This is a genomic window from Aliivibrio sp. EL58, from assembly GCF_900312675.1.
In the GTDB taxonomy this organism is placed as follows: domain Bacteria; phylum Pseudomonadota; class Gammaproteobacteria; order Enterobacterales; family Vibrionaceae; genus Aliivibrio.
On record NZ_OMPC01000009.1, the window covers coordinates 692059 to 807401 of the forward strand.

Below are 115343 nucleotides of genomic sequence, written 5' to 3' on the forward strand. Positions count from 1 at the left end.
TGTTGTTGGTGATACTGCAGTAAATACAATTGTTGCTAAATCTGAAGGCAAAATTGGCAAAGAAACAGAAGAAGAAAGAAAAGAAGAAACATTTGTTCAACAAGTGAGTAACTAAACAAACGTTCCAAAAAAGATAAATATATGAGAGAGCTAACTAGCTCTCTCTTTTATTTAGAAAAAATATCTTTATAATGCATCTACATTTTTTTCACATTTTTGAGTTATGAAGTCTTACTTTTTATCTTTGTTATTTTTTATTTCATTACTTCCTGTTGAGATCAGCGCGGAAGAGGAACCTAGTGAATTATCCCTTTACTCTGTAAACACAGGGTCATTCCTCTATCATTTAGTTCCCTACGATCCAGACTCTCATCAATACTTTGGTAATCAATATTTTTCTGTTGAGCGAAAGTTTTCGGAAGATTCTGATTACAGCTTCATGCTAGGAACCTTTTTAAATAGCCAAGCCAATCGCTGTATGCTTATTGGTGTTCGAAAAGACTGGTATCGCGTGAATAGCAAACTTGTGATTAAAGGGATGTATTCATACGCAGGTGAATTCTTTGTCGATGCCTTTGAAGATTGTGGTGACGGCGGGATATATAAAACCTCAAAAGAGAAGTTCGGTGTTGCTTTTGCCCCTTATATCTATCATGCGGCACAATACAATTTCACCGATTATTTTGGCGTAGAAGCCGGGTTTATTCTACCCGGCATTATCGTTATGAGTATGCAATGGAGTTTCTAACTTCATAAAAATACTAGCTAAGAAATACAAAAAAACCACGACTCATTAAATGATAATCGTGGTTTTTTATTATGGTAAAGAAAAAGCTTATTCGCTTTCTAGTTCAGGTTCTGCTTCACCACGTAGATCTTGTTGAACGCCTTGTAAAAAGTTACGTAGAACTTGGTCTTTACAAATACGGTAGTGTTTATGATCTGGCTTGCGGAAGAAAGCGCTTAATTCGTGCTTACTCAGACGGAAGTTAACTAACTTCATAAGATCTAAAACATCATCTGCTTTTAAGTTTAAAGCAATTTGTAGTTTTTTAAGAATGATGTTGTTCGTTAGTTTTTCTTCAGGCTTTGGTTGCTCGCCTTCACGCTTACCACGACGATCATTGATTAAACCATTTAGAAACGTTGCTAATTGAACATCTTGACAACTTTTATAGTCTTTATCGTCATCCGCTTTTAACCAGTTACATACTTCTTCACGAGTTACTTTAAGATCAGCGGCACCAAACAGTGCGATCATTTTTGTATCGTCAAAATCAAAAGTATAGCGAATGCGTCGTAGAACGTCGTTATTAGTCAAGGTAGATCCTAAATGTCTTAATTTAAATTAGAGGCAGACTATAACTCTTAATGCGCATAGGTAAAAGATTTATGTGATCTCAAGACAGAAAAAACCCGAGATTTACCTCGGGCTTATTAAATATCTTATGATCTTACTAAATTACATTTGGCGTAATGCATTAATACGTTTATCTAATGGCGGGTGGCTCATTAGTAATTCCATTAATGTGTGCTTACCGTTAATGCCGAAAGCCATCATAGAACCTTCTAGTTGAGACTCCTGTCCCGTACGTAAGCGCTCTAATGCCGCGATCATTTTCTCTTTACCAACCAACTGTGCAGCACCTGCATCAGCATGGAATTCGCGATGACGACTAAACCACATCGTCAAGAAGCTTGCTAAGAAACCAAACGCAATTTCAAGAATAGTAGAAACGATGAAATACGTCATAAAACTACCACCTTCGCCCTCACCTTCTTCATCGTTTGACGTAAAACCACTAACAGCATTTGCAATCATACGTGATAAGAAAATAACGAAGGTATTCACGACACCTTGCATTAACGTCATTGTTATCATATCGCCATTTGCAATGTGACTCACTTCATGAGCAAGAACCGCTTCAGCTTCATCACGAGTCATGCTGTGAAGTAAGCCTGTTGATACTGCAACCAATGAATCATCACGCTTAGCACCAGTAGCAAAAGCATTCATATCAGGCGAGTCGTAAATTGCAACCGTTGGCATACCAATACCAACTTGCTGCGCTTGACGAGCTACCGTCTGCATTAACCAATGTTCAGTTTCATTACGAGGTTGTTCAATAACCTCACCACCTACTGAACGTAATGCCATTGATTTTGACATCATTAGAGAAACTAACGAACCACCAAAACCGAACAATACAGCCATAACAAGTAAACCAGAAAGGCTACCTTGTTGAATCCCCGTAACCGCATAAACAATATTCAGAACAATACTGAATACAATCATCACAGCTAAGTTTGTTGCTAAAAACAGCGCAATACGCTTCATTTATCTTTCTCTCCAGTTAATAATTAATTCAACTCATTTATTTTTTTATTTTGAGTTGGAACCAAACGCATCTAGCACGCTTAATAGGTATACCCATAAGATAGTGCCATTTCCTATAAACACAAGGGCTTGACGCACTTTGATACACTTTCTTATCTCCTATTTACCTTTATTCACTACTTTTTAAACAACTAAAGCCTGAATGGTAAATTAAGAGGGTTAGACTTAAGTCGTATTGCACGCTTTTTTATTTAGGTTTAACTTGTCCTTAATGAATCAAAATAAATAATGCTCAAGGACCGAACATGACAGAGAAAGAAACTTACCTAATGGCGATTGACATGCTTTGCTGCCATCTGGGGTTATCAAAAGAAGAAGCCCAAAAGCAATTGGGAATTGAAGATCAAACGAATATCGAAAGTCAGATTGCTGATACTCAAGAAGCATTGATGGGTTTATATCGCTAATTGAAATATAGCACATACAAAAAAGGCAGCTTACTAACTAATAGTAAGCTGCCTTTTGCTATTTTATGAATAGAAACTTATGCAGTAACTGCAGCTGTTTCTTTTGTTTTCATTTCACCAACAGGTAATACAGTACGACCGTATTCACCATTAATTACTTGAGCCATAGAGAAGTACATAGCACTTAAACCACAGAATAGACCAACATAACCAGCCATGTGGCCAATTAATACGCTACCAGTGAAGTCGCGAGCTGAAAGCAATGCGAACAAGATAGTTAAGCTACCGAATACAACTTGCTTAGCACGTGGGTAGTTGAATGTACCCAAGAATAAGAAGAATGTTAATACACCCCACATTGCAAGGTACCAACCCATGAATGCTGCTGACGTTGCTTGGCCTAGCCCCATTTCTGGCATAAGAATTAAGCCAACAAGAGATAACCAGAAGAAACCGTAAGAAGTAAATGCTGTAGTACCAAATGTATTACCCTTTTTATACTCCATGATGCCTGCGATTACTTGTGCAAGACCACCGTAAAAAATACCCATTGATAAGATCGCAGTATTTAAAGGAAAGAAACCAGCATTATGCAGGTTTAATAACACAGTTGTCATACCAAAAGCCATTAAGCCTAATGGTGCTGGATTTGCAAGTTTGTTCGACATTTCGATGCCTCAAAAAAAGGTGTAATAGTTAAAAAAATGTTTAGGAAGCGCATTCTATTTACGAGCAGCAAAGATCACAAGTATCATTTATGAAATCTTACATTTCATTTATTGCATTCTTAAATTTAAGTCGCTAGCATCATTTTTTATAACTCATTACATCCAGTTTCCCCCTCTTCTATTTAGACAGTATTCCTAATTACGATTACACTAGAGATCTTGCATATTAGTTGAGAATCTTCATGGAATTGGTGTTTTCCCTGCTACAACAATTGAGTGTTTATCTTGTTCTTGCTTATTTATTAAGTAAGACCCCTCTATTTCTTCCTATTACGACTATTTCAGGACGTTGGAGCCACCGTTTTCTTTGCTACATCATCTTTTCTGGCTTCTGTATTTTAGGTACTTATTTTGGCCTTGCTATTCAAGATGCGATTGCTAATACAAGAGCAATTGGTGCAGTAATGGGAGGAGTGCTAGGTGGCCCTTTAGTTGGTTTCTTTGTTGGCCTAACGGGAGGCTTACATCGATACTCTATGGGAGGATTCACCGATCTAGCCTGTGCTATATCAACGACAGCTGAGGGGCTTCTTGGTGGATTGTTTCATTTATACTTTGTTCGTAAAAATCAAATAGATCAATTATTTAAACCAAGAACGGTTTTAATGATTGCCTTTATTGCAGAGCTATTACAAATGACCATCATTCTAATAGTAGCCAAACCATTTGATCAAGCTTATGCACTTGTCTCCTCTATCATTTTACCTATGGTTGTCGCCAATTCAGTTGGGGCCGCCATGTTCATGAGTATTATCCAAGATAGAAAAACGATTTATGAAAAGTACTCCGCAGCATTCTCTAATAAAGCCCTTAATATTGCTCAACGTTCTGTCGGTATATTAAGCCAAGGTTTCAACCAAGAAAACAGTGAGCAAATAGCCAAAATCATCTATGAAGAGACGGGGGTTGGCGCGGTATCTATTACCGATAAAGAGAAAATATTAGCTTTTATTGGTATTGGAGATGACCACCACTTACCTGGCACTCCTATCGCTTCTGATTACACTCGAAAAGCCATAAAGCAAAGTAAAGTGATGTACATCGATGGGGATGAATACCCTTATCAATGCTCTATTGATGACAAATGTAAACTCGGATCAGCACTGGTTATTCCTCTTATTGGGGTGAATAATGAGGTTATTGGTACTATTAAACTGTATGAGCCAAAACTGAAACTATTTTCTTATATCAACCTAACATTAGGCGAAGGCATTGCTAAATTGCTCTCTAACCAAATTCTAGCTGGGCGATATTTACAACAACAAACGCTATTAACCCAAGCCGAATTGCGTTTATTACAAGCTCAAGTCAATCCTCATTTCTTATTCAATGCATTAAATACCATTAGTGCCGTAATTCGACGAGATCCCAATCGGGCCCGTGAATTAATTCAGCATTTATCACAATTTTTCCGTCGAAATTTAAAGCAGAACTTTGAGCAAGTTACCTTAAAAGAAGAACTGCATCACGTACAATCTTATCTAGAAATTGAACTGGCTCGCTTTGCAGATAGACTAACCGTCACTATCGATGTGGATGAAAGCTTATACTCATTAAAACTTCCTACATTCACTCTTCAACCTTTAGTCGAGAATGCGATCAAACATGGAACGTCTAATATGTTTGAAGAAGGAGAGATAAAAATCAACGCTTATCTATCCCACCATCAAGTCATTCTTGAGGTTATAGATAATGCAGGACTATACGTAGAACAAACCAGCAGCGATGGCTTAGGCACAACCATTGTTGATAAACGCTTAAAAAATCAATTTGGTGATGCGTTTGGATTAACGCTATCTTGTATTGAAAACAAACAAACCAAAGCCACTATTCACTTACCATTAGAGACGATAAATCATGCTTAAAGCCATTGTGATTGACGACGAACTGTTTGCTCGTGAAGAGTTAATTGAACAATTAAATGAAATTGGTCACATTGATGTTATTGCCGAGTGTGGTAACGCAATTGATGGATTAAAGCAGATAAATCAACTAAAGCCTGATGTGGTCTTTCTTGATATCCAAATGCCAAAGATCACAGGGATGGACTTAATTAGCATGCTTGATCCTGAAACCATGCCAAATGTGGTTTTTGTTACCGCTTATGATGAGTTTGCTGTAAAAGCCTTTGAAGATAATGCCTTTGATTATCTACTCAAACCAATCGAGCCTTGCCGCCTTGAAAAAACAGTAAAACGCTTATTAGCTGCAGAAACCAAACAAGATTTATCCCCTATCGCGCAGACCGAGATCGCTCTAATCCCCTGCTCTGGACACAATAGGATCCTTCTTTTGCCAGCACAAGAACTTGAGGTTGCAAGTATTCAAGCTTCAGGGGTTCAACTGCTAACAAAAACAGAAACCGCTTGTACACAATTAACATTAAAAGTGCTTGAAGAGAAAACCCCACTCATTCGCTGCCATCGCCAATTTTTAATTAACCCCCATTTCATTCGAGAGATTAAATTACATGATAATGGTACAAGTGAGATCCTCACTCAAAGTGGTCATATAGCTCAAGTCAGCCGACGTTACCTAAAAGAAATCAAAGAGCGATTAGGAATTCAGCATTAATAAAAATGGTTTAAAACCACTCAAGATTAAATAACACCACTTAACCCCTCCTCATAACCACTCACCTTTTTTGGGCGTGAACTCTTTACGTCCATCAGTATGATAGCCAGCATATTAATTTATCTATTTAACCAGTAATTCAAACAAGGAATAAATTATGGTTTGGTTTCTAACCTGCGTTGCAGCACTTATCGGTGGTTACTTCATCTACGGTGCGTTTATTGAAAAAATCTTTGGTATTAAAGAAGACAGAAAAACCCCCGCTCATACAAAAACAGATGGCGTAGACTTTGTTCCAATGTCGACACCAAAAGTATACCTAGTTCAACTTCTTAATATTGCAGGCGTCGGTCCAATTTTTGGCCCAATCATGGGTGCCCTTTACGGCCCTGCAGCTATGTTATGGATTGTACTAGGCTGTATTTTTGCAGGTGCAGTACACGATTACTTCTCCGGTATGCTGTCTATTCGTAATGGTGGTGCGTCAGTCCCTACTATTACTGGTAAATACCTAGGTAATGGCGCAAAACACTTTATGAATGTGTTCGCGATTGTTCTTTTACTTCTTGTTGGTGTGGTATTCGTTTCTGCTCCTGCAAGCATGCTAACTAACCTAATGAATGATCAATTTGATTTGGGCATCACAATGACGGCGATGGTTGTTATCATTTTTGGATATTACATCTTAGCGACCATTGTACCAGTTGATAAAATTATCGGACGCTTCTATCCGCTATTTGGTGCTCTATTAATCTTCATGTCTGTTGGCTTAATTTCTGCAATCGCACTATCAAGTGATCATTCTGTGCTTGGTGGCTATGAGCCAAGTGAGATGTTTACCAACATGAACCCGAACGACTTACCATTATGGCCTGCACTATTTATCACTATCGCTTGTGGTGCTATCTCTGGTTTCCACGCAACGCAATCTCCGCTAATGGCGCGTTGTATGGAAAATGAAAAGAATGGTCGTTTTGTATTCTACGGCGCAATGATTGGTGAAGGTATTATCGCTCTGATCTGGTGTGCTATCGCTCTGTCTTTCTTTGATGGTATGGAAGCACTTCAAGCAGCGGTTGCAAACGGTGGTCCTGGTAACGTAGTTTACGCATCATCATTCGGTCTTCTAGGTACATTTGGTGGCATCCTAGCGTTCTTAGGTGTAGTTATTCTACCAATTACCTCTGGTGATACTGCATTCCGTTCAAGCCGTTTAATCCTTGCTGAATATTTCAACATGGAACAGAAAACACTGCGTAATCGACTACTTATGGCGCTTCCACTGTTCGTTCTTGGTGGTATCTTAACTCAAGTAGATTTCGGCATTATCTGGCGCTACTTCGGTTTTGCTAACCAAACAACGGCTGTAATGATGCTATGGACCGCTTCTGCTTACCTACTTCGTCACAACAAGTTACATTGGGTTGCGACGGTACCAGCCGTATTCATGACAAGCGTATGTATCACATTCATCTTAAATAACAGTCAACTTGGCTTTGGCTTACCGATGACGCTATCTACCATTACGGGCGTTGTTTCAGCATGTGTAATTGCAGGTCTAGTGATTGTAAAATCAAAAGGCAAAGGCGAGATTGATTCGGAAGAAGAGAGTCTTCAATCTTAATTGTCCGGTTCAATAAAAAATCCCCATTAATCATTATTAATGGGGATTTTCATATATTAGTACTACCCTTTTAATTTCTTAAGCGTTCGGCATCAGCTCAAAAAACAATTATATTAAACAGGATTGACTGTTTATTGTGGGTTAAGACCTAATTTTTGTAATACTAATTTGAAGTTATCTTGACGCTCTTTAATGTTATGAACATCGCCTGTTGAACACGTTGTATCAGGACAACCACGGTTTACAATACCAGAAACATCATCAATAAATTGAGTTCCTTTCAAGCCACTATCTACGTACTTTTTAAGCTCGTTATAATAGTTCCAGTCACCATATTGACCACCTTCATCATTGTATGCCTGTACTGATGTTACCCAGTAGAACAAGCCTGCGATCCACTTAATTTCTTTGTTCTCTTCAGAGCTACAGATCAAACCTGGATTTGAACAAAAATCAAGCTCTGCATAAAGTGGATTTGCTGGTGGCGCTTCAACCATTACACCATCAATCGTTGTACCAATTGTTTCGGGATCAACATGTGAGCGTCCCAAGTAGTGGTTAAGTGTACCGAAGTTTTGACGACCCGTAGTTTGGATAACACCACGTCCCCACCAACCGCAACCTTCCACACTCTCTTGGCTACTACCATCCCAAATGAACGTACCAGCTTTTTGACCAACGTAAATTTTACATTCATCACGCTCCCATACTTGTTTAGAAGTATCTACTTTTTCTGGCACTACATTACAGTGGCCGTTATTTGTCCAACGACCAGCATGTCCATTTACCAATAAACCACGCTCTTCAAGTACAGCATCTGGAGCAGCAAAGACTGGAGCAGGAGCGCCATACCATTTAGCATGCGTCAAGGCAGTGACTTCCATCTTATTGTCACGAGGACAAGAGTAGGCATAATCTAAACCTGACACTGGGTTCACACCGTAATCTGCATACTTCTGACCAAGTTGACCGCAGCTAGCTGTCATCGGGTAATCGGTTGGTGCACCATACTTCACTTCAGACCAGTTATTTTCATCACACGCATTGTAGCGAATGGTTTCTTGCATACTTTGTGCTAAGAAAGCTGCAATCGCAATTTTGGCATATTTGATGTTTGTTTCGTCATCAACTTCATCATTCATTAACCAGAACTTGTTACCTGCAACACCAATGTTGTGCATTGCATTCAAACCATCTAGAAAATCATTCCACTTATACACGGTTGATGGAACCCACTGTGATTGTGGTGTTTCATATAAAAACGCTTCATTGTCCATCGCATTTTCAGCAGCAGCTAACTGTTGGTTTAGTGCTTCGATACGAGTTAATGATCCTTTCTCTAGCTCTTCGCCTACGTAGTACAATGGAACTTTCGCACTTTGATAATGCTCAATCTTAGTTGCCAAATCTTGGCTATCTTGATCAAACGTTAGAGCAAATACATTACTAAATGCGGCTTTACGTAGTTGAGGTTTATTATCAGAATTCCCCATAAAGTAGTCTACTGCTTGGTTTGTCGGCATATTAGCCAACATCACAGGACTCTTAACGTAATCAGATACTTGCTTCACGTACTCTAACGCGTTATGCCATTGCTCACTTGTCAGTGCTGCTGTTGTACTTGATTTAGTAAACGCAATAAAATCAGCTTTGTTTACAGATCCTAGTTCGTATAAATCTAGCGTAGCGAGTAGATCAGCACTGAATACTGACGCTTTATCCCACACTGATTGACGACCAGAATGTGTATCGTATACAAAATCACCAATACTCAGTGACCAACCAAAACTTATTGTAGGAGCCAAAGTGCTAAGAATTAGGTTATGCGCTTGAGCCCAACCTTTTAGATCATCAGATAGTTCATTGATAGCTGTAATATCAATGCTACTGTTCGTGATGTCAATTGCGTTAATCAGTGCTTGTTTTACTGCTATAGCACCGAAAGATTCGCCTTTATCTCGGGTTGCAAGATCCAACACATCTGAATTAATAATGACCGATGTACTGCCAGCAGTCTCAGCTTGCTCGATAATAGACACAAACGCACGCGTAAGCTGTTCCACGTCAGCTAACACATCGCTATTATTAGTCTGAATAATTAGTGTCGCAGGTGCTAATGTAGATGGGCTAGCTACCACAAATGTATTTGGCCAACCAGCAACTTCTAAACGAATAGGATCCAGAGGATTTGGTAAAGAAAGGACTGGCGCAGTACCAGGTTCTGAACCATCACAATTTAAGTGGAGAGCCCATGAACTATCACTTCCAGGAATACTTTGTGTCCAGTAAACTGCCGAATAAGCGATATTTTTATGCACCATAATGTCACCATTTGTTGCATGATCGCCACGTGTCCAATCTGGATACACATTGAAACTTTCACATAGCCCACCAGAAATAAAAGGAACAACATTAGTTGTTTGGATTTCATCCGATGCATATACATAGCCACTAAGCATAGAACTCAATATTGCTAGAGTTATTTTATTTATTTTTTTCATAATTTTTATTTCTTCCATGTTTACATATTTCAACAAATCAAATATCTGATTCTCATTGATTATTAACCATTGCACTCCGTGCAATTTTCTTCGAATCATTATTTACGTATGTAACATGGTAAATAAAACACCACAATATCCCTTTGATTTAACTGATGAAATATGGTTGGCACATCAAAGAAAAAATAGGTAATAAGAGTATGGATAGTTTATAAATGTGAAATGACTCTAAATACGTATTTCAGTCATTTTTTGTTCTAATATCACTATATATTTCGAGATATAAATACATATGCAGTGAATCGGGAAGAGTATCCGCTTTTTTATTTAGATATAAAAAAAGGCTGAACGATTTCGCGTTCAACCTTCCGTTTAGTGCTATTAAATCACTTATTTTTTCGCAGCAATCGCCGCATAGTCACTTAATAATTTAGACAGTACTGGCAACCAATTTAACGCATCTGTCGGCGGTTTCGCTAAAATCTTCTCAACCAATTCACAGTGCTCTTCTAACGATACCGCTTCTTCTAAATTAAATAACATTGCATAAGCATGCCATAAAACAAGACGCATCATACGTAAGCTATTTTGTTGTGAGTTTTCAGACTCTGAAAATGCATGAGTCACTTCACCAAGAGCGACAGCAGCAAGACGAAGCATGGCATCTAATTGAGCCGTTTGCATACGATCTGGATCTGCAGTTTCTTCTTGTTCAAACGTAAAGATCTCTTTTATTGTCTCTTCAGGCACCATACGACTAATCACACGATGACTGAACTCTTCAAGATCATGACGCGGCATTGTTACTAAACAAGAGAAAGTATAATCACGTTCCATTTTACTCTCCTACTTTTTAAGCTTAGTAATACCAGCTTTCTTTTGAATTACATTTTTCAAACGCATACGACGTTCTGCAGAAGCCTGATCTTGATTCACATTAGTCGCGTTATTTGTACGACCTTTACGATCTCTAAATCCTGCTTTAGTATTCACTTTTTCAATGTAAGCATCACGGCTCTTAGGCTCGTAACCTGCTTGAACTACACGGTGAATACGTTGCTGAATTAGTGTTTCAACTTGAACAACCGTCAGTTCTTCTTCACGGCTAACAAATGAAACCGCATGACCTTTTTTACCAGCACGACCAGTACGACCAATACGGTGAACATAATCTTCAGCCAAGAAAGGCATATCGTAGTTAATTACGTGTGGTAAGTCAGCAATATCAAGACCACGAGCAGCAACATCTGTTGCAACCATTACGCGAGCTTTGCCTTCTTTAAACTCTTCTAATGCACGGCGACGAGCACTTTGCGCTTTATCACCATGACAAATAACCGCTTTAATGCCATCAAGCTTAAGCTCTTTAACGATGTTATTTGCTGTCTCTTTGTAGTTTACAAATACCAGAACTTGCTGCCAGTTTTTACGGCCAATCAATTCTGATAATAATTCAGTTTTACGCTCTTCATCGACAGGATAAACAACGTGAGCAATAGTCGATGCCGTCATGTTTTCACGATCAACAGAAACACGTTTTGGACGACGTAGAATATCGCTTGCTAACTTGTTCATCTGCGCTGAAGATGTCGCAGAGAACAGCATGATTTGTGGTGCAGAGTTCACTTCCATCATGATATTACGGATAGCGTTAACAAAGCCCATATCTAACATACGGTCAGCTTCATCAAAAACTAAAAATTCAAGATTAGCGATAGAGACATTACCCTCTTCGATGTGCTCTTGAAGACGACCTGGAGTCGCAACCAAGATATCAACACCCGGATCTAATGCTCTCTCTTGAGAAGACATTTTTTTACCACCAAATACCGCCGTTACTGATAACGATGTGTATTTTGTGTAATCAGCGATATTACCTGCGATCTGCTCTGCAAGCTCACGAGTTGGCGCTAAGATTAATGCACGCGCCGAGCGACGAGTCGCTAGTTTTTTAGAATCAAGCAATTGCTGAATAACAGGCAGTGCAAATGCAGCCGTTTTACCAGTACCGGTTTGAGCATTCGCAAGAATATCATGACCTTTACGTGCCAAAGGAATGGCTTTTTGCTGGATTGGGGTTAATTTCTGATAACCACATTCAGTTAATGCTTTTACGACTTCAGGCGAAAAACCTTGAGATGAAAATGACATAAAGTGGATTCCTTAAGCGAACAGTCTATGTATTCAATGATCTATAATTTAGCCGCGCATTATAGATGATTTACGGTGAGTTAGCGCACATTTTTTGTTATTCCATCATAAAAAAAGGCAGAAATACCAAAGTATCTCTGCCTTTTCACTCATTTATTTTTAAAACGTCGTTATTAGTGAAGTTTTAAGTTTGGGCGCAGTACTCGGTTAATACGGCCAACCAACATAATTAAGGTTGTTTTAAACACACCATGCAATGCAATCTGGTGCATACGATACAGTGAAATGTATACAACGCGTGCAATACGACCTTCAACCATCATAGAGCCTTTAGTTAAATTCCCCATTAAGCTACCAACCGTTGAGAAGTTACTTAGTGAAACTAAAGAACCATGATCTTTATATACGTATGGTTTCATGTCACGGTCTGTCATTTTAGCAACAATGTTTTTAAACGCATGACTTGCCATTTGGTGAGCAGCTTGAGCACGAGGAGGAACAAAACCACCATCTGCTTTTTCACATGATGCTAAATCACCAATAACGAAAATATCGTCATCACGCGTCGTTTGTAGCGTTGGTTTAACAACAAGCTGATTAATACGGTTAGTTTCTAAACCTGCAATGTCTTTCATGAAATCTGGAGCCTTGATGCCCGCAGCCCAAACCATGATCTGAGCAGGAATAAGCTCACCATCTTTGGTATGCAAACCTTCAGAATCTGCCTTTGTTACCATTGTTGTCGTTCTTACATTTACACCCAGTTTAGTTAACTCACTGTGTGCTGCAGCAGAAATACGTGGTGGTAATGCAGGAAGAATACGCTCACCCGCTTCCACTAGGTTTACGTTTAGTTTTGCAGAATCTAAGTCACCGAAACCATATAAACGCAGTTCTTTAACCGCATTATGAAGCTCAGCAGAAAGCTCAACACCTGTTGCACCAGCACCAACAATCGCAATGTCGACTGTTTTTTGTGTTGGGTGCATGTGAAGTTTTAAGAACTGGTTATTCATTTCAGTACGGAAACGGTGAGCTTGCTCAGGACTGTCTAGGAAGATACAGTTATCTCGAACCCCAGGCGTATTGAAATCATTAGATATAGAACCAATCGCAAGAATCAAATAGTCGTATTCAATTTCTCTTGTCGGAATAAGTACTTCATCGTGCTCGTCTTTAATTTCAGCCAGTGTGATGAATTTACGTTCGCGATTGATATCGCATAAGCTACCCATTTGAAAATCAAAAGAATGATTTTTTGCATGAGCACGGTAACTGATTGCATCAACACCTTCATCTAAAGAGCCAGTTGCTACTTCATGAAGCAATGGTTTCCATAAATGGCTTGCTTTACGATCAACCAAAGTAACTTCTGCACGACCTTTACGACCTAATGTACGACCAAATTTAGTAGCAAGCTCTAGACCACCAGCTCCACCACCAACAATAACAATCTTAGTCATTGCAATCTTCCTCTAAAAAATAAAAACGGTATTAACCTGAGTAACTCAGATTAAAAAATTTGTGCTCTCTTTGTTTTGCTAACTAAGCAGTTCAAACATCAGAGTCTTGAGGAAACAGCGTTCACGTTACGCTAACTTGAGCAATTTATGCTTCTTTATTTTATTTTTTGCATTATATATCCGTATTTCGGATGTTATCAAGCATATATAGATGTTATATAGAAGATTTCTTTTGAGGTGTAAAATAAATGATGAAATTGTGTTTTTTTTGTAACGAAAAGTGATTTCTTTGGTTTAGATCAAAAAAACCTCACGATAATGTAAGGTTTTTATTATGTTGCCAGTCGTTCTTATACCCAAATAGAATTTACAAAGCAGGCATTAAATTAAGGTTTCGGCCTCTTTAAATGCCTTCATTGCTTGAAGATGCTGAGAAATTTTCTTGAACTTATGAGTTTCATTTTCATCCCAAATAACTTGGTAATAAGGTTCAAGTTCTGCGGCCGCCTCTGCATTATCACGTATTTCATCACTTTTAGATAAAATACATAAACAATGTTCTTTATTCTTTTGACGGAATTTTTCTACACACTTAGTCGCAATGTCTGCATACTCTTCAGGACGATCAATACGACCTTCCATATTCACTTCTGGGTGTAAGTTAGGATTAAAGATAACCTGACGGATACCACATAAAAAACCAATACGTTCAGCCCAAAAACCACCAAGGCCAACACCACAAATAATTGGGCTTGGATCGCCAGCTTGTTCAATAACCTTATGTACTTCTTTTAATAAGTACTGCATGTCATGTTTAGGATGCAGAGTACTGTAGTTAATAAAGCGCACGTCTTCATCAATAAACTGAAGCTGCATAATCTTTTCATGATTACCAGGGCTTGTTGAGTCGAAGCCGTGAAGATAAATAATCATGTATACCCCCTGTTTCCTGAATAAGAATTTTCCATATAGTAAATTTAATCTACCATGAAAAATAAGGTTTTAAAGCCCTTAACTTGAGCAATAATGAGAACAGTGATCTACCCTAGATAATTGCCGATTTATTTCTTAATTAATGGTAATAATTTCTTGAGCTTGCTCATTTCTCGCTCAGCCAGATCTTGATAGCAATCGTCTTTGAGTAATTGGTGACCTAACGAAAACCATAACGCCCCCATAAAACAGACCCAAGGCGTCCATGTATTTACCGCCTGCTTCCATTTCTTTTCATCAAAGTCTTGTAGCTGGCAATAACGGTGAATAACTTCATCAACATCAAATTGATTCGCGATGATCATCGTTGCTAGATCTTGACTCGGATCCCCGATAGAAGCATATTCCCAATCAATTAAGCCATACCCTTGCTCTTTGACAATAATATTATAAGCACCAATGTCGAAGTGACATAAGCAAGGAGCAAACAATGGCTGTTCATCTTCTTGAGAAAAATAATCAACATAAGCATGCATTTCATTTGTTTGGTTTTCTGGTTCTAATGATGACCAATAACTCAAAATACGTGATTTTAAGCTCATCACATCATTTTTAAGTTCATCATTAAACCCATCCAAAGCAAGTTGGTGAACTGATACCAATAGTTCAACTGCAACGTCTTTGGCTTTATTAAGTTCAATGACTTCTCCCTTGAACCACTCAACCAACAAACCCTCGCCATTTGAATCGTAAACCTTAGGTGCAAAAGGCACTGCGTCTAATGCTGTTAATATATCTCGCTCTTTATCTCTATCCGCACCAAGTAATGTCGCTTGTTCAGAAACAGGGCGCCAAACAAAAGTCCCCTCTTTCGCTTTGACTTTTAAACAGGCATTAGTTAATCCACCAGACAGCAATGACACTTTCGTTGTTTGTAAACCAAAGTCATCAAAATTAATATCCATATCTACTCCATAAGTCTCGTAATAACATAAGCTTATAAAAGTTTATCACAATTAAGCAATAGCTTTTATTTTGTCTCTAATTTGCAGTGAAAATTGATTTCAAAATCTTAATAGTTTTCGCTATTCAAACGTAAAGAATTGAATTATTATCCGCGCCCTACGCGTCTCTTTAAGGCTAATAATACAGCGCCTTATCAGACGTACTTCTTATACCAATCACAGTAAGTAAGTGATCAGAAATAACGCAGGAAAAATGCTTGAGAACAAGGCGACATTTTTCGATAAGTAGTTATTCTACAATCAAAAATTTCAACGTAGTTATCGAGCATTTTAACCAGTTATGATGAACAGTTATTTACTACGATTGGTATTACATACCTTTCCAAATAAGCGGTTAATCAAACACTTAAAGTAGACTGGTGTTATTTTGGATAGACTATAATGTCCTCTAACGCTTTATATACTGATTTATCTGGCTATTACGATTTAATGTGTGCGGATATCGATTATCAAGAGCAAAGTAATTTTGTTCGCCGTATACATCAAATCTTTGGTAATCAAGGAAGAGATTATCTCGATTTAGCGTGTGGTACAGGCCCTCACGTTAAACACTTTATTAATTATGGATATCAAGCAAAAGGGTTAGACATAAACCAACCTATGCTTGATATTGCAAAACAGCGTAATCCTGAAGCTGAGTTTATTTTGCATGACATGAGTAACTTCAAGGTTGAAGAACCTCTGGATTTAATCACCTGTTTTCTTTACTCGATTCACTACAATGCGAATATTGAAAAGCTGTCAGAATGCATTGCCAGTGTTCATGCAGCATTAAAGCCAGAAGGCGTGCTGTGTTTTAACTCTGTAGCAAGAAACAAGATCGACAATCGATCATTTGTAAAACATCCAGCAGAGCATGAAGGCAGCCAGTTTTCCTTCCAATCAGGTTGGAACTATTGCGGTGAAGGTGAACAACAACACTTATTGCTTAAAATAGAAAAGACAACGGATGGTGTAACAGAAGTTTGGGATGACAAGCACCCAATGGTTGCGGTTGATTTTGAGCAACTAAAAACACTGTTAGAACCTTACTTTGAGGTTCACATGTTTGAACATGATTATGAAAAAATCACACCATTAAATGATGATTCAGGCAATGCTATCGTTGTTTGTGTGAAGAAATAAATTTACTGCTAATATCATTAATTAAATGATCTATTTAGACATAATACGTATAGCTAAAACAAAAAATCCGCCAAACAAGGCGGATTTTTATTTAATTAGTAATCAGAATAAAACTATTTCTGAATATTACAGGTAGTTAGCATCAACTAGTTCACTGATCTCTACTTTTTTCACTTCAGGACGGCTGTCTAACCAGTTAGCCACTAGAAGCTGCTCTTCTGCTGTTGCTGAACGGTAACGCTCAGTTGAACAGATAAAGCCTTCAAATAGCTCTAGGCCACCACCACCAAAACATAGCTCAATGCTGTTGATGTAATCAATGAAGTCATCTACGAATACATCATATTGGTCAAAGTCTTTAAATTCAGTAGTACAGCTTACTTCAAAACCAAGAATCGCAAACTCACCTAAGTATAATTTTTTACGAATACGACGATTTTTACTTTCTAACTTATTCAGTTTCATAGCATTTCTCTCTTTGATTTATCTAGCACTACTTATACTCCTTTCCATCAGGTTTCCCAAGCTTTGATTGAAAATAATCGTTCAACACCGCAAAGAAAATCTTGTATAGGAAGTAACAGATTCAATGACCACTCCCTAAAGAATGAAAATAAAAACCTTTACTAAACAATAAATTGAATATGAATAATGATAAAAAACAGAAGATAAACACGAGTTGATTTATATTATTTATAAAAAAAAATAAAACCTATTAAATAGAAGAAGATTTCATTTTCAAACCTGAAAATAGCAGTGTAAGGTGTGCGGCCTCAAACTATTATAAACCTTCAAAATGATTAAAAAAATAACCTTAATTTTCTGCTCAATTATACTAATAATCCTTACTTTAACTATTATTGCATCGGAGAAATTTTTAACGTCATATAAAGAAAGTAATATGACCCATGCAAGTAAGATTGCGCTCAATGTGACACAAGCTAATTATAATACAGCAATAAATGGAATATATGGCTCTATAAAGTCATTGTCTGCCGCCTTAGAATTAGACCCAAATCAACCTTTCGATGAAGAGCTGATATTAAATAATATAAAAAATATCGTAAAATCAAACAATGCATACGGCAATACCATCATAGCAAACCTAAATGGCGATGTTTTCTCTGTTAGTGCAAATGGCTGGAATCCAAATTTTAATGCCATAAAGGGCAATAGAGAATGGTTCAACACCATTATTAATGATAAAAAAGAAGTAAACATATCAGCACCTTACCGATCAAACAGCAATTCCTATGAGATCACAGCCAGTGCCCCGCTTCTATTTAACAACCAAGTCGTTGGCGTAATAGCTGTTGGCGTTAACTTAAATACCTTAATACCTGACAACGGCATAGAATTCGCGTTAACGACTGAAGATGGATATATCGTTGCGGCTGATAGGAAATCAACTAATTGGGTAAATAAAAACTTATTTGACATTCGACCGTCATATAAAGAAGTGACAGACAGTCCAATGTTTATTGATACTGGCGATGGGGACTATTTTAGTTTAGTAAGAGTACCATTCTCTCACGGGATTATCGGTTACATATTTACTAACCAAACGATTACCTTTCAAAATGCTCAAAATATTCAAGCTACTTTAATTAGCGTGCTTATTGCTCTTGGCTTAATTCTGACTCTTGCTCAATTTATTATTGTTCGTAGAGAGCTTTCACATATCCCAAGTGTTGTAAAAAACATTCAATTGATGGCTGGTGGAGATTTTACCAATCTATCAATACCTAAAACAGGGAACGAAATAGATTTAATCACTGAATCGTTAGAAAGCTTACAATCACGTATTTCTGATGTTATGGCAAAAACCAATATAATCATGTACAAATTATCTGAACATCAGGAACAAATCTCAGAGGTTACTAATAACAATGTGATGCGTTCTGAATCAGAACTTCAGCATATTGACCATATCGCAGCAGCAATAACTGAGATGGCAACAACCGCAAACGATATTGCAGCGAATGCGCTATCTGCAGAGGGAGAAACTAGCTCTACCTTAATTCTCTCTTCTAATAGTTTAAAAACACTACAAGAGTCATCATCTATCGTTGAACGTGTTTCATCTTCTGTTAAGGAGTCTTCTTGTATTATTGAAGAATTAAAAATCTTATCAGACAACATCAGTTCTGTGGTTGATGTTATTGGAAACATTTCAGACCAAACTAATCTGCTCGCTTTAAATGCCGCAATTGAAGCAGCTCGAGCAGGAGAGCAAGGCCGAGGATTTGCCGTTGTTGCTGATGAAGTTAGGGCTCTGGCAGTTAAAACTCAAGACTCGACTGCAAATATTCAGACCATTATTTCAACCCTACAAATTGAAGCAACAAAAGCTGTTGATTCAATGGAAAACAACTTACACCTGACTGATGATTTAGCAAAAATATCAAGTAAGATTGAAAACGCATTTAATCATATTTCAGAGAAAGTAACGTTACTGGTTGATATTAATTCATCCGTTGCAACAGCATCTGAAGAGCAATCAATTGTGAACCAAAATATTGCCCATAATGTTGAAGATATTAAAAATATGGTTGTTGATAATTTATCAGGTGTAACTCAAGCAATTGATGCGAACACAGAAATGGTTGCATTAGTTGAAGAGTTAAAAACAGAAGTCGGCTTCTTCAAAGTGTCTCATTAATAGTACTAAATATAAAAAAGCCAGAGCAGTTTCCCGCTCTGGCTTTCATCTCATCAAATTAGAGTTTAGTAATTACCAACCTAATAAGCTTTTCTCTTGCTGCTTACGGATCTCAGTTTCATCAGCCCATTCGATAAGGCCTGTTTCTAAATCCATTAAACGCATTGTCATTTTGTAGTAAACGTCTTTGTCGCTACCTGCATTTTTCACGATGCTAGAAAGGTTGCCATAAAGCATGTATTGAGCGCCGACCATTTTACCAAATTGAATTGCTGTGTTTTGGTTTACTAGCTCATCATTATTTTGGAAGTTAAGTTGTGAACGTACCGCTTCTACACGATCCATATCTACAAAACGGAACTTACCAGAATTAAGCAGTTTAGTACTGATTGAATCCGTTACTGATTCAGTATCAATGTGCTCGCTTGTTTTGTTCTTGATGCTCTCAACAAAAACGATTGGACGATTACCTTGAGTAATTTGAGCAACAGCGCCAGAAGACAACATACTTTCTGTCATCTCACCCGCAATCTTTTGTAGATCCGTTGAGCCAAAATCTACTGTTGTTGTTTCAACCGCTTGAGCATCACCGTAACTTACTTTATTAGAACAACCACCGAGTAATACAGCCAAGCCTAATAATGCAACAACACTTTTTTTCATTTTATTTACCTCTTGTAAGTGGTTTCTATTTTAAATGAATAGAATTCTATTCTAATGTACGAATTTGAACACGAAATTGAGTCGCTTCAGGTTTTATTGCCACACCTTGAATGCTCATCGTATCTAAACCACGAACAATAAAAGTACGCCAAGGTGAATCAGAACCATTCACTTCTAGCCCTTGAGCATCATACCAATAAAAACGGTATTGAAGTTGTTGGTCCCCTGAGAATTTACTTGTAACTGACACAATACCTCGAACCAAACCGTTATTGTCTTGAGTGCTAATCTGCTCTACCGATAAACGATGTCCAAGAACATTATCACCAAAAAGAACTTTTTGAGTACTGCTATCCACGCTAATGCCAGCCGTTTGACTTGAGCTACATGCTGCTAGTGCCAATGGTAACAACAATACGATAAGCCATTTTTTCATTATATTTCTCCTAATTGTTTATGCCACCATGTGACAGCGTTTCCTTGCCTTGAAACCCAAACTACAACGGTATGTCCTTCTTTTACTGTAAAGTCTAGCTCATTCCCTAGGTATTGAATTTTATTTTCACCCGCATCAACATTCAAACTGGTTACGCTAATTAGTGATGGCAATGTTTGCCAGCTACGAGTATCAGGCTGCTCTGTGAGTGAGTTAAAAATAGTTAATAGTGCATTCGCTAACTCTTCTTCTTTGGTATTTCTTGATGTTTTTCGCAATTCATCTTTTGCTACGACTCGCAGCGCTTGGCGAATAACCATGGCAGGCATTCGTTCATTAAGATCATTACGCGCCATCAATGTAACGTCAGATAAACGATCAGATGTGACACTTTGCTCGTTCACTTTAAGTGGTGAGAAGGCTTCAAGCTTCACTTGCTTATAGTAAGGTAACGATAAATTATACTGAACAAAATTACCTTGGCTGTCCCACATTGGTAAACGTAATCGCCAATCAGATAACTGAGGTACTATTCCTTGCTCATCAATGATGATCACACGGCTATCAGAGCGATTAGGAGCTTGATACGCCCCATACTGTTTCTCTAACATCTTAATGTCATTACGCATGCCAAGTCGGCGAGCGAGACGTTGTACAGATTCAATCACTGTTTTATTGTTCGGAGCAACCGCAAGTGCTCGCTTATAATCAATATAAGCATCACTATAATTTCGATTCGTTTCAAACAACAAGCCAGAATAGTAGAAAAGGTAGCCATTCTGAACAGCAGCCAGCTTATTACCAACATCAGGATAGTTAGCTAAGATTGCGCCGACATTAGCATCGACCCCTTCCTTTTTAGCGTCTTTTTCTGCTGAGCGTAACTCTTTTTCTCTGTCTCGCTTCGCTTGTTCTTGAATATAGTTTGCTTTTCTAACTTCAATCAACGCGCCTTCTAAATCATTATTTTTTAAATAATTCAATGAAAGATAAAGGTGCAAATAACCCAACTCATAATCTGCAGGTTTATAATCGATCAAGTTATCGTTAGTCACTAATGAACCGGCTTGGTTCGCAGAATCTGATACAGAGATGACAGCTTGGTCACTTTGCACTCTTACTGCTTGTTCTGCCCCTTCAAAATCCGCTTTACTTTCTGCATATTGTTCACTCAATAAAGCAATACGACCACGCTCTAAATTATCTAAAATTGGCCCACCCGCTTCAGGGGCTTCTTCGCTATAGGCAATCTTAGCCTCACCATTTTTAACTAATTGGTATGTTTCGTCAGTTTGAGCAGAGTAATGACTGAATAGATTTCCAACAGACAGGTTGGCACACCCCGAAAGCATTAGGGTAAAAGAGAGAATGATGGATTTTTTAAATAATGATGTCATTTAAATAAATTAGCTCTTTAGTTGAAAAAAGTAAGGCCCCAAACATAGGAGCCTTATTATAGAGAACTATTAACTTAACAGCATTGGACCTAATGGACGTCCGCCCACAAGGTGCATATGAATATGATAAACTTCTTGGCCACCGTGTGGATTACAGTTAACGATTAAACGGTAACCTTCATCAGCAATGCCTTCTTCTTTTGCTATTTTCTTAGCAACCGTAAATAAGCGCCCCATGACTAACTCATCCTCAGCCTCTATATCATTAGTGGTTGGGATCAATTTGTTTGGAATGATTAGAACGTGGCTTGGTGCTCGTGGGTTAATATCACGAAACGCAGTAACTAAATCATCTTGATAAACCACATCCGCAGGGATCTCTTTGCGAATAATTTTACTAAAAATCGTTTCTTCAGCCATGAAGCTTCTCCAATAAAACACAGTTTTTTATTTACTATTAGCTCTAGTATGCGTCACAAATTTCTCGAAAACAATAACTTGACGATTAAGTTAGCGACAAATTACTTAGTAATGACAAAAATCACATTTCATAAATGAGACTGATATCTCTATCAGCATTATTAATTTTATAGATTAGTCACAGCATGTAGGGGCGATTCTCCATACTATTAATGCTATACGTTCACATTATTAAGACTTCCCTACAAATACAACTTTAGTCTTGCGTTAACAAAAAAGAGAGATGAAACATGAACAGTTCCGTTATACGTCGAATGTATGCAGGATTTTCACTTATTGTTATTCTGTTTATAACGACGGTTGTCCTCATGCTAAACGGCACGAATAATATCCACAACCAAATGAAATCTGTATCTTCTGATTCCTTACCATTAGTTAGCTTATCAAATGAAACCAGCGTGTCCCTCTTAGCGGCGGACAAATCATTTAAAGACTTTCTAACGACACGCGACCCTGCTCAAATGCAGCAATCAAAGCAACAATTTATTGCTGCAGAAGAGATTTTTAATACTACTTTCCAGCGTTTAGTGAATGTTGCAGAACAGAAGAATACCGGAGAGCAACAACGAACAGAGTTGTCTGCTATACAGCAAGCTTATTTCACTGAAGCAAAAACTGCGATGGATAACTACCAAGCGCTATTACTTGCTGAAGATGAAAAACAAAAATCAATCCGTAACTTCCAGCGTCTATACACTGAATTAAGTGTGCGCATGAAAGAGTATGTTAACGATCAAGAGAGCATTGCCGTAAAAATGATGGCAAAGAGCTACTTTGTTAAACTTGAAGATGCAGAGCTAATCACTTCTGATGCATTAGCAAGCAATGACATTGAGTTTGTAAAAAAAGCAGTGAACCAAAACAAAAAAGCCGTTACTCACCTAAATTACGCTTACCGTGGTTTGGTAAATCAGCTGCCTCAGCTAAAAGAAACCTTTGATGATCCTGTTAACCAATTCAGTCTAGAAGTTGGCAAAAAAGAAGGTATTCTTAATACGCACTTCGCCTATTTAGATGCAACAGATACCCTTTATAGCAATATTTCAAATCTGGCTCGCCAAATCGATAGCGCTCTTGTTTTACTAAAATCGTTCAATGAATTAGCAAACCAAGACCTACAACAATCGCTGCAAGTTGCTGAGGATATTTACCAACAGAGTGTTTATAAAGCACTTGTACTTGGTGTTGTCGTCTCACTATTAGCTACCTTTGTTGGCTTCCACTTAGCCTCATCAGTAAGAACACCATTACAAAACATGCTTAAGATTTTAGAGTCATTAACTTCAGGTGACATGACTCAACGAATTGAAACAAAACACAATACTGAATTTAGCCGAGTTTCTCGCCACATCAATACACTTGCAGATAATCTACAAAAAGTATTACTGCAACTTAGTGGTGCTTCTGATGAGTTAACTGAAGTGGCTCAAAATAACAGTGCAACGGCAGAAAGAGCCAAGCAGCAGCTGTTTAATCAACGTGAACAAACCACGAGTGTCGCCGCAGCAATGACTCAAATGGAACATTCTGTTGTTGAAGTTGCCTCAAGCTCAGAAAGCTCACTACTTAAGGTTCAAGAAGTAGAAGCGGCTTCTGAACATGGGCAGCAAGTAATGCGAAGCAACTTACAAACCATTGAGCAGCTATCAAGCCGTCTTGATGAATCGGTACAAGCCGTGGGTAATTTACAAAAAGTCAGCAGTGAAATAGGCTCAATTCTTGATGTAATTAACAAAATTGCTGAGCAAACTAACCTACTTGCACTTAATGCCGCAATTGAAGCAGCACGCGCTGGCGAACAAGGCCGTGGCTTTGCTGTCGTTGCCGATGAAGTTCGTATTCTTGCTCAACGTACCGCAAAATCGACTTCGGAAATTGAAGCCATGATAGCTAACTTGCAATCTAGCTCTAAAACAACAACCGTTGTAATTGAGAGTTGCGTGGAAGATATGCAGCAAAGCGTAATTCAAACGAATGAAGCGAATAATGCAATGGTGATGATCCAAAGCTTGATTGATGAGATAAGCCACATGAGTAATCATATTTCTCAAGCAGCCAACGAACAAAGTGCAACAACCACAGAGATTGCACGCAGTCTTGAAGACATTAGCCACATTGCAGAAGACAACCAAACAGCAATGAATGATATTGCCAATGTCAGCTCAACACTGAATGAATTAGCACACCAACAAAGCGATATCGTGCATCAATTTAAAGTGTAATTAACATACGTTGAGGGAAAACTTTTCCCTCAACTAAAAATTAAATCATATAAAATACAACCTAAAACCGACAGAGATGCTTTTCCTGTTCTACTATTTAAACGTACGGTGCTACTTGTGTGTTTTGAAATAGAAGGAAAGAAATATGAAAAGATCATCTTTACTTGCTGCTATCACTCTCACCTCTATAGGTTTCTCTTCCCCCTTACTCGCCGAAACATACGTCGGTGCTAAATTAGGTCTTGGCCTCATAGATGATGCGTGTGCTTCTTCTGGACCGTGTGATGATGATGCATTTGGCTTTGGGGCATACGGGGGTTACCACTTTACAGAACGATGGGGCCTAGAGCTTGGATTTGATTCTATTGGCGAGTTTGAATCTAATCATTCTTATAACGGCACAACAAAGTACGTTGATAGTCGTCTTACCGCTCTCTCATTAGCTCCTCGTTATACTTTCTCTGCTACCGATACCATTGACGTATTCCTCAAGGCAGGTGCCGCCTATATGGACTATAGCAACGCAAACGATACTGTATTCACTGCAGGCTTAGGCAGTGAATTAGCGCTTAATGAAAGCTTAGCCCTACGCCTAGAGTACCAATACTTTGACGATATCGATGATAGTTACATCTATGATTTATCATCACACTTTATCTCACTTGGTCTTACTTACACCTTTGGAAACGCCTCAAAAGCGACATCAATAGAAGAAGAGGAAGAAGTTGAAGTCGTGCCAGAACCAGAAAAGCAAATGGCTGAGCCTATGGAAGAAAAACCAATGGAGCCAGTTGCTATCAAGCAAGAACAATCTAAATCACATCAAAACTTATTTAAAAATAATGGTTCTGAACTCGCACCAGAAAGCCATGCCGAACTTAATTCAATCGCAGCTATTTTAGTTGCACATCCACAGGCAAGTGTAAACATTGTTGGCCATACCGATTCATCGGGATCAGAAGCTTACAACCAAAAAATATCAGAAGACCGAGCAAATTCTGTCTCTAAATATTTACAAGAACAAGGGGTAAAAGAAGAGCAAATAAACGCAAGTGGTGAAGGAGAATCAAACCCAATCGCAACCAACAAAACAGCCGAGGGAAGAAGTCAAAACCGTCGAGTAGATATCGATATCCCTAATTTTGAATATTAATACTCACCCAGTGTATCTGCTCCAATTTTCTTTCACATTTTATTATTGCAGATAACAAAAAGGTGGATAAATTATCCACCTTTTTATGCTTGCTTCTTATGACTTCTACTCTAGTAATGACTAGCGTGAAAACAGCAGATAAGAGTTTGCAGGAATAAAGAATCTAAGGTTTCCCTGTTGCGGCGCATAATAAGTGTGTGACGTCCTTTCTAGCCACACCACATCGGATCTTACTGACATATTCACTTCAATATTATGGCCCGACTTATTTATCGCTACGATACCACTCTCTCCTCTCTCGAAGACCAAATGATCATCACTGGCTGCGACATGTCCCTGTGATTCTCGATACATATCATGATGAAAAGCGATCAGTATTGCCATACGATCAGAGCACCACTCTTCTTTCCATCGAGCTTCACCGGCACTGTTTTTTATACCACTGACATCGAACTCAGAATAAATAAGAGGAATGCCACCATCACGCCCGAACAAATACGCATAAGCAAGCCACTCATTTTCCTCACTCATCACCAAAGACTTAAATACGTGGTTATTTGGAATATCATGAGTGGTCGCAAAGGTAATCGCTCGTAGTGGAGACATTGCCATTCCATAAATATATGGGTCGATTAAACTGGTTAGAGAGCCATCTTTTTCTAATGCTTGATACAGTGTATTAAACAATGGGAAATCATAAGCGCCTAACTTTGTTTCTTGTAAGTATGGATTCAAAAACGTTTCATACTCTTCTTTAGTGGCACCACCATCGGTAATGATCTCACCAAAAATATGAATGTCATGAGTGATCTCTTCATCCCATACTTTCTTAAGATGTTCTAAACTCATGTGCTTGGCAGCATCAATACGAAAGCCTTTCACACCAATCTGTTTTAACGCCTTTAGGTATGAACGCTGTTGCTCAATAACATGATCATTATCGGCTAACGTTGGTAAACCCGGATCATGAGGCCCACCTGAAATTCGGCCATTCTGAACTTCCCACTTATCGTTCCAATTTTCGATCCCAAAGGCTTCGACAAAATCAGGTTCAGAAAACAGCGGCTCAGATAAATCACCAAATAATTTTAATGCTTCATACTTTTCTGGATCACGGGCGTAATCTTCTCTATCCCACTGATTTGGGTATTCAAGATCCGCTCTAATATCCGATTCATTGGCCATGTGATTAAACACCACATCAACGTAAACCCAGATGCTTAGTTCAGCTAATCGCTCAACCATGCGTTTAAAATCAAGCGTGTTACCAAGAGGATTATCAATCAGGCGGTAATCTTGTGGTTGATATCTCTGCCACCACTTTGAACCAGAAGGTAAGCTTAATGATTTCATTGCAGGCGACACCAACACTGAGCGATACCCTAAACTGGCAATCAATTCGGCTTGCTCTGTGATGTAGTCATAATTCCAATCAAAAGCATGTAGGATGACATTACTCATCGCAGGAACTTCAACTGAATGCCATTGTGTTTGCTGATCCATTATTTTTTATCCATTACATAACATCATTCAATTATAAAAAGTTCCCATTTGCCTTCCCTCCTCCCTAACTCTATAAAATTCAGTAGGAGATCTAAGGCGTAGACGAGGAGTATAAGCAGTACTTCATAACGATACCGTCACGAATACTAACAATTAACTTATTCTATAATAACAAGTTATCTTCAATTGGAATAAAGCGATCAGCCGCCTCGATAAGAGAATTAGCGGTTAAATTCTGCACGCCATACACTTCAACTTCTTTATTAAAACGTGACTGAATTCGCTTAACGAGTAAGTCAAAATCGCCATCACCCGACAAAATAACCACAATATCCGCCTGCTCAGCCATCTCAATAGCATCAAGGGCAATACCTACATCCCAATCGCCTTTTGCTGAGCCATCACGACGCTGAATAAAAGGTTTTAGCTTCACATCAAAACCAATACCACGAAGGATATTATGAAATTGCTTCTGTTTATCATCACTACGCGCAATGGCATACGCATTAGCATCGACGACAGTACGACCGTCCGTTACTTTTGCCCATAATGCGTTGTAATCAAAATGACGTTGGTAGACATCACGCGTGGTGTAGTAAATGTTTTGCACATCAACAAGAATTGCAACCGTTTTCATATTTCACCTTCCTAGGAAATTATCCAATGAGTCTATATGAATCCCTTTAATTTAGGTATACTTCGCGCAAATTTTGTATTGGAAAAACGGTAAAATGACTAAAGGCTATTCTTGTATTGGATTGGTAAACCCAAAAACACCTGAAAACGTAGGCTCGGTAATGCGAGCGGCAGGCTGCTATAATGTAAACTCTGTTTTTTACACAGGTAAACGTTACGATATCGCAAAGCAGTTTTGTACGGATACAAAAAGCCAGCATCTTAACGTTCCATTGATCGGCGTTGAAGATCTAAAAGACATCATTCCTTTAGATTGCGTACCAGTCGCGGTTGACCTTATTGAAGGCGCAAAACCTCTGCCAGATTACAAGCACCCACCACGTGCGTTTTACATTTTTGGCCCAGAAGACGGTACATTGAAGAAAGAGATCACTGATTTCTGCCGTGAGACTATTTATGTCCCAACCAATGGCTGCATGAACTTAGCCGCTGCTGTGAACGTGATCATGTATGATCGCATGGCAAAAGGCGAAAACTTCTCAAACCATAAATAATCTACGTTAAGTTAGATGAATAAAGGAACTCGGCATGTTTGATTTATCACGTATTTCGGGTTTCGAAAACGCATCAATTACCCAAACCGATACCCTACAAACCTTGTGGGGTGGTTATGGGGAGTTAGTGCGTTTGCATTTAATACAAGCACCCACCTCTTCTATCATCATCAAACAGATCACCCTACCCAAGCCTAAAGTGCACCCTAGAGGTTGGAATACAGATTTATCACACCAGCGTAAACTCGACTCTTATCAAGTGGAACTCAATTGGTATCAAGATTACGCCAATGCGGTTTCTACCCATTGTCCTGTGCCGTGCTGTTTATACGTAGAGCAGCGTGATAACGAGTTAATCTTAGTACTGGAAGATTTAGCGACCTGCGGATTTCCAATCGTAAAAACTGGACCATTACAAACCAGCGCCTCAATAAACGAAACCAAAGCTTGCTTAACGTGGCTTGCGAACTTTCACGCAGAACATCTTAATGTAAAACCTACAGGATTATGGCAAACAGGCACTTATTGGCATTTAGACACTCGCCCTGATGAGCTTGAAGCCTTAACGGATTTACCATTAAAACATGCAGCAGCTAAGATTGATGAAACACTTAAAAACAGCCGCTATCAAACCTTGGTACATGGTGATGCTAAGTTAGCGAACTTCTGTTTTTCTGAAGATGGCGAACAAGTTGCAGCCGTTGATTTCCAATACATAGGAAAAGGCTGTGGCATGAAGGATGTGATCTTATTTATCAGCAGCGCAGTAAAGCCAGAACAATGCGCAGAGCTTGAAAATGAATTACTGGATCATTACTTTACGCAACTTAAAATCGCCCTATTGCGCTTAGGTCACACAAAAGCAAGTGACGATATTGAGCAAGAGTGGCGACCACTGTTTTACATTGCTTGGACTGATTTTCAACGCTTTGTAAAAGGCTGGAGCCCAGAGCATTGGAAGATTAATGGGTATACTGAAGGGCTTAAAGAAAGAGCTTTGAAGGTGTTGTAGGGAAAGGTCGCAATGAGCGATCTTTTTATGTAAGGGTGTAGTTGCTAACTTGTTTCTGAACATTTATGAGTTAACCCAGAGTGTGCCTGAACGCCTCTGGACAACCCTAAATTGCCTAGTAAGCCATGAATAATTTCATATATTCAAATCTGCTTTGCCCGAATAAATTTTGAATGGGTTCGCTAAATTATACAATCCACATCAGATTTTCCTACCATCCGATATGCTATTATTCTCAGTTAAATGGATTGCCTAAGGATAACGATTCACCATGCTAGAAAATCTCAACGTCCTAGCCGAAATAAAGCAGCTAAATCACCGTAGCCAAATGGATAACAACTTCACACAGCTTTCGCTCATATATGGTTTAAATGGTGATGGTAAATCTACATTAAGTAAAATTTTTCAGTTAATTTCAGAAAAAGATATACCTTCCATTAATAGCATGAAGTCATTAGAGTCAGACAAATTGAAAACCCCTAATTTTGTTTTACGATTTTCTGCTTCAAAGACAATTACACCAAACAACATAAACTCACTTGACCATAACTTTTTAGTATTTAATCAGCACTTCATTGATTCGAATGTTCACTCATCTAGCAAGATTGAAAGTAGTAACCTTCAAAACTACTACAACCTATGCTTAGGTTCATTCTCTGTTGAAAAGCAAAAGAAAATTGATGATTTGAAATTAGAAAACAATATTCTCGCCACAGAGAAAACAGAATTTGAAACGAAGTTAACTCAACGGTTTCAGGGTTTAACCGTTTCAGAAATTACAAAATTAAAACCCATTAAAGACGCAGATAGTCGCATTGCAGAGTTAGAATCAAAATTAGATGATGTGAAAGCTATTGACGTAATTAAGAAACTTACAAAGCCAAGTAAGCTCTCGGTTTCATTTCCTGAACTGAATTTTGATTATCTGGACGTTTCAGTTGAAAAAATTAGTAGGGATGCAACCGAAGAAATCAAGAAGCACTTCTCTAACAATCATAAGAAAGAAAATAAGAAATGGGTAAAAGACGGTGTAGCTCTTGTAACAGAAAACCAAACGTGTCCTTTCTGCGCACAGGACCTAAATGAATCGCCTATCTATACTCACTATAAGCACTTTCTTGATGAAACGTATCAAGTAGCCGTTAATGCTTTCACTACAAGCAACACAATTACTACTACTGACTTAGACAACATATACACCGCCCTTTTGTCAGTTAAGACGGACGTTGACACCGCTAATCAGTGCATCGAGTCTTGGAAAGGTAGAGTTTCCCTTAATTCACTTACCTTAGAACTAGCTTACCTTTCTGATCTAGAAACGTATATTAAGAACCTCAAAGAAGAAACAGAACGCATGGAGTCAGATATTTTCATAGAAACTGACCTTTCTGAAACTTGTGAGTCCATAATCAAAATCTTGTTTGATGCTGAATCTGACATTAGAACACTTAATAAATCAATTCAGTCATGCTTGGATGATATTCAGTCTTACATATCCACACTAGAGTCAACTACAGAAGCTGATATCAACATTAATATAACCACATTAAAAAACGCTATCGAGTCGAGTAAGGCAGACGTTAAGCTTTGGATTAAAGATAGAAAAGATCGAGGTTCTAGAGTTACATTAAATAATAAGGCAGTAAAAACGCTCAGGGAAGAAATCGAAAACGACCAGAAAGGTAAAATTTCAACTCTAAGCAAAGATATTAATGAGATTCTTCAAAAGTTTGGTAGCCATGTTCGATTAATTGATTTAGAGAAAGACTACAAAGCAAAAAAAGGGAATGACAGGTTTAAGTTCGGGGTCAAATTTATTGAGAATGAACTATCAACTTCTAACGCTGTTGAGTCTGCAAAAGTTATTGGTGATCTACTTTCAACAGGTGATAAAAATGCATTAGCACTGGCTTTCTTCTTTGCAAGAGTCAGAAGTGGTGTAAATGCAAACAGTATTATAGTGTTTGATGACCCGATGAGTTCATTAGACCGACACAGAAGACATCAAACAAAAGCATTGATAACCAAGATTGCCAGAAATAATCAGGTTTTAGTTATGAGTCATGATCCGTTCTTCTTGAAAGAACTGTATGACTATCAAAATAACAATGCTATTTCTTCATATTTCAGGTTTGAATCCTCAACTCAAATTTCTGGTACGTCCCATTACAGGAAAAGTTCGTTAATCAGTATTGCTAACCTGAATGAAGAAACAATAGACCCTTATGAGCAGTGCTATAAATCGCTTCTAGATTATTGCCATGCCCCATCAGACGATTCAACAATAAAGCTTGATGCAATAAGAAGAATCAGAACCATACTTGAAGCTAAAATCTATATGTCAGATCCAAATACATTCTTGCCTAATGAGTATTTGGGAACACTTATCGGAAAAGTGAGAGAAAGAAAAGATGACCTACAGGATATCTTTTACATTGATAACGATACTTTCGAGGACATCGAAGATTTGAATGAATATACAGGCGAATATCATCACGCGGATGGTGTTAAAACAGTTAGCAATCCTATTGATATGACAGAGCTAAGAACCAATGTTCAAAAAACATTAGAATGCGTCACTAGAATGTAGAACCACGATAAGGTAAGGATTAAACACTAACTTTGTAGAGTTTAATCCTTATTTATTAGGAACCTTTACCTCTGAGCCAAACCTATTAGCAGATCAATCTAAACACAAACGAGTTAGCTATTACTTAGCAAGTTGATATTCACCAATAAGACTCTCAAGTGGAATGTTCAACTTACGATTTAGGTTCCTAATCATGGTGAGTGAAAGTCGTCTCTTTCTCTTTAAGATCTCAGTAACTCGGCTGCGTTGCCCTAATATTGGTGTTAAGTCACTATCACTTAATCCGAGCTGTTCCATTCTAAATTTAATTGCTTCTACTGGATCTGGCGTTTCAATTTTATGATGAACGCTTTCGTATGCTTCAACTAAAATGGTTAAAACTTCTAATTCATCAAACTCAATAGCAGGTAATGCATCAGGATCACCGCTAGTAAGTTCGCTGATTCGAGCCATCGCTGCTTTGTAATCATCTTTAGTTTGAATAGGCTTAATATTCATAATTTATTACCACTGCATTGTTATTTACTGTTTGTGGGCTCTATAAAAAAACTCCCTAGCACAAAGTACCAGAGAGTTTTATTGTAGATCTAACTTTTACTTTAGCTCTTAATCTAGCAACAAACTAACCTAATTAGTTTACTCGCTTAGTGGCAGCCTTTGGCTTTTCAACTTCCGTCAATAATCCTCTAAGGAGACATCCAGAGCCTAACAACAGAATAATGGTAAATGGCATTGCTGCAATAATGGTAATTGATTGCAACGATTGAATAGATTCAGTACCACCAATCCACAACATAATCATAGCGATAGCACCAGAGATAACAGCCCACACTACTTTCTGTTTAACTGGTACTTCTAATTTACCACCAGCTGTCATGCCATCAATAACGATAGAGCCTGAGTCCAACGTTGTCACAAAGAAAACAATGATCAATGCTACCGCAATGAAAGATAAAATATCCCCAAACGGATAAGCATCTAACATGTGGAACAAGCTTAGAGAAACATCGCTAATACCTTGCTGAGTACCCAACAATCCAACTTTATCGATAACTTGTTGAATAGCCACTCCGCCAAAGATAGACATCCAAGCCGTTGTTACCATAGTCGGAATAAGCATTACACAAAGAAGGAATTCACGAACAGTACGACCTCTAGAGATACGCGCTACGAACATACCAAAGAAAGGTGCATACGCAACCCACCATGCCCAATAGAACACAGTCCACCCATGTAACCAAGTGGTGTCTTCACGGCCAGAGTTTTGGCTTAATGGAACAATGTTTTTCACATACCCCGTTAATGCCGTAACTAATGAATCCAATACGGTTGTGAAGTTCAGCACAGCAATCAGACCAAGGAAGATAAAGGCAATAACCATATTTAGGTTACTCAGAAACTTAACGCCCCCATCCATACCACGTAGAACAGAAATAATAGCTAAGCCCATAATCAATACGATAATAGCCTGTTGAAGATAGATATTATTTTCCATTCCGAAAACATGGCTAATACCACTCGCCGCTTGTGAGCCGCCTAAACCAAGAGACGTTGCAAGACCAAATAAGGTAACTAACACGGTTAAGATATCAATCACATCACCGGTTTTACCCCAAACTCGATCCCCTAATAATGGATAAAACACCGAGCGCATTGATAATGGTAGCCCTTTGTTATAAACAAAATAAGCAAGGCAAAGTGCTGTCATGCCATAGATAGCCCACGCATGTAAGCCCCAGTGGAAGACAGTTGCACCTAATGCTAATTCACGACCTGCTTCTGTAAAAGGTTCTACATTAAGCGGGGTTCCAAACCAGTTGGTAAAGAACGCAGTTGGCTCTGCAACACCCCAGAAAATAAGCCCAATACCCATACCTGCGGCAAATAGCATCGAGATCCAAGAGGCTTTGGAGTAATCTGGTTTTGCACCTTCACCACCTAAACGAATTTTACCCAAAGGTGAAAACGCGATAATAATGGCTAAAATTAATAATATGTTAGCTCCCCACATAAAGAGGAAGTCAAAATTTGATAATACAGAGCCTTTAAGAGAATCAATGGCGGCTTTTGCGTCTGCAGGTGGTAATGCGAGAAGAGTGATAATGAAGAGAAGAGATAAGCCGACTGAGGCTATAAAAACTGTGTTATGGACATCCATGCCCCATTTACTAATGTTATCTTGACCGACTTCATAATCTGTCGATTCAATACTGTACTTTTCTGATTTAAAACCCATAAATGATAATGTTCAGATATCCGACTAAGCGAACGGCTAGGCGAATACAAGGACAACTCCTTATCCAATTACTATTTGATTGAGTAGCGGGACCATGTAAATAAACATGATAAAAATCACCACTATAGGTGATTAATTGCTCTTTTTCTCAACCCCAAGCGGCGAATTATAACACAAAATGAGTAGTTATTGGTGATTAGAGTGACTCAGTGGGTTTTTCAGAGACTGGCTCCCCTACCATTTTATGAATTAAGGAGCCCAATTTATCGCGTATAAAAATATAGAAGCATGCGATATTTGAAGTATTAAATTCGACCACCTTTCGAGATCAATATCCTTTCTTTAATCGCTTAGATACACTCTGAGTATGGTTAATTAGCTTACCCAGAGCCTTATCTTGAGAGCGTTTCTCTGCTAGTGTTGCTCCGTTTTGGGCTTGTTCTCTAAGTAATTTTTGAAAGCTATGCAAACGTCTTTCTGCCAAGTCTCCATTTTTAATTGCCCGTTGAACGGCGCAACCAGGCTCATTACCGTGTGAGCAATCTGAAAAACGACATTGCTCAGCAAGCTCTGCGATCTCAGAAAATGTTTCGCTGATACCATGTTCACTGCTGCCAAGTTGTAGCTCTCGCATCCCTGGGGTATCCATTAAAACACCACCACTTGGCAATATTTTTAGGGCTCGATGCGTTGTGGTGTGACGTCCTTTACTATCATCTTCACGAATCCCTCCCGTTTGTTGAGACTCAAAACCCAGTAAGCCATTGACTAGGGTTGATTTACCTACGCCCGATGAGCCCAAAAATGCAATCGTTTTGCCATTACGACAGTGTATTCCAAGCTGTTGAATACTTTGACTATCGAGCGCATTAAGCGTGTAAACCTCTAGCATTGGATCCAATTTCTGCACTTGATCTCGCTTATCGTCGGCATCTTCACATAGGTCGGCCTTAGTTAAAATAATCACAGGCTCAACCATCGCCTCTCGTGCCAAAGTAAGATAACGCTCAATTCTACTCAGACTAAAATCATTATTTAGGGAAGAGACAATCATGACACTATCAATATTCGATGCGATCAACTGAGTCGTTACCTTAGAGCCCGGCGCTTTACGCTCAAATAGGGATTGACGCTCTAGACTTCTATGCACTCTGAGCTGCTCATCAAATAACAACCAATCACCAACACATATTTTTTCGTCATTTACCATAAAAGTGAGACTTTGTTGTCCTTGTTCCGACATCACTACGATACGATCACGATGCTGTTCAATCACGCGACCTATATTAAAATCAGTTAGGTCTTCTAAGCTCAATTGTTGTTGGAAAAAAGGTTTCCAACCAAGTTGTTGAAGTGTTGAAATTTGGCTGCTCATTGGCTGTGGCTCTCATATCTAAGTAGTTGTACTCATCATAGAGAAACCTTATCAGCAAAGATTGAACAAAAGCGACAGTTTATAAGTAACTTAACCAATATCTAACTACCTCACTCCCGATAGCAAAAGCCTTATACACCAAGTACTCACTCTTTATACGCGTTAAAAAAATAATCCACATAGATTAGAAAACTTAATGCTTTTTGTTACACATAGATACAATGCACTCACAATGCCGAAATTAAAACCTAACCCTTCAGCAACTTAGATAACCTAACAGATACTTAATTGAACTATTAAATCAAATATTACTAATGGTTAATTATTAGAGCATTTAATCTAATGCGACATGAATCACAGAGAGTAAATTACAAAACAAACAAATATCACGTTTTAAATTATTAAATTAGTTTTTAATGCCTGCACAACAATGAATAGCCAGGTGAAATAACTAACATGGATAATAAAACAAGTATATTAAACCAACCAAAACCATTTAAGATGATATTTTTCATTGAATTATGGGAGCGATTTGGTTACTACGGACTTCAAGGGATCCTCGCCGTCTACTTTGTAGATAAGCTTGGCTTTAGCATGCAAGACTCTTTCGTTACCTTTGGTGCATTTGCTGCCTTAGTTTATGGCCTTGTCTCTGTCGGTGGCTACGTCGGAGATTATGTTCTAGGTACTAAGCGCACCATGGTTTTTGGTGCTATCGTTCTTGCATTAGGTTATTTCTTAATGGGCTTCTCCATTCTGAATCCTAACTTTATCTATTTAGCGCTTGGGGCTATCGCTGTTGGTAATGGCTTATTTAAAGCAAACCCATCAAGCCTATTAGCTAAGTGTTATGAAAAAGGCGATTCTCGCTTAGATGGCGCATTTACCCTTTATTATATGTCAATCAACATTGGCTCTTTAGTTTCGCTTTCTCTAAGCCCTGTTATTGCGAATAATTATGGCTATGAATATGCCTTTCTAATCTGTGGTCTAGGTCTTGTTGCCAGTTTATTTAGCTACTTTGCATTACGTAGCACAGTACAAGGCATTGGCTCTGAACCTGATACCCTGCCGCTAAATAAAACCAAAGCCTTAATCGTTTTGATCGGCACTGTTGCATCGACTTTAGTGTGTGCATGGTTGCTGCAAAATATTATGATGGCAAACCTAGCACTAGGTGTCATTGGTGTTGGTGTGGTTGGCTTCTTTTTAAAAGAAACCTTTAAAGAGACAGGCGAACAACGTAACAAAATGATTGTGGCTTTCATTCTTATGCTACAAGCGATTATTTTCTACGTGCTATACGCACAAATGCCAACGTCATTAAACTTCTTTGCGATTAATAACGTTCACACTGAATTGTTCGGTATTGATATTAACCCTGTTAGCTTACAAGCGTTAAATCCATTCTGGGTCGTATTCTGTAGCCCTATCTTGGCTTACTTATACACTTACTACGGTAACCAAAATAAAGACTTATCTATGCCAGGTAAATTTACTGTTGGTATGTTTATGTGTGCCTTTGGTTTCTTATCTGTTGCTGCCGCTGGTAATTGGTTTGCTGACCAAGCCGGTATGGTTTCGGTTTGGTGGATGGTTCTGGTTTACTTATTCCAAAGCTTAGGTGAGTTGATGATCAGTGGTCTTGGCCTTGCAATGGTAGCGAGCTTAGTTCCGCAACGTTTAATGGGTTTCACTATGGGTGCATGGTTCTTAACTCAAGCGGCTTCGTTCATCATTGGTGGTTACATTGCTACATTCAGTGCGACTCCTGAGCACCTTACTGATCCTCTAGATACCCTACCTGTCTATACTGAGCTGTTCCAAAATATCGGTTTTGTGACTCTGGCGGTTGCTATCGTAATGGCGATTACAGCACCAAAACTTAATCGTATGATGACAAGTTCACAGCCTGAAGAAATTGAACTGGTCGAGCAGCATTAATTAGTATTCGGTCAATGACTTAATAGATAAGTTATTTAATAGAAAAGTTACTTAATAAAAAAGCAGAATGAAGCGTGATGCCCATTCTGCTTTTTACTGTTGAGAGTTAAGCGAGAAGCTGCTCTGAAATACCTTTAAACGAAGTAAAACAAGTATCAAAATCATATGGCTCAGCGCTGTATACCATTGGAGCTACAAAAGCGTCAAAACGATTACGAAATTCCACGTTAGTTTCTAGTTCAACTAATCCCAGCATTAATTCATTTTTTGGATCGTCGACAAATTCTTGATGTTGATTTCCATATCGTCTCTTATCTTCTTCCAAAACGACATTAAACATCGGTTTTAATACGTCCATATCAATTTCATGTTCTACGCTAATGCAGTGAACATCGTAGATATGTCGAACTAACGTCTCATCATCCTTACGCTTTGGATCCCGCTTGACTGACATTGTGCGACGTAACATCGAAAGCACTTTTTCAACTAACGTCGAATCAATAGAAATACACGATATTGCGTTTACTTCAGCAGGTTGTTTATAGCTCTGTGCTACTAATGATGAGATCGAGCGATTTTCGACTTCTTGAATCTCAATGGTCTCGATAAATTCTAACTTGATATAAGGTCGTAGACACGGTGCTTGATGATATTGTTGCGGATATTCTATTTCTATTTCAACATAGCGATAATTATCACTTACCGATTTATCACTGTAATTTAGGTAAGGGTGTTCAACTAACTTAGCTATGATATATTCGACTAATACCTTACGAGCTTTCCTCTTAGCCCCATTACCCTTATCTAGAAATTCTTGGGTTGGGATCAATTTTATATCGACGTCTTCCGACATTCTTAATATCTTAATGTTGGACTTGGCTAAAGCTGTTCCACCTGAAAAGACAAGTTGATGATGTTCGCTTGCCACATTTTCCAACATTGCTAGCAGTGATACTACCCAATAGTCTTTTTCCGTGATCGACGGATTACCTAATTCAAGCGCATCAGAAACTTCAAGAAACTGTTTCTTAAGTTTTGGTATGCTCATTGTCGGTTACTCAATACTCTATTACCAACCTTAAGGCTACGGTTGAACAGCTTAGGATCCCACTTGTATTTGATTGACGCTGGTATTTGGGTTGACTGTCCATTAATGCTCTTCAAAGACATAGCATCCATCTCAAAGTCTACACCGCGCAATCTTAGTATCTCGCGCATAATTGCGTCAGTACCACCAGGATTCGTTGGCATCGGTTTATTAGTTAGGCTGTTGATTGTTGACTTGGTGTATAAGCCATAGCCGATTTTCATCAGCACACCTTTATCTACAAGCTGTTTCAAGACACGACCAACTTGGTCATAGCTTGCATCGTTGTAAAAATCTTTACGTTCGAACACATAGCGACGAGAACGCTTTATTTTTTGATAAATACGGTCAGCTGCTGTCATGATTCACCCTCCTACATAATGCTTGAATTTAGTATACTTGAAGATCACTATTATTTAAAATTCTTACGGCATAACATCAAACAAAAATACGACATAGATGAAGAGATAAACAGACACATCTAACTGTTTTAATTGAAATAAAAATAAATTAAATTATCTTCACTTACTAATTTATTTTTTATCGACCTAACTCTCAATGACATTAATTTGCGAGATAAAAAAGCAGAATAAATTTAGCCCTCATTCTACTTTTTATTACTACATTTGTTTGTTGTGCTCTAACTATTGGTGTATCAAACTCAAATCACTTAAACGGATCCACCTTCATATTGCTTAGCGTAAAGGCATACACATCTGCCATTAAATCCATTGATTTTGAAATTGGCATACCAGCACCATGACCTGCGTTTACATCAATACGAATTAATACAGGATTGTCACCGGATTGCTTGGCTTGTAGCTCGGCAATGAACTTATAAGAATGTGCAGGAACGACGCGGTCATCATGATCAGCAGTGGTCACCAAGGTCGCAGGGTATTCAACCCCCTCTTTCACGTTATGCACTGGCGAGTAATTTAGTAAATACTCAAACATCTCTTCACTTTGTTCTGATGTGCCAAAGTCGTACGCCCAGCCCTCACCAGAGGTAAAAGTGTGGTAACGAAGCATATCCAAAACGCCTACCGCAGGCAGAGCAACTTTAAATAACTCAGGTCGTTGAGTCATACATGCACCAACCAATAACCCCCCATTTGAGCCACCACGAATTGCCAAATGTGATGAGTCAGTGTAACCCGTGTCGATTAAGTATTCCGCGGCTGAAATAAAATCATCAAATACATTTTGTTTTTTCTGCTGTGTTCCTGCATTGTGCCATTCTTTTCCATACTCACCGCCACCGCGAATATTGGGAATAGCATAAACACCACCTAACTCCAACCAACTTGCCATTACGCCACTAAAGCTTGGTGTTAGACTGACGTTAAAGCCCCCGTAGCCATAAAGAATAGTGGGATTTTTTCCATTAAGCTCAAGTCCTTTACGGTAAGAGATGATCATTGGAACTTGAGTGCCATCTTTTGAGGTATAGAACACTTGTTTCGACTCGAACTTCTCAGAATCAAAAGGCGATGCAGAGGCCAAATACAACTCGGTATGACCTGTTTTGACATCAAATTGGTAAATCGTTGGTGGGGTGACGTAGTTGGTAAAGGTGAAAAATAGATCCGTTTGATCTTTCTTACCCGATAATCCCGTCACTTGCCCTTCTCCCGGTAACTCGATATCACGCAGTAAGTTACCTGAAAAATCATATTGTTTAATTTTGCTTAAAACATCCACCATGTAATGCGCAAATAAGGTGCCACCACCAACGCTGATTTCAAGAGGCTGTGGTTGCTCTGGGATAACGTCCATCCAATCACAGGTGACTGCGTTATAAGAAACGATCTTACCGTTTGGTGCATTTAGGTTGGTGTACATTAATAGACGAGTGTCTTCATTCTCAATAACATAAGTATCTGAATCAGTATGATCTAATACGGTAATTCGAGTTGGGTTCTCACAACTTAAACGCTCAAGATAAAGCTTATTACCAGAGGTCGATGTCGCGGCTGATATAACCAAGTACGCATCATCTTCAGTTGTATAGCCACTGACATAACGATGCTTCTCTTCTTCTGTGGCACCAAACACCACAACATCGTCTGCTTGCAGTTTACCTATCTCATGAAAATAGAGTTTATGCTGCTCGGTTCTTGCTGATAGTTCACTGCCTGTTGGCTTGTCATAACTTGAATAGTAAAAGCCTTTTGAACCTAACCATGAGATGTCGGTAAATTTCGCATCAATAATAGGTGCTTCGATCTGCTCTTTGGTTTCTGTATTTAATACGAAGATTTTGCGCCAATCACTGCCCGCTTCTGAAATTGAATAAGCCACTAATGATGTATCTTTAGAAAAGCTAACCGCACCTAACGAAGTGGTTCCCTCTTCACTGAAGGTATTTGGATCAAGAAAAACGTCAATTTCTCCGCCCTCTTTTGAGCGATACAACACACTTTGATTTTGTAAGCCGTCATTTTGATAGAAGTAAGTGTAATCACCACGCTTGAATGGCTGTGAGGTTTTTTGGTAATCCTGACCTTTTGCAATTAAAGCGCGAATATCATCACGAAAATCGACATGAGAAAGATAATCAAAGGTGACGTCATTTTGTTTATTTACCCACGCTTCTGTTTCTTCGCTTCTGTCGTCTTCTAACCAACGATATGGATCTGCAATGGTATGAGAAAAGTAGTGGTCAAGTGTTGAGTCTTGTTTTGTGAAAGGATAGATCATGATACATCCTATTTATAATTAATTGTCTGTTCGTAGAATACGCTCATTAAAAATAGGAATGCAACTGTTTGATGATTTAAGCCTAGTTATTGATACGACGCGCGCTACGGCTCTGTCTATGATGATGTATTTAAGGCTTTTGAACACTTTAGAATGTTTATTAATCAGCTTATTTTGGGGATAAATATTTTATGATACATGTGTCACACTTTTTATAAAATAAAGAAGTAAGTTTGTCGACAGATTGAAGAATTAGCACTATTTTATCTCGAATCCACATCAATCGTGATTTGGACAATTTTCGAGCGCTGTATTACTCACAAAAAACCGTCCGCATACACTATTTATACTCTATTAATTTTAAGTTAAACCCGTCTGATCCCCTCAGTACGGGGAGTTGTTGGTGCGCGAACTTAACATTGACTCTGTTTTTATTACGGACAATAAAAATGAAAAAACACTTCGAGCTTATCGATAAACCCACTTTTTTCGGCGCAATATTATTGCTTTGTGCTGTTGTAATTCCTTTACTAGTATTTCCAGAAGAAGGGGCTGCGTGGATTGCTGTTGCTAAAACATTTATGACCGACAAACTAGGCTTTGCTTATTTAGGTCTAGGTTTGGCAGCATTTTTCTTCATGATCTACATCGTTTTTTCTGATATCGGTCAGATCAAACTTGGTGACCCAGATGAAAAACCTGAATTTGCATTAGCGTCTTGGGCGGCAATGCTATTTTGTGGTGGCATCGGTGCAAGTATTTTGTACTGGGGTACTATTGAATGGGCATACTACTACCAAAACCCACCGTTTCAACTAGAAGCTGGCAGTGAAGAAGCAATCCGTTGGGCTGCGACTTATGGCCTGTTCCATTGGGGTCCAATTGCTTGGTGTATCTATATGATCCCTGCAATTCCAATCGCTTACTTCTTCTATGTGCGTAAACAACCTGTACTAAAAGTCTCTGCTGCACTGATGCCTGTTATTGGTGAAGCAAACAGTTTTGGTAAGTTAGGTAAAGTCATTGATGTACTGTTTATCTTTGGTTTATTAGGCGGCGCGGCTACAACCTTAGGCTTAGCAGCACCACTGATTAACGAAGGTATTAGCTACTTATTTGGTATTCCGGCATCAACTGGCAGCCAAATTGCTGTACTTATGGTTTGTACCGCTATCTTTGCTTACTCATCGTACATGGGCATGGACAAAGGCATTAAGATTTTAAGTAACATTAACTTCTGGGGTGCGTTAGGTTTATTGCTGTTTGTATTGGTTTGTGGTCCAACAATCTTTATGTTGGAAACAGGTCTAGATTCAATCGGTCGTATGCTGTCTAACTTCTTTGTAATGGCAACTTGGGCTGAACCTTTTGGTGGCATGGGTCCTTTTGAAGATACTCACTTCCCACAAGATTGGACTATTTTCTACTGGGCGTGGTGGCTAGTATTTGCACCAAGTATGGGTCTATTCGTAGCTCGTATTTCACGCGGTAGAACAATTAAGCAAATGGTATCTGGGGCGGTGTTCTTCGGCTCTCTAGGCTGTTCAATGTACTTCATCATTCTAGGTAACTACGGTTTATCACTACAGTTATCGGGTGAGTTAGATGTGGTAGGAATTCTGAATTCCGAGGGCGCGACTCGTGCCATCTTCGCTACTTTAGAAACACTGCCATTTAGTACTTTCGTTATTGCTTTGTTTACCTTGTTATGTGTGATTTTCACCGCGACAACGTTTGACTCTATCTCCTATATTTTAGCGTCAGTAGTTCAAACTAACGTAACTGAAGATCCAATGCGTTGGAACCGTCTGTTCTGGGCTTTCACTCTATCATTTATGCCATCGGCGTTGATGTTTATGGGCGGCTTGGCAACATTACAAACAGCGGCAATTGTTGGTGGTTTACCACTATTGGTTATCGCAGTTATGTTAATGATCTCTGGTGTTAAAGCAGCAATGCTAGACTTATCACACCAAGATGATTACGTGGATCCTGTGATCAACATTTCTGATCTACCAGATGTTGATCCTTGGAGCAAAGAAGGCCAAGCATTGGCTCGCTTTGAGCAACTACGTGATAACGCAATTGAAGCAGCCGATCTTGAGCGTGAAGCGAACGATGCTATTTGGATGCTGAAAAAACAATTACGTAAAGAAGCATTAGCACGTGGTGAATCAAGCGTTGATTTAGGCGATGCGCCTGATGAAATTATTGAACAACTTCGTCAGCTAACGGATGATTCAACCAAAGCGAAAGAAGCGAAATTAGCAGCGTCTGATCTTGCTCAAGAAGCGCGTGTTTCTTTTGATGCACTAATGCGTCAAAAGGTTGAAGACGAAACTTTGCAAGCGAATGAAGATGTTAAATTGGCGATTAAAACAAGATTAAATACGCCAAGCTAATCTACCTTTGTGGTTAATGTCTGCACTGAATATGCAGGCATTAGTCCTAAAGCTAAATACAAAAAAACCGCTAAATTTAAAGCGGTTTTTTTTTGCTTATTCGATCTTATTTTTGCCGTTTTAAACCAAGGACATGATTAAAAAATAACGAGGTTATAACGAATAAATAAAATGTTAGAAATACTGTTCAATTTTTTGATAAGGCAAGTTAGGCTCTAACCCAAAGTAGTCTTTTAATGCCTTAAAATATGAAACTTCATCCCTTAACGTAATTTGTTGCGTTACCCCATTTTTCTTAATTTTTAACTGTTGGTTCGACAAAGTATTAATTCCCTCCTCCGTCGATAACGCAGCTATCGCCCCAGAAGTAAAAACAGAATCTGAATGAGTCGAGGAAAAGTGATTTGCATACTCTAAATCGCCCTGACATACATAGCCCATATCAAAACTGTATATACTCAACCATTCACCTGATTCTTTAATCTGCAGTAAAACACCATAATGTTTATCACGAAGAAAACGAAAGGTTTGAAGATCCGTCTTCAGCTCTTTATCAAACTCTATAGGTAATGGCTCTCTTGGTGTAAAGGTACCAAAGCCGGCATCTACTAACCATTGCTGACTATTTATCGTTATTAGTGTTACACGGTGCCCACGCCCTGTTGGTTCTGGCGATAAATGAACTCTTCCTAATAATATTCGGCCTTCAAAGCCTAAGGTATTTAATACATTAAAAAGTAACCCGTTTAACTCATGACAATACCCACCTCGGTTCTTATTCACAAGTTTGTTATAAATAACCTCTTCAGACAGTTGAATTGACTCTCCATTTACAATATCAAAGTTCTCAAATGGGATAGTTCTATGCTGAGCACGATGTATCGCTTTTAAGTTTTCAATCGTTACTGCCGTCTCTTTAGGTAAACCAATTCGATTAAAATAATGAGTTAACATTTCTTGATTCATTTCATACCCTTGTTTCTAATCTTAAAATTATCTGTCGAACTTAAAAACACAGCTTAATACCTAAAGTTAAGTTGAGGTAAAGCTTTATTTCAAATAAATTTAAGAGTCCCCTTACAGCAAATTACCTCATTCCTAACACAATCGCTGCCACACCTGATACTGAGCACATTACCAAAGAAACCTTTCTTATTGTTCCTTTGTCAATTCTATCCACTACTTTCATAGCGACCAGATAACCGATAACCGAAGCAGGGAGCAATGGCAACGTAAGATATAAATGATTCAAGCTCATGTATCCAGCAGGAACTTGTACCACTAGAGATATAAAGCTACTCACCACAAAGAACGCTGATAAATTAGCACGAATTAAATTTGCTTCTTGATGCTGTAATAACAGAGCCATTGGAGGTCCACCAATACCTGAACTGGTCCCGAATAGGCCAGAGAAGAAACCCGCAATCGTCATTCTTGAGTTATTTGGTTCGATACGAAATGGAAGCAAGCTAATCGCAACAGCAAGTAATACAACCACGCCAATCCAAAGAGACAGCAGTTTTGCATCTACATAATAAAGCAGTAAACCACCAAATACAGAACCGGGAATTCGACCTAAAAAGGCATAGCCTAAGCCGCGAAAAGAGACATTCGCTTTGTATTTATAGGCATTAATTATGGATAAGAATAAACCGACAATTACGATTGGGCCCGGCACATAATTTGGCGAGATTAAAAATAATAGTGGAGCAGTAACAATGGCTAAGCCAAAACCAATGGCGCTTTGCACAAATGAGCCAATAAAAATCAGGATCATTGCGAAGAGTAAACCAAGATCCATCAGTGGTAGTTCCATAAAAAATGCCTTCTGATTATTAATATAAAACAGAAAGCATTATGAACTAGATTTTAGAAAGGAAATAGCAGTATTACACTCTTTACCCTTTCATTATTATTCAACCGATTGCAGAGTTTCCCACGTCACTTCACAGTCGCCTTTCTCTGTTGAAATAAACGCAGAATCACCCGTGATCATCACTGACATTTCCATCGTTCTTTCTAATAATGCAGAAAATGAGTGAATTTGCTCAGAGTCAAAGCGAACCACATCAACAGGATATTGTTTATATTTGCTTTCGTTCTGTTTCCACCACACTTCAGATTTTGAATTGAAGCTGTACACTTTAGTTACTTTTGACTGACGTGATGCTTTCTTCATGCGCTCAGGATCAGGTTCACCTGCATCAATCCAAAGAGAGATCGTATCATCATATTCACGAACCCAAATATCAGGTTCATCAATCGCAGACAACCCTTTCGTAAACGTTAGGCGCTCTTCTGCATTCAAACAAAATGCCAATACACGAGCCATCATACGCTCTTCACTTTCTGATGGATGCTGAGCGATGGTTAAGCTTACTGAATCATAATGATCACGATTCATGTCTGTTAATGCGACACGAAATTTGTAGATGGTTGGTTTGATAGCCACTGGCTTTCCTAACTATTTGAGAATTGAGGGCATTGTACGCGATTCTTGTTGGTTAGCTAGGCATAAAAAAAGGCCTCACAGTGGTACCTGTGAGGCCTTTGCGTACTTATAGGGGAAAGTACTTATTAATTCTTTATTTTTCTAATACTAAGTTTAGCTTAAATCAACGTTCTTTGTTCCAAAAAACCACGTTGCAACAAAACCAGCTACGTATGAAATAACCAAACCTGCGGCGAATACCAACATACCAGCAAAGATACCTGAACTAGATGTCATAAGCGGCAATGCCACAATACCTGATGGACCAAATACAGTGTTTAAGCCAACAGGTAGCCCCATATACGAAACAAGCCCAATAAAGAAGCCACCAGTTGCCCCGCCCACACACGCAGTAATAAATGGTTTTACTCTTGGCAATGTTACGCCATAAATAAGCGGCTCACCTATTCCTAAGAACCCAGGAATAATAGCGCCTTTAACTTGTGTACGTAATAGTGCGTCTTTACCTGCTTTTGAATAAAGCGCTAATGCCGCACCGACTTGCCCTGCACCTGCCATTGCTAGGATTGGGAATAGTGAATTAAACCCTTGAGCATCCATTAGTGCAAAATACACAGGAACAAAGCCTTGGTGAATACCAAACATTACCGATATTAGGAATAAACCAGCCAGAATAGCACTACCAAATGGATTACCATTTAAGTTAATGAATAACCAAGACATACCTTGGAATAACACACCACCAATAGGCATGATAACCACAAAGGTAACTGCACCCATGATAAGCAGCGTAACCACTGAGGTTAAAATCATATCTAGGTTATCAGGCATGTATTGGCGAACTTTCTTCTCAACGCCTGCACCGATAATAGCGGCAATCAATACACCAATAATGTTACCTCTTGGGTCAATACCATGACCAAAGAAGTCCGTCATACCAGAATAAATACCAGAGGTTGCATCAGGGTTATAACCAAGCACAAACAGTGATGCTAGGATCGCACCATTTACACCAGAACCACCAAAAGCTTGTTGAGCATTGTAACCAATTAAAATACTTAAGAAGCTGAATAAGCCTTTACTGAAGACTTTCATATAAAGGATTAAATCCACCAGATTCGCATTTGGTGACTCATTACCCATCACGTAAACTTGGTCCAATAATGTTGCAAAACCTAATAACAAGCCAGCGGCAATAAATCCCGGAATTAACGGTGTAAAAATGGTCGCGAATTTACTTAAAAATCGCTGTGTCGCACTGGTCTGTTTCTTTTTCAGTTTCTGCTTATGTTCAGAAGCTACATCTTTTAAATCTCGATTTTCTGAGGTTACTGGCGTTGACTCTTCGTCACCTTCCATCATCTCATTCATCATTTCAGCGGCGGTTTGTGCTTTACCCGGACCTAAAACGATTTGAAATTGATCGTCACTTTCTACTAATCCCATCACGCCTGCAATGCGCTTAATTGTATCTCTGTCTGCAAGATCATCATTGTGTAATGTTAAACGTAAACGAGTCATGCAGTTTCCGCATTTAATGACATTATTTTTGCCACCAATTGCAGAGAGTATTTCTTGAATCATGGAAGTGGTTATTTTAGCCATGTCCTGTTCCCTTTCAATTTTCTCAGTATAAAGGCCACTTATGGCCTTGTTATCGCTTAGCCATTATTGGTCTGAAAGCGCGTTGCGAATAAAGCCATTATGTTTTGCTAACTTTGCTTTCGCGCTTTTTGCATCTAACCCAGACAAAACCATTAAAATGGCTGTTTTACAGTGATTATCACATTGAGATAGAGCATCAGCCGCTTCTGCTTCTTGGCAGCCTGTTGCTTCTATTACAATGTTCTTTTGGCGTTGTACTAATTTTGCGTTGGTTGCTTCTACGTCAACCATTAAGTTGCCAAATACTTTACCCGTACGGATCATCGCCCCTGTCGTTAGCATATTCAGCACTAACTTTTGAGCCGTTCCTGCTTTCATACGAGAAGAGCCTGTAACCACTTCAGGGCCTACGACTGGTGTCATATTAATATCGGCAAGCTCTGTCATTGGGCTGTTTGGGTTACAGCTTAACGTCGCAACTGTTGCACCCACTGATTTTGCGTATTCCATCGCACCAAGAACATAAGGAGTACGACCACTCGCTGCAATACCAACTAATACGTCTTTCTCATTGAGGCCTAAATCTTGTAGATCTGAAGCGCCTAGTTCACGATTATCTTCTGCGTTCTCTACTGCTTTTAGAATCGCTCTATGGCCACCAGCAATTAGACCAACCACTAAATCAGGGTTAGAACCATAAGTCGGAGGACATTCACTTGCATCTAAAATACCTAAACGACCTGATGTGCCTGCACCGGTATAGATTAAGCGTCCACCTGATTGAAATGCGATTGCAATGGCATCGACCACTTCTGCGATTTGAGGAAGAATGGCTTCAACAGCTAAAGCGACTTTTTGATCTTCTTGATTAATCACTGTCAGCATTTCAACCGTTGATAATACATCGATTTTTTCACTGGCTTGATTACGGCTTTCTGTTACTAATGTAGTTAAGTCAATTTTCATTATTAGGTTCTCTTCAAAAGATAAATTCTCAATTTCAATGGTTGCCATCATAAAGAATAAAAAATTCCATTTAGTGACCAAAATCACAACAAAAGTTATTCTAAACTCTCAAAATAGATGGAATAAACAAAAATAACAATAAGAAAAACCAGAGAGAACATGCAGATTATCTAGTTAAATTACAAGCACTTAACAAGAATTAAACCACAAAGAATAATAGAAAAATATTTGGAATAATTAATTCAAAAAAAGATAGAAACTATGAGCATTTTAGAAAAAATACAAAAACAAAGAAGCAGCTTATCAACCAATGGGGTCAAAATTTTAGATTTCATACTTGAAGCGCCCTCTTCAATTGGATCATATTCCAGTCAAGCATTGGCCAGCAAAGTGGGCGTATCGCAATCGAGCATAGTTAAGCTAACTCAACGATTAGGTTTTAAAGGGTTCACGGCTTTTAAGTTGGCGATCATTGAAGATCTCGGAAGAAAACAAGCGATTCTAGAGCCTGAACGCCCTATCCATAATAAAATCCACAGTGATGACTCTTCTCAAACCATGGCGCAAAAATTGATTCAAGAAAAACATCACGCGCTCATTGCAACGACTAATGCAATTGATTACAGCGAATTTGAAACCATTATTTCATTATTAAACAGAGCGAATCGAATTCAAATTGTGGGAATTGGTGGCTCAGCATTAACCGCAAAAGATCTGGCTTTTAAACTGCTTAAACTTGGCATGATTGCACTATCAGAGCAAGACAGCCATGTTCAAATAGCCACAGCGAATACGCTCTCGGTTGGAGATATCCAGATAGTGATCTCTTATTCAGGCAATCGAAAGGAAATATTAGTCGCAGCACAAACTGCATTAGAGAAAGGCGCTACCGTTATTGCCTTAACTTCAACAAAGAAAAACCCATTAAGAAAGATTGCAAGTTATTGCATTGATACCATTGCTGATGAACGGCAGTTTCGTAGCTCGTCTATCTCATCTAGAACCGCGCAGAATGTCGTTACTGATTTGATATTTATGACCTTGTTTCAATCACGAAGTGATACGGCAAAACTGTTGATTAATGATATTTCATCTTCTATTGATAAAGTGCGCTAAAAACTCCATTTGATTTGAGCGTATAGCAAGGTGCTTGGGTTTTCGCCAAACACGCTGTCACTCGCTCCATCAAAATATTGCACAACACCAATTAATTGCCAATCATCGGCCAATGAGTAGGTCTGATTTACACCAACAAAGAAAGATCCATCATCGTAATAACTGTTCATAAAGGTAAGTCTTGATAATGGCGATAAATCCATACCTAAGCTTGAATACCATGTCCAATGAGTAAAGCTAAGGGTTCTAGCACTGAGTGGTAAATTTAAGTATGCCATTGCATTATCGGCATCTTGAGGCTCTGAGATATGCATGAGAGAGCCTTGAATCACCCAGTTTTGAGTTCCATCAAAGCGATAATCCATCTCAATGCTTGAGACGCTTGATGCGATTAACTCTTCTTGTTGAGTGCTATTTTGTGATTGATAGCTCTCTTGTGTCGGTTCAAACCAACTGAACTCACCACGCAACCCTGCGCCATAAATATCCCCTGCAAAGCCTGCACCTACCACATAATCTAACTGGGATTTACCTAGCAGAACCTGCATGTCCCATCCTTGTTTATTAAACAGATATCGCGCTGCATAGCTGTCTAACTCACTGTCAGAATTGGGATTAAAGACCAAGTCAATGGAACTCGCGAAACCGAGTTTTTTACTTACCATTATCGCATCGGTTCCTGGGCGCTCTTCATAATCAAAATCATAAATCGAGTATGAGTTGAAGATATCGTTTGGGTTCCATACGGTGGTCATTCCCCAATTAATACGAAAGCGTCCTGCTCTAAATTGCCAATCATCTTTATTCCAATTGAGGTAGGCGCGATCAAATTGAGAATTCCCCACCACGCCCTTTTTATCTATCCAATTTTTAGATAAATCAACGTAGCCGGGATCATAAGAGATGAAATCGCCATAATTTGAGTACTCTGCGCTATCACCAAATAACAGGCGATTACGCATACCCAAATTCACTCGTAACTGATCATTAAATCGGTATTCAAAATTAAAACGTTGATGGACGATATTATCAAAAATAGTCTCGCCAGAATTAGGGATGGTACTGGTTGCCATGTATTTTACATAACCGTTTAAATCCCAACTTTTCTCTGGGGTTAAACCTGGGATTTGAGCATAGCTCGATAGGCTACTGAACAATAAAAAAGGCACGAACCTTGTGAATACTTTCTTCATCAGTTCATGCCCTCTTAGTGATACCTATTCTAGATAAGTATTATGTCTGCTTGATAATGATTAGGTTACGACAGTTCCTTGAACTTTATCAACAGTTCTTTCTGCTCTTCAGTCAGATTCGTCGGTGTTGCCACAGTAATGACAACCATTAGATCGCCCGTCGCACCTTTACGGCTCTTCACGCCTTTTTCTTTCATGCGGAATTTACGACCATTTTGAGTCCCTGCTGGCACTTTTAATTTAAAGCGGCTTTCTAAGGTTTGAATTTCAACCTCACCACCCAGTGCTGCTGTCACAAAATCAGTCGTTACTGGACAAATTAAATCATTACCTTCACGTTTTAAGTGTGTATGTGCACGAACATGAATTTGAATTAATAAGTCACCTGCTGGGCCACCGTATGCGCCCGCTTCGCCTTTACCTGCGAAACGAATTTTTTCACCGTCTTCAATACCTGCAGGTACTTTAACGTTGATTTTCTTATTCACGCCATTCACTGGCAGTTCAATCACTTGCTCACAGCCGTTAATCGCTTCAGCAAATTCAACCGTTAAGCTAAACTGACGATCTTGACCTTTTTGTGGGCGTGGTTGACGCTGTTGAGAGAACATATCTTCAAAACCGCCGCCGCCGCCAAAACCACCACGTGAACGACCACCAAATGCGCCACCGAAAATATCTTCAAATCCGCCGTAACCTTGGCTATGACCGCCACCAAAGCCACCGCCTCCACCCATGCCACCATTTTGGAATGCTGCGTGACCATAGTCATCATACTGGCCGCGTTTATCGGCATCAGTTAGAATTTCGTACGCTTCTTTTATCTCTTTAAATTTGTCTGCAGCTTGCGCATCACCCGGGTTCTTATCTGGGTGGTATTTCATCGCAAGACGTTTGTATGCTTTTTTGATCTCTTTTTCTGTGCTGCTTTTGGAGACACCAAGGACTTCATAATAATCACGTTTAGACATGACTTAACCTCGTCAATGAATAGAAACAGACATAAAACGGAATCGCTTATGCCTTTCTTTGAATAAATCTAATCAAAGGAGTTTATGTCCTATCAGATTAAGGTCAAGATCTATCTCACAAAATGCGGCAGTTATTGTTGTTTATCTTCTTTCAGTTGCCCATCTTCAAATACAATAACCCGCTTCGCTCGATTAAAGACCCTTGAATCATGAGTTGAGAAAATGAACGTCGTCCCCTCTTCTTTATTCAAGCTTTCCATTATATCAAGCAGCTCTGCGGTGCTTTTAGCATCTAGGTTTGCCGTTGGTTCATCGGCCATAATAAAGCGTGGTCTTGGGGCAAGCGCTCGTGCAACTGCAACTCGTTGTTGCTGCCCCCCAGAGAGTTGAGCGGGTATTTTATGTTGCTGATCTTCTAAGCCCACTTTTTTCAGTAAGTCTTGCGCTCTTTGTTTACACTCACCCTCAGCGTGACCCTGTAACTGCATGACAAACTCCACATTCTCTAATGCAGTCAATACCGGTAATAAACTGTAATCTTGAAAGATGAATCCTATATTGTCACGACGAAACTCTATCAACTTCTTTTCATCCAACTGCGTCAACTCATTACCATCAATACTCACTTTTCCTGAGGTAACGCTGTCTATTCCGCCAAGCATATTTAACAGCGTCGTTTTCCCTGAGCCAGATGGACCAATCACGGCCACAAACTCCCCTTGTTCAATCATCAAATCAAGGTGATCAACCGCATGAACAGGGAAATCCGACTCCGGGTTATAGGTTTTGCATAACTGCTCAATTTTTATCGTCATACTTTTTACCTTATTGTTTCTCTGCCATAGCTTCGACGGGTTTCTTCTTAATAATTTGATGGGCCGGATAAAGGCCAGCCAATACACTGACACACCACACCATCACAAAAACGGTAACATAATCACTAAAGGAGACACTTGGATATAAGACTGAATCAATACCAAATGCATTTAATCCTTCTGCCATTGCCTCAAGCGGAATACCTGTTTGATTTAAAATAAACATCAAAAATAAGGCACATATAACGCCAGAACCCGCTCCGATGAGACCAATAAAGCCAGACTCTAAAATGATTAATCGGCGAATATTGCCTTTTTTCATTCCCACCGCCATCAATACACCGAATTCTCTAGTGCGCTCAAAGACCGACATCAAAAGAATATTGATGATGCCAAAGCCCATTGCGATAACAAAGATAACTAAGATCACTTGATTACCGGCATTCATCGAGCTCATCATGGTAGATAGCAGAGGTTGTAATTGCAGCCAATCTTGCACGCTATTGTTATTTGAAGAATAGTTATTTGAAATGGTATCGCTTAACTGATCGCGAAAATCACTCACTTGATCTTCATCATGCAGTAAGATCGCGATTTCATGCTCATAATGCACTTGGCCAAGCTGTTGAATATCGGCTTTTCTAACATATACATTAGCATCATCAAAGGTGCTGGATGAAGTCTTAAAAACCCCTCTTACCCGAAACGCAGCACCCGTAACATCACCTGTCGTATCCGTAAACGTAAGTACTATTTTAGAACCGACTCTCAGCTTTAATCGATCCGCGGTTTTCTGTGATACTAAAATAGGGTTACGCCCTTTATCATCAAGCCATTCCCCTTCAAGAATATGCTCTGCAATTGGGGTTATCTTGGGCTCTGACTCTAAATCAATACCATTAACTTGAATACCACGAGTACTGCGAGCTGACGCTATCATGCCGCTAACTAAGGTTCTGCTTGTCCACGCTTTTACTTGTGGTGCTTGTTCTAACCACTTTGTTATTTCAGCTTCATTATCAATCACCAGATTAATGTCTGGATTTAATGCGTAATTTTTCTGATGAATTTGAATATGACTGGTTTGCCACTGAATGGTATTTTTAACGAGGTTATCGATAATACCATTCATAAATCCCATCATTAGCATTACACCAACGACACCAAAGATCATCGCACCTAACATAATGGAGGTTCGTAATTTATTGCGCCATACATTACGCCACGCTAATTTAACCAGCATGCGAACCTCCTTTTAACGCTGTAACAATATCTAAATGATAAATACGCCATAATGGATAAATAAGACAAAGCAGTAACAGCCCTATCACGATCATAATTTGATCAATAAACAGCCATGAACTAATTAATACCGGAATAATTGGTTCATAGCCCATTTCAAGCATGGCTTGTGCCGTATCTCCGGTTAAAGTAATAGGGTTAATATACAAATAGCCTAAGGTTGGAGCCGCGATAATTAGCCCAATAGCAATACCTAACAAGCCGATAAAAAGGGATTCAAGAGTCAATAATTTTAATAGCTTTGCTCGAACCATTCCTGTGGCTAGCATGACGCCAAATTCACGTTGTCTTTCTAAGGTCATCATTAATAGAGTAGCGAATAGACCAAAGCCAACAATGCCATATAGGAGGTACATCATAATAATGCCGCTCACCCGATCAATTTGGATCTGTTGTTCCATTTCGGGGCTAAGATCATTCCAAGGCCGAACGGCCACACTTGATCCATACCCTATTTGTAGATCATCCACCGTTTGTGACAATTGTGAAAAATCACGAGTATGTAATACCCAAGCAGTGACTTGATCTGCTGTGCTAAATAAATTGGAAGCTTCTTTGATGGGTAAATAGATAAGTTGATTGTTCAGCTCTGGCATCGGAAAATGCACAATCCCCTTAATGAGATATAACCCTGCAGCAGTTTGACCCCGATAACCTTGGCCATACAGCACAATTTCATCACCAATGGTGAGATTAAAAAATTGAGCCAGCCCCTCAGACATCAATACGGATTTATCATCTCGTGAAAGATATTCTCCTTTAATCACTTTCTCTTCCAAACCGGAATAACTGGTTTCTGGATTTGGATCAACTCCCACCACCATGACGCCTTTTGATTTATCATTCGCGGCAGCAAGAGAAAAGGTTTCAATACGAGGAAGTGCAAATTCAATATTAGGCTGTTGCTTGGTTGGCTTGATAAAGTCATCGCTCATTGGCAATAAATCATCAATGCTTTGACTTTCTTTAAATTCGGGGTTTTGCAGTTGAATAAGGCCCGTAGATAAACGCGCCGCATTTTCAATATTTGCGGTGTAACTGCCCTCTTGAATGCTTCGCATTAATAATGAAAGCAACAAGGCCAACGCCAACGCAGAGGCCGTTAGCAAGGTTCTTCTTTTTTGTCGCCATAGGTTTCGCCAAGCTAACTTAATGAGCATGTTTACCGCCTAGTAAGTAAAATGATTTGAGATATTAATTACGTAATGACTTCATTTGCCCTTGTGAGAAAAAATCATCATTGATCAGAAAATTAAATTGCGCTTTATGAGTGATCATTTCAGTTTTATTGCCTGGCTTATCGGCTGGAACCATTTCCATTCTTGTTGCTACCATACGATTCCCCATTTCTTTAATATCATAGGTTGTCATCGTATTAACTAGCTCATCGAATTCATCATATGACTCTACTTTACGTTGTAAAAACGTCTCTTGTGAGATCCACAAACGCACTTTACTCCACACGACTGGCGCATCTGGTTTTGCTATTGCATCAATCACCCATGTTTTATCGCCGTCTATCACTTCTTGTTTAACCATTTTGTGGTCGTAATCCACCACGATTGACGATTGGTTGATCAAATCATCATTGGTAAAATCAGAGCCCATCCATGATTGACCCAGCATTGAAGGGGCTATTTTTATCACTCGTTCAATATTTGGTATCCAACTCCACATCTCTTTATCACGCTTAAGAGAAGCACTGCCACGATCTTTTGCTGGCCCAGTAATCAGCACTAAAGAGAGGTTTTGTTCTTTAGTCCAACTCTTCATACTCATGCTACGTGTCCAATCAGGACGTATAATATTCATGGTTAATTCGGTGTAACTCGAATCACCACGCATCTGCTCATCTGATTTTTCGACTATTGCATTTGCACTTAACTCATCAGTAGCAAACACGTGACCTACTACGCCGAAAAACGCAAAAAACAGGACTATTTTAATCAATAATTTTATTTTATGTTTCATATCACACCCCAGCCATGATGCTTGATTTATAAACACATAATAGGATATTTAGACTGGGTATTTCGTGACCTCTAAGACGAAATTATCCAAATCTCTGTCATGAAAATGTCAAATTCGTTCCATTGCATTCATAATACGTTCGATTAATATAGTTAGCGCTTTGGGTTGAAATTTTCGCTGCTTATAAACCAGATAAGATTGCCTTGGTGGGAATTGATATTCAGAAAAAACCTCAACGAGATCCATCTCTGGAGTAACAAGATGAATGGGTAATCGTGCCGCGCCTAATCCTTTAATAACCGCATGCATGACTTGATCCAAATCGTTCACTTGCAGACGAGGATGTACATTAATCTGTTTTAGCGTTTGCTTTGCATCGGTATAAGTTAAACTTTTCTGGTCATCTAAGCGGATCCAATCAATAGTTTCTATATCTGTTACGTCATTATTTTGCCAATACGATTGAGAGACAAATACGCTATGCTTTGCTAAAAATAGCGGACGAGCGATCATCCCTTCCGCTCGGCTAATATCAAAAGTTAGAACTAAATCTCGATCTGTTTCAGGTAAAGCATCTTCAGCACATAAATTGACTTCTATTTGAGTGTGGGGAAACTCCAATAAGAAATCAGTAATCAGCTCTCTAACATAGCTATTATAAAAACGATAAGGCAGGGATAAACGTAACGTGCCTGTTACTTCCTCTTTGTGGTCTTTTAACTGATGGCAGTGACTTTCTAAATCGGTAAACTGACTTTCAAGCAGTTGGTAATATTGCTGACCTGTTTCTGTTGCAACAAGCTCTCGCCCTTTTTTTTCTAACAAGCGAACACCGAGTTTTTCTTCCATTAAAGAGAGTCGTCGGGACACGGTTGATACTGGTAGTTTTAACTCTTTGGCTGCGCCTTGTTGAGATCCAAGCTGAACCACTTTACAAAATAAAAACAGATCATCAATACTTCCAAATATGGAATTCATGGTTTTATTTCTCGCTATTTTTTATCATTAATGAAACTAATATACTTCACTCTATCGAAACAAGCACGATTAGTGTTAAAAAATAATTCGTTAATAAAGAGAAATATATTTATGAGTAAAAAACAATTTTGGCTTTCAGCCTTACTGTCTTCAGTCACAATGGCATTAATAATGTCTGGTTCAATGTCTGCGATTAGAATGGGCGGATTTAGTTCGGAATGGGTATCTGCGTGGATGAATGGGTTTACTATTGCTTGGCCTGTTGCGATATTTGCTAACTTAACTATTTTACCGAAGATTCGCGAATTCGCCGCGTGGTTATGTCGAGATAACAAAACCAACACAGCAACGACGCAATCTAAAATGGCAAATTAGAACCAACGTTTTACTTGATTGCTATAATCGACAAACTCATCACCAAATAGCTTAACTAGCATTTTTTCTTCTGGTTCAATTTGAAAGCGATTCATGTAAGCAACAAAACCTAGCGCACTCACCAACCCTAGTGGGTGTTGGCTATAAATCACTGCACTCAATAAGATAAGTAACAAACCAAGATACATAGGATTGCGTGTATATTGATAAATACCTGAACTTACTAATGATGAGCTGCTTTCTGGCTTGAGTGGATTGACGGTTGTTTTGGCATCTTTAAACTCTTTCACTCCCCACAATGCAATGACACCACCAAGCGTGACTAAGCTAATAACCGAAGCGTAAGTTAACCATGGTAGATAAAATAGAGTAAATGGCATTATTTTATCAAAGCCAAATACAGTTACCATAAACAGTAGCATGACTAACGGCGGTGGAATTCTCAGTTCTAGTTTTGATAGCATTTATTCTCCTTAAAAACGTGGTATATTCTTTCCATATAATTATTGTATTAACTTTAGCAGTCGAGATTTATATGTCATCAGATTTTTATGGCTCTAGTGCCACTTATGCCCGTCAAGAAGTTGGTTACCGTGAAAAAGCATTAAAACTGTACCCTTGGGTTTGTGGTAATTGTGCGCGTGAATTTGTCTATTCAAACTTACGTGAATTAACGGTTCACCATAAAGATCACGATCATACTAATAACCCAAATGATGGCAGTAACTGGGAGCTTCTTTGTCTTTTCTGTCACGATCATGAGCATTCTAAATACACAGAGCATGATCAATACGGATCTCAAATTAAAGCGGGTGAAGATGATCACCAAGGCGCAACGCACAACCCGTTTGCTGCTTTAAAATCAATGATGAGAAAGTAATTCTCATTACAGATTTATATGGCCTTTCAACCCACTGAAAGGTCATTTCTCCTTCCCTACACTCTATATTTATATCTCATCATGAAAATCCAAAACAGCCCAGTAACTCAGCATCAATTTAATGATGTCGATTTCTATTTAAAGCGCGATGATAAACTTCACCCTCAATTTTCTGGCAACAAAGCTCGTAAGTTTATGGGATTGTTAGACGGTGATTTCCCTGCGATTACCACGATTATTGGCTATGGTTCACCACAGGCAAACTCACTTTACTCGTTAGCGGCACTGGCTCAATTAAAAGGCTGGCAATTAGACTTTTACGTTGATCATATCCCGTCGTTTTTACAAGAAAATCCAAAAGGAAACTATCGCGCTGCGTTAGATCTTGGGGCTAATATTATTGCCTTGAATGACACTGAAAATGCCAAACTAGATAACGGTAGCACGCTAGGCAGCTTGGATTACATTCAACAAGTTAGGCAACCAAAAAAGCATGAGTTATTTGTGCCTGAAGGTGGACGCTGTGGTTTAGCTGAAAGTGGGGTAAAGCAACTGGCCATTGAGCTTATTGAATGGAAGAAGGAACAAAAACTCTCCTCTCTGACGGTGGCTTTGCCTTCTGGTACAGGAACAACCGCACTGTTTCTTCATAAGCACTTAAAAGCTCATGATATAAAAGTGATTACCTGTGCTTGTGTCGGCGGAAACTCTTATCTTACCGAGCAATTTTTAGAGCTTGGTGAAACCGATCATCCTGAGATTCTAACGCCAACGGAAAAACACCATTTTGGTAAGTTATATCGTCACGATTACGAGATGTGGAAAACGCTTCTCTTACAAACTAACGTTGAATTTGAACTTCTATACGACCCGCTAATGTGGCGCTGCTTGAGTGATTGGCTACCAAACAACACCAATCAGACTCTACTGTATATCCACCAAGGTGGTTTGTTAGGTAATGAAAGTATGTTACCTCGCTACCAACGAAAATTTGATTAATCTATCACTGTATATACAACAGCTCTCCCTTTAGGCGTAATAATGAAACGTATCACTCTTCTTTTTTGTTTAACTTTGCTCTCTCACACCGCAATGGCTTCTTCTGTATTAGAAACCGTTGAAGCCATTGAATTATCAAGCTCTGGCACTATCGGTGTTTCAGTTCTAGATACCGAAACAAATACAACATGGAGTTATAAAGGCGACCATCGCTTTCCTATGATGAGTACCTTTAAAACTCTGGTTTGTGCTCAGATGCTTTATAACTCAAGTAATGAGCTCTTGGATAAAGATGCGTTAACAAGGATCACCAAAGAATCCATCATTCCATGGTCCCCTATCACTGAAAAGTTAATCGGTGAGACGATTAGTACTGAAAAAGCCTGTGAAGCAACCATGCTAATGAGCGATAACACGGCTGCAAATATCGTACTAGCTGAGATTGGAACCCCTAGCTCACTCACGCTTTTCTTACGTTTAATTGGAGACAATATCACTCGATTAGACCGTATTGAACCTGCATTAAATGAAGCTCAAAAGGGAGATGTTAGAGATACGACTACTCCGAATGCGATGACAAATACACTCAACGAATTATTATTTGGTCAAACACTTAATACCAAAGACAAACGTACGCTAAAGGCCTGGATGGTCGATAACAAGGTATCTGATCCGCTATTACGCTCTATTTTACCTGCTAAGTGGTCAATTGCTGATCGCTCTGGCGCTGGTGGATTTGGATCGCGTGGGATCACGGCCATTGTTTGGAGTAACAAACGCGCCCCTATCATTATCTCTATCTACTTAACTCAAACAAATTTAGATATGGCCTCACGCAACCAAATTATTGTGGAAGTGGGTAACGCTATATTCAAAGAGTTCAACATAAACTAAGAAACTACGTATAATCTTTCTCAATTAACTTTTAAATAGACATTAACTATATGATCATTTTAACCACCAATTTTGGCGACATTCACATTGAGCTTAACAAAGAAAAAGCACCGGTAAGCTCAAAAAACTTCTTAAAATACTGCCAAGATGGTTTTTACGAAGGTACTATTTTTCATCGTGTTATCAAAGGCTTTATGATCCAAGGCGGTGGTTTTACTGCGGACATGCAAGAAAAAGAGATGCGCGCACCGATTGTGAATGAAGCGAACCGTGGTTTGAAAAACTTAAACGGTACTATCGCTATGGCGCGTACTGATGCACCCCACTCGGCAACCAGTGAGTTCTTTATCAACATCGCTAACAATACTTTTCTTGATCACACTGCCACCACTAACGCTGGTTGGGGTTATGCGGTATTTGGTGAAGTAACTATTGGTATGGATGTAGTTAAGAAAATTGCAAAAATTAAAACTAAATCTATCGGTGAGTTTGACGATGTTCCAAAAGAGAGTATTGTGATCGAGAAAGTGACTATTGTAGAAGAATAACAGAGCGACTGTTAACTCCACATAAACACTAAAAACGGTGCTGAATATAGCGCCGTTTTCGATCCTATTAATATTAAAATGGAACTCCATTTATGTCTTTATCTAAAAAGTTAAAACATATCTCTGCCTCTTTACTTCTCATCGCATCTTCTAGCACTCTTGCGGATACTCAACTGCCTATTTCACCAGAGAGGATCCACAATCCCTACCCTGAAGTAAAAGTCACCACACTTAACTCAGCTCAATCGCTTATCAATCAATTTAAGCTGCATCAGTATCAATTAGCGAATGTTAGCAGCACGGATCAAATCCCAGCGTTCTTTGTTGAGAATCTTCCTAGTGATTTAAATTCGTTACCTGTTCAAGAGAAAATTTCAGGGTTTATTCGTTTATTACTGCCTACCATTATTGAGGTGAATAAACGCATAAGTGCGGTTAGAAATGACGTAATTACGCTATCGAAGCAGTCTAAAAGTGAATGGTCGAAAGAAGAAACAGTATGGCTAAATGAGTTAATGACGTCTTATGATATTAAATCAAACAGCATTGATGACCTGCTTTTGCGCCTAGATATTATTCCTGTCGGTATGGTTCTCGCTCAAGGGATTGATGAAAGTGGCTGGGGAACCAGTTATTTCGCAGTTAAAGGGAATGGATTGTATGGAGAGCACTTATCTTCTAAAGGCGGTAAGTATTTAAGTACCCCAGGTGGGCATGTAAAAGTTGCTGCATTTGATAACCTGTTCGCAGGAACTGCTCGTTATATGTATAACTTAAATACGACATCGGCTTATAAAGACCTTTGGATTTTACGTAAAAAACTAAGTCGTGAAGGTAAATTATCAGGGTATGAGTTAGTCGAGGCTTTATCTCACTACTCTACTCGTGGTGACGCTTATGTTGAAAATTTACAATCTCTAATTAAGCATCATAAATTAGATAGTTTTGATCAGGTTACATTTGATAGCTCAACGCCGATTCGAGTGAGATTTGAGGACTAGGATCTAGAAAAAATAAAGGTTGCGACTTTTTGATCGCAACCTTTTCTTTATTTGAAATTGAGCAATTAACTTAAAGCGACAAAATCACACCGGCAATCGCGGCACTCATCAAGTTTGCTAATACGCCTGCAGTAATCGCTCTGAAACCCATTTTGGCAATGAATGGACGACGCTCAGGAACAAGACTACCCAAACCACCAATCAAGATCGCCATTGTTGAGATATTGGCAAAACCACACAAAGCAAAGGTAACAATCGCAACAGAATGTGGGCTTAGTTGATCTTTCACTTCCATCAATTGAATAAAGGCAACAAACTCATTGACTACGATCTTATTACCAATCAATGAACCCGCAAGGATCGCTTCGTTCCATGGCACGCCAAGCAAGAAAGCGACTGGTGCAAATAGGTAACCAAGGATCAATTCAAAGCTTAGTTTTAAGCCAAAGAAATCACCGACATGGCCAAGCAAACCATTTAATAAGGCAATGACACTTACGAATGCTAATAACGTGGTACCTACTGCTACTGCAATACGTAAACCAGACATTGCGCCATCCGCTAGTGCTTCAAATACATTAGTTGCATGATCGATTTCTACCGAAGTAATTTCATTGTCATTATTGGCTTCATCACCCGGTGGAACCATCATTTTAGCCATTAATAAGCCAGCTGGTGCCGACATAAATGCCGCTGAGATAAGGAAGTTAAGATCCACACCAAGAGATGCGTAACCTACCATAGTACCGCCAGCTACTGACGCTAAACCACAGGTCATCACCGCAAAGAACTGCGAATCACTCATGTGCTTCAAATAAGGTTTAACGACAAGTGGAGCCTCTACCATACTCACAAAGATATTTGCCGTCGCTGCAAGTGATTCTGCGCGTCCTGTGCCTAATAAGCGTTGTAATCCACCGCCAATAAAATTGATTACTCTAGGCATAATACCAAGATGGTAAAGTGCTGAAATTAGCGCGGAGAAGAAAATAATAATGCCAAGTACGTTAATGGCAAATACAAAACCGACTTTACCTGTCGCTAAGCCACCGAACAGAAACGCGATTCCTTGTTGGCCATAGTCAATCACGCCTGAAACGCCTGCGGTTACTGAATTTAGAACTTCTTTACCAGCAGGAACGTAAAGTACCAATAGAGCAAATAGGATTTGTAAGCCAAACGCCAAAGAGACAGTTCTTAAAGGGATATTACGGCGATCAGTCGAACATAGGTAAGCAAATAGTAAAATGGCAAAAATACCAAGTAGCGATGTCATGATAGAAACCTGTGCTATCGAAAATGAGCCTGCATTCTAATGCGCAAAGGTTTGCGTGCAAGTCGAGGTTGCTAACGCCCTGTTAATGAGATTTTGATCACATTTTGTAGGTCATCTTAACTTATTGATTTATAAAATAAGAGCGGTATTTGGAAAGGGTATTGTTGCTGTATGGAAAATATATTTATTTCAAGGCTGATAATGAATTTAAGTCATTGATTAAAAAGGCATCATTGCGCTGTATTTAATTTAATCAATGCCAATATCGACCATATAATACTTTGATTATAACTTAACCCATTTCATTAATGCTTTATCCCAATATGGCTGTTGACCAATATGCTGACGTAAGAAATCAATGGCCGCACTTATCTTTCTTGGCAAGTGTTTACGACTCGGGTAAACCGCATAAATTGGCATTTTTTGACTCGCTTTCCAGTCAGGTAAGAGTTGAATAAGTTTGCCATCATTAAATTCATTGGTTAATAAATAACTGGCTAAATAGGCGACGCCCCACCCTGAAATAGCCGCGTCCCTTACCGCTTCTGCTAAGTCAACACGATAGTTCCCAGAAACTTTGACACACAACTCTTCATTGCCTTTGCTGAAATCCCAATTACTGTAATCACGGTGACGGCTCTGATACGTTAAGCAATTGTGCTCCGTGAGATCTTGAGGATGGTGAGGGACTGCTTTATCAATTAGATAATCGGGCGATGCTGCCAATACAAAGTGTGAATCCGCTAAACGTTGAGCAACATAGCCCTCAGGCAAGTCTTCAAAGTTTGTCACCCATAAATCCAACCCCTCTTTAAGCATATCTGCTCGGTGATCAAACAAGCGAACTTCCACTTGTAGCTCAGGATATTGCTGACGTAATTTATCAATCGCAGGGATAATATGCATAGTGCCAAAAGACTGCGATAGCCCTAGCCGCAAAATACCTGCAACACCGTCACGTTCATTATCCATAATTGCGCTGGCTTCGGTCATCGCACTGTACATTTTTTCGCAGTACAGATAGAACTGTTGCCCTGCATCCGTAAGAATGAGCGAACGAGTCGTTCTTTGAACTAATTTCACATTCAAACTCGCCTCTAGTACTCCCAGTTGCTTACTTACATGAGAGGTAGACACACCCATTTGTTTTGCTGCAGCAGTAAAACTACCCGCTTTGGCTAAGGCGTAAAATATCACCATTTGGCTGGCACGATCATGCATCTCTCTTGTCCTTTATTTCAAAGGGAATACGGGCGGCGGATAATAACACTTACCTCCTCAATTAAAAGAAATGAGAGTAAGAATATCCATTCTTTTATTTTGACTCTTTTTCAAATGTGCCTGCACTTTTAATCATTAAAGACATGAATTCTGTTGATTCCGATTTTTTTGTTGAACCTTGCATTACTTGTTTGTTTTGATTTAAACGCGCTTTTAATGCTTCCATCTCTTGCTGAACCGAACTTTTTTCTTGAGAAACTGAATGAGTCATAAAGACAACCTATTTATATACTAAAATTAAGTTTCACTATTTTCATTCAAAATTTTGATATATTGTAGTTAACTAGTATCTAATAAATAGATGGATGTTATGTTTAATCTTCAGCAACTTGAAACGCTTATTGAATGTGTTGAATCTGGTTCTTTTTCTGCTGCGGCACGAAAATTGGGAAAAGCACAATCAGCTATTAGTACTGCTATTGCTAACTTAGAGATAGACACCGGAGTGGAGATCTTTGACCGTTCGACCCGAATACCTACACTGACACCTCACGGTAAGCGTTTGTATATCCAATCCATCCATTTACTATCCCAAGCGAAAGACATTGAGACTATGCTCAACTCTTTTAGTCTCGGAATAGAAGATACATTAACCATCGTTATAAATGAGTTATTACTGACTCCGACGTTTTTCAAAGTGATAAACGAATTTTATCAGCAATTTCCACATACTGAGTTGAATATTAATACCGCAGAGAATCAAGAAATATCTGAATTAGTAGCACAAGGAAAAGCCTCTATTGGGTTTATGCTGTGTAATGATGCTCTTCCTAAAAAAGTCGAGCTTGGTTTGGTAGGTTATTTACCTATTTCGATGGTAGCCAATAAAGATCACCCTCTTCACTCACAAAAATCTATTCATCTCAATGAATTAAAGCGATACCATCAAATATTATTGACTAATATGCATAGCCCTTGGAATGTTCATTTCTCATCTTCGGTAACTAAAACGAACAATGTAAATGCTCTGCAATCATTATTGACGGTTGATGATTGTTGGGGGTTTGTTCCTGACCATCTAACAAATAAGAATCAAGCATTAAAGATACTCGATGTAGACTCAGAAGAGAAAAATTGGCTCTTACATATAGACCGTGTCGTGATAAAAAATCATAATCTTGGCCAAGCTTATTCATGGTTATATCAACACTCTGTAGAAATGTTTGAGCTATAAATACAGTTAACCATTCAATGCTACTAAATAATCACCTTCACATAATTAATAGCATTGAATTACTTGTATTAAACCTCAATAGCTAACCCAACTTTTGACATTTGATAAAGATGAAGTTTGGTTTTTTGGACAGATACTCATATCGCTCTTCTGACATTTCTTTTACTTTTTCAGAGACTTTACCTTCAGAAATAGCAGTCACGACAAGTCCTGAATTTGTCAGTGCTTGGACTAACTCAGTTAACGAACGACGGAAAAATTGAACTTCGATTGGCTCACCGACGGTATCCCACATTTCAGTTATCAACTCTCTTTCAAAGTAATTTCCTGATAATGAACATTCAAAATCCGCAAATGGGTGGTGAGTTGAAAAAGCAAAACTCCCCCCTTTTTTTAATACACGAGCCATGTCTGTAAATAGTGTAGATAGATCGTCAAGGTAATGGATCATTAATGGTGAAATAATCAGGTCAGCACTTTCGCTCTCTTCTTTAACAAGCCCTATTGATGCATCTTGCGCGTACGCCGTAATTCGTTCACCAAATTTACGTTGTACCATGTTAACCATGTCTTGAGAGTAATCAATACAGGTTAACTTACCTGCGCCTTTACTGATCAAGTACTCAGCATAAACACCCGTTCCACAGCCTAAATCAATAATATCTAACGCATTAACATCACCAATAATGGCTTGTAATGACGGCCTTTCTAAATGTGCATTATAGATATTATCTTGTACTGCTGAATCATATTGCTCAGCAAATGTCGTATACATTTTAGACATGGTTATCTCTCAGAATATAACTTATGGCGGTGTGATTCACGGGATCTCATCATACGAGATCTATCCCAAATTAAACCACTCATTTAAGCTATTTTTCTGTAAAATATTCTAACAAGATCTGGTGCCATTCTGTCGTTTCACGTATTTGCAGCAAAGCACGGTTAATTTCTTCTTCGTATTCGCTATTTTCGACTAAAACTAGGCCATAATTTTGTTTTTCAAGTTGATATGGTAGAACGACTAAATCGGAAAACGTCTCTTTTGCTTTTCCTTGTTTAATAATATAACGCAGTACCGCATCATCAGCCACGATAGCATCCACTTCTCCATTATCTAGAGCAACTAATAACTCCCGCATATTAGGATAGGTTTCATGAGCAATACTGTGATCACTCAATAACAAAGAAGCCGTTGTTGCTTGTTTCGCTCCCGTTTTTAATTTTGATAAGTCATTCACTCCTTTTACATCAAACCGTAGTTGCTCTAGTGTTAACGAACTTGCCAATATCGCAGTAATACTGGCAATGAAAACGGTAGAAAACATGGCAATCAATACCGTCATTATTCGTGCAGATAAGGTTTTAAATTCAAAGTAGTTAAAAGGCCCTTTGGTAATAAATAGCACACCAAGGATCAAGGCTTCAGCTAACCGACCTCGCTTGGTTGGCATCGAGTAGAGTTTGTCGTTATTTTTACGCTCAAGAAAATAATAGAAAGCCCCAACACTTATCGCTACAAAGAAAAATACACCAAGCGCTTTCCACAAGGTTTTATTGGTAACGATACTAATAAATGAATCAAGATAACCACGGTTTTTTACCGCGATAGCAAGGTGTGTTTCATAAAATGAGTGGGAGAAATCGACATGTTCTTCTCTGTCAGGAGTAATTGATATGCAAGAAACACCAACATCTACCTCTCCTTTTTCTGCGGCTAGCAATAGATCGTCCAGTTCATAATTTTGAATTGAATAGTCAACCTTCATGATCTCTGAAATTCGTTGCCACAGAACCATGCTTAAGCCATCATATTGTTGAGAGTTTTGATGAAAAATAAAAGGGGGACAGTGATAGGTTCCTACTTTAAGCTCGGTATTCGCTTCACTTTTTTCTATCCCTATAAGCATTGCTACCACAAAGATAACCATTGAAACCAAACCATGACGAAAAAACCTTTTCTCATCATACATAACACTCTCCTATCCATACGTCGAAAACGCCCTATTGAATTGATTCTCTTATTAAAAGGTAGCAGTTGAATGGCTATTCTTCTAATTATCGAACTCAATATGTAGAAGCATAGACAAAAAATCCCCTTTAATTTTAATTACTAAAGAAGATATAAATTGACTAGCTTAATAAATAGTATCGGCTACACTGCTCATCTAAAATATACCCTCAGGGCATGCTCAACGTTTACGCGCAAACTTCTAGATAAGAAGACTGAAATACCTGTAGCCCTGACAAAAAACACATAATTAAAAGAGAACAAACTTTGGACAATCTTTCAAAACTAACGATTAGAACTCGACTCATTATTGGGTTTGGTGTGACTTTATTTTTAATGCTATTACTTACTATTCTAGGCATTCAAAAAGTAAATATTATCGATCATACCTTGACAGAAATGACTGATGTAAATTCGGTTAAGCAACGTTATGCAATTAACTATCGTGGCAGTGTGCATGACCGTGCAATTGCAATTCGAGACATTGCTATTGCAAGAACGCCTCAAGAGATTTCTAAATTAGAACAAGAAATTAATCAATTAAAAGATTTCTATCATCAATCTGAAATGAAGATGAACCAAATGCGTTCACAGGGTGTGATGTTCACGCCAACAGAACAAAGAATTCTTACTGAAATTGAAAAAGTTCAACAACAAACCTTACCTTTAGTCGATCGTATTATTAATGATAAGAAATCTGACTCAATAATGACTGATACTATTTTAGATGAAGCTCGCCCCGCTTTTATTCAATGGTTAAAAGTAATCAATGAATTTATTGATTATCAAGAAGAACGTAATCAAATCCTGACGCCTGAAGCGAGAAATGTTGCCGGTGGTTTCCAGCAATTAATGCTATTACTAAGTACGTTTGCTCTCGCAATGTCTTTATTTATTGGTTTGATGATTGAACGCAGTTTCCGTTCGTCTTTAGGTGGTGAACCATGGGAGCTTTCAGAGATGATTAAAAAGATCTCTGAAGGTAACTTATCTCAAACATTTAAAAACGCTTCACAAGCTGTAGGTATCTACCATTCTTTAATTATTTTGAATGACAAAGTCGGTGCTGCAATTAAAAACAGTAGCGATATTTCGACTCATGTAGCGACGGCTTCGGAACAATTAACTGATGTTATGCAAAACACAGCAAACAATGCACAGCATGAATTAGCTCAGGTAGAAGAGATTTCACACGCAATCAGTGAGTTATCAATCACATCAAAAGAAGTAACCTCTAATGCCGTTCATGCAGAAGAAGAAGTAAGTAAAGCAATTGATAGCGTATCTCAAGGCAACCAAACACTTGATGAGTCGATTCTGTTAACGCAAAAAATTAATGACTCCGTACAACAAACAGCAAGCATGATTGCTGAGCTAAAAACCAACGCGATGGATATTGGTGAGGTAACTGCGGTTATCAGCACTATCTCTGATCAAACCAATTTACTTGCATTAAACGCCGCCATTGAAGCAGCTCGTGCCGGTGAATATGGTCGTGGATTTGCGGTAGTCGCGGATGAAGTTCGTAATCTTGCCTCTAAAACTCAAGAATCAACACAGAGCATCCAAGAGATCATTGCTCAGCTACAAGCTCAATCTGAAAAAGCAAACGACAACATGATAAGCAATGTTGAGCTGATTCAAGAATCAGTTACTTTATCTGAGAATGTAAAAACTTCTTTTAGTTATATTGAAAACTCAGTTCAATCAATCTCTAAAATGAACACCTTAGTGGCAAGTACTTCTCAAGAGCAGTTTACACTGACAGAACGAATTGCGCTGAATACAACCAATACCTTTGATCTTGTTAATCAGAATGTAGCGGCGATTAATCAAACTCAGCAGGCAGCTAAAGAGCTATCTCAACTGGCTGTATCACAAAAAGAAGAACTCGCATTTTTTAAAATCTAACTTACGCGAGTCTTCGATGAGTCATAAAAAAGCCCTTAGGATCTTATTTCTAAGGGCTTCTTCTCATACTCATGAAAATTAACTTGTTTGAGCTTGCCCACGCCACTGAACTAAAATCAAACCAAGCATAATTACAATACCTAAGAAACCGACGCCAAAAGGATTCAGCATAATTAGTGGTATGGTAAAAAATGCCAATAACCTTTCAACCCCAGTTAATGGGCGTAATAAATACCCTTCAATAGCAACCGCAATAGCCATAATAATGGTTAACGTCTGAATGATTGAAAAGGTTAAATCAACGACTCCAGCATCTGAATTAACAAGATCGGTATACGCCATCATAATTGGAATAATGAATAAACCACCGGCCAATTTAAATGCCTCAACAGAGGATTTCATTGGATTGGCATTTGCAACACCTGCACCAGCAAAGGCAGCTAAAGCAATCGGAGGGGTTACGTTTGAGGTTTGCGATAGCCAAAAAACGATGAGGTGTGCTGTTAATAATGGTAAACCAAAATCACTTAACATTGGCACTGCCATTACTGCTAATACAATATATGCCGCAGTAACAGGAAGCCCCATACCTAACACTAAAGCCACAAGGCTTATTAAACCCAAAGCAATTAGCATGTAGCCACCAGAGAAATCCATCACAAATTGAGTGAATTGTAAGCCTATCCCCGTTTGTCCAACCACACCAACTATAATACCCGCAGCACCACACGCTGCGGAAATTGGTAATGCCATTAAGGCACCGTTTTTCATGCCTTCAATGAATTTTTTCAAGCCAATTCGGCTGTGTTTTCGCAGCGCTGCCGTCACTAAAATCGCAGCACAACCTGCAACACCCACTAATAATGGAGAATATGCCATCATTAATAAGGTAGTGATTAGCGCTAGTGGAATTAAGTGATGCGCGCCATCTTTCATCACACTAATAACAGCTTCTGTTCGACTTACCGCTTTAAGATCAAGCTTACACGCCATTAAATGTACGTATAACAAGGTACAGAAGAAATACAAAATCGCAGGCGCGATAGAAGCAAGCATGATCTCGCTGTAAGGCACACCGGTAAACTGCGCCATTACAAACGCACCCGCCCCCATAATTGGTGGCATTATCTGCCCACCAGTTGAGGCCGCCGCTTCAATCCCTGCGGCTTGTTCTGGTTTATAACCCAGCTTTTTCATCATAGGTATGGTGATTGAACCTGTAGTTACGGTATTTGCTATTGCTGATCCTGAAATTGAACCTAACCCTGCCGAGGCCAATACTGCCGCTTTCGCTGGACCACCACGATATTTACCGGCAATAGAGAATGCTAAATCAATAAAGAATTTCCCTGCACCTGTGACCTCTAAGAATGCCCCAAATAAAACAAAGATAAAAACCGTTGTTGCCGCGATACCTAATGCAGAACCAAAAACACCGTTAGCCGAAAATATTTGAAATTGAATCAGTTCTTGCAGAGAGTACGACTTAATAGCAAAGCCACTCGGTAATAAATCACCAAATGCACTGTAGGATAAGAATAGTACTGCGATAAGGACCATTACCCAGCCGACCGTTCTACGGCACCCCTCCATTAATAGTAAAAGTAATGAGCAACCTGCGATCATATCGGGTAACTGTAAGCCATAAAACAGATGATTTATGTCGTTATAATCAAATATCGACATGCGATAAGCTGCAAAAACAATCAAGCCACATAACGCAAGATCAATGACTCGTCCTGCAAGATAAAATGAGCTCTTTCTATTTGTTATCAATGGGTAATGTAAGAAAATAAGAATAAGAACCCAACAGAGATGGATTGGTCTAAAGTACGTCGCAGAAATGGTTGAGCTTATTCCTTGCCAAATTTGAAAAACAGATAATGCAACGGCAATACCTAAAATAAGATACCCAAATAGATTTACTGTTCTTTCATGAGGTAAATGCTCTATATCAGGTTGGTTTTTATCGGTCATAATATCCATATTAATGCCTTTGGATAAAGTCAGAAAAGAAGAAAAGGTAAGCAAGACACTTACCCTTTCGTTTTACGTGTATTTGGTGCTTATTATTTCATGATTGAATCAAGGTATTTTTGAGCACCAGGATGAAGAGGGACACCTTGTAAACGGTCTGCATTTTTTGGTGTTGTCATCTCTGCCATTTTTACTACTTTACGAACATCACCCATATTTTCATACGCGGCTTTCGTTAAGTTGTAGGCCATGTCATCACTCATTTTTGCATTTACCACTAATACGTTCCAAACGCTTAATGTCGATACTTCACCAACGTTGTTGTATACGTCCGCAGGAATATCATAACTGCTGTATGCTGGGTATTTTTTCATAAACATTGCACTTTCTTCTGGTGTAATTGAAAGCACTTTAATTTTATGTGTTAGCGCGATTTGTGTAACCGCCCCTACTCCTTGTCCACCAACAATAAAGCCTGCATCAATTTGACCATTAGCCAATGCGTTCGTGGTTTCAGAATAATTTAAGTACACTGCATCAATGTCTTTTTTTACATCAATACCGAGTGATTCGAGCAAAGCTGCTGACGTCACGGCGGTACCACTTGCTGGTGCGCCTAAAGAAACTCGTTTGCCTTTTAGTTGTGATAATGACGTAATGCCTGATTTTTCAAGAGTTAAGGTATGCACTAGGTTTGGATACAGTGCAAAAAGTGTATTTACAGGCATTTTTGTTGGGAATTTACCTTCCCCTTCATAAGCATCAAGCACCACATTCCCCATTGCGATACCTGCGATCATATCACCACGAACCACTTTAATTGTGTTCTCTACTGAAGCCGCTGTCACTTCCGCTTTGGCATTCACATCTGGCACATGCTCTGACCATACTTTCGCTAGTGCACCACCAAATGGATAATAAATCCCACTTTGTCCACCGGTACCAATTGAGTAGTTTTCAGCGTTTACCGCTGATGGCAATATAAGCATTAAAGCCAATAGTAAATTACGTTTAAGCACAATCATCTCCTTGATTATTAGGCTTTATCTAGATATTAGCCCTAGATAAACCCGTTTATAATAGATTAATTTTCAAGCAATAATACCGTACTCGTCATGACAAAAAAGTCCAACTGATTAGATCCCGAAATGTGACATAAGTGTTAAAAATGTCAAATAAGAAACGGCTGTTTCCACAAAGTTGAATTGGTAACAATACTAATAAATAAATCAAGGTAGCTGTGGTTGTGAGGTTTCACGGCTATTTACAGATATTTTTATCTCTATAGAGGATAGAGGTAGACTTACCTCCGTTATTTCTTTTGTCCCGGCAACCGAGAAATAAGCACTTTGTTATGCAATGTTGCCGCTATCTCTTTCGGTAAATAATAATGCTCTGAACTCATATCAAATTCTGGTTGATACACATTATTTTCAATACCAATAAGCCCAATCATCGTGTCGAATATTAGGTCATTAGTAAATATTTTATGCCTATTACTCATTAACTGCTCACGTGTTTTATTGTTTAACCCTTTTCCAGTCCAAATTAAAAAAGGAATTTCACTCATTGCCTCTGTAAATTGTTTTGCATCATGCCCCAACCCATTTTTCACATCTTCACCGTGGTCAGAAAAGTAGGTCAAGCTTGAAAAGCCCTTTTCTTCTTTAACTAAATTAAGAATTTGATTTAAGAAGTTATCTGTACTTTTTACTGTCTGGTCATAACAACGCAAATCTTTATCTGAAGTCGTATAAAAGTCGTTCTCTGGTAACTCAATATTCTCGCCTTTCACTCGGTCACAATAGCTAATATGACTCCCCATCATGTGTAAAACTATAAAATGGTTTTTTGTCTTATCTATCGTTGCAAGATACTGAGATAACTCACCAATTAAGGCTTTATCCAACTTATTAGTCCTATCCGATTTCCCAATGTTATTATTAATAAAGCGAACATAAGAGCTTTCATAAGCTAAGGCCGATACTAAATTATCCCACTCACTTGCGGATACTTGATTGCTAAGCCATGCAGTTTGAAATTTAGCCTGATTAAGTAATGATATTAAGGATACGCTCTCATAATACGGAAGGTCGTTATATTGATTACTTTGAGTTAAGGCGAGAGATAAAGATTCCATCGTGTGCGTATGATTAGAGTAAGCATTGGTAAATAGAATTTTATCACTCGCATCGATCCACGGCGTTGTCGTGACATGATAGCCGTAACTGGATAGATGAGATTTAGCTAAAGACTCCCCAATCACCATAATATGCAACTTCCCTTCTGAGGTTGCCACTGCAGAATATTTGTGATTAAGCAATTGCCGTTCTGAGATAACCTTTTGGAGTTGGCTTAATTCATACTGATACTCTTTTACGTAACCATATGCACGCTTCACACCTCCAAACGATGATTCATTTTGAGATGAAATGCCTAAAAATAGAAAAGAAATAACAAGAAGAACATAGGGAATCTGTGATGAACGGTACGACTTAGATGCCACTTTCAAATAAAAAAAGAACCCGCCAATAAACAATGAGACATAACCTATTAACTGCCAATTCCAGAGAACATCTAAAAAATATTCTAATGACTCATTTGGGTTCGTTTGCATAAGAGCAAAAATAAAGCCTTTATCAAGATCCCCATAAGTTTTATAAGTAAAAAACAAACCAAAAGTCACTAACCAAAAAGCCCCTACTAGAACATAGAATCCCCATCGAATAACCTTTGTTCTCTCTACTTTTTTTAGTTCAAGTAGGCTAATTAACGTAATGAGCCAAAAACAGGAAAGTACTGTAAAGGTTGTTAATTCAGTTTCTGCATCAAAAAAACGTTGATACGAATAGAGTCCAACCGTAAATATTAATAAATTAAAAATGACTACCCTTTTTACTACTACCGATTTTTGAGTAAAAAAGAATAATGGCCACAACATTGAAATGAAAAGTATAGACAATGAATTTACTATCGGATTAGAAGATAATCCACGTAACCAAAGGGAAAGGTTAATACAAAAGAGTAAAACAAAAATAAAAGGAGAAATATATCGCTGAAAACGTTTATACGTATTAGTCATCCAGACTCCTTGTCTATTTTTGTTACCCATCCTTTTATCTAAGGTTAGTTAAGCTTTTGACTATATTCCAGTTATCTACGTTAACTACAAAATCATTATAAAAAAACGACCAGTATTTACTGATCGCTTTTCTTTTATTCGATGCTCATACACATCATCATTTACATACCAGCTATAAAACCATACTTGCAAAGATGAAACCAAAGATAATACTAAATACCATGCTTAACAGACCTGGGATCATAAAGCTGTGGTTGAATATGTATTTACCAATCTTAGTCGTACCTGTGCGGTCAAAGTCAATAGAAGCAATGATTGGACCGTAGTTTGGAATAAAGAAGTAACCATTTACAGCAACAAATGTCGCGATAATCACTTCAGGTGGAAGACCTAGTGTGATACCAACAGGCACTAATACTGCTGTTGTTGCTCCTTGGCTGTTTACCATGACAGATAAACCAAACAGTGCAAAAGCGAAAGTCCATGGCGCCACTTCAACTAAACCTGAAACCGCCTCTTTAACCATTTCATAATGACCAGCAATAAATGTGTCGCCTAACCATGCAATACCAAAGATAGCGACGATGGCACGCATACCAGCATGGAACACTGAACCTTGAGTGATCTCGTTACCATCAGGCTTACATAATAGAATAATCAATGCAGCCATTGCTAACATGACGATTTCAATTGTGTGCGCCATTCCCATTGGTGAACCATTGAAGTTAGGACGCAGCGATGGGAATGCACCCATAACAACCACCACAATTGCGCCGAACAAGAATAGACCTACTGCTTTTTTAGCGCCCGGTTTAATCTCAATCTCTTCAACTTTAACTTCTTTTTCCATCTCGCTACGGAACTTAGGATCTTCCATACAACGTTGGTATTCAGGATCGTCTTTTAAGTCTTTACCGATCTTGTTTACGATAACGCAAGCAACCGCTAAACCACAAAAAGTACCAGGGATTGTTATCATCAATACGTTTGCTAGTGTAATGCCTTGAGGCTCTAAAAAAGCAACCAAAGCAACAACAGCTGCAGCAATTGGACTTGCTACGATCGCAAATTGCGACGCGATAACCGCCATACCTAATGGACGCTCAGGGCGAACACCACTACGACGACTTACTTCTGCAATTACAGGTAGTACAGAATAAGCAACATGTCCAGTACCTGCTAAGAAGGTGAACATATACGTCACTAAAGGAGCAATGAAAGTAATATGACGTGGGTTTTTACGAAGAATATTTGAAGCAATTTTGATTAAATATTCAAGACCGCCAGCCGCTTGCATTGCTGCTGCTGCTGCAACAACGGCCATGATCATCAACATTACATCAATAGGTGGGCTTGTCGGTTGTAAACCAAAAACAAAACTCAGTATGGCTAGACCAATACCGCCCATAACACCTAAACCGATACCACCAATTCGGGCACCAACTAAAATACAAACAAGTACAATTAAAAACTCGATTAAAAACATATCAATCTCCCTGATGATAGCTTTTATATAACTATTTTTTAAATTACTGCGTATGGTGTCAGTAATTTAAACTCCAAAAATCGAGAGGATAATAATCATCTTATAAATTCAATAAATAGCGACAGATCACACATCATTCAAATTTATAAAAAATAAAACAAATATCTATAACTATCTATTATTTATGGAGTTAATTACTACAAACAGGTAACAAGCTAGCTACCTTTGTTATCATAATATCTTTATTATTTTTATCACTAGGATAAGGAGATTAGCTAAATGAAGCTAGACAGCGAAACAGATAAAATTGTTGTCTTCATTCTTTTTCCGATTATAAAAATAAAGCTGTTCATCATCAATAATGAACTTAATATCTGATTCAAACCCTTCTAATGACTCTGTATCCTTAACAAACACAGGTGCATTTTCTGGTTTTTTATGCCAATCAATATTTTTATATAATAAAGATAACTTGTTCTTTTTTACTTTATAGCTCACATCCATAATGACTTCATATTTTTCACGGCTACCATTTTTAAAAACTAGCTCACCAGTTTGAAAAATAGTTAAGTTAGATGAAGATGCAAAATAAAGTATGTCTCGTTCACCTATCTCTTGGTATTTTTTATATGGTTCGGAGATAAAGTTACTAGAAAGCTCATTACAGCTCCAACGAGAACCTGAAAGTTCTGTTGTATTAAATATCCATTGGTAAGCAATAAAACCAATAAGGGCCAATATCAATAAAAAATTAACTAATCGCATATTAGTTTTGCTCTTGTTAGCGCGTTTGCCATAATCTTCGGTAAATCCTGATGCGAAAATTGGCTTAATGCATAATTACCATTTCTACTACTACTCTTAGATAGCATAAAACCTCGTAAAGAGTACGTATCATCTTCATAGGCTGAATCATAAATTCTGATATAAACTTCAGCATTACACTCCGCTAACTCCATAGATTCAAGTTGCGATTGAATCAAATCAACATCCAACTGCTTTCGGGTCTTATTCAGTAAGTAGTAATCAGTATTATTAATATCAAAATGCTGATAGTTGTCTTTCATTAAAAAGTGAGGGAGAGATAATCGTGTTTGATTCCAATATACGACAGCAATAGTAACCACTAGACATAATGCAACAAGCACTGAAGCTATTGATGGCTTTACGAGGATACCCTGACGAATTAAAGCCTGTTTTGGTACTTCTTTTTTACTCTCATTATTTGAAAGTAACTCTGATATTTGGTTTAAGTCAGCTTTTTTTGAAAGAAGAGAATTTAATGGTTCTTGATGAGCGACAACAGGATACTCAGCATCAATAGTGAGTAAATATCCTATTTTACTCACTGTCTTTATCTCAATACCTACGGCTTTTAATTGGACAAAATTTCGTCTTAAACCTGAAATAACATTGGTTAATGCTTGATCAGTAACGACTGCACCTTCCCAACACCCATCAAAAAGTTGATCTCGCGAGACACTCTGCTCTTTTCTATCAAGCAGTAGCACAAGTACATTGTAAGGTAATGGCCTTAATATGATTGCCTCTCCAACCTGATTGATTAACGTCCTAGTTTCAGGATCTAAAATCAAATTGGCGATAATTATTTTCTGCATTTAAGCCTTATAGCGATACAAAGAGTCTATTTATTCTTTTTAAGAGAACTAATAAAAATAAAAAACAAGCCTTACAAAGCTTTCATATGGCTCATTTATAAAAAGAGAAGTTTACCTAATAAACAACACAAATCAACGCATCACTACTTTTACTGTCTTTAAAATAAAGAAAAAACAAAACAATCAAAGACTTAATGCAAGCAAACCTTTCAACATATTTAGTTATCAATAAATATAAATCAAACAAAAATCAAATGTGTGAATTCCATTTAGTTTAACTTACCCAGTATCTTATAATTCGCTTAACTTTTATACATTCAATTTAACGAGAAACCCATGAAAAAAATTGCACTTTTATTCGTACTATTTTCGGCATTTACTCATGCCAACGATAACATCTCAGGCTTCTACTTAGGTGCAGGTTTAGGTACTACCACTTTTGATGATGGTGGTGCATTTGATTACACGGGTGCATCTATTAATGCTGATGATTCAACTCTTAAGTTTATGGGTGGCTATCAATTTAATCGCATTGTTGCTGTAGAGCTTCAATATACAAAATACGGAGATATCAATGTAAACCATCCTGTGGCTCAAGCGGGTGGTTTCAAAGGTATCGATATTGAATCTTCTTCTATCTCCCTTGCAGCTAACCTTGGTTACACATTTGATAGCGGCTGGCGTCCATTTGGTATCGTTGGTTTAGGTTCGTTAGAGTCATCAACAGACGTATTAGGCCACTCTCTTAGTGAAAACAACACTTCTTTCCACTACGGTGTAGGTGTTGAATACGCACCAAAAGCCTTAGGTGGTTTAGCTTTCCGTGTGGCTTATGAAGGCGATCTTTTCATTGAAGAAAATGTATATCAAGGAAATAATTCATACAGCTACTCAGACGATTATGCAATGAACATTGGTACTTTTTACGCTGGCGCAACTTACAAATTCTAATAATCACAATCATTAGTTGGCGAATAGATAAATCCCCTTACTTTTTAAGAGTAAGGGGATTTTTTTGTATTTATGACAAAACTCTTTCAGTGCGTATTTGAAGGTAAATTAACGATCAAGCTATTGGCGCGACTTTCTTCTTATCAAAGATCACATAAGCCATATATCCCACAATCACAATATTAATAATGAATGCACCGATACTAAGAATACTTGTGCGGAAAATAATTTCATACAGCTCAAACGGGATATAGATTGCTCCACTCACCAAAGCAAACCATTCTGTCCACACTTGTGCTCGCCATAATCCATAAGCTTCAACCAGTCTAATGATTGAATACACCACTGCACCAATGGTAAAAAACAGGATTTTGGCATCAGTTAATCCACTCGCAGCATTAATAAATACACTAGATAAATGACTCGCCGGATTTAAGTGCAAACGACTCACTATTAACTCAGCTAAATGGCGTAAATTATGACCCGCTAAAGCATGTACCCCAAAAGCAACTAACAGAGATACAATCCCCTTACTTGCTTCCAATACGGCAACCGCACGTAACCCTTTCTTTATTGTTGTCATACCGCTCTCTTTCACTCAATATTTTTTGATGGCAAAAGCCATTTAATAGAATGAGTATCCTCCTTAAATTCCATTTTTAAAAGCAAATAAACCTTTATAAATAAATGAAATATCACAGGACTAGACTCTATTGTTAATAATAACAATTAAGATAATAAGTGCATTTACAACAACCAGCAGGAAGTCACGAAATCTTAACCAAAACAACGAGTAATATAATTAATTAGCCAATTAAATACATTTTGTGTTCATGACCCCTGAAATTAAATTACAGGGATCTGTTGAATCATAGACCTATCTACACTTCTGCTTAATCTTTAACCACTCTTGATTGTCGGTTTAACAGTAAGCTAATAAATACTGCTAGCACAACAGGTAAGAACCAACTCGCATGAGCCGAAAATAAAGGGACGTAACGAGTTAAAGGTGTTGATAAAGATTCAGGTAATAAGCCCAAGATATGCAATGCATCTAATCCACCAAATACAACGCTAATCATCACAACACTAACGTATGAAATAGTGTTGTGTTTCGTCGTAGGTAAAAACCACGCAGCTAATACTAAAGCAATCGCCACTGGGCACAGTATAAGTATGGCAGGTAGGCTGATGGCTAGAATTTGCTCTAAACCAAAATTGGCAACAATGCCTGTCATCACTGTCACAACAGTTGCACTAATTGCAAACGGAATACGAAATGTTTGTTGACTGTATTCAGCACATGCATTCGTCAGCCCTACCGTTGTCGTTAAACACGCCATGATGATAATACCCGCTAATAAGTATTGCCCTAGTGGTCCGAATATCGCCGCAACATAACGCGTTAATAACTCACCACCATTGGTTGCGCCTTCAGCAATAGTGGTTGATGTTGCACCAACATAGGCCATTGCTAAGTAGCACGCAGACATTAGTAGTGCATAAATTAACGTGACTTTAAGTGTGGCTTGAAAAACATCTTGCGCTGACTCACAGCCTTTATCACGAATGGCTTTAATAATTACCCAACCAAATCCAACAGCCGCAATCGCATCCATCGTCATATAGCCTTGGATCAAACCGCTTGTCACTGCTTTATGTTGATAATCAATACTCGGATCACCAAGCACTCCTAGCGGCGTAATAATCGCAGCTAATGCTAACGCAGCCAGCATAAGAACAAGCAATGGCGTCATCACCTTTCCAATGTAGTCAACCAACTTGCCTCTTTGGAAAGCCAACAATAATGTTGTACCAACAAATAAAGCAGAGAAAAGCATTAAGTGGTCACCAATAAAGAAAGGCTTAATACCCATTTCATAAGCAACAGTTACTGCTCGTGGCATTCCAAATGCTGGGCCTATTGCAATAAAAAGCAATACCCAAAAAGTAACCGCCAATGGCTTAGGTAACGCTTGAGTTAATTGGCCACTATCACTTAATCGCCCTAAAACAATTAATGTTAACGCTGGGAGTCCAACAGCAGTAAGTAAAAAACCAAGCATTGCTGGGAGAAATTGAGTTCCTGCTTCAAGGCCTAAAAAAGGCGGAAAGATGATATTTCCGGCGCCAAGAAACATGGCGAAAGTCATTAAACCGATAGCAAGTAAATTTTGTGTTTTCAATGTCATAGTCCTTATTGCTATTGGGCTTAACCCTAGTAGCTTTTATTGTGGACCGTCAGATTGGCTGAGAAAAACAAGAAGAGAATAAAGCAGTTTCCCATCAGCCTGGCTGACGGAAGTGCCGCCAGCCTAGTTAATAATCACTAGAATGACAGCAATAATAGATGATGTTACACACGATACAGCACCGAGCATTGTTTTGCACAAAGCAGCAAATTGTAGGGCTGTAGAAGAAAGCATGAATGTATCCTAGTCGTTTGTCGTGGTAACCAAATCAATATATAAGTAATAATTTATAAAGTAAACACTCAATAGTTAAAAATATCAGCGATTAGCGAATATCCTAGTTTAAATAACTTTACTCTTAGCGGATTCTATTTTTCAGCAGTCCAATCTAGAATGTGTTTTTATTCCTCATCAAGCATAGCAAGTAGCGTATCGCTAATTGATCACGCATAAGCGAAACTTTTTCATAACTTAAGGAAGCAAGAGCATTACCAGCAGAGTGATGGTTAAGACTCTATTTACTACTGCATTTGCAAATTAGTTATTATTTACCTACATTGAACTGACTTTCGTCATTAATAAAGGAACTCTCATGACTATGCTTTCTGATATCACTCTTACTCCTTTTTCTAATTCATTAAATGTTGCCATTCATTTAATGACTAAAGCAAAAGCGCATTTTGAGGCACAAAATCGAAATACAAATGACATCGTTGATCTTCAATTAGTTGACGATATGCTTCCTCTTTCATTCCAAGTAAATGCCATTTGTCATCACACGCTTGGAGCAACAAAAGCAGCATTAAGTGGTAATTTTTATATTCCATCACCTTTAGGGGAGATTGATTTTGATGGTTTAATTGATGTCCTAAAAAGCACACAAAAAGAGTTAAACGCTATCACTGTAAACGAAATTAACGCACGGACTGGGGAAACCATTATTTTCCACTACCCAGAGCGACCAATGCCATTTACTGCTGAAGGTTTTATTACTTCATTCTCAACACCAAACCTATATTTTCATCAAACCACGCTATACAACTTACTGCGTAAAGAAGGCGTTCCGTTGAGTAAAATAGATTTTATCGGTGCACTATCGCTTAGCGCTTCAGAATAAATATCGCTTTATAAAAAAGCCCTGCTTAATGAACACTAAACAGGGCTTTCATGTTTTATGACAACTTACAAACTTTTAGCAATATCGAAAGTGTGGCTAATAATGCTAGTTCCCTCACCAACGTTACCATGTCCAGGAACGACAAATCGCGCTTCAGGGTATTTTGTTAATACTTTCTGAACTGAGTTTGCCCATTCTTTCTTATCTGCGTCACCAGTCCATCCAATCGTATTAACTTCATTCGCTCGCATTAAACAGCCACCAAGCAATACTTGCTTTTTGGGTAACCATACAACTGCATTATCTTTCGTGTGACCCGCTCCCGGAAAGAAAACTTCAATCTTATTTTCTAATAGCACAAAATTATCATCTGAAAATTGATGATTAGTAGCTTTCTTATTATCACCTTTCAAAAATGTGTTGGTTAATGTAGACGCATAGGTCTCAAAGTTATGTTCTTGCAGATATTCTAAACCACCAGTTTGATCTTCATGAAAATGAGAAAATACTGTTTTCTTTAACGTTAAGCCTCTGTTTTCAATCCACGTCATCAGTTGAGGCATGTTCGATGCATTCCATGGTGTATCAATTAAATATACATCCTTCCCATCAACATATACCAATGAATTAGCGTCCATTAAAATAGGCTTATCTGGGTTCTGTAAATTTTTAAATTCACGATACGATTTAACCAAAAAAACATTATTCGTAATTTCTTCAAATTGAAGGGGTTTTACTAACTCATCTGCGGCAGAAGCATTAAAGCCAATAACAGCACTTAATAGCGCTAACGTTATTTTAAACATGAATTCCATTCCTTTGTTAGTTTATCACAAAGATACAACATAATTCCTTTGAGAAGTGTTAGTTAAATGTAAAAAAAACAATTTTGTACAATAACTAACATATTCTGAACGCTTATTCTATTTGGCATAAATTCCCCCCAAAAAAAGACACACGCATGACTCTATTTTTAGCTATGGCGATGTTCGCCTTGGTAACCTCTCTCTCTCCAGGTCCGGTGAATATACTGGCAACCGTTACTGGAGCTAATCATGGCTATACCAGAACTATTCCACATATTTTTGGTGCAACTGTGGGTTTTGTGTCTATCCTGATTATATTGGGGTTAGGGCTAATACAAGCCTTTGATGATTCACATACAGCAACACTTGTCTTAAATTATCTTGGCAGTGCCTTCCTACTTTATTTGGCTTATAAAGTAGCGACAAGCGAAAGAACTGAGCAAGATAAAAATAAAAAAGATGATGCACCAACCATGTTACAAGGCTTATTGTGTCAATGGTTGAACCCAAAAGCTTGGATTGTATCTTTGTCTGGTGTCACCGTATTTTCTAGTAACGGTGTGATTCCTCTCGAAGACCTCGGTGCATTTAGTGTGATATTTTTTATCGTATGTTACTGCTGTATATCAATTTGGGCTCTGTTAGGCTTAACCATAGGTAAATACCTTGAGCACCCTATTCACTATAAGGTTTTTAATCGAGCGATGGGGGGCTTGCTTGCACTGACAGTAGTGTATGTATTCTTTATATCAAAATAATAAATGGACGTTACGTTGGCTAATTCAAATCCTCACTTTTTAAGATCATCTGTTCTTCCGTTTGAATTACGATATGCCGATAATTCAAACGCTTGCTATAAAAAACACACTCACCCAGAGTTTTCGATTGGTGTAGTAGATAGTGGGATTAGTGAGTATGTAAATCAAAATATAAAACAAACCATTCGACCGGGTTCTACCGTTATCGTGAATCCGGAAGAAGTCCATTCATGCAATCCACAAAAAAGCACGAACTGGAGCTACAAAATGCTCTATGTTGAACCAGAATGGATTGCTGATCTCCAATCTCAAATATCGAATGGAAGCCACCAAGAGTTTCAACCAATTCAAATGACACACAGTGATTGCCCTTTCTTATATCGAGGATTTCAATCACTGGCTAAAACTCTAATAGAAGATGAATCTGCAATCAAAGTTGAACAAACTGCGATTAATTTTTTCTCTGAGTTAATTCTAAAAGGCAGTGATAACCCTTCCCTTGATATTATATCGAAAAAAGCCATTGAGTGTGCCTATCACTATATTTCAGATAATTTTGATAAAAATATTTCTATTTCTGAGATTGCTGAAACTTCTGGCTTAAGTGATTATTACCTTATTCATTCGTTCAAAAAGCAATATGGTATTACCCCTCACGCTTACCAAATAGTAATGCGAATAAATAAAGCAAAAGCCTTACTAAAAGAAGGTGAAAATATCGCTTCTATTGCCACTGATCTCGGTTTCACCGACCAAAGTCATTTCCATCGCAACTTTAAAAATATGGTTGCCGCAACGCCGAAGCAATATAAACAGAGTTTATAACTTCTAAATACCACTTCCTTGTTGATATTTATACGTTACTGTTTCAATATAGTTAATTAAATAATAACTCAAGGAATGGCCTTTTATGAATCTACGTAATTTCTCATTCATTTTATGCGTAATTACACCTTCGGCAATGGCTCAACTTGCAGATAAAGAAGGTATTAGTGGTGAAATTGCATTAACCACAGGGTTTGTCTCTTCAACATCCAATTTTAATACCGAAGGTGAAGATACAATTACCTCTGTGCACCAGAAAGGCTCTAGCGATAACGGTTTTATGGCTTTTCCCCTTGGGAATATTGCCTATACCTTTAGCGAAGAGTTAAACCAGCAAGTGTATGCCGGTACAACTCGTCAAGATGTAGCAACAGGTACTGTTGTTCTTGAGGTCGGTTATAAGTATCAATTTGAATCAAGAATGGCGATAGATGTTTCTATTCTACCAACCATTATGTCTAGCAAAACATGGGCAAACCCATATTTGGTTGGCTCAGCTCGTAAAGAAACAGATGCATCAGGCAATGCATTTCGTTTTAAAGTCGAAAATATCGCAGGGTCAAATTTCACTGTTGATAGTGCTTATGCAACTAAAGACATTGAGAATGATGATGTTCAATACGATGAATTAAAAAGAGACGCAGATACAATCTATTTAAAAGGTCAATATCGTTTACCATTAAGTCGCACTTCATTCGTCCTACCTTCTGTTATTTACCAATCTTCATCTGCGGACGGCAAAGCAAGCTCTTACGATCAATACGGTGCTGAAGTCAGTTTCTTTAAAATAATGGAAAGACACCAACTAGTATTAACCGCTGGCTACAATCAACGAAACTTCGGTGCAGATAGTCCTATTTATGGAAAAACACGTAAAGACGATAAGCTGAGCTTATTTGCTGCTTACGAATACACTAAATTCATGGATTGGCAAGATTGGTCGTTCATCTCTTTTGCAGGTTACAGCTCAACTGATTCAAACATTACATTTTATGACGAATCAGAATACATTGTTACTGTAGGTCTCAATTACAAGTTCTAATATTAGAAATAGCATAAAAGCCCTACTGATAGTATTCAGCAGGGCTTTTTATTAATGACTATATTTTTCTAAACTGTAAGTACGTCAGAATAGAGAGCAGAGTAAAGAAAGCAGGATCGCTCCAACCAAAGCCAACAAATATTCCGATTACCCCTGCATATAGGGTGATCACTACACCTAAACTATTGGTAATCAATAAAGCAAGTAACAGCTTTTTTGCAATAGGGTTTGAGTCAATATCACGCAGTAATAGACTTATCGCAGCAATCCCACCAAGGAAAATGCTCGTATGCTGAGATAAAAATACAGCGTATTGATCATTAAGCTCAACACCATACATTGGCCACATTAAATGCGGACCAAAAAACAAAGCCAAAGCAAATACGCTATAAATTGCACCATGAACAGTTAAGAAAGTTTTGTTAGTCATTATTCTATATATCCAATTAAATTATGCGATTGGGCCGTTATTAATCATTGATAACGATTCGTTAATATCAAAAATATAACCTCGGATATTAGTGATCCCCATACTAGTTAAACGCGCAGTATGCATTGTTAAATAAGCTTGAGCAGAGGCTTCGTCTTCAAACAAATAAATACCTCCGCCAAGTTGAGATTGCTCACTTGTCGTCCAAATCTTCCAAATAACACCTGGTTCTTGGTTAATAGACTCAGCTAAACCTGTCATCATAGCTGTCATTTCATCACCAAATGGGCCTGTAAAATCAAAATCAACTTGCAATAATTTACTCATCTTTATCTCCAACTAATTAAGCAATTAGGAATAGCACTTAGCGTGTCTTCTCCCTTGCGATAAGTGCTATAATACCTATAAAAATTAAACAGAAAAGTTCATAAAACTGCGTATAACTGTGAGTATTTTAGACATATGAGATTAAAAACAACGCTAGCTCAATGGTTAACTTTGTTTGAAATAGACAAGGCTGGCAGTATTCAAGCAGCCGCTATCGCACTAAATAAAAGCCATACCACACTTATTTATGCCGTAAAAAAACTGGAAGACCAACTTGGAGTTTCATTGCTTAAAGTTGAGGGGCGTAGAGCGGTATTAACAGATGATGGTAAGTCATTATTACGCAGAGCACAGTCAATGCTTGAACAGGCCAAAGCGCTTGAAGAGATCAGCACACAGCTATCTCAAGGTATTGAAGCTGAAATCACCGTCGCGATAGATCACCTATGTGATCGTTCATGGTTATATTCCGCCATGTCCGAATTTCTTAAAGACAACAGCACGACTTCTGTTCAAGTCATTGAAACCTCACTCTCTAAAACAACCAACATGGTAACTTCTGAAAGTGCCGATATTTCTATTATTACTTTGCCGATTACCAATCACCCTTGCGAGGCTTTTGGCATGGTTGAGATGTATCCTGTTGTTGCTAAACACCATCCATTAGCTTCATATTCAGCCCCTTGTTTGGCCGATCTTACAACCAGCTGCCAAATTGTCATTCGAGATTTGGGCTTAGAGAATAAACAAAATGTGGGTTGGCTAAAATCAAACCAGCGCATTACCGTAGATAATTTTGACCATGCATGGCAAGCCACCAGACAAGGGTTAGGATATTGTCGTCTTCCATTACATATTATTGAACTTCATAACGATAGAAATATGATTATTTTGGATATAGAAAATTCAACCACCTACCAAGTCCCCTTACACCTCACGCTTCCAAAAGGTGCAAAAACAGGACCCGCTGCAAAATACCTTTATCAATTACTCATGAAATCCGTTCAAACAAGAGAGTAGCACTTAACAGCAAATGCTATTTTTTTATCATTTCCATTTCTGCAATCGCTTCGTGCGTACATTCCTTCAACCACTTAATTAAAGGAGTACGGCGGTTTTTACTCGCGACAACAAGCCCTATGTCTCCTCCTGGTTGAACAATCTCTTCAGGTAAAGGCAGCTTTTGAAAATCATCACCTAACGTATTCGCTAAAGATTCAGAGCAAGGAAACAGCATATCAGTTCTTTGTACTGAGTTTAAAATCACATCAAGGTAGCTGCTTCTCAACCTAATACGACACTCTTTATTTAATGACTTCAGTGAATTAACTACATACGCTTTGTGCTCATTCCAATTTGGTATAACCAGTGTTGCTATATCTAATTGAATGGTATTTTCAAAACTTTCTTTACCCGTAATTAATGGATGATCTTTACGTCCTATTAATACAAAGCGATCCGTTGCTAGTACCGATTGAGAAAGTTGTTTTGATATTTCTAGCGGAAAATAATTTAAGCCTAGCTGTATTTGATCATGAAGAATATTTTCAGGCGTTGCTCTGTCCCAATTAGAAAAAACAACTTCAACATTCGGTGCTTTCTCTAAAATAATGCCGCATAAACTAGAGGCAATAGACGGTGCAATAAAACCATTCATTGCAATATTAATTCTTCCCTCTAACACCGAACTATCAAATTCATCTAATGGTTCTAAAGCTGCGAAAAGCGTTGCCATCGCAGGCCTAATATTGTCCCCAATTTCTAGTGCTTTAGGGGTTGGTGTTAATCCATAATGACTTCGTATAAACAATTCATCTTCAAAAAAATCTCTTAATCGTGCAAGCGCCCTACTGACACCGGGTTGACTTAAAAACAAGCGTTCAGATGCTTTTCGTGTATTACGAACGTCTAATAAAACCGTAAACACCTTTAGTAAATTAAGATCTAATTGATGAATTTTATTCTTCATTCTCTGCCCTATTTTTGATCACATAATCAACAATGACTAAATGATATATCTCTTATCCTTTCAATTCATTATTCAAGTTATCAAAAATGGATAAAAATAGAACCCAGTTGAACGAAAAACTTTCTTCATCACATTTTCTTGGAGTCCCTATGAAAAAAACATTACTTGCTTTGTCACTTATCACAATCACATGTAATGCAGCTGCGAGTGCTTCTCCTGATGCAGTTTCTTCTACTTCTGATAGGTATTCAGAATTAGCTAATCTAGAAATGAATGGCGGATTTCCTACCGAAAAAAGTCAAGAGATATTACAACAAGAAAGCTATTTTCAACGAGCATCCATGCTTTATCAATGGGCTCTTCCAATTGTGAATATGAAAGCGATGCAAGAAGGTCACGCCGAATTAATGAATGGTACCGCCTACAACAAAATTGCCATTTATCAAGATCGTTTGAAACCAAATACATTAATAACAACACCAAATTCAGATGTAATTTATGCAATGGGCTGGCTTGATATGAAAGACACAGGTCCTTTGGTCATAGAACATCCCGCTGGATTACAATCACTTATGGATGATATGTATCACCATCCATTACGTGGTCCATTAGATAAGAATCAACCTGGTGGACAATATTTAGGGGATATTGGAAATGCCGGCCCAGATAAAGGCAAAGCAGCTAAGTTTTTAATCTTGCCGCCAAATAAAAAACGTGAAGATTATGCACAGCTTGCAGGTAAGTACTTTATTTATGAGTCAAATACCTCTGAAGTATTCTTATTCTTGCGCTCTTTCTTTAAAGATATGAATAACCTTGAACCAGCAGTTAGTCGAGTAAAAGAAATCAAAGTTTATCCATTAAATGGCCATGCTGAATCAATGGAATTCTTTAATGTATCTGATGTTCCTTCTAAATCCATTTGGGATAACGATTATCGATTCTATGAAACATTAGACAGAGCCGTTCAAAATATGGAACTGGCTACGTTTGACTCATACATGAATGGCGTCATGGCGGCCATTGGGATCAGTAAAGGCGTTGAATTTACACCAACTGAAGATCAAAAAGAGACGCTAACAAAAGCCGCTCAAACCGGTTGGAAAATAAGTAAAGAAATTGCCCTTAACTTTGATGAGAAATCAAGTAAAACCACTGGCGACACTTGGTTTTGGAAAGAAGCACCATCATGGGTAGCTCATGCTTTAACTGACAAAGGTAATCAATATCATGCGTTATCAGATCCTTATTATCACAATATAAAAACTGGTTACACTAATGTCGATGCCATCACTCACATGTACACAAACCATTATTCAATGTCTACAGGAATGATTAATGCGAAGGTTGGTGCAGGTGCTAAATACGCTGGCGCATATAAGGACAAAGATCTTAATCCGTTAATTGGCTCTTGTAATTACTCTTTACGTATTCCGACAGATGTACCTGCTAGTTTATTCTGGTCGGTCACTGCTTACGATGCTGCAACTGCAGCAGGTGTTAATGTTGAAAATCATCAATGGCCGTCATTAGGTGATCGCGATCAGCCAGTTAAAAACAACGATGAGTCTGTCACGTTATTCTTTGGTCCAACTGCACCAGAGAATGCTCAATTAGCCAAATACAACTGGTTGCAATTTGATAACGACAGCTGGTTCTCTCTGATCCGCTTTTATGGACCTCAACAAAGCTTATTTGATGGTTCTTGGGTTCCGGGTGAATTTGAAAAAATCGACTGTGTGAAATAACCAATTAATTAAACTTTGAAGATGTGAAATAAGATCTAGGTAACAAATAAAAGCCTTCTAGTTTATAAAACTAGAAGGCTTTTTTATCAATAATAACGATAATCACTAGTATAAAAATCCAGTAACTTATTAATCGCTATATCTCGGTAGGTATCTTTTTCAATTAACATGTCATGATAAGCACCTGCAATGGGTTCTAAATGGCTTGTATGGCACTTCTCATGGAATTCAGCTTGTGCAACATTACTCACCACCAAATCGTCCCCAGCTTGAAGGATCAATATTGGAATTTTTACTTTATGCGCATTCGCGATGCATTTTTTCCCAGCTTTAATAGATTCGGTTATCCAATGAGTGCTCGGCCCACCTAATCTTAAATTTGGTTTATCTAAAAATAGATCAACAAACATTTTGTATCTAACTTCACTGTGAGTTAATACATTGTCTTTATATCGAACTTTTTTAAAGTGGCTTTGGCCTAATGCATAATTTGGTTTACTTGCTAACACATCCAATAAATTTAAGGTCTGCTTTTTTAAACCGTGAGCTTTTCCTGATATGTATACACCAAACATAGGAGAAGTAGCAGTCGATGCTTTCACCGGATGATCGAACGTCGATAAGTACTGAGTCATTACTGCTGCCCCCATTGAGTGAGAAAGCATAAAACATTCGCCCTCAAGATCTGGCCTCACGACTCTCTCCATAAAAATATAAAGATCCATAACATAATCATGAAAGTCATCCACATGGCCTAATTCATGATCTTGTGTCATTCGTCCCGATTCACCTTGGCCGCGGTGATCATAAGCATAAATATTGAAATACTGACTTAACTCAAGAATCACTTCTTTATATTTCCAATAACTTTCATTACGACCATTCACAATAACCAGTGTTTGCTTTTTATCGTTAGGGTTAACATTAATCCACTTTAATGGAATACGCTCGACACCTAAAACTTCGCCACACTTTTTATTATTCCAAATAGCATCAATTTGATCATTGTATTCTTGCTGTTTCACTTCATCCGTAAAACGATCTTCACGTGTTTTCACTAAAAAACGTTCTTGTGATAAATGTGCTAAGTTCAGCTTTGGCGCAATGGTCTCAAGAAATAGTTTACCCACGTCTTTACCATGATGATAATCCGCATCTAATTGTTTTTTCGTACTGCCAAGCACTTTAGATTGAAGACTTCTATTCGGTGATATTTCATAAATGATGACATCATCTGGTGGGTTCGCTAAAAACGCTTGGGTCTTACGGTAGTTCTCTTCATGAGTCACGAGCATTGCTGCCATATGATCCAATGTACTGTTCTTTGTCATCTTAGCAAGAGAGATTAACCAGTCATGATTTTCGGTAAAATCGACAGGGACAGTGCGAATAACAACAATATGGCGAAAACCTCGATCATACGCCGCTTGTACTGGAATAGGCGTGGTTAACCCACCATCAAGCCAGCGCTTTTCTTCCATTATAACGGGCTGTTTATGTAACGCAGGAATAGCGCAAGATGCACGAAGGATATCTTTCCAGTTACTGGTTGAAAGATCAAAATACTTGGTTTCAAAGTTGGTTGCATGAGCCGCAACAGCAAGAACTTGTTTGGTCGTTAGATGCGTTTCTCCAACTTTCCAATTTAAGGGAATATCAGCTTCAGTTTTATCAATCAACCAATCCAAATCCATCCCTTCTCCAGTCAATAAGAAGCGAGATAATTTGAAAAAATCAGGACTGCGAGTCACTTGGTCAATGATGCGATAAGCGTGCCCTTTATGCCCACAAATATAAGACGCTAAATTCAGTGAGCCTGCAGAGGTACCAATCAATAAATCAAATGGATTAAAGTTAGCCTGTAAGAAGCTATCAAGAACACCGGCCGTAAATACACCTCTTTGACCGCCCCCCTCAGTAACTAACGCAATTTTATCGACTTCTCTTTTAGAAAAACGAAAAACATCAAAACTGTTTTTACTGATCGAATAATGTTCGCCCATCATATAACGTCACTTACGATAAATATTTAATAACGCGATTATCGCACGCCCTTAGCCATTAAAAAAACCTGTTCTTTTTCAACACTCGAACTTTCACGCTAAATAATTGATCCTAAAAAGAAGAAAGTAGATTAGCTTTAATATAAAAAACCCTTATTATCTTAATTATTAGGTAGTTACTATCGTTAATTTTTTATTAACATATATTAAGCATTACTCAATTTAGCTAAACGACTTTATTGTTTACTATTCTTAAATACCCACAATTTGAGTAATGATATGACAATAAAATCCCAGTATAACAATAAGGGCCATGCCTACATCGTTGGAGCAGGAACTGGTGATCCTGAATTGTTAACTGTAAAAGCAGCTCGGATTATCGCCTACGTAGATGTTGTCATCTACGACAATCTGGTCTCCCAAGAAATTCTAGATCTGATCCCTCCTTGCTCTGAACTTGTCTATGTTGGCAAAACCTTTAACACTGAGTGCCACTGTCAATCAGAAATCAACGACGAAATAATCAAACATATTCAAATAGGAAAATCCGTTTGTCGGCTTAAAGGCGGTGATCCATTTGTGTTTGGACGTGGCGGAGAAGAAGCTATTGCGTTACAAGAACTTGGTATTTCATTTGAGGTTATCCCCGGTATCACAGCTGCTATAGGCTGTTGCAGTTATGCAGGTATACCTACTACGCATCGCGGTATTTCCAGTGGAGTAACGATAGTAACCGGTCGAGATCAATTCAATTCCGATCATATTCACTGGCGAGGATTAGTGCAGTTAAAGCATACGATTGTGTTCTACATGGGATTACACAAGTCAGATATCATCTCAAAAAACCTTATTAACAATGGCATGTCTGCTAATACCCCTACCGCTATCATCAGCAATGGTACCCGAAGCAACCAAAGTATTATTACCTGTGAGCTTGGACTATTAGCTGAAACCGTTGAAGTCTGTAAGCCACTAATGCCTGCCATTATTGTTGTAGGACAAGTAGTGAATTTATCCAAAGCTATTGAATGGTTTCCTAATGAGCGAGCCCATTAAATGGCTTAATGAAAGTAATCTAAAACTATCTTTTATAAAAATTCAGAGGGCTGTATGTCTAAATACGTAACGAACGAAGAATTAGATCGTGTCATTTCATCACTAAAGAAAACACACCGAATAATGTCACCAGTATATGAGCGCATGGGCGGACGATTCGCTCATGACGATAACCTTATCTACGATGAGTTAGATACATTCAGTGAGTTAGTGTGGAAAGATAAATCACACTTCTCACCCAAAGAAGTCGTCTTCCCCATCACTGAAACTCTATTTTGGTTAGATGGTAACGAACTAAGAGAATCCAAAGTAGATCCTCGTCCTGTCATTTTATTCCTTCGCACTTGTGATATTAATGCGCTAAAAAGCTTAGATCACATGTTTTTAAAAAATGGTGGCAATGAGGATTTTTACTACAAACGACTGCGAGCAAAATTAAAACTAGTTTTGATTGAATGTGAAACTAGCTTTGAAAATTGCTTTTGTGTGTCGATGAATACAAATACCACACAAAACTTTTCTGCTTCTTTCAAATTTAGTGACAACGGGGCTGATGTTGTTTTTCAAGATGAAGATCTTACTGATTACTTTACTCACCTAGGCATCGATTCATACAGAAAAACAAGCTTTGTTTCCGAAAATAACATCAAATTAAAAACGCCAGATCAAGTTTGCTCTGATCCTATTAAAGTACGTCAAATTCTTACCGAAAATCCAATGTGGGATGAATACGACAGTCGGTGCATTGTGGCCGTTGCACAACCTCATGCCCAACATGCAGCTGCTACAGTGTATTTGATGTGATTTACAACCAAGAAGCAAAAGTTGGTGAACGCCGCCGCCAACATGCCAGTTGCATGACAGGACATTTCACCGACATGGCTGGAGGTCACAAATTCCGAGACAAAACCGGTGAAAGATTACGCTATAGAGCATTACATAAAGTTAATGATTTCAAGTCGCGCCAAGGCGAGCATCATATGTGTGTTGGCTGTGGTCGATGTGATGACCGATGTCCTCATTATATTTCATTCAGTAGTATTATCAGAAAAATGACTAGCCAAATAGAGTTAACTTTAGAGAAGGAAGTCGCTCATGTGTAAATGTGAAAATAAATTACTCCCACAAGCCTATAAGATCCTCGAAATCACTAAACATACCGACATTGAATGGAACTATCGTGTCGAGTGCGATTTTTATGTCACTTATGGGCAGTTTGTGGAACTGTCATTGCCTTTATTTGGTGAAGCTCCTATCTCAGTATCTGATTTTGGTGAAGGTTATATCGATCTTCTTATTCGCAAAGTGGGCAAAGTAACCAATGAGCTATTTTCCTTAAAAGAAGGCGACTCTGTTTGGATGCGTGGCGCTCATGGTAATGGCTACCCATTAGAAAAATACCACCACAAACATCTGATTGTGTTTGCTGGTGGTACCGGTGTTGCCCCTGTTAAAGGTTTAATTAGCCACTTCTGTAAACAACCACTATTAACGAAATTTATGGATATTGTCGTAGGGTTTAAAAATGACAAAGCTGTGCTTTATAAAGAAGAAATGAAGCATTGGGATGAATCAATAAATCTTATTTGCACATTAGATGAAGCGTCTGAAAATCCATTTTATCAAGCAGGATTGGTAACGAAGTATATCGATTCCTTGGATCTTTCTAATATAAAAGATGTTCAACTCATTGTAGTTGGCCCCCCCATAATGATTAAATTTGTTGTTCAAGCATTCCAAAAGCGCGGGTTAAGCGAAGGTCAAATTTGGGTGGATTACGAGCGTCGAATGGCGTGTGCCGTGGGTAAATGTGGTCACTGTCGAATAGGTGATAAGTACGTTTGTATTGATGGACCTGTATTTCAATACGATGAAGCACAAGCAATGATAGATTAGGAGAATAGTTATGAATCTAGATGTAGATATTATTAAACTTCGTGCTGATGGCGATTATCGTTTATCGAAAGTGCGTGGTGAATGTATGATAAGCGTGCGAATTCCTGGCGGGATCATGCCTGCATATTTACTTTCAACCGCGCAAGAGATCGCAGAAAAATGGGGTAATGGTATTATACACTTAACCACTCGCCAAAAATTAGCAATGCCCGGTATTCGCTACGAAGATATTCCCGCAGTAAATAAAGCTCTTAAACCATTCATTAAGGACATTACTCAAGACATTTGTGGCGTCGAAGTAGAAGATTTAGAGGCGGGTTATCAGTCCATTGGCGGACGAACCTCAAAGAAAACACCTCGTGTTGGTAAACAATTCTTAAATTGGGTAACTGAAGAGGTTATTCATGACGTAATTGAAAACTTATTTGAATTCGAGAAAGATATGTTAAAAGGAACTCCAAAATACCTGCACATGGGTCACCTTATCGACAAAGGTGGCTATATGAAATTTAAAGAAAGAGTGCTCCGTGGTGTAACACTAAATTCAGAAGCCAAAGTTGCAGAGCGAATGTATTGGGCCGAAGATGAGTACGTAGCAAACATGTATGTAAAATGAATACATTACTAATATTCAGTACTCGAAAAATCTCTAGTACCATAAATAGACAGTTTCTTTAATGCATTACAAGGTTAACTCAGTATTACCAAGTCAACTGTGATAGTGTTGGCATCAAATATGAGGGAGCCTATGAAAAATTACGACCTTTTTATCAAAATCAATGATGCTATTTTACTTGAATTCGATGTCTTTAAAGCATGGGAAAAAACACTCCTTTTAAATGCGCAAAATCAATTGATGAATAGATGCCCGATCTCAGAACCTCAAATGGAACTACTCATTAAGGTACTCGAGAAAAAAAGACCAAAAAAGAGAAAGAAAAGAAGAGTATAAAAGCCATAATGATGAACATCACTATGGCTTTTTTTGTTTAACGAAACGGCCTTGACTGTAATCATCAAACACTTGTAATACTTATTACCTGCTAATATAAGACCATTGTCAGATAACCTAATACGAGAACAATCATAGATGTTAACGCATAAGGAACAGGGTAGCCTACCGCAGGCATATCACTCTGACATTCATCCTGAGCCCCTTTCATTGCAGGAGTACTATTACGTCCACCCGCACAAGCACCAGCGAGAATTGCAGGGTTCATTTTTCTGAAATAGAAACCGTAGATCCAAGCAAGCAACGGTGGAAGTAACGCCGCCACTAAACCTAGGCCTGCGATTTTAATAACCACAATACCTTGGAATGATGCCAATATTTTAGGTCCTACTGTCGCAGCTAATACCGCAACAAACAAACTCAAACCAATATCTTGTAAGAAGCTACGCGCCCCTTCACTCATAGGCCCACCAAATGCTGGATTACGAGTGCGTAAGAATGAGAATATAATCCCCGTTAACATACAACCTGCAGATGTACCTAAGGCAAATGGGATCCCACCTAGCGTGACGCTAAAGTGACCACATACATAACCAATCAATAGAGAAAGTGCTAAGTAGAAGGTTTCTGTCAGTGTACTTTCAACGATTGGATTACTGTTCAGTTTCTTCGCGGTTTGCTGAACACACCAATCAGAACCTGCAACACGAATAACATCCCCTACCTCAACCACAGTCTGAGGTAACATAGGTAACTGATGCCCTTGTCTAAATAAAGATTTCATATAGATACCAAAGCCAACATCTTTACTTATAGCTTCAATTGTTTTGCCTGTATATTCTGATTTACCTAGATGAATATCAGCCACTTCTATATCTACATTACGTGCTCTTGGTTCATCAACTTCAACACCAACCGTGGATTCGCCACCTTCGATTAAGACATGATAATCACCGCGAATACCGATAATATCACCAAGCTGTAGCTGTGGGTTATCCGCAGAATCAATGACTTCATCACCACGAACCACTTTAAGAATTGCAGCGTGAGGATAACGGTGAAATAGCGCTTCAACACTTTGGCCGACCAACTCTTGATGATCAACACGATAAGCTCGAATATCTAGCGGAAGAACCCCTAAATTAGAGAACCCATTGGTACTCGGTAGTGCTTCTGTATCGCCACCAGCACCAAATTCTGCCTCTGCATCTTTACCGGCTTTAACCGGATCGACACCAAACATGGCAGGAAGATATTTAATAAGTAAGATAATAAATACGCTAGATAAAATATAGCTAATGGCATAACCCGCAGCGATATTGGCACTGATCTGATCAAGCGTCATTCCAGCAGGTGCTTTAACGGCTCCAGAATCAATCGCTGATTGAGCTACCCCCATCACCGCAGTTACCGTGTAACTACCCGAGATAATCCCTGCGGCATAACCTGGAGCTAAATCCAATAATTTAGCGCCAAAGAAAACGATAATGAAGTTACTGAACACAACAATTAAGCCAATAACGACAAAATCCAACCCACCTCTTGCTAAACCAGAGAAGAATTGAGGTCCAACTTTCATACCTATTGCGTACATGAACATCATTAGGAAGATATCAGACACCAAACCCGGTGCATCGATATGCAAACCATAAACAGAGAAAGCGGTTAATGCGATAGCAACCCCAACAACCAAGGTCCCAGCCGTTGAGCCTAAATTAATCCCCTTAATTGTTACTTTTCCTAACGGATAGCCAATGGCAATACTTAAGAAAAGAAACACAAAAGGATTGTGAGCGATATAAGAAAATAGAAAACCAAAAACACCAGATGCGTCATGTGCAGCTAACGCTTCAATATTTTCAGCAGCCATAAGGTTAGTAGAGAAGGTAAAAAGTGAAAGAGTAAATAATAAAGTCCAACGTTGAGATTTAATCCAGCGTAAGGCATTACTTAATTGTTCAATATTCATAATTATTTTCCATACAGAATAAAGACAAACTAGGTTTCAATTAACACTAATTTCATATAAATATTAATTGAAACGAATGGGGAGTAATGGGCCACTAGAAACGTGGCCCAAAAGATATTAACCGTGATTAAAGCCTGAAGATTCCAACTCATCACTGCCGTGGGAAATAGGATGCTTAGCAAAAAACTCAACACAATGTTTTAAGTCAGCAACTAATAAATCAGCTTGATCTCGACTGAAACCATGACGAACTAAAATACGCATAATCACTAAGTCTTCACGCTTTGGTGGCATCGCATACGCGGCAATTTGCCAACCACGAGAACGAATTCGATCCGATAGGTCAAATAAGTTAAAACCAGGATTAACCCCTTCTTTCAATGACCAACTCATTGCAGGAATTCCACCATTACCATCATAGATAATCTCAAACATACCCAGTTTTTCAATTTCCGCGGATAAATAAACAGCGGTGTCGTAACAGGCTTGATGGATTTTACGGTAGCCTTCTTTACCTAAGCGTAGGAAGTTATAATATTGAGCTACAATTTGGCCACCAGGACGAGAGAAGTTCAATGCAAAGGTCGGCATGTTGCCACCTAGATAGTTCACATTGAAAATCAGGTCTTCATGCAATGCAGACGCATCACGCCATATCACCCAACCCACACCTAGTGGGCTTAAACCGAATTTATGGCCAGATGCATTAATCGATTTCACTCGAGGAAGACGGAAATCCCACTCTAAGTCAGGATCGCAGAATGGGGCTAAGAAACCACCACTCGCCGCATCAATGTGCATTGGGATATCTAATCCAGTGTCTTCTTGTAATTTATCTAACGCTTCATGCACCGCTTTTACAGGCTCATACTGACAAGTAAATGTCACACCCAATGTTGGAACAACACCAATGGTATTTTCATCACAGCGTTTAATCACCTCTTCAGGCGTCATGATTAAGCGATCGCCTTCCATTGGGATCTCACGTAATTCAATGTCCCAATAACGCGCAAATTTATGCCAGCACACTTGAACAGGACCACAGATCATATTTGGCTTGTCTGTTGGTTTGCCAAGCTTTTTCATTTTTTCGCGCCAAGCCCATTTTAAGGCCATTCCGCCTAGCATTGCTGCTTCACTTGACCCTGTAGTAGAACAACCTAACGTATTTTCTGCGTCTGGAGAGTTCCATAAATCCGCTAACATATGCACACAACGTGCTTCAAGTTCAGCGGTTTGAGGATACTCATCCTTATCGATCATGTTCTTATCGATGCATTCGTCCATTAATTTATGAACTTCATCTTCAACCCAAGTTTGGCAAAACGTAGCTAAGTTCTGTCGAGAATTACCATCCATCATGAGCTCATCATGAACGACTTGGTAGGCATGACGGGGGTCATGTTCTTGTTCAGGCATTTTGTATTTTGGCATAGACAACGAAAGGTCAGCTGACGAATAAACATCATCAAGAAGATCATCTCTGACTGTATCTTTAGAGTGAAGAGGCATACGTTTTAGCTCCATTGAATTGAACAAACAATAAGAATATAAACTGTCGAATTAATTAAATTCGGCCTTAATAAATAACTAATTACAATAGTGTCAATTAGTTATCCATTAATATTTAGTTACATTTCTAGACCCTTTAGTTATGAATGTCAATGTACTTTATTCCACTTTATAAAACATATGTGTCGTTAAGATGACTATTTTTGTGAACGAATTATCTCTTCATCTACCCATTTTAGCAGTTGTTTAATTGCTTTAGACAACACCTGATTTTGCCTAACAATATACCCTAAGCTAGTCGTCGGAAACTTAGGTAATGGGGTTACCGTCGCTTTAAGATTTCGCTTTGGATGAATAGAGAATTCAGGGACTATCGCCACTCCGAATCCCGCCTCAGCCCAATCAATCTGGGCATCTACACTACCCACCTCCATGATACGATATTTAGGTAGATTTAAAGATGGTAAAGCTAAATCAAGTAAGTCTCGTGTTCGCGTATCGTGACCTAATAAAATCAATGTTGGTTCATCATCTAGAGTAATTGTAGGATCAAGATTCGCTTGTTGCCACTCTTCAAGATGATTACCCAGTGCACACCATTTTATTTGCTGTAATTCAGTAAAATGCAGAGGCTGACTTTCTTTCTGTGCAATAACAAAGCCTAAATCGGCCTCTGCACTTTTCACTAATTCAGACGCTTGCGAAGAAGTGGTATTAAGCAGAGAAAAATCGATACCCGGGAACTCTTGCTTAAATAATTGGAATGGCCCAATCAATAATAAGCGCGAAATAATATCACTGGCCGCAATGGTTAGTGTCCCACGGCTCATATCATTAATCGCATTCAAATCGGCTTGGCACACTTGCAATGCCATTAGTGTGTCTTGACTGGTTTGCAGTAAACGAGCCCCTGCTTCCGTTAAATGAAAGGGATTTCTCTCAATTAACTTTACTCGAGTAGTACTTTCTAACTGTTTGATGTGTAAGCTAACATTGGGTTGTGTCATATGAAGTGCTGTCGCTGTTTTACCAAAGTGTTTTAATTCGGCTAACGTGACAAATGTTTTAAGCCAATGGAGATCAAGCATTCCCATACTCTCTTTTTGAATACATTTCACCCAATATGATATATGGATTTCTTATCAAGTCGATAATTATAATTAATTTCTCATATTAACTTATTGGGATTAGCATAGCGTCTTAATCATTTAGGAGTTTGTGTTATGCCGTCTATTGTTGTTGTTGGTGCTAATTGGGGCGATGAAGGTAAAGGCCGTATCGTTGATTTTCTTGCTGCGGATGCGTCTGCAAGTATTCGTTTTCAGGGCGGTAATAACGCCGGTCATACTGTGGTAAATGACTTCGGTACCTTTAAGCTACACCAACTTCCAAGCGGTATTTTTAACCCAGATTGTACAGCGGTTCTTGGCCCTGGCATGGTAATTAGCCCTGCGGCATTAAGCGAAGAAATCGCAGAAGTTAAAGCCGCTGGCATTGAAGTAAAAATGCACATTTCTGACCGTGCTACACTTTGTCTTCCTCTTCATGCGCTTGAAGATACACTTGAAGAATTACGTTTAGGCGACGGTGCTTACGGTTCAACTCGTCAAGGTATTGCTCCTGCGTATGGTGATCGTGTAATGAAAAAAGGCATCCTTGTGGGTTGGTTAATGCAACCAGAAGTATTGCTTGAACGCATTCAATTCATGCTTGATTGGAAAATGCCACAACTTAACGCTCTATACCCAACGTGTGATTTCAGCCAAACGGCAGAAGAAATGACAGAATGGCTATTAGAAGTGACTGCTCCTTGGCGTAAATTCATCTGTAACGTGACTGAGCCTCTAAAAGTAATGCAGAAAAACGATGCAAATTTATTGTTTGAAGCACAGTTAGGCGCTGGTCGTGATTTAGTTTATGGTGAATATCCATGGACTACCTCTTCAAACGTAACAGCAGCTTATGCTGGTATCGGTAGTGGTTTACCTGCTTTGCGTCCTGAACGTATTATTGCCGTTGCTAAATCTTTCAGCTCATCTGTTGGTACAGGTACATTAGTTACTGCTATGGAAGAGCAAGATAACTTCCGTGAAGCGGCTAACGAATATGGCGCAGTAACAGGTCGTCCACGTGATATGGGCTACTTTGATGCAGTAGCAACGCGCAACGGTGTTGAACTACAAGCAGCAACTGAAATCGCACTAACAAAAATTGACTGTTTAAGTGGTATGGCGGATCTTAAAATTTGTACGTCTTATGCTGGCGAACATACTGAGAACCCAATCTGGCCTCAAACATCTGCACTAAGCCCTGTTTACGAAAACATGGAAGCATGGCAAGAAGACATCACAGGTTGTCGTACTTTTGAAAGTCTACCAAAAGCAGCTCAAGCGTATGTATTACGTATTGAAGAACTAATGGGCGTGCCAGTAAGTATGGTGTCTGTTGGTCCTGAACGTGAACAAATGATCATCCGTTAATCGGACGTTCTCTAAAAATAACAAAGCCACTCAACCTTTTGGGAATTTTAGGTTGTGTGGCTTTTTTGTATCAAAAATATAAACGTAATTTAGCTATAAAATGCATATACGATAATAAAGTGGAACACAAAACCAACTAACACAGGTACTGAAGTCCGTTTGGCGACATCAAAAGGACTTAACTTCGCTCCTGTTGCTGACGCAATAACAACCGCCGACACTGGGGACATCGCACGACCAATTGCTGAGGCTTGTTGCATTGGCATTAACATCGCTGCGGTATTTGCTCCCATGCTTGATGCGATAGTTGGAATTAATTCAACAAACGCTAAGAATGGTGCATTACCTGACCCCATTATCACTGCAGCCAATAGGGTAACAACAGCAAAAACTAACGTCATAGCAACACTTGGTAAACCAACCGATTCGGCAAGCATGATTAAGTTAGCAATAGCACCCGTTGCTTGAATACCATAAGCAAAAACACCGGCTGCCACGAGTAAAACAACGACGCTACTAAACGCACTCCCCATTCCTTTTGAAAAGACACCAAAGCCATCAAACACAACCTTTAAGCTTCTTTTTGTAACGCATTCACACAGCATGGCGACAAACATGGAAACAAAAACGATTGTTGTCACATCCATATTGATGGTTGAAACCACTAATTTAGAGAAAACTATCGCCATAATAATAGGAAGTAAAGGTAGCATTACATAGTAACTCGGTGCAGAAGCCCCCTCTTTTGATTCAGTTAATGCAGCTTCTTCAAATTGCTCGGGGTGTTTTTTATCTACATGGGTTTGCCAGATAACATGCATAATCCCAATCACTACCATTGTTGCAATCGATGTTGGCGCTTGGTAATGAGAAACGTAACTCATTAAATCCATTCCTAATGCTTCACTGGCACGAATAGCATCAACACCCGTTGGGGTAAAGCTTACCGCCAATGAGCTAGCAATAACCGCTGCAGCACTACCACGAGAAAGACCTAAGCCCAACATTACAGGATACAGGGTGCCCATTAATAACACGCCTAATCCAGTTGCTGATGGAATTGCGAGTTGGAGAATACTCGCCATACAATAAGCAAAGAACAACATGATATTTTTATTTTTAATGCGACTTAATGGTTTTGTGGCTAAGCGAACGACGACATCATTAGCACCAATATGACTCATATAATCAGCAAATCCGACTAACGCCATTATCATCAAGCCTAATGCTCCCGCACGATATCCCATCAAAAATTGGATATACTTAAACGGGTCAAATCCTGAAAAATTAGTCGATGCCACAGAAGCTGGTAGCATCGGTCCCCAACCAAATATCCCAGTAGCAAAAATTAAAACAGTCCCTGACATTAATAAGGTAGGCTCTGCTTTGTAGCCTTTTAGAATCATTCTGGCGGCAATAACGACAACAATAAGAACCAATATTAACTGAGCCATATTTATATACCTTCATGCTCAGTTAAATTGATAATAATTGTCTTAACCACGTTACTTGCAGCCACTAGTGATGGAACAGGCAAATACTCAAATATTGAGTGGAAGTTATGAGCTCCAGTAAAAATGTTAGGGCATGGCAAACCTTTTTCTGAAAGCACTGCCCCATCATAACCACCACGCATAGGGATCACTTTTGGTTCTATGCCATTTTCTTTATAAGCCGCCATTGCTAAATCAACAGGCAATGTAGAGTCTTTTAAAAAGTTATGCACGTTGCTATAACGATCACTCATTTCAAGAACGGCTCGATTGTTATTCGCTTCATTAAACATACTTACTTGTTCGGCAATAAAGGCTTTTCGATATGCATAACCTTCTTCCGTAAAATCTCGAATATCCATATTAAGAATGGTTTTTGCTGAGTTTCCTGCAAGTTTCTTCATCCAATAATAACCTTCACGCCCCTCGGTGTGTTCTGGCGTTTCTTTTGCGGGGAACTGGGTCATGAAAGAATTGGCTAACAACAAAGAATTGATCAAATTACCTTTTGAGTTCATCGGATGTGCAGATTGTCCTGTAAATGTAACCACTGCATTACCTGCATTCCAGTTTTCACAAACAAATTCACCAATTCCACAGCAGTCTAGTGTGTAAGCAAAATCAGCACCAAACTCATTAACATCAAATGCATTTGCTCCCAGAAGCCCTTGCTCTTCATCAGGAACAAAACCCACCTTTACCGTTCCATGCTCAACTTCTGGATTTTCGTGGAAAAACTGCAATGCATTTAAAATAGCAGCAATCGCCGCTTTATCATCAGCACCGAGTAATGATTGTCCATCACTCACTATGATTTCTTGCCCAACATAATTTGCAAGTTCTGGCTGCTCTTTTAGAGAAAGAATTGGACCAGTAGATAATGGAATATCTCCCCCTTCATAACGAACCACCTCTGCATGCGTATCTTCAATTCGCTCTGAACTGGTATCAAGATGTCCAAAGAAGGCAACAGTTGGTAATTGTTTTTTAGAGTTAGACGGTAAAGTAGCGGTAAGAATAGCGGTATCTCGAAGAGCAATATCAACACAACCTAGATCTTCTAATTGCTTTTTAACCAAACACGCTAATTCATATTGGCCTGCACTTGAAGGCATGATACCAGCAGCACCATTCGCTTGATTTGTGGTTGTATTGATCTTTGTGTAACCTAAAAAACGTTCTACTACATTCATTGCTTTAATCCAAAATTACTTATAAAACAAAGATATTACGATTTTTTAATTTTTTTTAAGTGACTATCATCTCAATAACCATAATTTAAAAATGGTTATTGAGCTTTCAAAAATAACCGTACTAAGAACCTTATCTAAAAATAAATACCACTTACTTATATAAGCGGTATTTTTGTAAAGTCGAATAAGAGTACTATTAAGTAAATATACTCTTATTCCTTATCAAAATAGCCTTTATGATTCTCTTGATAGATGCACGTTATCATTCCAAAACCACAAGCTACTAATACAATGAAGACCCACATAATAATCCACATACTCTTCTCCTATTAATATAATCGAGCGCTGTTTTCTTTAACGTAATTCGTATCAATACGACCAAACATTTTTGAATAACACCACACTGTGTATCCAAGAATAACGGGGACAACCAATACCACGACAATTGAGATAATTTGCAGTGTTAGCTCACTTGATGTTGCATCCCAAATAGTCAGACTATGGTCTGGGCTAATACTGGATGGAATGATCATAGGGAACAGTGCAATACCTGCGGTCAAAATAATACAAACCATTGCTAAGCTTGATGTTAAGAATGCAAAGCCACTAGAACGAATGTAAGAAAATACAATCGTTAATAGGTACATGCCAACACCTAGTATCGGTATAAGATACAGCAGGTTATTATCACTGTAGTTATGCAATAGACCATTAGTAACGCTAGCAACTTCTTTATGTAATGGGTTTGATGGTAAGTGAGTAATAACCTCACTCGTTATAATATAACCATTCATATTTACCGCTAAAAAACCACCGAGTATAAATAGTCCGACACATACCATTGAGCATATGATTGTCACTTTCTGACTTCTTTCTCTGATCCCTAGTGTTGTTTTTAACTGTAGATAAGCCGCACCTTGAGATAGCACCATAAATAGAGACAGAAGCCCACAGACTATTGGAAAAACGGTTAGTAAATCCCAAAAACTGCCACTGTAATGAATCATCATTAAATAGTTCATATCAAATGGCACGCCGACTAAGAGGTTCCCAAAACCTACACCGAAAATAATAGGAGGAACAATGCCACTTATCATTAAGCCAATATCGCACTTTTTACGCCATGATGAGCTATCCACTTTTGCACGATACTCAAAACTTGCCGGTCGTAGCCACAATGCAGCAAGCGCCAACATCATTGCGATATAAAATCCAGAGAATGATACCGCATAAGCTGTAGGCCAAATGGCAAAAATGGCACCACCAGCCGTAATCAACCACACCTGATTACCATCCCAATGTGGCGCTACAGAGTTAATCATTACTCGGCGTTCATTGTTCGTCTTTCCAATAATAGGAAGTAATGCGGCAACCCCCATATCAAAGCCATCGGTAATAATAAATCCAATTAATAAAACCCCAATCGCTCCCCAAGTAAATAAACGTAACCATTCATAATCAAACATTATTTATTTCCTCCTTGGTATGAAATTAACATTAATTCATGTTCATCTGTGTTTTCTCTTTCAAAGTGATATTGACCTGTTTTTAGTGCACTAGGTCCAATACGTGCATACTTAACCATCAGACGAACTTCGATAATAAGTAAGAAGGTGTATAACCCAAAAGCAACGGCTAATGACGCTAGTATTTGATTAACGGTTAGATCCGATGCCGCCATTGCTGTTGGCAGTATTTCTTGAATCGACCATGGTTGGCGACCATATTCTGACACTAACCAGCCGCACTCAATCGCTATCCAAGGCAGTGGCATTGCCAAAAGACAGGCTTTTAATAACCAACGTTTATCTTCCAAACGATTTCGACACATGTACCAGAAAGAAAGCAATAACAAGCCAAACATCAACATCCCCGATGCAACCATTATTCTGAAGCTCCAAAAAATTGGAGAGACATTAGGGATGGTGTCTTTTGCCGCTTGCTGTATTTGGTCTTCTGTCGCATCAATAACATTATCTGTGTATTTTTTCAGTAATAGGCCATAACCGAGGTCGCCTTTTAGCTCGTTAAACTTATCCATATTCTCTGGTAGTGTTTTGAGTAACCCATAAGCGACCATACCATTACGAACACGTTGTTCATTCGTCTTCACCAGATCATTTAATCCAACAACGGGAGTACCGGTAGATCGTGTTGCAATCAGGCCCATTATATAAGGGATCTTTATTGCATAATCGGTTTCCATTGTATCTTGATTAGGCAAACCCAATAATGTGAATGATGCAGGAGCTTCTTCGGTTTCCCATTCGGCTTCCATTGCTGCCAATTTTACTGGTTGATATTGGCCTGCTTCATAGCCTGACTCATCTCCCAAAAATAGCGTTGAAATAATAGTTACTAAGCCAAAACAACACGCCACAGTAAAGGAGCGAAGTGCAAATGAGCGATCTTGCCCCTTCAATAGGTAATAAGCACTTATCCCCATAATAAACATGGCACCAGTGACATAACCGGCAGAAACAGTATGTAAGAACTTAACTTGAGTGATCGGGTTTAAAATAACATCCATAAAACTCGTCATTTCCATACGCATGGTTTCATAATTAAATTCCGCACCCACAGGGTTTTGCATCCAACCATTGGCAGTTAAGATCCAAAAACCTGAAAAATTAGAACCAATTGCGGTTAACCATGTACATAGAGCATGCTTTCCTTTGGACATACGATCCCAACCAAAGAAAAACATCCCTACTAACGTCGATTCAAGGAAAAAGGCAAGCATCGCTTCTATTGCTAATGGAGCACCAAAAACATCACCAGAATAATGGGAATAGTATGACCAATTAGTCCCAAACTGGAACTCCATGGTTAATCCAGTCGCGACCCCCATAGCAAAGTTAATGCCGAATAATTTCCCCCAAAACTTAGTCATGTCTCTATAAACCGTTTTTCCGGTAACGAGATAAATAGTTTCCATCACTGCTAATAAAAATGACAGACCAATAGTCAGTGGCACAAAAATGAAATGATATAAAGCCACGCTTGCAAATTGAAATCGTGAGAGATCAACGACATCTGTTAACATAATACTTCTTTCCCAACGTCGATATAATCAGCGATATTTAACCGCTTTTGATTAATAACTAACTATATAAAGTAATGAAAAATAGGGGTCAGCCTCCCCTATTAATCCCACTTATCCTTTTATTTCTTTACGGTTAAATTTCTTTTTCAACCAATAATCCATACTTACGTAACGGCCACCACCATAAATAAATAACACGGCAAGCATGACAAAATAGGTCGTCGCGAACTCCATGCCATTGTTCAGCATCACAGGGTCACCCAACTCTGTAATGTAGTTATAACGACCAGGGTAATTAGCAGATAACCACTCAATAAACCCATTCAAACGCCATGTTGATTCCATACTTCCTGTTGCTATCGCATCCCAGCCATGCTTCCAGTGCACCGTTAAGCTTGCAGCACTCATTAAAAAGATCATTGGGATAGAAATAATTCGAGTAAATAACCCCATAGCGATACAAATACAGCCAATAACTTCTGTCGCTGCTGCTGCAAAGGCCATAAAAGTAGGAAAAGGAAGACCAAGTTCGACCATTAATTGAACCGCACCATCGAAGCCTGTTACTTTTGAATGTGCTCCTACATAAATAACTGGAATAAGAAATAATCGAATACCAAGTAAAACAACAAAGTCCCATTTCTTGCATTTCACAATAAAATTGTCATACCCATCGATAATTGAATTAATCATGTTTATCTCCTAAAAACTGAATCGTAATAAGTTGGTTTTGAGTAAAAGAATGCACCCAATACATAAAATCAAACCCTGCTAAGTGTGTATGTATATGCTGCTCTGCTTTTGTTAATGTGATTTTGGGTGTTTGAGAAATAAGTTGAATAATCGCAACATCAATATCCCTAAGCTTTTGAGATACGACGATGTTTTCTTTTGTTCGATAAACACCGTACACAACGGAGTCTTCATCTTTAGAAAGAAAATTAACCGCGTCTTCTTCGACTAAAAATGGAACCTCTATCAATTGCATCACTGCATTACAACTCAATGTAAAAGCGTTAGGTTGAGCTGAAATTTCTTCCCATGATGAGTGTGTTTCGTCCGTTCTTATCATTGCTATTTCGACATTAAAAGTGACCCACTCGTACTCAATTAATTTCAACAGCCGTGGCATTAACTCCACTTTGTTTTGAATAAATTGAACAAACTCTGTCGCTATTTGATGAAACTCTGGTTCAGTTGCGCTGTGATAATAAATAAACTCATTAGCTAACTGATTAAGATCATCAGCACTCTGTCTCCCTGAGAATAAAGGGAAGGTATTTTCAATTACCCCTACAATATTTTCACAAACAAACTCATGGTAACGGCGAGTAGACTTCTGTTTTGGTTGCTGTCGAATCGCCTTAGAAAATAATTCAATTTCGGTCAACATCGTTGCAGGAGTATTAAGCATAATGACCTCCCTCACTTGCTTGATTCAATCCTCGTTGTTGATTGAGAATATTCTGATGAATAGTGCAAAGCTCGCTTGTTAATTCATTTAATGGCGGTAAGTTATTATCTCTCTCAAGCAATAAAGGCTTACAACCATGAACCTCAAACGTATATTTTGCTAACTCCACCACCTCCTCTTGTACTGATTTACCGTGGGTATCTAAAAGGAAATTATTGTCATCTTTTAGGTGCCCAGCGATGTGATAATAAGCAATTGAATCACTCGGTAAGGCTCTTAGCATTTCATAAGGACAGTAACTCTGATTATGGCTATTTACGTAAATATTATTTATATCTAGCAATAACTTACAGTCACTTCGATTTATAATTTCCGAGAAGAAATCACCTTCTGGCATCTCATTCCCATAATCGTGATAGTAAGAGATGTTCTCTAGTATTAATGGACGCTGAATAATATCTTGCACACACTGAATTCTATCGACTAAATAAGAGATGTTTTCTTTACGTCTAGGGATTGGAAGAAGATCATATAAATACCCTTGCTTATCACGCGACATACTTAAATGATCGCTATATATCTCAATATTAAATTCATTAAGGAAACGAGCAACTTGCTGTATAAACTCTCTATTCAGAGGCTGGCCATCACCAATAGATAACGTTAGACCATGCGCTATCAATGGATAATGTTCTGCAATCTGCTTTAAAGATTCACGTCGCTGCCCTCCTATGTTCATCCAGTTTTCAGGCGCTAATTCAAGAAAATCAATGTCTTTATGTTTTGGAGATGTACATAGCTCTTCAATATGCTCACTGCGTAATCCAATACCTTTACTTGTATCGATTATTGACCGCATAACCCACCTGTAATTTTACTTTTATCTGTAATCACAGCAGGGGCATTAATCCCCTCTCCTGACAGGCCGCACTTACCGTCTCTCGCTCTCACTAAACGACCTTGTGGATCACCGTTTAAATCTGCTTTTCCAAAGCGTTTTTCAGTACCACATTTACCTGCAGCACAATGACCACCATTACCAGAACTGGCTTGCGCTACAATAGCTTCTTCTACTGGTTCTGCAGCAGATACCATCCCTGAATTAAGCGCAATCACAGAGGTCATAACAATTGATAAAGTAAGTTTATTGTTCATTGGTTTTATCCTTAACTGCATTCATTGGAAAACTAGAGAGATCACGCGCCGCTATCACTTCACCTTTGTAATATTGTTTTATAATGTTTAGAGACTCTGCTTTAAATTTCAAGCTCAGGCCCATCATGTGGTCAACAACAAGTAACTTAGGGTTTATTTGAGCGGTTATTTTCCCAACCGTCGATGGTTTTGCATGCATAAATGCCGAAACTTCTTCGTCTGCACTTTCAGCAATTGCCATTGGCATCATTAAAATGTCAGCGCCCTTTGCAAAATCAACAAACCCGGGGTTAGTTCCGTTTTGATCAGCAGAAACAACAAACACACCTTCACTAGTTTCAATTCGATAAGCAAGACAAGGAACATTGCCGTGAGGAATACCAAATGCAGTGATTACCACTCCATCTTTATCGTATACTTTGGTTTCATTTTTTGATTGGTATGGAACGTCAATCAAGGTGACAGGAAAGATCCCTTCGCCAGTAAGCAAGCCATTAAGGTAAGCATAAGCGCCTTTGTCTGAATTGAATTGCGCATCCACGTATTCAGTTAAACTTGGAAATCCAGCACCTGCGGTTGGTCCTGAAATATCTAATGCATCCTCACGATTAAAGAAGAATCCACCTTTTAAAATGGCAGGTAAATCTGTTACATGATCGGTATGGAAGTGAGTGATACCTAAAAAGTCTAAATCTTCAAGTTTTGCACCTGATTGTCCAAAACGAAGATAGGCACCACCTCCGGCATCAATCATAAATCTAGATTTTCCTTTCCACCAAATGACAGCAGCGGAAGAGGCACGAAGGTCATCAGAAATAGGACCACCCGATCCTAATACTTGTAACGTGTATTCCTTGTCTAGTGGTTCCATACTAATAGCATAGGCATTTGCTGCACCGAAAGTGAAACCAAGCGCAATAACAAGTGCTTTTAAAGGCTGTTTCATATTTATTACCTCATATCTGATTATGAAAACTTTTGGGTGAGCGACCAAAAGTTACGTTACTAAATCATTATTATTTGATGTAAATCAAAGCAAGACATAAAGTAAACGATCTCAATAGTTAAATATATATTTGTATTTTTAACAAACCATTAAGTTAAACTAAACGACATGAGGGCTACTGATTCTTAAATGGAAAGAAAACAAGGTTCTATTTACAAAAATTCAAATACGTATAATTACCTCGTTTATTACTTTCAATTTCAAACTGTCGCTTTTGTTCAATCTTTGTTTTTCTCTTTTATTTATTATCCACTCAAGAACAGCTCATCACTTATGGGCTTATCCATACAGTTACTAAATAGTTACCACCATCAAAGATAGGCAATAGAAAATGATCACTATCGAAAGAATTGAACAACTAGAAGAATTAAGCACACTAAAAAAAGAATACGTTAAGCAAGCTACAGCGCCACTAGATGGTATGTGGTTATGCGGATTTGTGCCGATGGCAGACCATTTTGGTTTTTATAAAAATGAAGCGTTGATTGGATTTTGTTGTTTAAATAGCGATAGTTACCTACTTCAGTTTTACGTAAACCAACCAAATCAGGCTCTTGCTGATGATATTTTCACTTCTATTATCAATAAAGAAAACCAGCTTATTGGTGATGTGATTGGCGCTTTTTCTAGTACTGCAGAAACGCATTATTTATCATTATGTCTTGATCACGCGGCGAAAACCCAAGTAAATACGCTGATGTATCAACAAATCGAAAAAGCAGTAAAGCAAAAGACTGACTTACCAATGGCAGCAGCAACGGTTGAACAACTAGCCGAGTTTGTTGAATTTGCAAAAGTAAACATAGGTGCACCTGAGGAATGGGTTACTGGGTATTATGCAAACCTAATTAGCCGCCAAGAGTTATTTGGTTACTGGAAGAATAATGAATTACTGGCTGCAGGTGAATGTCGCTTGTTTGACGAACACCAAACAGAGTATGCTGATTTGGGAATGGTTGTTGCTGAATCTGAACGCGGTCAAGGCATTGCAACTCAAGTACTCACTTACTTGATTGCTTTAGCAAACGATAAAGGGTTAATCGCCATGTGTTCAACTGAGAAAACGAATATTGCCTCACAAAAAGCCATTACTCGTTCCGGTCTTACTTCTTCACATCGCATTGTTCAGTTTGATTTTTAAACTCATCAACAGATCAACTTAAATACTAAAGCTAGTGACTTATTCTTTGAGTCATTAGCTTTATATTCTTCTTAAATGAATATTGGTTATTCAATTCCACCATAAATATCAATCGTAAGATCTCGTTGCTTTGCGTACTCCCCAGGGGTAACTCCCAAAGTACTTTTCAAATAACGGATCAAATGTGGCTGATCACTAAAACCAAACTCGTAAGCAACCGTTAACCAATCAATATCGGTTTCTTCTCGCTGATACAGATACGTAATTAACGCTTCCAATCGATTCATTGACTGGCATTGTTTTAAAGTAAACCCAGTAACTCGAACAAAACTTCGCTCTAACGTTCTTTGTGAGCAATGTAATAACTCCCCTAGTTGAGCAATGGGCATTTTCGCTAATAGAGGTAGCGCTTTTGTTGTCAGTTGATAATGTTTATCTTCTTCTACTTTAGATAACCTCGGTAACAATATCTCATCTAACTTAGTACAAAGCCTCTGAGGATCTTGTTTGGCTAACTCAATCAGATCTATTTCATTTATCTCTTCAGTTCCAAATAACAGATTCAAATCTGCTGAAACAATAGTATCTGCTACTGATTGTTGTGGTTCTTGATTTAATAAATACAATGCACCAACATGAAATTTAACCCCGATGATCGCAAAGCCATACGAGTGATCCATCTGTAATGTCTTGCTGTATGGGTATAACCAATGTGACCCTTTTCCCTTTAATCGATCAGATTCAATATCATAATGATAAGGCTGCTCAGGAATAGCAATGATCAAATGCCCTGCAGGCTCAGGGTTTAATTTTGGAAATGGGTTACTGTCTGTCTCTTCAGGTCTTTCTAAAAACCAATAACAATCGATCAGTTTAGCCACATCCGAATTTTTAGGGGGGTGAATCCAATTGATCATCATTAATACCATTAAAGAGAAAGGAATAACCATTCTAACTGACTTATCTCATTAACAGCACAACAGATCACCATAATTATCTATATGATCCTATTCGTAGTTGAGCTAGAGATCTGATTTTTGACTAAAAACTCAACAGAGTTCGATTGAAAAAAGAGGAGTTCAGGTACACTCTGCATTGCATATTTAAAAACCAAGGATAGGAAAATGAATTCGGTTCGTTTTGGAGAAAAATTAATTACTCCATCTAAATTATTATGTATTGGCCGTAATTACGTTGCCCATATTAATGAGTTAAATAATACGATCCCTGAGCAAATGGTGGTGTTTAATAAACCAAATTCATGCATCACCTCTACCCTATCTTCTTTCCATCAAGAGCGTTTACATTATGAAGTTGAGATCTGTTTTTTGATTGAAAAAGAGCAGCTATCTGCCGTTGCAATAGGTTTTGATTTAACCAAACGAGACTTACAATCTGAGCTAAAAAACAAAGGACTTCCTTGGGAGCGAGCAAAAGCCTTTGATGGCTCAGCGGTATTTAGCCGTTTCATCCCTCTTGATGGTATCGACAGTAATCAACTTCAAATTGAGCTATTCATTAACAGTATGAGAGTCCAATGTGGCCAAGTTAGCCAAATGATTTACTCTCCAGAAACTATCCTTGCTGATTTAAAATCCTATACCCAATTGTATGATGGTGATGTCATCATGACTGGTACACCTCAAGGCGTTGGTGAAATTCATATGGGGGATATATTTCTTAGCCGCTTAAAGCTAGATGGAAAGACACTGATTGAAGCTGAGTGGGTAGCAAGATAATAGCCTCCCACTCTTTGACCCTATGCTGAAAATACCCATAAATTAAACACTAAGAATACGATCATGCTGATAATCGTTGTCAGTAGTACATTCTTAGTTTTCCATGCAATGAGAGCTGCAGTTAATGCCGCCCACAAATACGGGTTCGACCCAGAAAGCGATAATTCATTGTCAGGCATAAATACAATTGGAGCCCAAATCGCGGTTAAAACAGCAGGACTTGAATAGCTTAATAACTTCTGAGTTTGAGCGTTTAATCTAAGGGGTAATTTGGGTTCTAAAAACAAGTAGCGACTTAAAAACACTAACGCCGTCATTGCTAAAATTGATATGAAAATCATCCTCTTTTCCCTCTTAATGTCTCTGTTAAATACCCTGCTACCATACCGCCAATACTCGCTATCATTAAACTGCCTTCAACTGAAAAATACGTCAGTGTGGCAGACAAGATTAAGGCACTAATAACAGAGACAAGTACTGGACTATTTTTTATGGTAGGTACAACAATGGCAATAAAGGTCGCCGCCACCGCAAACTCTAACCCAAGCTCATTCAATGAGGGAATATAACTACCCGCAACAATTCCAGCTAAGGTTGCTGCATTCCAAAAGAAATAGAAACTGAATCCTGCACCTAATGCGTACCAACGATTAAATTGTTTTTCTGATTGGTGTCCACATACAGCAAACAGTTCATCGGTTAATAAAAAACCAAGGGATAAACGCCAACGAAGCGGTAAAGGGCTAATTTTATCTCTCATCGAGACACTGTATAAAAAATGGCGCGAGGTAATAAAAAAAGTTGTCAGCAACATGGTTGTTAACCCTGCGCCAGCTTTAATCATTCCCATCGCGACTAACTGAGCCGAACCTGCAAACAAAATTGCTGACATGGCTTGCCCTTCAAAAGGAGTAAGACCTACATCAATAGCAAATGAACCGGCTAATAACCCCCATGGTAATACTGCGATGCTAAGTGGGATCATCGCTAATGTTCCTTGCCAAAAAAGACGAGAATTTGAACAAGGCTGTACGGCGGTATTTATATCCATAAACTACTCTTTATTAAATCAAATCAGCCTATATTAGAGCTGTATTCCTTTACCTAAGATTGTACAAACTTGCTAAAACAATTTGAGGTATTGTCCCGGAGTTATACCCATCGCTTTTTTAAAATGACGGTGTAAATGGCTCTGATCATGAAATCCCGTTTCTTGTGCAGTATCAGACAACGAATGCCCTTGCTTAAGAAGCTTT

General features: G+C 38.5%; 108 protein-coding genes (2 of these 108 only partly in view). 39 read left to right on the forward strand and 69 right to left on the reverse strand.

Translation table 11 applies throughout. From position 1 onward, the window contains the following. Both ED622_RS14040 and ED622_RS14045 read left to right on the forward strand, forming a co-directional pair. Positions 1-115: the 3' end of a dicarboxylate/amino acid:cation symporter gene (locus ED622_RS14040; RefSeq protein WP_122035052.1), read on the forward strand. Its footprint begins 1175 nt before the window's first position; 115 of the gene's 1290 nt are visible here — the last part of the coding sequence; its start codon lies off the left edge, out of view; it ends in the stop codon at positions 113-115. 108 nt (positions 116-223) lie between these two features. Then, the gene (locus tag ED622_RS14045) at positions 224-748 is read left to right on the forward strand and encodes a hypothetical protein (protein WP_122035054.1); all 525 of its coding nucleotides are present in this window, start codon (positions 224-226) and stop codon (positions 746-748) included. Between the two features lie 87 nt (positions 749-835). Here ED622_RS14045 and ED622_RS14050 read toward each other — a convergent pair whose 3' ends face one another. Together ED622_RS14050 and htpX are read right to left on the reverse strand one after the other, a co-directional pair. Then, complete coding sequence (locus tag ED622_RS14050; RefSeq protein ID WP_122035056.1) at positions 836-1321, reverse strand: DUF1456 family protein; 486 nt, start codon at positions 1319-1321, stop codon at positions 836-838. Positions 1322-1462: 141 nt separating this feature from the next. Beyond that, a complete protein-coding gene (gene htpX / locus ED622_RS14055; RefSeq protein WP_122035058.1) occupies positions 1463-2338 on the reverse strand; it encodes a protease HtpX in 876 nt (291 codons plus the stop codon). 305 nt (positions 2339-2643) lie between these two features. Here htpX and ED622_RS14060 point away from each other — a divergent pair, with 305 nt between their 5' ends. Then, positions 2644-2805: a heat-shock protein HtpX gene (locus ED622_RS14060; protein WP_122035060.1), complete on the forward strand. Its 162-nt coding sequence runs from the start codon at positions 2644-2646 to the stop codon at positions 2803-2805. 77 nt (positions 2806-2882) lie between these two features. Here ED622_RS14060 and ED622_RS14065 read toward each other — a convergent pair whose 3' ends face one another. Continuing rightward, positions 2883-3473, reverse strand: a complete 591-nt coding sequence (locus tag ED622_RS14065) for a GPR1/FUN34/YaaH family transporter (protein WP_122035062.1) — start codon at positions 3471-3473, stop codon at positions 2883-2885. Between the two features lie 242 nt (positions 3474-3715). Between ED622_RS14065 and ED622_RS14070 the strand changes: the two genes are divergently transcribed. From ED622_RS14070 to ED622_RS14080, 3 genes are all read left to right on the forward strand, one after another. Continuing rightward, complete coding sequence (locus tag ED622_RS14070) at positions 3716-5398, forward strand: sensor histidine kinase (protein ID WP_122035064.1); 1683 nt, start codon at positions 3716-3718, stop codon at positions 5396-5398. Further along, a complete protein-coding gene (btsR, locus tag ED622_RS14075; RefSeq protein WP_122035066.1) occupies positions 5391-6107 on the forward strand; it encodes a two-component system response regulator BtsR in 717 nt (238 codons plus the stop codon). Before ED622_RS14070 ends, btsR begins: the two co-directional genes overlap by 8 nt. A gap of 157 nt (positions 6108-6264) precedes the next feature. Then, positions 6265-7731, forward strand: coding sequence for a carbon starvation protein A (locus ED622_RS14080; protein ID WP_122035068.1), 1467 nt, complete (start codon positions 6265-6267; stop codon positions 7729-7731). Positions 7732-7862: 131 nt separating this feature from the next. On the opposite strand, the gene ED622_RS14085 is transcribed toward ED622_RS14080, so the two are convergent. From ED622_RS14085 to ED622_RS14110, 6 genes are all read right to left on the reverse strand, one after another. Then, positions 7863-10232, reverse strand: coding sequence for a cellulose-binding domain-containing protein (locus tag ED622_RS14085; RefSeq protein ID WP_122036119.1), 2370 nt, complete (start codon positions 10230-10232; stop codon positions 7863-7865). Between the two features lie 390 nt (positions 10233-10622). Then, positions 10623-11069 (reverse strand): exoribonuclease R, encoded by a 447-nt coding sequence (locus tag ED622_RS14090; RefSeq protein ID WP_122035070.1) that lies wholly within the window; start codon positions 11067-11069, stop codon positions 10623-10625. Between the two features lie 9 nt (positions 11070-11078). Then, positions 11079-12383 (reverse strand): DEAD/DEAH box helicase, encoded by a 1305-nt coding sequence (locus ED622_RS14095; RefSeq protein ID WP_122035073.1) that lies wholly within the window; start codon positions 12381-12383, stop codon positions 11079-11081. 173 nt (positions 12384-12556) lie between these two features. Beyond that, on the reverse strand, positions 12557-13846 hold the full coding sequence (locus ED622_RS14100; RefSeq protein ID WP_122035075.1) for an NAD(P)/FAD-dependent oxidoreductase: 1290 nt from the start codon (positions 13844-13846) through the stop codon (positions 12557-12559). A gap of 381 nt (positions 13847-14227) precedes the next feature. Continuing rightward, the gene (ycfP, locus tag ED622_RS14105; protein ID WP_122035077.1) at positions 14228-14779 is read right to left on the reverse strand and encodes an alpha/beta hydrolase YcfP; all 552 of its coding nucleotides are present in this window, start codon (positions 14777-14779) and stop codon (positions 14228-14230) included. Between the two features lie 128 nt (positions 14780-14907). After that, positions 14908-15744, reverse strand: a complete 837-nt coding sequence (locus ED622_RS14110) for a phosphotransferase (RefSeq protein WP_122035079.1) — start codon at positions 15742-15744, stop codon at positions 14908-14910. Between the two features lie 441 nt (positions 15745-16185). Between ED622_RS14110 and ED622_RS14115 the strand changes: the two genes are divergently transcribed. Continuing rightward, the gene (locus ED622_RS14115) at positions 16186-16929 is read left to right on the forward strand and encodes a class I SAM-dependent methyltransferase (protein WP_122035081.1); all 744 of its coding nucleotides are present in this window, start codon (positions 16186-16188) and stop codon (positions 16927-16929) included. A gap of 126 nt (positions 16930-17055) precedes the next feature. On the opposite strand, the gene ED622_RS14120 is transcribed toward ED622_RS14115, so the two are convergent. Next, entirely contained in the window at positions 17056-17394 is a 339-nt protein-coding gene (locus ED622_RS14120; protein WP_045101861.1) for a YggL family protein, read from the reverse strand. A gap of 436 nt (positions 17395-17830) precedes the next feature. On the opposite strand from ED622_RS14120, the gene ED622_RS14125 reads away from it, so the two are divergent. Next, a complete protein-coding gene (locus ED622_RS14125) occupies positions 17831-19591 on the forward strand; it encodes a methyl-accepting chemotaxis protein (protein ID WP_305764685.1) in 1761 nt (586 codons plus the stop codon). A gap of 72 nt (positions 19592-19663) precedes the next feature. Here ED622_RS14125 and lpoB read toward each other — a convergent pair whose 3' ends face one another. The 4 genes from lpoB to hinT form a co-directional block, all read right to left on the reverse strand. After that, positions 19664-20254, reverse strand: coding sequence for a penicillin-binding protein activator LpoB (gene lpoB / locus ED622_RS14130; protein ID WP_122035085.1), 591 nt, complete (start codon positions 20252-20254; stop codon positions 19664-19666). A 46-nt stretch (positions 20255-20300) separates the two neighbouring features. Then, complete coding sequence (locus tag ED622_RS14135) at positions 20301-20690, reverse strand: YcfL family protein (protein ID WP_122035087.1); 390 nt, start codon at positions 20688-20690, stop codon at positions 20301-20303. Continuing rightward, positions 20690-22087, reverse strand: coding sequence for a COG3014 family protein (locus ED622_RS14140; RefSeq protein ID WP_122035089.1), 1398 nt, complete (start codon positions 22085-22087; stop codon positions 20690-20692). The genes ED622_RS14135 and ED622_RS14140 overlap by 1 nt, the downstream gene beginning before the upstream one ends. A gap of 69 nt (positions 22088-22156) precedes the next feature. After that, complete coding sequence (gene hinT / locus ED622_RS14145) at positions 22157-22507, reverse strand: purine nucleoside phosphoramidase (protein ID WP_122035091.1); 351 nt, start codon at positions 22505-22507, stop codon at positions 22157-22159. Between the two features lie 290 nt (positions 22508-22797). On the opposite strand from hinT, the gene ED622_RS14150 reads away from it, so the two are divergent. Beyond that, the gene (locus ED622_RS14150) at positions 22798-24789 is read left to right on the forward strand and encodes a methyl-accepting chemotaxis protein (protein WP_122035093.1); all 1992 of its coding nucleotides are present in this window, start codon (positions 22798-22800) and stop codon (positions 24787-24789) included. Between the two features lie 145 nt (positions 24790-24934). Then, positions 24935-25942: an OmpA family protein gene (locus ED622_RS14155; RefSeq protein WP_122035095.1), complete on the forward strand. Its 1008-nt coding sequence runs from the start codon at positions 24935-24937 to the stop codon at positions 25940-25942. Positions 25943-26062: 120 nt separating this feature from the next. On the opposite strand, the gene ED622_RS14160 is transcribed toward ED622_RS14155, so the two are convergent. Both ED622_RS14160 and ED622_RS14165 read right to left on the reverse strand, forming a co-directional pair. Further along, positions 26063-27445, reverse strand: coding sequence for an alpha-amylase family protein (locus tag ED622_RS14160; protein ID WP_122035097.1), 1383 nt, complete (start codon positions 27443-27445; stop codon positions 26063-26065). A gap of 163 nt (positions 27446-27608) precedes the next feature. After that, positions 27609-28082 (reverse strand): NYN domain-containing protein, encoded by a 474-nt coding sequence (locus tag ED622_RS14165; protein WP_122035099.1) that lies wholly within the window; start codon positions 28080-28082, stop codon positions 27609-27611. Positions 28083-28176: 94 nt separating this feature from the next. Here ED622_RS14165 and ED622_RS14170 point away from each other — a divergent pair, with 94 nt between their 5' ends. From ED622_RS14170 to ED622_RS14180, 3 genes are all read left to right on the forward strand, one after another. Beyond that, positions 28177-28635: an RNA methyltransferase gene (locus ED622_RS14170; protein ID WP_045101852.1), complete on the forward strand. Its 459-nt coding sequence runs from the start codon at positions 28177-28179 to the stop codon at positions 28633-28635. A 34-nt stretch (positions 28636-28669) separates the two neighbouring features. Further along, a complete protein-coding gene (locus ED622_RS14175) occupies positions 28670-29647 on the forward strand; it encodes a phosphotransferase (RefSeq protein WP_122035101.1) in 978 nt (325 codons plus the stop codon). A 271-nt stretch (positions 29648-29918) separates the two neighbouring features. Then, positions 29919-32237 (forward strand): AAA family ATPase, encoded by a 2319-nt coding sequence (locus tag ED622_RS14180; RefSeq protein WP_122035103.1) that lies wholly within the window; start codon positions 29919-29921, stop codon positions 32235-32237. A 120-nt stretch (positions 32238-32357) separates the two neighbouring features. Here the strand turns inward: ED622_RS14180 and ED622_RS14185 are convergent, their stop codons facing one another. The 3 genes from ED622_RS14185 to rsgA form a co-directional block, all read right to left on the reverse strand. Beyond that, complete coding sequence (locus ED622_RS14185; protein ID WP_122035105.1) at positions 32358-32735, reverse strand: type II toxin-antitoxin system HigA family antitoxin; 378 nt, start codon at positions 32733-32735, stop codon at positions 32358-32360. A 133-nt stretch (positions 32736-32868) separates the two neighbouring features. Next, a complete protein-coding gene (locus ED622_RS14190) occupies positions 32869-34473 on the reverse strand; it encodes a BCCT family transporter (protein ID WP_122035107.1) in 1605 nt (534 codons plus the stop codon). Positions 34474-34801: 328 nt separating this feature from the next. Further along, positions 34802-35848, reverse strand: a complete 1047-nt coding sequence (gene rsgA / locus ED622_RS14195; RefSeq protein ID WP_122035109.1) for a ribosome small subunit-dependent GTPase A — start codon at positions 35846-35848, stop codon at positions 34802-34804. A gap of 456 nt (positions 35849-36304) precedes the next feature. Between rsgA and ED622_RS14200 the strand changes: the two genes are divergently transcribed. After that, positions 36305-37792, forward strand: coding sequence for an oligopeptide:H+ symporter (locus tag ED622_RS14200; protein ID WP_122035111.1), 1488 nt, complete (start codon positions 36305-36307; stop codon positions 37790-37792). A gap of 106 nt (positions 37793-37898) precedes the next feature. On the opposite strand, the gene ED622_RS14205 is transcribed toward ED622_RS14200, so the two are convergent. From ED622_RS14205 to ED622_RS14215, 3 genes are all read right to left on the reverse strand, one after another. After that, complete coding sequence (locus tag ED622_RS14205; protein WP_162922555.1) at positions 37899-38834, reverse strand: nucleotidyl transferase AbiEii/AbiGii toxin family protein; 936 nt, start codon at positions 38832-38834, stop codon at positions 37899-37901. Positions 38835-38836: 2 nt separating this feature from the next. Then, positions 38837-39241 carry a DUF6088 family protein gene (locus ED622_RS14210; RefSeq protein ID WP_122035115.1) on the reverse strand — a complete coding sequence of 135 codons (405 nt, stop codon included), beginning with the start codon at positions 39239-39241 and terminating at the stop codon, positions 38837-38839. A gap of 304 nt (positions 39242-39545) precedes the next feature. Then, a complete protein-coding gene (locus ED622_RS14215; protein WP_122035117.1) occupies positions 39546-41582 on the reverse strand; it encodes a prolyl oligopeptidase family protein in 2037 nt (678 codons plus the stop codon). A gap of 449 nt (positions 41583-42031) precedes the next feature. Between ED622_RS14215 and ED622_RS14220 the strand changes: the two genes are divergently transcribed. Beyond that, positions 42032-43984 (forward strand): BCCT family transporter, encoded by a 1953-nt coding sequence (locus ED622_RS14220; protein ID WP_122035119.1) that lies wholly within the window; start codon positions 42032-42034, stop codon positions 43982-43984. A gap of 174 nt (positions 43985-44158) precedes the next feature. Here the strand turns inward: ED622_RS14220 and ED622_RS14225 are convergent, their stop codons facing one another. The 5 genes from ED622_RS14225 to murQ form a co-directional block, all read right to left on the reverse strand. Beyond that, positions 44159-44950, reverse strand: a complete 792-nt coding sequence (locus ED622_RS14225; RefSeq protein WP_122035121.1) for an arylamine N-acetyltransferase — start codon at positions 44948-44950, stop codon at positions 44159-44161. Between the two features lie 121 nt (positions 44951-45071). Then, positions 45072-45785 (reverse strand): sulfite exporter TauE/SafE family protein, encoded by a 714-nt coding sequence (locus tag ED622_RS14230; RefSeq protein WP_122036121.1) that lies wholly within the window; start codon positions 45783-45785, stop codon positions 45072-45074. Positions 45786-45896: 111 nt separating this feature from the next. Beyond that, on the reverse strand, positions 45897-46436 hold the full coding sequence (locus tag ED622_RS14235; RefSeq protein WP_122035123.1) for a YaeQ family protein: 540 nt from the start codon (positions 46434-46436) through the stop codon (positions 45897-45899). Positions 46437-46589: 153 nt separating this feature from the next. Then, the gene (murP, locus tag ED622_RS14240; protein ID WP_122035125.1) at positions 46590-48041 is read right to left on the reverse strand and encodes a PTS N-acetylmuramic acid transporter subunit IIBC; all 1452 of its coding nucleotides are present in this window, start codon (positions 48039-48041) and stop codon (positions 46590-46592) included. Positions 48042-48104: 63 nt separating this feature from the next. Further along, positions 48105-49007 carry an N-acetylmuramic acid 6-phosphate etherase gene (murQ, locus tag ED622_RS14245; RefSeq protein WP_122036123.1) on the reverse strand — a complete coding sequence of 301 codons (903 nt, stop codon included), beginning with the start codon at positions 49005-49007 and terminating at the stop codon, positions 48105-48107. A gap of 261 nt (positions 49008-49268) precedes the next feature. On the opposite strand from murQ, the gene ED622_RS14250 reads away from it, so the two are divergent. After that, entirely contained in the window at positions 49269-50123 is an 855-nt protein-coding gene (locus ED622_RS14250) for an SIS domain-containing protein (RefSeq protein ID WP_122035127.1), read from the forward strand. On the opposite strand, the gene ED622_RS14255 is transcribed toward ED622_RS14250, so the two are convergent. From ED622_RS14255 to ED622_RS14285, 7 genes are all read right to left on the reverse strand, one after another. Next, the gene (locus ED622_RS14255) at positions 50120-51316 is read right to left on the reverse strand and encodes a hypothetical protein (protein ID WP_371413438.1); all 1197 of its coding nucleotides are present in this window, start codon (positions 51314-51316) and stop codon (positions 50120-50122) included. The genes ED622_RS14250 and ED622_RS14255 overlap by 4 nt on opposite strands. Positions 51317-51381: 65 nt before the next feature. After that, entirely contained in the window at positions 51382-52287 is a 906-nt protein-coding gene (locus tag ED622_RS14260; protein ID WP_122035131.1) for a DnaJ C-terminal domain-containing protein, read from the reverse strand. A gap of 131 nt (positions 52288-52418) precedes the next feature. After that, the gene (locus tag ED622_RS14265) at positions 52419-53102 is read right to left on the reverse strand and encodes an ABC transporter ATP-binding protein (protein ID WP_122035133.1); all 684 of its coding nucleotides are present in this window, start codon (positions 53100-53102) and stop codon (positions 52419-52421) included. A gap of 10 nt (positions 53103-53112) precedes the next feature. Then, positions 53113-54345 (reverse strand): ABC transporter permease, encoded by a 1233-nt coding sequence (locus tag ED622_RS14270; RefSeq protein WP_122035135.1) that lies wholly within the window; start codon positions 54343-54345, stop codon positions 53113-53115. Next, positions 54335-55564, reverse strand: coding sequence for an ABC transporter permease (locus ED622_RS14275; RefSeq protein WP_122035137.1), 1230 nt, complete (start codon positions 55562-55564; stop codon positions 54335-54337). Before ED622_RS14275 ends, ED622_RS14270 begins: the two co-directional genes overlap by 11 nt. A gap of 34 nt (positions 55565-55598) precedes the next feature. After that, a complete protein-coding gene (locus ED622_RS14280; protein ID WP_122035139.1) occupies positions 55599-56375 on the reverse strand; it encodes an outer membrane lipoprotein-sorting protein in 777 nt (258 codons plus the stop codon). 108 nt (positions 56376-56483) lie between these two features. Then, positions 56484-57353: a LysR family transcriptional regulator gene (locus ED622_RS14285; protein ID WP_122035141.1), complete on the reverse strand. Its 870-nt coding sequence runs from the start codon at positions 57351-57353 to the stop codon at positions 56484-56486. Between the two features lie 111 nt (positions 57354-57464). Between ED622_RS14285 and ED622_RS14290 the strand changes: the two genes are divergently transcribed. Further along, on the forward strand, positions 57465-57728 hold the full coding sequence (locus ED622_RS14290) for a DUF2798 domain-containing protein (protein WP_122035143.1): 264 nt from the start codon (positions 57465-57467) through the stop codon (positions 57726-57728). Here the strand turns inward: ED622_RS14290 and ED622_RS14295 are convergent. Further along, complete coding sequence (locus ED622_RS14295; protein ID WP_122035145.1) at positions 57725-58192, reverse strand: isoprenylcysteine carboxylmethyltransferase family protein; 468 nt, start codon at positions 58190-58192, stop codon at positions 57725-57727. The genes ED622_RS14290 and ED622_RS14295 overlap by 4 nt on opposite strands. A gap of 71 nt (positions 58193-58263) precedes the next feature. Between ED622_RS14295 and ED622_RS14300 the strand changes: the two genes are divergently transcribed. The 5 genes from ED622_RS14300 to ED622_RS14320 all read left to right on the forward strand — a co-directional run bounded on the left by ED622_RS14300 (position 58264) and on the right by ED622_RS14320 (position 62050). After that, positions 58264-58608 (forward strand): YajD family HNH nuclease, encoded by a 345-nt coding sequence (locus ED622_RS14300; protein ID WP_122035147.1) that lies wholly within the window; start codon positions 58264-58266, stop codon positions 58606-58608. An 81-nt stretch (positions 58609-58689) separates the two neighbouring features. Then, a complete protein-coding gene (locus tag ED622_RS14305) occupies positions 58690-59607 on the forward strand; it encodes a 1-aminocyclopropane-1-carboxylate deaminase/D-cysteine desulfhydrase (protein WP_122035149.1) in 918 nt (305 codons plus the stop codon). Between the two features lie 42 nt (positions 59608-59649). Next, the gene (bla, locus tag ED622_RS14310) at positions 59650-60501 is read left to right on the forward strand and encodes a class A beta-lactamase (RefSeq protein ID WP_122035151.1); all 852 of its coding nucleotides are present in this window, start codon (positions 59650-59652) and stop codon (positions 60499-60501) included. A 50-nt stretch (positions 60502-60551) separates the two neighbouring features. Continuing rightward, the gene (locus ED622_RS14315) at positions 60552-61049 is read left to right on the forward strand and encodes a peptidylprolyl isomerase (RefSeq protein ID WP_105054531.1); all 498 of its coding nucleotides are present in this window, start codon (positions 60552-60554) and stop codon (positions 61047-61049) included. A 92-nt stretch (positions 61050-61141) separates the two neighbouring features. After that, positions 61142-62050 carry a glucosaminidase domain-containing protein gene (locus tag ED622_RS14320; protein ID WP_122035153.1) on the forward strand — a complete coding sequence of 303 codons (909 nt, stop codon included), beginning with the start codon at positions 61142-61144 and terminating at the stop codon, positions 62048-62050. A gap of 70 nt (positions 62051-62120) precedes the next feature. On the opposite strand, the gene ED622_RS14325 is transcribed toward ED622_RS14320, so the two are convergent. The 3 genes from ED622_RS14325 to ED622_RS19965 form a co-directional block, all read right to left on the reverse strand. Next, complete coding sequence (locus ED622_RS14325; RefSeq protein WP_122035155.1) at positions 62121-63326, reverse strand: NupC/NupG family nucleoside CNT transporter; 1206 nt, start codon at positions 63324-63326, stop codon at positions 62121-62123. A 285-nt stretch (positions 63327-63611) separates the two neighbouring features. Continuing rightward, on the reverse strand, positions 63612-64547 hold the full coding sequence (locus ED622_RS14330; protein WP_122035157.1) for a LysR family transcriptional regulator: 936 nt from the start codon (positions 64545-64547) through the stop codon (positions 63612-63614). A gap of 94 nt (positions 64548-64641) precedes the next feature. After that, a complete protein-coding gene (locus ED622_RS19965) occupies positions 64642-64818 on the reverse strand; it encodes a hypothetical protein (RefSeq protein WP_162922527.1) in 177 nt (58 codons plus the stop codon). A gap of 99 nt (positions 64819-64917) precedes the next feature. Here ED622_RS19965 and ED622_RS14335 point away from each other — a divergent pair, with 99 nt between their 5' ends. After that, positions 64918-65781, forward strand: a complete 864-nt coding sequence (locus ED622_RS14335; RefSeq protein ID WP_122035159.1) for a LysR family transcriptional regulator — start codon at positions 64918-64920, stop codon at positions 65779-65781. Between the two features lie 82 nt (positions 65782-65863). On the opposite strand, the gene ED622_RS14340 is transcribed toward ED622_RS14335, so the two are convergent. Together ED622_RS14340 and ED622_RS14345 are read right to left on the reverse strand one after the other, a co-directional pair. Beyond that, the gene (locus ED622_RS14340) at positions 65864-66565 is read right to left on the reverse strand and encodes a class I SAM-dependent methyltransferase (RefSeq protein ID WP_122035161.1); all 702 of its coding nucleotides are present in this window, start codon (positions 66563-66565) and stop codon (positions 65864-65866) included. Between the two features lie 88 nt (positions 66566-66653). Next, positions 66654-67754 (reverse strand): transporter substrate-binding domain-containing protein, encoded by a 1101-nt coding sequence (locus ED622_RS14345; RefSeq protein WP_122035163.1) that lies wholly within the window; start codon positions 67752-67754, stop codon positions 66654-66656. A 374-nt stretch (positions 67755-68128) separates the two neighbouring features. Here ED622_RS14345 and ED622_RS14350 point away from each other — a divergent pair, with 374 nt between their 5' ends. Then, positions 68129-69703 carry a methyl-accepting chemotaxis protein gene (locus ED622_RS14350; protein ID WP_254052652.1) on the forward strand — a complete coding sequence of 525 codons (1575 nt, stop codon included), beginning with the start codon at positions 68129-68131 and terminating at the stop codon, positions 69701-69703. A gap of 78 nt (positions 69704-69781) precedes the next feature. On the opposite strand, the gene ED622_RS14355 is transcribed toward ED622_RS14350, so the two are convergent. The 6 genes from ED622_RS14355 to ED622_RS14380 form a co-directional block, all read right to left on the reverse strand. Then, the gene (locus ED622_RS14355) at positions 69782-71689 is read right to left on the reverse strand and encodes a TRAP transporter fused permease subunit (protein WP_122035167.1); all 1908 of its coding nucleotides are present in this window, start codon (positions 71687-71689) and stop codon (positions 69782-69784) included. An 83-nt stretch (positions 71690-71772) separates the two neighbouring features. Continuing rightward, the gene (locus ED622_RS14360) at positions 71773-72705 is read right to left on the reverse strand and encodes a TAXI family TRAP transporter solute-binding subunit (protein ID WP_122035169.1); all 933 of its coding nucleotides are present in this window, start codon (positions 72703-72705) and stop codon (positions 71773-71775) included. Between the two features lie 287 nt (positions 72706-72992). Continuing rightward, positions 72993-74762, reverse strand: coding sequence for a phosphoethanolamine transferase (locus tag ED622_RS14365; protein WP_162922528.1), 1770 nt, complete (start codon positions 74760-74762; stop codon positions 72993-72995). A gap of 172 nt (positions 74763-74934) precedes the next feature. Continuing rightward, complete coding sequence (locus ED622_RS14370; RefSeq protein WP_122035173.1) at positions 74935-76248, reverse strand: anaerobic C4-dicarboxylate transporter family protein; 1314 nt, start codon at positions 76246-76248, stop codon at positions 74935-74937. A gap of 285 nt (positions 76249-76533) precedes the next feature. Further along, entirely contained in the window at positions 76534-77013 is a 480-nt protein-coding gene (locus ED622_RS14375; RefSeq protein WP_122035175.1) for a hypothetical protein, read from the reverse strand. Then, on the reverse strand, positions 77004-77867 hold the full coding sequence (locus ED622_RS14380; RefSeq protein WP_122035177.1) for a winged helix-turn-helix domain-containing protein: 864 nt from the start codon (positions 77865-77867) through the stop codon (positions 77004-77006). Before ED622_RS14380 ends, ED622_RS14375 begins: the two co-directional genes overlap by 10 nt. Positions 77868-78203: 336 nt before the next feature. On the opposite strand from ED622_RS14380, the gene ED622_RS14385 reads away from it, so the two are divergent. Then, positions 78204-78818 carry a porin family protein gene (locus ED622_RS14385; protein WP_122035179.1) on the forward strand — a complete coding sequence of 205 codons (615 nt, stop codon included), beginning with the start codon at positions 78204-78206 and terminating at the stop codon, positions 78816-78818. Between the two features lie 115 nt (positions 78819-78933). Here the strand turns inward: ED622_RS14385 and ED622_RS14390 are convergent, their stop codons facing one another. Then, positions 78934-79401, reverse strand: a complete 468-nt coding sequence (locus tag ED622_RS14390) for a DUF2127 domain-containing protein (RefSeq protein ID WP_122035181.1) — start codon at positions 79399-79401, stop codon at positions 78934-78936. Between the two features lie 310 nt (positions 79402-79711). Next, positions 79712-81004, reverse strand: a complete 1293-nt coding sequence (gene brnQ / locus ED622_RS14395) for a branched-chain amino acid transport system II carrier protein (RefSeq protein ID WP_122036125.1) — start codon at positions 81002-81004, stop codon at positions 79712-79714. 598 nt (positions 81005-81602) lie between these two features. Between brnQ and ED622_RS14400 the strand changes: the two genes are divergently transcribed. Next, on the forward strand, positions 81603-82127 hold the full coding sequence (locus ED622_RS14400; protein WP_122035183.1) for a DUF1993 domain-containing protein: 525 nt from the start codon (positions 81603-81605) through the stop codon (positions 82125-82127). A 65-nt stretch (positions 82128-82192) separates the two neighbouring features. Here the strand turns inward: ED622_RS14400 and blaALI are convergent, their stop codons facing one another. Continuing rightward, positions 82193-82933: an ALI family subclass B1 metallo-beta-lactamase gene (gene blaALI, locus ED622_RS14405; RefSeq protein ID WP_254052636.1), complete on the reverse strand. Its 741-nt coding sequence runs from the start codon at positions 82931-82933 to the stop codon at positions 82193-82195. A 155-nt stretch (positions 82934-83088) separates the two neighbouring features. Between blaALI and ED622_RS14410 the strand changes: the two genes are divergently transcribed. The 3 genes from ED622_RS14410 to ED622_RS14420 all read left to right on the forward strand — a co-directional run bounded on the left by ED622_RS14410 (position 83089) and on the right by ED622_RS14420 (position 85558). Continuing rightward, positions 83089-83691, forward strand: a complete 603-nt coding sequence (locus ED622_RS14410; RefSeq protein ID WP_122035187.1) for a LysE family translocator — start codon at positions 83089-83091, stop codon at positions 83689-83691. 15 nt (positions 83692-83706) lie between these two features. Next, positions 83707-84516 (forward strand): helix-turn-helix domain-containing protein, encoded by an 810-nt coding sequence (locus ED622_RS14415; RefSeq protein WP_254052637.1) that lies wholly within the window; start codon positions 83707-83709, stop codon positions 84514-84516. Between the two features lie 85 nt (positions 84517-84601). Beyond that, complete coding sequence (locus ED622_RS14420; protein WP_122035191.1) at positions 84602-85558, forward strand: DUF2860 domain-containing protein; 957 nt, start codon at positions 84602-84604, stop codon at positions 85556-85558. Between the two features lie 58 nt (positions 85559-85616). On the opposite strand, the gene ED622_RS14425 is transcribed toward ED622_RS14420, so the two are convergent. Together ED622_RS14425 and ED622_RS14430 are read right to left on the reverse strand one after the other, a co-directional pair. Further along, on the reverse strand, positions 85617-85988 hold the full coding sequence (locus ED622_RS14425; RefSeq protein WP_122035193.1) for a hypothetical protein: 372 nt from the start codon (positions 85986-85988) through the stop codon (positions 85617-85619). A 21-nt stretch (positions 85989-86009) separates the two neighbouring features. Next, the gene (locus tag ED622_RS14430) at positions 86010-86315 is read right to left on the reverse strand and encodes a monooxygenase (RefSeq protein WP_122035195.1); all 306 of its coding nucleotides are present in this window, start codon (positions 86313-86315) and stop codon (positions 86010-86012) included. A gap of 135 nt (positions 86316-86450) precedes the next feature. Between ED622_RS14430 and ED622_RS14435 the strand changes: the two genes are divergently transcribed. Further along, complete coding sequence (locus ED622_RS14435; protein ID WP_122035197.1) at positions 86451-87335, forward strand: LysR family transcriptional regulator; 885 nt, start codon at positions 86451-86453, stop codon at positions 87333-87335. A gap of 16 nt (positions 87336-87351) precedes the next feature. Here the strand turns inward: ED622_RS14435 and ED622_RS14440 are convergent, their stop codons facing one another. Continuing rightward, positions 87352-88284, reverse strand: coding sequence for a LysR family transcriptional regulator (locus ED622_RS14440; RefSeq protein ID WP_122035199.1), 933 nt, complete (start codon positions 88282-88284; stop codon positions 87352-87354). A gap of 149 nt (positions 88285-88433) precedes the next feature. Between ED622_RS14440 and ED622_RS14445 the strand changes: the two genes are divergently transcribed. Beyond that, positions 88434-90032: a DUF1214 domain-containing protein gene (locus ED622_RS14445; RefSeq protein ID WP_122035201.1), complete on the forward strand. Its 1599-nt coding sequence runs from the start codon at positions 88434-88436 to the stop codon at positions 90030-90032. Positions 90033-90118: 86 nt separating this feature from the next. On the opposite strand, the gene ED622_RS14450 is transcribed toward ED622_RS14445, so the two are convergent. Then, positions 90119-92038 carry an alpha/beta fold hydrolase gene (locus ED622_RS14450; RefSeq protein ID WP_254052638.1) on the reverse strand — a complete coding sequence of 640 codons (1920 nt, stop codon included), beginning with the start codon at positions 92036-92038 and terminating at the stop codon, positions 90119-90121. 276 nt (positions 92039-92314) lie between these two features. Between ED622_RS14450 and cobA the strand changes: the two genes are divergently transcribed. The 5 genes from cobA to ED622_RS14470 are packed head-to-tail and all read left to right on the forward strand — an operon-like array spanning position 92315 to position 95603. Further along, positions 92315-93091 (forward strand): uroporphyrinogen-III C-methyltransferase, encoded by a 777-nt coding sequence (gene cobA / locus ED622_RS14455; RefSeq protein ID WP_122035203.1) that lies wholly within the window; start codon positions 92315-92317, stop codon positions 93089-93091. Positions 93092-93145: 54 nt separating this feature from the next. After that, positions 93146-93895 carry a hypothetical protein gene (locus ED622_RS14460; protein ID WP_254052639.1) on the forward strand — a complete coding sequence of 250 codons (750 nt, stop codon included), beginning with the start codon at positions 93146-93148 and terminating at the stop codon, positions 93893-93895. Continuing rightward, on the forward strand, positions 93892-94194 hold the full coding sequence (locus tag ED622_RS20055) for a 4Fe-4S dicluster domain-containing protein (protein ID WP_254052640.1): 303 nt from the start codon (positions 93892-93894) through the stop codon (positions 94192-94194). Before ED622_RS14460 ends, ED622_RS20055 begins: the two co-directional genes overlap by 4 nt. Continuing rightward, positions 94187-94987: an anaerobic sulfite reductase subunit AsrB gene (gene asrB, locus ED622_RS14465; protein ID WP_122035206.1), complete on the forward strand. Its 801-nt coding sequence runs from the start codon at positions 94187-94189 to the stop codon at positions 94985-94987. Before ED622_RS20055 ends, asrB begins: the two co-directional genes overlap by 8 nt. 10 nt (positions 94988-94997) lie before the next feature. Beyond that, on the forward strand, positions 94998-95603 hold the full coding sequence (locus ED622_RS14470) for a hypothetical protein (RefSeq protein WP_122035208.1): 606 nt from the start codon (positions 94998-95000) through the stop codon (positions 95601-95603). A 427-nt stretch (positions 95604-96030) separates the two neighbouring features. On the opposite strand, the gene ED622_RS14480 is transcribed toward ED622_RS14470, so the two are convergent. The 3 genes from ED622_RS14480 to ED622_RS14490 form a co-directional block, all read right to left on the reverse strand. Then, on the reverse strand, positions 96031-97908 hold the full coding sequence (locus ED622_RS14480) for an aspartate:alanine exchanger family transporter (protein ID WP_122035210.1): 1878 nt from the start codon (positions 97906-97908) through the stop codon (positions 96031-96033). A 117-nt stretch (positions 97909-98025) separates the two neighbouring features. Next, on the reverse strand, positions 98026-99420 hold the full coding sequence (locus ED622_RS14485) for a glutamate decarboxylase (protein ID WP_122035212.1): 1395 nt from the start codon (positions 99418-99420) through the stop codon (positions 98026-98028). A 197-nt stretch (positions 99421-99617) separates the two neighbouring features. Then, a complete protein-coding gene (locus ED622_RS14490) occupies positions 99618-100508 on the reverse strand; it encodes a LysR family transcriptional regulator (RefSeq protein ID WP_162922529.1) in 891 nt (296 codons plus the stop codon). A gap of 135 nt (positions 100509-100643) precedes the next feature. On the opposite strand from ED622_RS14490, the gene ED622_RS14495 reads away from it, so the two are divergent. Further along, a complete protein-coding gene (locus tag ED622_RS14495) occupies positions 100644-101900 on the forward strand; it encodes an adenylosuccinate synthetase (RefSeq protein ID WP_045101802.1) in 1257 nt (418 codons plus the stop codon). Between the two features lie 89 nt (positions 101901-101989). Here the strand turns inward: ED622_RS14495 and dcuC are convergent, their stop codons facing one another. From dcuC to ED622_RS14545, 9 genes are all read right to left on the reverse strand, one after another. Further along, positions 101990-103354 carry a C4-dicarboxylate transporter DcuC gene (gene dcuC / locus ED622_RS14500; protein ID WP_122035217.1) on the reverse strand — a complete coding sequence of 455 codons (1365 nt, stop codon included), beginning with the start codon at positions 103352-103354 and terminating at the stop codon, positions 101990-101992. 2 nt (positions 103355-103356) lie between these two features. Then, positions 103357-104586: a peptidase T gene (gene pepT / locus ED622_RS14505; RefSeq protein ID WP_122035219.1), complete on the reverse strand. Its 1230-nt coding sequence runs from the start codon at positions 104584-104586 to the stop codon at positions 103357-103359. Positions 104587-104915: 329 nt separating this feature from the next. Further along, entirely contained in the window at positions 104916-106052 is a 1137-nt protein-coding gene (gene cydB / locus ED622_RS14515) for a cytochrome d ubiquinol oxidase subunit II (protein WP_122035223.1), read from the reverse strand. Then, on the reverse strand, positions 106052-107632 hold the full coding sequence (locus ED622_RS14520) for a cytochrome ubiquinol oxidase subunit I (RefSeq protein WP_122035225.1): 1581 nt from the start codon (positions 107630-107632) through the stop codon (positions 106052-106054). The genes cydB and ED622_RS14520 overlap by 1 nt, the downstream gene beginning before the upstream one ends. 111 nt (positions 107633-107743) lie before the next feature. After that, positions 107744-108325 (reverse strand): DoxX family protein, encoded by a 582-nt coding sequence (locus ED622_RS14525; protein ID WP_122035227.1) that lies wholly within the window; start codon positions 108323-108325, stop codon positions 107744-107746. Then, positions 108318-109046 (reverse strand): putative DNA-binding domain-containing protein, encoded by a 729-nt coding sequence (locus tag ED622_RS14530; RefSeq protein ID WP_122035229.1) that lies wholly within the window; start codon positions 109044-109046, stop codon positions 108318-108320. The genes ED622_RS14525 and ED622_RS14530 overlap by 8 nt, the downstream gene beginning before the upstream one ends. Then, positions 109039-109905: a DUF692 domain-containing protein gene (locus ED622_RS14535; protein ID WP_122035231.1), complete on the reverse strand. Its 867-nt coding sequence runs from the start codon at positions 109903-109905 to the stop codon at positions 109039-109041. The genes ED622_RS14530 and ED622_RS14535 overlap by 8 nt, the downstream gene beginning before the upstream one ends. After that, entirely contained in the window at positions 109893-110201 is a 309-nt protein-coding gene (locus ED622_RS14540; protein ID WP_122035233.1) for a hypothetical protein, read from the reverse strand. Before ED622_RS14540 ends, ED622_RS14535 begins: the two co-directional genes overlap by 13 nt. Then, positions 110191-111147, reverse strand: coding sequence for an MBL fold metallo-hydrolase (locus ED622_RS14545; RefSeq protein WP_122035235.1), 957 nt, complete (start codon positions 111145-111147; stop codon positions 110191-110193). Before ED622_RS14545 ends, ED622_RS14540 begins: the two co-directional genes overlap by 11 nt. 391 nt (positions 111148-111538) lie before the next feature. Here ED622_RS14545 and ED622_RS14550 point away from each other — a divergent pair, with 391 nt between their 5' ends. Continuing rightward, positions 111539-112348 (forward strand): GNAT family N-acetyltransferase, encoded by an 810-nt coding sequence (locus tag ED622_RS14550; protein WP_122035237.1) that lies wholly within the window; start codon positions 111539-111541, stop codon positions 112346-112348. Positions 112349-112434: 86 nt separating this feature from the next. On the opposite strand, the gene ED622_RS14555 is transcribed toward ED622_RS14550, so the two are convergent. Continuing rightward, the gene (locus ED622_RS14555) at positions 112435-113265 is read right to left on the reverse strand and encodes an AraC family transcriptional regulator (RefSeq protein WP_122036131.1); all 831 of its coding nucleotides are present in this window, start codon (positions 113263-113265) and stop codon (positions 112435-112437) included. A gap of 207 nt (positions 113266-113472) precedes the next feature. Here ED622_RS14555 and ED622_RS14560 point away from each other — a divergent pair, with 207 nt between their 5' ends. Beyond that, entirely contained in the window at positions 113473-114087 is a 615-nt protein-coding gene (locus tag ED622_RS14560; RefSeq protein WP_122035239.1) for a fumarylacetoacetate hydrolase family protein, read from the forward strand. A gap of 20 nt (positions 114088-114107) precedes the next feature. Here ED622_RS14560 and ED622_RS14565 read toward each other — a convergent pair whose 3' ends face one another. The 3 genes from ED622_RS14565 to ED622_RS14575 all read right to left on the reverse strand — a co-directional run. Continuing rightward, positions 114108-114428, reverse strand: a complete 321-nt coding sequence (locus ED622_RS14565; RefSeq protein ID WP_122035240.1) for an AzlD domain-containing protein — start codon at positions 114426-114428, stop codon at positions 114108-114110. Beyond that, the gene (locus ED622_RS14570; protein WP_122035242.1) at positions 114425-115138 is read right to left on the reverse strand and encodes an AzlC family ABC transporter permease; all 714 of its coding nucleotides are present in this window, start codon (positions 115136-115138) and stop codon (positions 114425-114427) included. Before ED622_RS14570 ends, ED622_RS14565 begins: the two co-directional genes overlap by 4 nt. 72 nt (positions 115139-115210) lie before the next feature. Next, a protein-coding gene (locus tag ED622_RS14575; protein WP_174213455.1) for an AraC family transcriptional regulator crosses the window boundary here: on the reverse strand, positions 115211-115343 show its final stretch. The gene runs 701 nt beyond the window's last position; only the last 133 of its 834 coding nucleotides appear in the window; the start codon falls outside the window, past its right edge — the gene reads right to left on this strand; it ends in the stop codon at positions 115211-115213.

What these genes read in the sequence shown, in the direction of transcription:
- ED622_RS14045 (WP_122035054.1), top strand. Translation starts at nt 224, where the DNA reads ATGAAGTCTTACTTTTTATCTTTGTTATTTTTTATTTCATTACTTCCT.
- htpX (WP_122035058.1), bottom strand. Translation starts at nt 2,338, where the DNA reads ATGAAGCGTATTGCGCTGTTTTTAGCAACAAACTTAGCTGTGATGATT.
- ED622_RS14060 (WP_122035060.1), top strand. Translation starts at nt 2,644, where the DNA reads ATGACAGAGAAAGAAACTTACCTAATGGCGATTGACATGCTTTGCTGC.
- ED622_RS14065 (WP_122035062.1), bottom strand. Translation starts at nt 3,473, where the DNA reads ATGTCGAACAAACTTGCAAATCCAGCACCATTAGGCTTAATGGCTTTT.
- ED622_RS14070 (WP_122035064.1), top strand. Translation starts at nt 3,716, where the DNA reads ATGGAATTGGTGTTTTCCCTGCTACAACAATTGAGTGTTTATCTTGTT.
- btsR (WP_122035066.1), top strand. Translation starts at nt 5,391, where the DNA reads ATGCTTAAAGCCATTGTGATTGACGACGAACTGTTTGCTCGTGAAGAG.
- ED622_RS14080 (WP_122035068.1), top strand. Translation starts at nt 6,265, where the DNA reads ATGGTTTGGTTTCTAACCTGCGTTGCAGCACTTATCGGTGGTTACTTC.
- ED622_RS14085 (WP_122036119.1), bottom strand. Translation starts at nt 10,232, where the DNA reads ATGAAAAAAATAAATAAAATAACTCTAGCAATATTGAGTTCTATGCTT.
- ED622_RS14090 (WP_122035070.1), bottom strand. Translation starts at nt 11,069, where the DNA reads ATGGAACGTGATTATACTTTCTCTTGTTTAGTAACAATGCCGCGTCAT.
- ED622_RS14095 (WP_122035073.1), bottom strand. Translation starts at nt 12,383, where the DNA reads ATGTCATTTTCATCTCAAGGTTTTTCGCCTGAAGTCGTAAAAGCATTA.
- ED622_RS14100 (WP_122035075.1), bottom strand. Translation starts at nt 13,846, where the DNA reads ATGACTAAGATTGTTATTGTTGGTGGTGGAGCTGGTGGTCTAGAGCTT.
- ycfP (WP_122035077.1), bottom strand. Translation starts at nt 14,779, where the DNA reads ATGATTATTTATCTTCACGGCTTCGACTCAACAAGCCCTGGTAATCAT.
- ED622_RS14110 (WP_122035079.1), bottom strand. Translation starts at nt 15,744, where the DNA reads ATGGATATTAATTTTGATGACTTTGGTTTACAAACAACGAAAGTGTCA.
- ED622_RS14115 (WP_122035081.1), top strand. Translation starts at nt 16,186, where the DNA reads ATGTCCTCTAACGCTTTATATACTGATTTATCTGGCTATTACGATTTA.
- ED622_RS14120 (WP_045101861.1), bottom strand. Translation starts at nt 17,394, where the DNA reads ATGAAACTGAATAAGTTAGAAAGTAAAAATCGTCGTATTCGTAAAAAA.
- ED622_RS14125 (WP_305764685.1), top strand. Translation starts at nt 17,831, where the DNA reads ATGACCCATGCAAGTAAGATTGCGCTCAATGTGACACAAGCTAATTAT.
- lpoB (WP_122035085.1), bottom strand. Translation starts at nt 20,254, where the DNA reads ATGAAAAAAAGTGTTGTTGCATTATTAGGCTTGGCTGTATTACTCGGT.
- ED622_RS14135 (WP_122035087.1), bottom strand. Translation starts at nt 20,690, where the DNA reads ATGAAAAAATGGCTTATCGTATTGTTGTTACCATTGGCACTAGCAGCA.
- ED622_RS14140 (WP_122035089.1), bottom strand. Translation starts at nt 22,087, where the DNA reads ATGACATCATTATTTAAAAAATCCATCATTCTCTCTTTTACCCTAATG.
- hinT (WP_122035091.1), bottom strand. Translation starts at nt 22,507, where the DNA reads ATGGCTGAAGAAACGATTTTTAGTAAAATTATTCGCAAAGAGATCCCT.
- ED622_RS14150 (WP_122035093.1), top strand. Translation starts at nt 22,798, where the DNA reads ATGAACAGTTCCGTTATACGTCGAATGTATGCAGGATTTTCACTTATT.
- ED622_RS14155 (WP_122035095.1), top strand. Translation starts at nt 24,935, where the DNA reads ATGAAAAGATCATCTTTACTTGCTGCTATCACTCTCACCTCTATAGGT.
- ED622_RS14160 (WP_122035097.1), bottom strand. Translation starts at nt 27,445, where the DNA reads ATGGATCAGCAAACACAATGGCATTCAGTTGAAGTTCCTGCGATGAGT.
- ED622_RS14165 (WP_122035099.1), bottom strand. Translation starts at nt 28,082, where the DNA reads ATGAAAACGGTTGCAATTCTTGTTGATGTGCAAAACATTTACTACACC.
- ED622_RS14170 (WP_045101852.1), top strand. Translation starts at nt 28,177, where the DNA reads ATGACTAAAGGCTATTCTTGTATTGGATTGGTAAACCCAAAAACACCT.
- ED622_RS14175 (WP_122035101.1), top strand. Translation starts at nt 28,670, where the DNA reads ATGTTTGATTTATCACGTATTTCGGGTTTCGAAAACGCATCAATTACC.
- ED622_RS14180 (WP_122035103.1), top strand. Translation starts at nt 29,919, where the DNA reads ATGCTAGAAAATCTCAACGTCCTAGCCGAAATAAAGCAGCTAAATCAC.
- ED622_RS14185 (WP_122035105.1), bottom strand. Translation starts at nt 32,735, where the DNA reads ATGAATATTAAGCCTATTCAAACTAAAGATGATTACAAAGCAGCGATG.
- ED622_RS14190 (WP_122035107.1), bottom strand. Translation starts at nt 34,473, where the DNA reads ATGGGTTTTAAATCAGAAAAGTACAGTATTGAATCGACAGATTATGAA.
- rsgA (WP_122035109.1), bottom strand. Translation starts at nt 35,848, where the DNA reads ATGAGCAGCCAAATTTCAACACTTCAACAACTTGGTTGGAAACCTTTT.
- ED622_RS14200 (WP_122035111.1), top strand. Translation starts at nt 36,305, where the DNA reads ATGGATAATAAAACAAGTATATTAAACCAACCAAAACCATTTAAGATG.
- ED622_RS14210 (WP_122035115.1), bottom strand. Translation starts at nt 39,241, where the DNA reads ATGACAGCAGCTGACCGTATTTATCAAAAAATAAAGCGTTCTCGTCGC.
- ED622_RS14215 (WP_122035117.1), bottom strand. Translation starts at nt 41,582, where the DNA reads ATGATCTATCCTTTCACAAAACAAGACTCAACACTTGACCACTACTTT.
- ED622_RS14220 (WP_122035119.1), top strand. Translation starts at nt 42,032, where the DNA reads ATGAAAAAACACTTCGAGCTTATCGATAAACCCACTTTTTTCGGCGCA.
- ED622_RS14225 (WP_122035121.1), bottom strand. Translation starts at nt 44,950, where the DNA reads ATGAATCAAGAAATGTTAACTCATTATTTTAATCGAATTGGTTTACCT.
- ED622_RS14230 (WP_122036121.1), bottom strand. Translation starts at nt 45,785, where the DNA reads ATGGATCTTGGTTTACTCTTCGCAATGATCCTGATTTTTATTGGCTCA.
- murP (WP_122035125.1), bottom strand. Translation starts at nt 48,041, where the DNA reads ATGGCTAAAATAACCACTTCCATGATTCAAGAAATACTCTCTGCAATT.
- murQ (WP_122036123.1), bottom strand. Translation starts at nt 49,007, where the DNA reads ATGAAAATTGACTTAACTACATTAGTAACAGAAAGCCGTAATCAAGCC.
- ED622_RS14250 (WP_122035127.1), top strand. Translation starts at nt 49,269, where the DNA reads ATGAGCATTTTAGAAAAAATACAAAAACAAAGAAGCAGCTTATCAACC.
- ED622_RS14255 (WP_371413438.1), bottom strand. Translation starts at nt 51,316, where the DNA reads ATGAAGAAAGTATTCACAAGGTTCGTGCCTTTTTTATTGTTCAGTAGC.
- ED622_RS14260 (WP_122035131.1), bottom strand. Translation starts at nt 52,287, where the DNA reads ATGTCTAAACGTGATTATTATGAAGTCCTTGGTGTCTCCAAAAGCAGC.
- ED622_RS14265 (WP_122035133.1), bottom strand. Translation starts at nt 53,102, where the DNA reads ATGACGATAAAAATTGAGCAGTTATGCAAAACCTATAACCCGGAGTCG.
- ED622_RS14270 (WP_122035135.1), bottom strand. Translation starts at nt 54,345, where the DNA reads ATGCTGGTTAAATTAGCGTGGCGTAATGTATGGCGCAATAAATTACGA.
- ED622_RS14275 (WP_122035137.1), bottom strand. Translation starts at nt 55,564, where the DNA reads ATGCTCATTAAGTTAGCTTGGCGAAACCTATGGCGACAAAAAAGAAGA.
- ED622_RS14280 (WP_122035139.1), bottom strand. Translation starts at nt 56,375, where the DNA reads ATGAAACATAAAATAAAATTATTGATTAAAATAGTCCTGTTTTTTGCG.
- ED622_RS14285 (WP_122035141.1), bottom strand. Translation starts at nt 57,353, where the DNA reads ATGAATTCCATATTTGGAAGTATTGATGATCTGTTTTTATTTTGTAAA.
- ED622_RS14290 (WP_122035143.1), top strand. Translation starts at nt 57,465, where the DNA reads ATGAGTAAAAAACAATTTTGGCTTTCAGCCTTACTGTCTTCAGTCACA.
- ED622_RS14295 (WP_122035145.1), bottom strand. Translation starts at nt 58,192, where the DNA reads ATGCTATCAAAACTAGAACTGAGAATTCCACCGCCGTTAGTCATGCTA.
- ED622_RS14300 (WP_122035147.1), top strand. Translation starts at nt 58,264, where the DNA reads ATGTCATCAGATTTTTATGGCTCTAGTGCCACTTATGCCCGTCAAGAA.
- ED622_RS14305 (WP_122035149.1), top strand. Translation starts at nt 58,690, where the DNA reads ATGAAAATCCAAAACAGCCCAGTAACTCAGCATCAATTTAATGATGTC.
- bla (WP_122035151.1), top strand. Translation starts at nt 59,650, where the DNA reads ATGAAACGTATCACTCTTCTTTTTTGTTTAACTTTGCTCTCTCACACC.
- ED622_RS14315 (WP_105054531.1), top strand. Translation starts at nt 60,552, where the DNA reads ATGATCATTTTAACCACCAATTTTGGCGACATTCACATTGAGCTTAAC.
- ED622_RS14320 (WP_122035153.1), top strand. Translation starts at nt 61,142, where the DNA reads ATGTCTTTATCTAAAAAGTTAAAACATATCTCTGCCTCTTTACTTCTC.
- ED622_RS14325 (WP_122035155.1), bottom strand. Translation starts at nt 63,326, where the DNA reads ATGACATCGCTACTTGGTATTTTTGCCATTTTACTATTTGCTTACCTA.
- ED622_RS14330 (WP_122035157.1), bottom strand. Translation starts at nt 64,547, where the DNA reads ATGCATGATCGTGCCAGCCAAATGGTGATATTTTACGCCTTAGCCAAA.
- ED622_RS19965 (WP_162922527.1), bottom strand. Translation starts at nt 64,818, where the DNA reads ATGACTCATTCAGTTTCTCAAGAAAAAAGTTCGGTTCAGCAAGAGATG.
- ED622_RS14335 (WP_122035159.1), top strand. Translation starts at nt 64,918, where the DNA reads ATGTTTAATCTTCAGCAACTTGAAACGCTTATTGAATGTGTTGAATCT.
- ED622_RS14340 (WP_122035161.1), bottom strand. Translation starts at nt 66,565, where the DNA reads ATGTCTAAAATGTATACGACATTTGCTGAGCAATATGATTCAGCAGTA.
- ED622_RS14345 (WP_122035163.1), bottom strand. Translation starts at nt 67,754, where the DNA reads ATGTATGATGAGAAAAGGTTTTTTCGTCATGGTTTGGTTTCAATGGTT.
- ED622_RS14350 (WP_254052652.1), top strand. Translation starts at nt 68,129, where the DNA reads ATGCTATTACTTACTATTCTAGGCATTCAAAAAGTAAATATTATCGAT.
- ED622_RS14355 (WP_122035167.1), bottom strand. Translation starts at nt 71,689, where the DNA reads ATGGATATTATGACCGATAAAAACCAACCTGATATAGAGCATTTACCT.
- ED622_RS14360 (WP_122035169.1), bottom strand. Translation starts at nt 72,705, where the DNA reads ATGATTGTGCTTAAACGTAATTTACTATTGGCTTTAATGCTTATATTG.
- ED622_RS14365 (WP_162922528.1), bottom strand. Translation starts at nt 74,762, where the DNA reads ATGACTAATACGTATAAACGTTTTCAGCGATATATTTCTCCTTTTATT.
- ED622_RS14370 (WP_122035173.1), bottom strand. Translation starts at nt 76,248, where the DNA reads ATGTTTTTAATCGAGTTTTTAATTGTACTTGTTTGTATTTTAGTTGGT.
- ED622_RS14375 (WP_122035175.1), bottom strand. Translation starts at nt 77,013, where the DNA reads ATGCGATTAGTTAATTTTTTATTGATATTGGCCCTTATTGGTTTTATT.
- ED622_RS14380 (WP_122035177.1), bottom strand. Translation starts at nt 77,867, where the DNA reads ATGCAGAAAATAATTATCGCCAATTTGATTTTAGATCCTGAAACTAGG.
- ED622_RS14385 (WP_122035179.1), top strand. Translation starts at nt 78,204, where the DNA reads ATGAAAAAAATTGCACTTTTATTCGTACTATTTTCGGCATTTACTCAT.
- ED622_RS14390 (WP_122035181.1), bottom strand. Translation starts at nt 79,401, where the DNA reads ATGACAACAATAAAGAAAGGGTTACGTGCGGTTGCCGTATTGGAAGCA.
- ED622_RS14400 (WP_122035183.1), top strand. Translation starts at nt 81,603, where the DNA reads ATGACTATGCTTTCTGATATCACTCTTACTCCTTTTTCTAATTCATTA.
- blaALI (WP_254052636.1), bottom strand. Translation starts at nt 82,933, where the DNA reads ATGTTTAAAATAACGTTAGCGCTATTAAGTGCTGTTATTGGCTTTAAT.
- ED622_RS14410 (WP_122035187.1), top strand. Translation starts at nt 83,089, where the DNA reads ATGACTCTATTTTTAGCTATGGCGATGTTCGCCTTGGTAACCTCTCTC.
- ED622_RS14420 (WP_122035191.1), top strand. Translation starts at nt 84,602, where the DNA reads ATGAATCTACGTAATTTCTCATTCATTTTATGCGTAATTACACCTTCG.
- ED622_RS14425 (WP_122035193.1), bottom strand. Translation starts at nt 85,988, where the DNA reads ATGACTAACAAAACTTTCTTAACTGTTCATGGTGCAATTTATAGCGTA.
- ED622_RS14430 (WP_122035195.1), bottom strand. Translation starts at nt 86,315, where the DNA reads ATGAGTAAATTATTGCAAGTTGATTTTGATTTTACAGGCCCATTTGGT.
- ED622_RS14435 (WP_122035197.1), top strand. Translation starts at nt 86,451, where the DNA reads ATGAGATTAAAAACAACGCTAGCTCAATGGTTAACTTTGTTTGAAATA.
- ED622_RS14440 (WP_122035199.1), bottom strand. Translation starts at nt 88,284, where the DNA reads ATGAAGAATAAAATTCATCAATTAGATCTTAATTTACTAAAGGTGTTT.
- ED622_RS14445 (WP_122035201.1), top strand. Translation starts at nt 88,434, where the DNA reads ATGAAAAAAACATTACTTGCTTTGTCACTTATCACAATCACATGTAAT.
- ED622_RS14450 (WP_254052638.1), bottom strand. Translation starts at nt 92,038, where the DNA reads ATGATGGGCGAACATTATTCGATCAGTAAAAACAGTTTTGATGTTTTT.
- cobA (WP_122035203.1), top strand. Translation starts at nt 92,315, where the DNA reads ATGACAATAAAATCCCAGTATAACAATAAGGGCCATGCCTACATCGTT.
- ED622_RS14460 (WP_254052639.1), top strand. Translation starts at nt 93,146, where the DNA reads ATGTCTAAATACGTAACGAACGAAGAATTAGATCGTGTCATTTCATCA.
- asrB (WP_122035206.1), top strand. Translation starts at nt 94,187, where the DNA reads ATGTGTAAATGTGAAAATAAATTACTCCCACAAGCCTATAAGATCCTC.
- ED622_RS14470 (WP_122035208.1), top strand. Translation starts at nt 94,998, where the DNA reads ATGAATCTAGATGTAGATATTATTAAACTTCGTGCTGATGGCGATTAT.
- ED622_RS14480 (WP_122035210.1), bottom strand. Translation starts at nt 97,908, where the DNA reads ATGAATATTGAACAATTAAGTAATGCCTTACGCTGGATTAAATCTCAA.
- ED622_RS14485 (WP_122035212.1), bottom strand. Translation starts at nt 99,420, where the DNA reads ATGCCTCTTCACTCTAAAGATACAGTCAGAGATGATCTTCTTGATGAT.
- ED622_RS14490 (WP_162922529.1), bottom strand. Translation starts at nt 100,508, where the DNA reads ATGCTTGATCTCCATTGGCTTAAAACATTTGTCACGTTAGCCGAATTA.
- ED622_RS14495 (WP_045101802.1), top strand. Translation starts at nt 100,644, where the DNA reads ATGCCGTCTATTGTTGTTGTTGGTGCTAATTGGGGCGATGAAGGTAAA.
- dcuC (WP_122035217.1), bottom strand. Translation starts at nt 103,354, where the DNA reads ATGGCTCAGTTAATATTGGTTCTTATTGTTGTCGTTATTGCCGCCAGA.
- pepT (WP_122035219.1), bottom strand. Translation starts at nt 104,586, where the DNA reads ATGAATGTAGTAGAACGTTTTTTAGGTTACACAAAGATCAATACAACC.
- cydB (WP_122035223.1), bottom strand. Translation starts at nt 106,052, where the DNA reads ATGTTTGATTATGAATGGTTACGTTTATTTACTTGGGGAGCGATTGGG.
- ED622_RS14520 (WP_122035225.1), bottom strand. Translation starts at nt 107,632, where the DNA reads ATGTTAACAGATGTCGTTGATCTCTCACGATTTCAATTTGCAAGCGTG.
- ED622_RS14525 (WP_122035227.1), bottom strand. Translation starts at nt 108,325, where the DNA reads ATGATTAATTCAATTATCGATGGGTATGACAATTTTATTGTGAAATGC.
- ED622_RS14530 (WP_122035229.1), bottom strand. Translation starts at nt 109,046, where the DNA reads ATGCTTAATACTCCTGCAACGATGTTGACCGAAATTGAATTATTTTCT.
- ED622_RS14535 (WP_122035231.1), bottom strand. Translation starts at nt 109,905, where the DNA reads ATGCGGTCAATAATCGATACAAGTAAAGGTATTGGATTACGCAGTGAG.
- ED622_RS14540 (WP_122035233.1), bottom strand. Translation starts at nt 110,201, where the DNA reads ATGAACAATAAACTTACTTTATCAATTGTTATGACCTCTGTGATTGCG.
- ED622_RS14545 (WP_122035235.1), bottom strand. Translation starts at nt 111,147, where the DNA reads ATGAAACAGCCTTTAAAAGCACTTGTTATTGCGCTTGGTTTCACTTTC.
- ED622_RS14550 (WP_122035237.1), top strand. Translation starts at nt 111,539, where the DNA reads ATGATCACTATCGAAAGAATTGAACAACTAGAAGAATTAAGCACACTA.
- ED622_RS14555 (WP_122036131.1), bottom strand. Translation starts at nt 113,265, where the DNA reads ATGATCAATTGGATTCACCCCCCTAAAAATTCGGATGTGGCTAAACTG.
- ED622_RS14560 (WP_122035239.1), top strand. Translation starts at nt 113,473, where the DNA reads ATGAATTCGGTTCGTTTTGGAGAAAAATTAATTACTCCATCTAAATTA.
- ED622_RS14565 (WP_122035240.1), bottom strand. Translation starts at nt 114,428, where the DNA reads ATGATTTTCATATCAATTTTAGCAATGACGGCGTTAGTGTTTTTAAGT.
- ED622_RS14570 (WP_122035242.1), bottom strand. Translation starts at nt 115,138, where the DNA reads ATGGATATAAATACCGCCGTACAGCCTTGTTCAAATTCTCGTCTTTTT.